Origin of the sequence: Sanguibacter sp. 25GB23B1 (genome assembly GCF_040012415.1) — a bacterium.
Lineage (GTDB): Bacteria > Actinomycetota > Actinomycetes > Actinomycetales > Cellulomonadaceae > Sanguibacter.
The window spans coordinates 1-112,236 of record NZ_JBDYKL010000005.1; the positions used below are offsets into that span (position 1 = coordinate 1).

General features: G+C 71.6%; 109 protein-coding genes and 1 tRNA gene (1 of these 110 only partly in view). 43 read left to right on the plus strand and 67 right to left on the minus strand.

Annotation, left to right across the window (positions count from 1 at the left end):
* Positions 1-185: 185 nt before the first annotated feature.
* Genes ABKW26_RS04605 through ABKW26_RS04625 form a run of 5 tightly spaced genes read right to left on the minus strand, consistent with a single transcriptional unit; the run spans position 186 to position 6,942 of the window.
* Positions 186-1,688, minus strand: coding sequence for an AMP-binding protein (locus ABKW26_RS04605; RefSeq protein ID WP_348591268.1), 1,503 nt, complete (start codon positions 1,686-1,688; stop codon positions 186-188).
* Positions 1,681-2,424 (minus strand): hypothetical protein, encoded by a 744-nt coding sequence (locus tag ABKW26_RS04610; RefSeq protein WP_348591270.1) that lies wholly within the window; start codon positions 2,422-2,424, stop codon positions 1,681-1,683. The genes ABKW26_RS04605 and ABKW26_RS04610 overlap by 8 nt, the downstream gene beginning before the upstream one ends.
* Positions 2,421-4,226: a hypothetical protein gene (locus tag ABKW26_RS04615; RefSeq protein ID WP_348591272.1), complete on the minus strand. Its 1,806-nt coding sequence runs from the start codon at positions 4,224-4,226 to the stop codon at positions 2,421-2,423. Before ABKW26_RS04615 ends, ABKW26_RS04610 begins: the two co-directional genes overlap by 4 nt.
* A complete protein-coding gene (locus ABKW26_RS04620; RefSeq protein WP_348591274.1) occupies positions 4,223-5,290 on the minus strand; it encodes a hypothetical protein in 1,068 nt (355 codons plus the stop codon). The genes ABKW26_RS04615 and ABKW26_RS04620 overlap by 4 nt, the downstream gene beginning before the upstream one ends.
* Positions 5,287-6,942 (minus strand): MoxR family ATPase, encoded by a 1,656-nt coding sequence (locus tag ABKW26_RS04625; protein WP_348591276.1) that lies wholly within the window; start codon positions 6,940-6,942, stop codon positions 5,287-5,289. Before ABKW26_RS04625 ends, ABKW26_RS04620 begins: the two co-directional genes overlap by 4 nt.
* Before the next feature lie 162 nt (positions 6,943-7,104).
* Here ABKW26_RS04625 and ABKW26_RS04630 point away from each other — a divergent pair, with 162 nt between their 5' ends.
* Both ABKW26_RS04630 and ABKW26_RS04635 read left to right on the plus strand, forming a co-directional pair.
* Positions 7,105-7,878, plus strand: coding sequence for an ABC transporter ATP-binding protein (locus ABKW26_RS04630; RefSeq protein WP_348591278.1), 774 nt, complete (start codon positions 7,105-7,107; stop codon positions 7,876-7,878).
* Positions 7,878-10,466 (plus strand): FtsX-like permease family protein, encoded by a 2,589-nt coding sequence (locus ABKW26_RS04635; protein WP_348591279.1) that lies wholly within the window; start codon positions 7,878-7,880, stop codon positions 10,464-10,466. The genes ABKW26_RS04630 and ABKW26_RS04635 overlap by 1 nt, the downstream gene beginning before the upstream one ends.
* Positions 10,467-10,517: 51 nt before the next feature.
* Here the strand turns inward: ABKW26_RS04635 and ABKW26_RS04640 are convergent, their stop codons facing one another.
* Positions 10,518-12,608, minus strand: coding sequence for a YhgE/Pip domain-containing protein (locus ABKW26_RS04640; protein WP_348591281.1), 2,091 nt, complete (start codon positions 12,606-12,608; stop codon positions 10,518-10,520).
* Positions 12,605-13,267 (minus strand): ATP-binding cassette domain-containing protein, encoded by a 663-nt coding sequence (locus ABKW26_RS04645; RefSeq protein ID WP_348591283.1) that lies wholly within the window; start codon positions 13,265-13,267, stop codon positions 12,605-12,607. Before ABKW26_RS04645 ends, ABKW26_RS04640 begins: the two co-directional genes overlap by 4 nt.
* A gap of 82 nt (positions 13,268-13,349) precedes the next feature.
* Here ABKW26_RS04645 and ABKW26_RS04650 point away from each other — a divergent pair, with 82 nt between their 5' ends.
* Positions 13,350-13,976, plus strand: a complete 627-nt coding sequence (locus ABKW26_RS04650) for a TetR/AcrR family transcriptional regulator (protein WP_348591285.1) — start codon at positions 13,350-13,352, stop codon at positions 13,974-13,976.
* A gap of 99 nt (positions 13,977-14,075) precedes the next feature.
* Here ABKW26_RS04650 and ABKW26_RS04655 read toward each other — a convergent pair whose 3' ends face one another.
* Entirely contained in the window at positions 14,076-14,516 is a 441-nt protein-coding gene (locus ABKW26_RS04655; protein WP_348591287.1) for an OsmC family peroxiredoxin, read from the minus strand.
* A 148-nt stretch (positions 14,517-14,664) separates the two neighbouring features.
* On the opposite strand from ABKW26_RS04655, the gene ABKW26_RS04660 reads away from it, so the two are divergent.
* Complete coding sequence (locus ABKW26_RS04660) at positions 14,665-15,183, plus strand: DUF3806 domain-containing protein (RefSeq protein WP_348591289.1); 519 nt, start codon at positions 14,665-14,667, stop codon at positions 15,181-15,183.
* Between the two features lie 113 nt (positions 15,184-15,296).
* On the opposite strand, the gene ABKW26_RS04665 is transcribed toward ABKW26_RS04660, so the two are convergent.
* Positions 15,297-16,718 carry a hypothetical protein gene (locus ABKW26_RS04665; protein ID WP_348591291.1) on the minus strand — a complete coding sequence of 474 codons (1,422 nt, stop codon included), beginning with the start codon at positions 16,716-16,718 and terminating at the stop codon, positions 15,297-15,299.
* Positions 16,719-16,766: 48 nt separating this feature from the next.
* The gene (locus ABKW26_RS04670; protein WP_348591293.1) at positions 16,767-17,339 is read right to left on the minus strand and encodes a sigma-70 family RNA polymerase sigma factor; all 573 of its coding nucleotides are present in this window, start codon (positions 17,337-17,339) and stop codon (positions 16,767-16,769) included.
* A 134-nt stretch (positions 17,340-17,473) separates the two neighbouring features.
* Between ABKW26_RS04670 and ABKW26_RS04675 the strand changes: the two genes are divergently transcribed.
* Positions 17,474-18,739 carry an MFS transporter gene (locus ABKW26_RS04675; protein WP_348591295.1) on the plus strand — a complete coding sequence of 422 codons (1,266 nt, stop codon included), beginning with the start codon at positions 17,474-17,476 and terminating at the stop codon, positions 18,737-18,739.
* 67 nt (positions 18,740-18,806) lie between these two features.
* On the opposite strand, the gene ABKW26_RS04680 is transcribed toward ABKW26_RS04675, so the two are convergent.
* The 6 genes from ABKW26_RS04680 to ABKW26_RS04705 all read right to left on the minus strand — a co-directional run bounded on the left by ABKW26_RS04680 (position 18,807) and on the right by ABKW26_RS04705 (position 22,701).
* On the minus strand, positions 18,807-19,088 hold the full coding sequence (locus ABKW26_RS04680) for a hypothetical protein (RefSeq protein WP_348591297.1): 282 nt from the start codon (positions 19,086-19,088) through the stop codon (positions 18,807-18,809).
* 168 nt (positions 19,089-19,256) lie between these two features.
* Positions 19,257-19,667, minus strand: a complete 411-nt coding sequence (locus ABKW26_RS04685) for a hypothetical protein (RefSeq protein WP_348591299.1) — start codon at positions 19,665-19,667, stop codon at positions 19,257-19,259.
* A 67-nt stretch (positions 19,668-19,734) separates the two neighbouring features.
* A complete protein-coding gene (locus ABKW26_RS04690) occupies positions 19,735-19,932 on the minus strand; it encodes a PspC domain-containing protein (RefSeq protein WP_348591301.1) in 198 nt (65 codons plus the stop codon).
* A gap of 70 nt (positions 19,933-20,002) precedes the next feature.
* Positions 20,003-21,526: a GGDEF domain-containing protein gene (locus ABKW26_RS04695; RefSeq protein ID WP_348591303.1), complete on the minus strand. Its 1,524-nt coding sequence runs from the start codon at positions 21,524-21,526 to the stop codon at positions 20,003-20,005.
* Between the two features lie 339 nt (positions 21,527-21,865).
* Positions 21,866-22,303 (minus strand): ImmA/IrrE family metallo-endopeptidase, encoded by a 438-nt coding sequence (locus ABKW26_RS04700; RefSeq protein WP_348591543.1) that lies wholly within the window; start codon positions 22,301-22,303, stop codon positions 21,866-21,868.
* A complete protein-coding gene (locus ABKW26_RS04705) occupies positions 22,300-22,701 on the minus strand; it encodes a helix-turn-helix transcriptional regulator (protein ID WP_348591305.1) in 402 nt (133 codons plus the stop codon). Before ABKW26_RS04705 ends, ABKW26_RS04700 begins: the two co-directional genes overlap by 4 nt.
* A 199-nt stretch (positions 22,702-22,900) precedes the next feature.
* Between ABKW26_RS04705 and ABKW26_RS04710 the strand changes: the two genes are divergently transcribed.
* From ABKW26_RS04710 to ABKW26_RS04725, 4 genes are read left to right on the plus strand one after another with little or no spacing between them, the layout of a single operon-like run.
* Positions 22,901-23,224 (plus strand): hypothetical protein, encoded by a 324-nt coding sequence (locus ABKW26_RS04710; RefSeq protein WP_348591307.1) that lies wholly within the window; start codon positions 22,901-22,903, stop codon positions 23,222-23,224.
* A 30-nt stretch (positions 23,225-23,254) separates the two neighbouring features.
* Entirely contained in the window at positions 23,255-23,611 is a 357-nt protein-coding gene (locus ABKW26_RS04715; protein WP_348591309.1) for a WhiB family transcriptional regulator, read from the plus strand.
* A gap of 49 nt (positions 23,612-23,660) precedes the next feature.
* Positions 23,661-24,251, plus strand: a complete 591-nt coding sequence (locus tag ABKW26_RS04720; protein WP_348591311.1) for a hypothetical protein — start codon at positions 23,661-23,663, stop codon at positions 24,249-24,251.
* Positions 24,244-24,744, plus strand: a complete 501-nt coding sequence (locus tag ABKW26_RS04725; protein ID WP_348591313.1) for a hypothetical protein — start codon at positions 24,244-24,246, stop codon at positions 24,742-24,744. Before ABKW26_RS04720 ends, ABKW26_RS04725 begins: the two co-directional genes overlap by 8 nt.
* A gap of 321 nt (positions 24,745-25,065) precedes the next feature.
* Here the strand turns inward: ABKW26_RS04725 and ABKW26_RS04730 are convergent, their stop codons facing one another.
* Positions 25,066-25,686 (minus strand): M15 family metallopeptidase, encoded by a 621-nt coding sequence (locus tag ABKW26_RS04730; protein ID WP_348591315.1) that lies wholly within the window; start codon positions 25,684-25,686, stop codon positions 25,066-25,068.
* Between the two features lie 554 nt (positions 25,687-26,240).
* On the opposite strand from ABKW26_RS04730, the gene ABKW26_RS04735 reads away from it, so the two are divergent.
* Genes ABKW26_RS04735 through ABKW26_RS04745 form a run of 3 tightly spaced genes read left to right on the plus strand, consistent with a single transcriptional unit; the run spans position 26,241 to position 27,753 of the window.
* Positions 26,241-26,582, plus strand: a complete 342-nt coding sequence (locus ABKW26_RS04735; protein WP_348591317.1) for a hypothetical protein — start codon at positions 26,241-26,243, stop codon at positions 26,580-26,582.
* 37 nt (positions 26,583-26,619) lie between these two features.
* Positions 26,620-27,489 (plus strand): M15 family metallopeptidase, encoded by an 870-nt coding sequence (locus ABKW26_RS04740; RefSeq protein ID WP_348591319.1) that lies wholly within the window; start codon positions 26,620-26,622, stop codon positions 27,487-27,489.
* Positions 27,490-27,492: 3 nt separating this feature from the next.
* Positions 27,493-27,753, plus strand: a complete 261-nt coding sequence (locus ABKW26_RS04745) for a hypothetical protein (RefSeq protein ID WP_348591321.1) — start codon at positions 27,493-27,495, stop codon at positions 27,751-27,753.
* A 123-nt stretch (positions 27,754-27,876) separates the two neighbouring features.
* On the opposite strand, the gene ABKW26_RS04750 is transcribed toward ABKW26_RS04745, so the two are convergent.
* From ABKW26_RS04750 to tmk, 4 genes are all read right to left on the minus strand, one after another.
* Positions 27,877-27,949 (minus strand) — tRNA-Thr (locus ABKW26_RS04750).
* Positions 27,950-28,103: 154 nt separating this feature from the next.
* Positions 28,104-29,717 carry an alpha/beta hydrolase gene (locus ABKW26_RS04755; RefSeq protein ID WP_348591323.1) on the minus strand — a complete coding sequence of 538 codons (1,614 nt, stop codon included), beginning with the start codon at positions 29,715-29,717 and terminating at the stop codon, positions 28,104-28,106.
* Between the two features lie 82 nt (positions 29,718-29,799).
* Positions 29,800-30,936, minus strand: coding sequence for a DNA polymerase III subunit delta' (locus ABKW26_RS04760; protein ID WP_348591325.1), 1,137 nt, complete (start codon positions 30,934-30,936; stop codon positions 29,800-29,802).
* The gene (gene tmk / locus ABKW26_RS04765) at positions 30,933-31,574 is read right to left on the minus strand and encodes a dTMP kinase (RefSeq protein ID WP_348591327.1); all 642 of its coding nucleotides are present in this window, start codon (positions 31,572-31,574) and stop codon (positions 30,933-30,935) included. The genes ABKW26_RS04760 and tmk overlap by 4 nt, the downstream gene beginning before the upstream one ends.
* A gap of 116 nt (positions 31,575-31,690) precedes the next feature.
* Between tmk and ABKW26_RS04770 the strand changes: the two genes are divergently transcribed.
* Complete coding sequence (locus ABKW26_RS04770; RefSeq protein ID WP_348591328.1) at positions 31,691-32,356, plus strand: HAD-IA family hydrolase; 666 nt, start codon at positions 31,691-31,693, stop codon at positions 32,354-32,356.
* Positions 32,357-32,394: 38 nt separating this feature from the next.
* Here the strand turns inward: ABKW26_RS04770 and ABKW26_RS04775 are convergent, their stop codons facing one another.
* Positions 32,395-32,883, minus strand: a complete 489-nt coding sequence (locus tag ABKW26_RS04775) for a MarR family transcriptional regulator (protein ID WP_348591330.1) — start codon at positions 32,881-32,883, stop codon at positions 32,395-32,397.
* A gap of 87 nt (positions 32,884-32,970) precedes the next feature.
* On the opposite strand from ABKW26_RS04775, the gene ABKW26_RS04780 reads away from it, so the two are divergent.
* On the plus strand, positions 32,971-33,213 hold the full coding sequence (locus ABKW26_RS04780; RefSeq protein ID WP_348591332.1) for a hypothetical protein: 243 nt from the start codon (positions 32,971-32,973) through the stop codon (positions 33,211-33,213).
* Between the two features lie 3 nt (positions 33,214-33,216).
* Here ABKW26_RS04780 and ABKW26_RS04785 read toward each other — a convergent pair whose 3' ends face one another.
* The 8 genes from ABKW26_RS04785 to ABKW26_RS04820 all read right to left on the minus strand — a co-directional run bounded on the left by ABKW26_RS04785 (position 33,217) and on the right by ABKW26_RS04820 (position 43,088).
* Complete coding sequence (locus ABKW26_RS04785; protein ID WP_348591334.1) at positions 33,217-34,278, minus strand: Gfo/Idh/MocA family oxidoreductase; 1,062 nt, start codon at positions 34,276-34,278, stop codon at positions 33,217-33,219.
* The gene (locus tag ABKW26_RS04790; RefSeq protein WP_348591336.1) at positions 34,275-35,402 is read right to left on the minus strand and encodes a Gfo/Idh/MocA family oxidoreductase; all 1,128 of its coding nucleotides are present in this window, start codon (positions 35,400-35,402) and stop codon (positions 34,275-34,277) included. Before ABKW26_RS04790 ends, ABKW26_RS04785 begins: the two co-directional genes overlap by 4 nt.
* A 129-nt stretch (positions 35,403-35,531) precedes the next feature.
* On the minus strand, positions 35,532-38,378 hold the full coding sequence (gene topA, locus ABKW26_RS04795) for a type I DNA topoisomerase (RefSeq protein ID WP_348591338.1): 2,847 nt from the start codon (positions 38,376-38,378) through the stop codon (positions 35,532-35,534).
* 97 nt (positions 38,379-38,475) lie between these two features.
* Positions 38,476-39,444, minus strand: a complete 969-nt coding sequence (locus tag ABKW26_RS04800; protein ID WP_348591340.1) for a phosphatase PAP2 family protein — start codon at positions 39,442-39,444, stop codon at positions 38,476-38,478.
* 69 nt (positions 39,445-39,513) lie between these two features.
* Entirely contained in the window at positions 39,514-41,139 is a 1,626-nt protein-coding gene (locus ABKW26_RS04805) for a methyltransferase (RefSeq protein ID WP_348591342.1), read from the minus strand.
* A gap of 21 nt (positions 41,140-41,160) precedes the next feature.
* Complete coding sequence (locus ABKW26_RS04810; protein WP_348591344.1) at positions 41,161-41,643, minus strand: hypothetical protein; 483 nt, start codon at positions 41,641-41,643, stop codon at positions 41,161-41,163.
* Positions 41,644-41,769: 126 nt separating this feature from the next.
* Positions 41,770-42,198, minus strand: coding sequence for a hypothetical protein (locus tag ABKW26_RS04815; protein WP_348591346.1), 429 nt, complete (start codon positions 42,196-42,198; stop codon positions 41,770-41,772).
* A 170-nt stretch (positions 42,199-42,368) separates the two neighbouring features.
* Positions 42,369-43,088: an endonuclease/exonuclease/phosphatase family protein gene (locus ABKW26_RS04820; RefSeq protein ID WP_348591348.1), complete on the minus strand. Its 720-nt coding sequence runs from the start codon at positions 43,086-43,088 to the stop codon at positions 42,369-42,371.
* A 135-nt stretch (positions 43,089-43,223) separates the two neighbouring features.
* On the opposite strand from ABKW26_RS04820, the gene ABKW26_RS04825 reads away from it, so the two are divergent.
* Positions 43,224-43,622: a helix-turn-helix transcriptional regulator gene (locus ABKW26_RS04825; RefSeq protein WP_348591349.1), complete on the plus strand. Its 399-nt coding sequence runs from the start codon at positions 43,224-43,226 to the stop codon at positions 43,620-43,622.
* A gap of 12 nt (positions 43,623-43,634) precedes the next feature.
* Here ABKW26_RS04825 and ABKW26_RS04830 read toward each other — a convergent pair whose 3' ends face one another.
* The 8 genes from ABKW26_RS04830 to ABKW26_RS04865 form a co-directional block, all read right to left on the minus strand.
* Positions 43,635-44,261, minus strand: a complete 627-nt coding sequence (locus ABKW26_RS04830; RefSeq protein WP_348591351.1) for an ATP-dependent Clp protease proteolytic subunit — start codon at positions 44,259-44,261, stop codon at positions 43,635-43,637.
* A 5-nt stretch (positions 44,262-44,266) separates the two neighbouring features.
* Complete coding sequence (locus ABKW26_RS04835; RefSeq protein WP_348591353.1) at positions 44,267-44,905, minus strand: ATP-dependent Clp protease proteolytic subunit; 639 nt, start codon at positions 44,903-44,905, stop codon at positions 44,267-44,269.
* A 170-nt stretch (positions 44,906-45,075) separates the two neighbouring features.
* The gene (locus tag ABKW26_RS04840) at positions 45,076-47,469 is read right to left on the minus strand and encodes a sodium-translocating pyrophosphatase (protein ID WP_348591355.1); all 2,394 of its coding nucleotides are present in this window, start codon (positions 47,467-47,469) and stop codon (positions 45,076-45,078) included.
* 206 nt (positions 47,470-47,675) lie between these two features.
* Complete coding sequence (gtfA, locus tag ABKW26_RS04845) at positions 47,676-49,142, minus strand: sucrose phosphorylase (protein WP_348591356.1); 1,467 nt, start codon at positions 49,140-49,142, stop codon at positions 47,676-47,678.
* A complete protein-coding gene (locus ABKW26_RS04850) occupies positions 49,118-50,152 on the minus strand; it encodes an alpha/beta hydrolase (RefSeq protein WP_348591358.1) in 1,035 nt (344 codons plus the stop codon). Before ABKW26_RS04850 ends, gtfA begins: the two co-directional genes overlap by 25 nt.
* Positions 50,149-50,973, minus strand: coding sequence for a carbohydrate ABC transporter permease (locus tag ABKW26_RS04855; protein WP_348591359.1), 825 nt, complete (start codon positions 50,971-50,973; stop codon positions 50,149-50,151). The genes ABKW26_RS04850 and ABKW26_RS04855 overlap by 4 nt, the downstream gene beginning before the upstream one ends.
* Positions 50,973-51,929 (minus strand): sugar ABC transporter permease, encoded by a 957-nt coding sequence (locus ABKW26_RS04860; RefSeq protein WP_348591361.1) that lies wholly within the window; start codon positions 51,927-51,929, stop codon positions 50,973-50,975. The genes ABKW26_RS04855 and ABKW26_RS04860 overlap by 1 nt, the downstream gene beginning before the upstream one ends.
* Positions 51,930-51,934: 5 nt before the next feature.
* Positions 51,935-53,308, minus strand: a complete 1,374-nt coding sequence (locus tag ABKW26_RS04865; protein ID WP_348591363.1) for an extracellular solute-binding protein — start codon at positions 53,306-53,308, stop codon at positions 51,935-51,937.
* A 235-nt stretch (positions 53,309-53,543) separates the two neighbouring features.
* Here ABKW26_RS04865 and ABKW26_RS04870 point away from each other — a divergent pair, with 235 nt between their 5' ends.
* The 8 genes from ABKW26_RS04870 to ABKW26_RS04905 all read left to right on the plus strand — a co-directional run bounded on the left by ABKW26_RS04870 (position 53,544) and on the right by ABKW26_RS04905 (position 62,834).
* Positions 53,544-54,611, plus strand: coding sequence for a LacI family DNA-binding transcriptional regulator (locus tag ABKW26_RS04870; protein WP_348591365.1), 1,068 nt, complete (start codon positions 53,544-53,546; stop codon positions 54,609-54,611).
* Positions 54,612-54,744: 133 nt separating this feature from the next.
* On the plus strand, positions 54,745-55,788 hold the full coding sequence (locus ABKW26_RS04875) for a LacI family DNA-binding transcriptional regulator (protein ID WP_348591367.1): 1,044 nt from the start codon (positions 54,745-54,747) through the stop codon (positions 55,786-55,788).
* Positions 55,785-56,738, plus strand: coding sequence for an ABC transporter permease subunit (locus tag ABKW26_RS04880; protein ID WP_348591369.1), 954 nt, complete (start codon positions 55,785-55,787; stop codon positions 56,736-56,738). The genes ABKW26_RS04875 and ABKW26_RS04880 overlap by 4 nt, the downstream gene beginning before the upstream one ends.
* Positions 56,739-56,745: 7 nt before the next feature.
* Positions 56,746-57,711: a carbohydrate ABC transporter permease gene (locus ABKW26_RS04885; protein WP_348591371.1), complete on the plus strand. Its 966-nt coding sequence runs from the start codon at positions 56,746-56,748 to the stop codon at positions 57,709-57,711.
* An 82-nt stretch (positions 57,712-57,793) separates the two neighbouring features.
* On the plus strand, positions 57,794-59,407 hold the full coding sequence (locus ABKW26_RS04890; protein ID WP_348591373.1) for an ABC transporter substrate-binding protein: 1,614 nt from the start codon (positions 57,794-57,796) through the stop codon (positions 59,405-59,407).
* A 101-nt stretch (positions 59,408-59,508) separates the two neighbouring features.
* Positions 59,509-60,915, plus strand: a complete 1,407-nt coding sequence (locus tag ABKW26_RS04895) for a glycoside hydrolase family 32 protein (protein ID WP_348591375.1) — start codon at positions 59,509-59,511, stop codon at positions 60,913-60,915.
* Between the two features lie 168 nt (positions 60,916-61,083).
* On the plus strand, positions 61,084-61,641 hold the full coding sequence (locus tag ABKW26_RS04900) for a SigE family RNA polymerase sigma factor (protein ID WP_348591377.1): 558 nt from the start codon (positions 61,084-61,086) through the stop codon (positions 61,639-61,641).
* Positions 61,638-62,834, plus strand: a complete 1,197-nt coding sequence (locus ABKW26_RS04905) for a hypothetical protein (RefSeq protein WP_348591378.1) — start codon at positions 61,638-61,640, stop codon at positions 62,832-62,834. The genes ABKW26_RS04900 and ABKW26_RS04905 overlap by 4 nt, the downstream gene beginning before the upstream one ends.
* A 41-nt stretch (positions 62,835-62,875) precedes the next feature.
* Here the strand turns inward: ABKW26_RS04905 and ABKW26_RS04910 are convergent, their stop codons facing one another.
* The 4 genes from ABKW26_RS04910 to ABKW26_RS04925 form a co-directional block, all read right to left on the minus strand.
* Positions 62,876-63,385 (minus strand): SRPBCC domain-containing protein, encoded by a 510-nt coding sequence (locus ABKW26_RS04910; protein ID WP_348591380.1) that lies wholly within the window; start codon positions 63,383-63,385, stop codon positions 62,876-62,878.
* 108 nt (positions 63,386-63,493) lie between these two features.
* The gene (gene galK, locus ABKW26_RS04915; RefSeq protein WP_348591382.1) at positions 63,494-64,729 is read right to left on the minus strand and encodes a galactokinase; all 1,236 of its coding nucleotides are present in this window, start codon (positions 64,727-64,729) and stop codon (positions 63,494-63,496) included.
* Positions 64,726-65,958: a galactose-1-phosphate uridylyltransferase gene (gene galT / locus ABKW26_RS04920; protein ID WP_348591383.1), complete on the minus strand. Its 1,233-nt coding sequence runs from the start codon at positions 65,956-65,958 to the stop codon at positions 64,726-64,728. Before galT ends, galK begins: the two co-directional genes overlap by 4 nt.
* Positions 65,958-68,171 carry an alpha-galactosidase gene (locus tag ABKW26_RS04925; RefSeq protein ID WP_348591385.1) on the minus strand — a complete coding sequence of 738 codons (2,214 nt, stop codon included), beginning with the start codon at positions 68,169-68,171 and terminating at the stop codon, positions 65,958-65,960. Before ABKW26_RS04925 ends, galT begins: the two co-directional genes overlap by 1 nt.
* A 168-nt stretch (positions 68,172-68,339) precedes the next feature.
* Here ABKW26_RS04925 and ABKW26_RS04930 point away from each other — a divergent pair, with 168 nt between their 5' ends.
* Entirely contained in the window at positions 68,340-69,578 is a 1,239-nt protein-coding gene (locus tag ABKW26_RS04930; RefSeq protein ID WP_348591386.1) for an ROK family transcriptional regulator, read from the plus strand.
* Positions 69,579-69,626: 48 nt separating this feature from the next.
* On the opposite strand, the gene ABKW26_RS04935 is transcribed toward ABKW26_RS04930, so the two are convergent.
* Positions 69,627-70,283: a class I SAM-dependent methyltransferase gene (locus tag ABKW26_RS04935; RefSeq protein ID WP_348591388.1), complete on the minus strand. Its 657-nt coding sequence runs from the start codon at positions 70,281-70,283 to the stop codon at positions 69,627-69,629.
* Positions 70,284-70,341: 58 nt separating this feature from the next.
* Here ABKW26_RS04935 and ABKW26_RS04940 point away from each other — a divergent pair, with 58 nt between their 5' ends.
* The 3 genes from ABKW26_RS04940 to ABKW26_RS04950 are packed head-to-tail and all read left to right on the plus strand — an operon-like array spanning position 70,342 to position 72,590.
* On the plus strand, positions 70,342-71,001 hold the full coding sequence (locus ABKW26_RS04940) for a hypothetical protein (RefSeq protein ID WP_348591390.1): 660 nt from the start codon (positions 70,342-70,344) through the stop codon (positions 70,999-71,001).
* Positions 71,002-71,041: 40 nt separating this feature from the next.
* Positions 71,042-71,449, plus strand: a complete 408-nt coding sequence (locus ABKW26_RS04945) for a YciI family protein (RefSeq protein ID WP_348591391.1) — start codon at positions 71,042-71,044, stop codon at positions 71,447-71,449.
* Positions 71,450-71,453: 4 nt separating this feature from the next.
* Positions 71,454-72,590, plus strand: coding sequence for a DUF6596 domain-containing protein (locus ABKW26_RS04950; RefSeq protein ID WP_348591393.1), 1,137 nt, complete (start codon positions 71,454-71,456; stop codon positions 72,588-72,590).
* Here the strand turns inward: ABKW26_RS04950 and ABKW26_RS04955 are convergent.
* Both ABKW26_RS04955 and ABKW26_RS04960 read right to left on the minus strand, forming a co-directional pair.
* Positions 72,577-73,428, minus strand: coding sequence for a PaaX family transcriptional regulator C-terminal domain-containing protein (locus tag ABKW26_RS04955; RefSeq protein WP_348591395.1), 852 nt, complete (start codon positions 73,426-73,428; stop codon positions 72,577-72,579). The genes ABKW26_RS04950 and ABKW26_RS04955 overlap by 14 nt on opposite strands.
* Positions 73,425-74,030 (minus strand): GNAT family N-acetyltransferase, encoded by a 606-nt coding sequence (locus ABKW26_RS04960; RefSeq protein WP_348591397.1) that lies wholly within the window; start codon positions 74,028-74,030, stop codon positions 73,425-73,427. Before ABKW26_RS04960 ends, ABKW26_RS04955 begins: the two co-directional genes overlap by 4 nt.
* Before the next feature lie 38 nt (positions 74,031-74,068).
* Between ABKW26_RS04960 and ABKW26_RS04965 the strand changes: the two genes are divergently transcribed.
* Complete coding sequence (locus ABKW26_RS04965; protein WP_348591399.1) at positions 74,069-75,106, plus strand: alpha/beta hydrolase; 1,038 nt, start codon at positions 74,069-74,071, stop codon at positions 75,104-75,106.
* 284 nt (positions 75,107-75,390) lie between these two features.
* Here ABKW26_RS04965 and ABKW26_RS04970 read toward each other — a convergent pair whose 3' ends face one another.
* Both ABKW26_RS04970 and ABKW26_RS04975 read right to left on the minus strand, forming a co-directional pair.
* On the minus strand, positions 75,391-75,888 hold the full coding sequence (locus ABKW26_RS04970; RefSeq protein WP_348591401.1) for a DUF2247 family protein: 498 nt from the start codon (positions 75,886-75,888) through the stop codon (positions 75,391-75,393).
* A gap of 58 nt (positions 75,889-75,946) precedes the next feature.
* Positions 75,947-76,333, minus strand: a complete 387-nt coding sequence (locus ABKW26_RS04975; RefSeq protein ID WP_348591403.1) for a hypothetical protein — start codon at positions 76,331-76,333, stop codon at positions 75,947-75,949.
* Between the two features lie 207 nt (positions 76,334-76,540).
* Here ABKW26_RS04975 and ABKW26_RS04980 point away from each other — a divergent pair, with 207 nt between their 5' ends.
* Positions 76,541-79,147, plus strand: a complete 2,607-nt coding sequence (locus ABKW26_RS04980) for a DEAD/DEAH box helicase (RefSeq protein ID WP_348591405.1) — start codon at positions 76,541-76,543, stop codon at positions 79,145-79,147.
* Position 79,148: 1 nt separating this feature from the next.
* Here ABKW26_RS04980 and ABKW26_RS04985 read toward each other — a convergent pair whose 3' ends face one another.
* Complete coding sequence (locus ABKW26_RS04985) at positions 79,149-80,012, minus strand: DUF4184 family protein (protein WP_348591407.1); 864 nt, start codon at positions 80,010-80,012, stop codon at positions 79,149-79,151.
* A 106-nt stretch (positions 80,013-80,118) separates the two neighbouring features.
* Here ABKW26_RS04985 and ABKW26_RS04990 point away from each other — a divergent pair, with 106 nt between their 5' ends.
* The 3 genes from ABKW26_RS04990 to ABKW26_RS05000 all read left to right on the plus strand — a co-directional run bounded on the left by ABKW26_RS04990 (position 80,119) and on the right by ABKW26_RS05000 (position 84,828).
* Complete coding sequence (locus tag ABKW26_RS04990) at positions 80,119-83,004, plus strand: EAL domain-containing protein (RefSeq protein ID WP_348591409.1); 2,886 nt, start codon at positions 80,119-80,121, stop codon at positions 83,002-83,004.
* 67 nt (positions 83,005-83,071) lie between these two features.
* Entirely contained in the window at positions 83,072-83,920 is an 849-nt protein-coding gene (locus ABKW26_RS04995; RefSeq protein WP_348591411.1) for an alpha/beta hydrolase, read from the plus strand.
* Between the two features lie 89 nt (positions 83,921-84,009).
* Positions 84,010-84,828 (plus strand): GTP pyrophosphokinase family protein, encoded by an 819-nt coding sequence (locus ABKW26_RS05000; RefSeq protein ID WP_348591545.1) that lies wholly within the window; start codon positions 84,010-84,012, stop codon positions 84,826-84,828.
* Here the strand turns inward: ABKW26_RS05000 and ABKW26_RS05005 are convergent.
* Positions 84,733-85,566: a siderophore-interacting protein gene (locus ABKW26_RS05005; protein WP_348591413.1), complete on the minus strand. Its 834-nt coding sequence runs from the start codon at positions 85,564-85,566 to the stop codon at positions 84,733-84,735. The genes ABKW26_RS05000 and ABKW26_RS05005 overlap by 96 nt on opposite strands.
* A 146-nt stretch (positions 85,567-85,712) precedes the next feature.
* Between ABKW26_RS05005 and ABKW26_RS05010 the strand changes: the two genes are divergently transcribed.
* The 5 genes from ABKW26_RS05010 (at position 85,713) to ABKW26_RS05030 (ending at position 89,948) form a co-directional block, all read left to right on the plus strand.
* Positions 85,713-86,003, plus strand: coding sequence for a metalloregulator ArsR/SmtB family transcription factor (locus tag ABKW26_RS05010; protein WP_348591415.1), 291 nt, complete (start codon positions 85,713-85,715; stop codon positions 86,001-86,003).
* On the plus strand, positions 86,000-86,389 hold the full coding sequence (locus ABKW26_RS05015) for a VOC family protein (RefSeq protein WP_348591417.1): 390 nt from the start codon (positions 86,000-86,002) through the stop codon (positions 86,387-86,389). The genes ABKW26_RS05010 and ABKW26_RS05015 overlap by 4 nt, the downstream gene beginning before the upstream one ends.
* Positions 86,390-86,456: 67 nt before the next feature.
* Positions 86,457-87,608 carry a DNA alkylation repair protein gene (locus tag ABKW26_RS05020; protein ID WP_348591419.1) on the plus strand — a complete coding sequence of 384 codons (1,152 nt, stop codon included), beginning with the start codon at positions 86,457-86,459 and terminating at the stop codon, positions 87,606-87,608.
* Between the two features lie 53 nt (positions 87,609-87,661).
* Positions 87,662-88,117: a nitroreductase family deazaflavin-dependent oxidoreductase gene (locus ABKW26_RS05025; RefSeq protein ID WP_348591421.1), complete on the plus strand. Its 456-nt coding sequence runs from the start codon at positions 87,662-87,664 to the stop codon at positions 88,115-88,117.
* 199 nt (positions 88,118-88,316) lie between these two features.
* Positions 88,317-89,948 carry a GGDEF domain-containing protein gene (locus tag ABKW26_RS05030; RefSeq protein ID WP_348591423.1) on the plus strand — a complete coding sequence of 544 codons (1,632 nt, stop codon included), beginning with the start codon at positions 88,317-88,319 and terminating at the stop codon, positions 89,946-89,948.
* Here ABKW26_RS05030 and ABKW26_RS05035 read toward each other — a convergent pair.
* The 9 genes from ABKW26_RS05035 to ABKW26_RS05075 form a co-directional block, all read right to left on the minus strand.
* Positions 89,945-91,198, minus strand: a complete 1,254-nt coding sequence (locus ABKW26_RS05035; RefSeq protein ID WP_348591425.1) for a DUF6596 domain-containing protein — start codon at positions 91,196-91,198, stop codon at positions 89,945-89,947. The two genes, ABKW26_RS05030 and ABKW26_RS05035, sit on opposite strands and share 4 nt — an antisense overlap.
* Positions 91,198-91,551, minus strand: a complete 354-nt coding sequence (locus tag ABKW26_RS05040) for a YciI family protein (protein ID WP_348591427.1) — start codon at positions 91,549-91,551, stop codon at positions 91,198-91,200. The genes ABKW26_RS05035 and ABKW26_RS05040 overlap by 1 nt, the downstream gene beginning before the upstream one ends.
* A 141-nt stretch (positions 91,552-91,692) precedes the next feature.
* A complete protein-coding gene (locus tag ABKW26_RS05045; protein WP_348591429.1) occupies positions 91,693-92,379 on the minus strand; it encodes a class F sortase in 687 nt (228 codons plus the stop codon).
* A complete protein-coding gene (locus ABKW26_RS05050; protein WP_348591431.1) occupies positions 92,352-93,341 on the minus strand; it encodes an ice-binding family protein in 990 nt (329 codons plus the stop codon). Before ABKW26_RS05050 ends, ABKW26_RS05045 begins: the two co-directional genes overlap by 28 nt.
* Before the next feature lie 337 nt (positions 93,342-93,678).
* Positions 93,679-94,221 (minus strand): universal stress protein, encoded by a 543-nt coding sequence (locus ABKW26_RS05055; protein ID WP_348591433.1) that lies wholly within the window; start codon positions 94,219-94,221, stop codon positions 93,679-93,681.
* 110 nt (positions 94,222-94,331) lie between these two features.
* A complete protein-coding gene (locus ABKW26_RS05060; RefSeq protein WP_348591435.1) occupies positions 94,332-95,960 on the minus strand; it encodes a methyl-accepting chemotaxis protein in 1,629 nt (542 codons plus the stop codon).
* A 134-nt stretch (positions 95,961-96,094) separates the two neighbouring features.
* Complete coding sequence (locus ABKW26_RS05065) at positions 96,095-97,381, minus strand: aminotransferase class I/II-fold pyridoxal phosphate-dependent enzyme (RefSeq protein WP_348591437.1); 1,287 nt, start codon at positions 97,379-97,381, stop codon at positions 96,095-96,097.
* Positions 97,382-97,460: 79 nt separating this feature from the next.
* Entirely contained in the window at positions 97,461-99,065 is a 1,605-nt protein-coding gene (locus tag ABKW26_RS05070) for a HAMP domain-containing sensor histidine kinase (protein ID WP_348591439.1), read from the minus strand.
* Complete coding sequence (locus tag ABKW26_RS05075) at positions 99,062-99,838, minus strand: response regulator transcription factor (RefSeq protein ID WP_348591441.1); 777 nt, start codon at positions 99,836-99,838, stop codon at positions 99,062-99,064. Before ABKW26_RS05075 ends, ABKW26_RS05070 begins: the two co-directional genes overlap by 4 nt.
* A 170-nt stretch (positions 99,839-100,008) precedes the next feature.
* Between ABKW26_RS05075 and ABKW26_RS05080 the strand changes: the two genes are divergently transcribed.
* The 4 genes from ABKW26_RS05080 (at position 100,009) to ABKW26_RS05095 (ending at position 102,752) form a co-directional block, all read left to right on the plus strand.
* Positions 100,009-100,659: a DUF4956 domain-containing protein gene (locus ABKW26_RS05080; RefSeq protein WP_348591443.1), complete on the plus strand. Its 651-nt coding sequence runs from the start codon at positions 100,009-100,011 to the stop codon at positions 100,657-100,659.
* Positions 100,656-101,477 (plus strand): polyphosphate polymerase domain-containing protein, encoded by an 822-nt coding sequence (locus tag ABKW26_RS05085; RefSeq protein WP_348591444.1) that lies wholly within the window; start codon positions 100,656-100,658, stop codon positions 101,475-101,477. The genes ABKW26_RS05080 and ABKW26_RS05085 overlap by 4 nt, the downstream gene beginning before the upstream one ends.
* Before the next feature lie 82 nt (positions 101,478-101,559).
* A complete protein-coding gene (locus tag ABKW26_RS05090; RefSeq protein WP_348591446.1) occupies positions 101,560-101,943 on the plus strand; it encodes a PadR family transcriptional regulator in 384 nt (127 codons plus the stop codon).
* Positions 101,940-102,752: a hypothetical protein gene (locus tag ABKW26_RS05095; RefSeq protein ID WP_348591448.1), complete on the plus strand. Its 813-nt coding sequence runs from the start codon at positions 101,940-101,942 to the stop codon at positions 102,750-102,752. Before ABKW26_RS05090 ends, ABKW26_RS05095 begins: the two co-directional genes overlap by 4 nt.
* A 7-nt stretch (positions 102,753-102,759) precedes the next feature.
* Here the strand turns inward: ABKW26_RS05095 and ABKW26_RS05100 are convergent, their stop codons facing one another.
* The 8 genes from ABKW26_RS05100 to ssd all read right to left on the minus strand — a co-directional run bounded on the left by ABKW26_RS05100 (position 102,760) and on the right by ssd (position 109,017).
* The gene (locus ABKW26_RS05100) at positions 102,760-103,152 is read right to left on the minus strand and encodes an Rv3654c family TadE-like protein (protein WP_348591449.1); all 393 of its coding nucleotides are present in this window, start codon (positions 103,150-103,152) and stop codon (positions 102,760-102,762) included.
* Positions 103,153-103,175: 23 nt separating this feature from the next.
* A complete protein-coding gene (locus ABKW26_RS05105; protein ID WP_348591450.1) occupies positions 103,176-103,601 on the minus strand; it encodes a TadE family type IV pilus minor pilin in 426 nt (141 codons plus the stop codon).
* A gap of 62 nt (positions 103,602-103,663) precedes the next feature.
* A complete protein-coding gene (locus ABKW26_RS05110; RefSeq protein WP_348591452.1) occupies positions 103,664-104,005 on the minus strand; it encodes a DUF4244 domain-containing protein in 342 nt (113 codons plus the stop codon).
* A gap of 135 nt (positions 104,006-104,140) precedes the next feature.
* Positions 104,141-105,547: an FAD-binding oxidoreductase gene (locus ABKW26_RS05115; RefSeq protein ID WP_348591454.1), complete on the minus strand. Its 1,407-nt coding sequence runs from the start codon at positions 105,545-105,547 to the stop codon at positions 104,141-104,143.
* 74 nt (positions 105,548-105,621) lie between these two features.
* Positions 105,622-106,245 (minus strand): type II secretion system F family protein, encoded by a 624-nt coding sequence (locus ABKW26_RS05120; protein WP_348591456.1) that lies wholly within the window; start codon positions 106,243-106,245, stop codon positions 105,622-105,624.
* On the minus strand, positions 106,242-106,985 hold the full coding sequence (locus ABKW26_RS05125) for a hypothetical protein (RefSeq protein WP_348591458.1): 744 nt from the start codon (positions 106,983-106,985) through the stop codon (positions 106,242-106,244). The genes ABKW26_RS05120 and ABKW26_RS05125 overlap by 4 nt, the downstream gene beginning before the upstream one ends.
* Positions 106,982-108,148, minus strand: coding sequence for a TadA family conjugal transfer-associated ATPase (locus ABKW26_RS05130; RefSeq protein ID WP_348591460.1), 1,167 nt, complete (start codon positions 108,146-108,148; stop codon positions 106,982-106,984). Before ABKW26_RS05130 ends, ABKW26_RS05125 begins: the two co-directional genes overlap by 4 nt.
* Positions 108,145-109,017 carry a septum site-determining protein Ssd gene (gene ssd / locus ABKW26_RS05135; RefSeq protein WP_348591462.1) on the minus strand — a complete coding sequence of 291 codons (873 nt, stop codon included), beginning with the start codon at positions 109,015-109,017 and terminating at the stop codon, positions 108,145-108,147. The genes ABKW26_RS05130 and ssd overlap by 4 nt, the downstream gene beginning before the upstream one ends.
* A gap of 146 nt (positions 109,018-109,163) precedes the next feature.
* On the opposite strand from ssd, the gene ABKW26_RS05140 reads away from it, so the two are divergent.
* A complete protein-coding gene (locus tag ABKW26_RS05140; protein ID WP_348591464.1) occupies positions 109,164-110,486 on the plus strand; it encodes an alpha-amylase family protein in 1,323 nt (440 codons plus the stop codon).
* Here the strand turns inward: ABKW26_RS05140 and ABKW26_RS05145 are convergent.
* The gene (locus ABKW26_RS05145) at positions 110,479-112,029 is read right to left on the minus strand and encodes a GAF domain-containing protein (protein ID WP_348591466.1); all 1,551 of its coding nucleotides are present in this window, start codon (positions 112,027-112,029) and stop codon (positions 110,479-110,481) included. The two genes, ABKW26_RS05140 and ABKW26_RS05145, sit on opposite strands and share 8 nt — an antisense overlap.
* A 174-nt stretch (positions 112,030-112,203) precedes the next feature.
* On the opposite strand from ABKW26_RS05145, the gene ABKW26_RS05150 reads away from it, so the two are divergent.
* Positions 112,204-112,236, plus strand: partial view of an HAD-IB family hydrolase gene (locus ABKW26_RS05150; protein WP_348591468.1) — the beginning only. The gene runs 771 nt beyond the window's last position; 33 of the gene's 804 nt are visible here — the first part of the coding sequence; the start codon lies at positions 112,204-112,206; its stop codon lies off the right edge, out of view.

Here is a 112,236-nt window from a genome sequence, read left to right on the forward strand (position 1 = left end):
CCAGCCTACATGCTGCCGAACACTGCTCGGACAACGCTTCGAACCAAGGATTCAGCCCCGGGACCAGCCACTTCGCGGCGGCTCTTGCGAGCTTCGCAGTGGTGTCTGTGCCTCCCTGTCGGGCTGACTTCGAGAACATTACCCCCCGTCCGGGCTCAGCACAAACCGCTGTCCGGTGACTGCGGTCACGTCCCCGCGCTGCGGTCGATGTCCGACGTGAATCGACGCTTGCTCCCCGGCCCGAGGTCCGACGGTCGCACCACGGAGACCGCAGTGACGGGTTGTCCGACGAGTCGTCCCAGGGCGTCCGTCGCGCGGCCCTCGAGGCCCCGACCTGCCCCGTCAGCGACGAGCGCGGTGAGGTGAATCGACCCGTCAGTTCTCTGGTGGAGGTGCCACGCGGCGACACCGTACGCCTGGAGCACCTGTGTCGCGTCGATCGAGGGCACCCAGGATCCCGCGCCCGTGAGGAACCTGACGGGCGACCGGCCCTCGAGGCCGAGGAGCGTCGTCCGCCACGTGCCGTCCGTCTCCCGGTCGCGGCGCAGCGCCGCCGTGTCCCCCGTGCGGTAGCGCACGAGCGGGAGGTACGGGTTGTCGTCGACCGTCACGGTGACCTCGCCGATCTCGCCGTCCGGGACAGGACTCCCGCCGGCGTCGAGGATCTCGACGTGGACGCGTCGCGGGAGCACGACGTGCTCGCTCACCGGCCGGTCTCCGACGAGGTCCGCAGCGATGAGTCCCGCCTCGCGCGACCCGTACACGTCGACGACCGGGACGCCCCACGTCGCGTGGACCCGCTGACGCGCGGCGGGTGTCAGATGGGTCGCGCCCGAGAAGAGCACGAGAGGGGACAGGTCCAGGCCGAGGCCCGCGAGCTCGAGCAGCGCCAGGGGCGACGAGCTGATCACCTGAGGGTTCGACTCCGTGAGGAACGCGGCACGGTGCGCGAGCTCCCGCCAGGCGGACGGGTGCAGGTTGACGCGAGCCATCGGCGCCTCCCCGCCCGACAGCGCGGTGAGCATCGAGACGTACGTGAACGCAGCACGCTGGTCGACGACGTTCGCGAGCGCCATCCGCGTCGGGTCTGGCTCCCACAGCACACCGGCGCGCGCCGCGAGGTGCTGGAAGAGCACCACCTCGGTCGCTGTCGAGACAGGGTGGAGCGGCACCACGACCGCCGCACCGGTGCTCCCCGAGCTGGATCCCTCGAGCACCCGGTCGAGCGGCACGTCGACGGGGACGAAGGCGGAGAGCGATCGCGTGAGGTCGTCGCGCGACACCGGCGCGAACTCCTCGAGGCGCCGTGGTCGACGACCCTCCAGACGGGCGATCGCCCGGTACCGCGGGACGGCCGTCTGGACGCGGTCGAGGAACGGTGCGAGCCACGCCGGCTCGTGGCTCTCAGCGGACCGCGAGAGGTAGGCACCGGTCTCGAGGTCCGCCTCGATGCTCCGGAGACGCTCGTGGTCCGCCGGGACGAGCCGGTCCCCGCACTCGTGGACCCATCGCGGTGCGCTGGGGCTCCGGCGCACCGACTCCAGACGGTCGAAGCCCCTGTCCGAGAGGGAGGGCCAGCGCTCCGAGTCCGTGAGTGCGACTGCGGCGCCCGCCGCGTACTCCGCGAGCGCCGCGTCCGGCACGCCTGGCGGCAGAGCTGGGGCGTCGGGCGAGATGTGCTCAGACATTGCTCACCTGGGCCGCGGCCTCTTTCGCGCGCCTCTCGGCGAGCTGCCGGGCGAGGATCTCCGAGCGGCGGGCCTCCTCGGCGAGCTCGGCCATGACGTGCCGCTGGACGGCGGTGCTCACCGTCTGCCAGCGTGCGTCGGCGCTCTGCGCCGTCTCGTACGCCGGGTGGAGTCCACCGGCCCGCAGGATCGCACGTGCCGCCTCCTCGCGCGTGGCGTTCGTCGTCGGCCACTGCGCTGGATCGAGGGCCGGAGCGAGCGCGACGCCGATCGTGTAGAGCGTCGAGAGAACCCAGTCCGCCCGCCCGTACGGTGCTGCGTCGAGGTGCGCGAGGTTGGCCGTCGCGTGCACCGACGGGTCGAGGAGCACCCAGGTGGTGAGCAGGGCAGAGCGTGCGCGCAGGTCCGAGACCGGCCCGTCCGGTCCGACGACCACGGAGCGGAGCGTCGCGAGGAACGCCGCACCCTGACGGGCGGAGGGAGCGATCGCCGCGAGAGCGTCGGCCACCACCGCGCCGACGTCGACGGCAGCGCTCCCGGGACCGTGCTGTGCCCGTCCCTCACCGCGGCGTCCCTGACCCGCGGGCCCGTCGACCACCCTCCACAGCGCCGCGCCCGGAGCGAGCACGCAGTCCGGCGGCGCCTGGGCGATGCGCTGCATGACCGACGCGAGCGGGGGTCCGACGACAGTCTCGCGGCGTCGGTCGAGGAGACCGTCCGGTGGGGTGGCGGTCATCGTCTCGTCTCCTGTCCTCGTGCGTGCTCCTGCCCCCAGAGCCTGCGGGCGAAGTCGCGGGCGAACGTCACCATGCTCTCGGTGTCGGTCACCCCGTACACGTCGTACCCGGGCGCCATGGCGACGAACCGCCCGACGTCGTGCGTCGCGAGGACGAGCGTGCCGCCACCGCCCGCGGCCCGGACGGCCCGCGCAGCCACCGTGTCCTGCGGGTCGAACCCCTCGGGGAGCCGCCAGGCGCCGTCCGTGAACATCGTCGTCACGCCGTCGTCGGAGATCACGGCGATGTGGCGCGTGCGGCGGCCTGCGCCGACCGGCCCCCGGCCGGTCCGGTCACCCAGGTGCGTGTCCGCGAGGAGGTGGACGGGGAAGGACGTGCCACCACCGAAGTGCGCGACGATCGCGCGCAGCACCGCGTCCGAGTCCCGTGTGAAGCCGCCGGTCCCAGCGATCTGTCGTGCACCGCTCCACGTCGTGGCCTGCACACGCGCCCCGGAGCGCAGCGCCGAGAGAGCGAGGATCGCTCCCGCGAGCGCGATCGGAGCGCCGGAGGCTGCCGGGTCCGGCATCGAGCCCGAGGAGTCGAGATAGAGGTCCAGGTCGACCGGGAGGCGTTCGGGGTCGCTCCCGTCGTCCGCGTCGTAGTGCCGCTGGACCGTGGTGACTCCGGGCAGGACGACCGTGGAGGCGAGCATCGTCGCGGTCCAGTCGACGTCGGCGAGGTCGTCGCCCACGTCCCAGAGGTCGTGGCCGGCGAGGAGCGGCTCCTGCATGCGCCGCTCGGTGCGCACCGGGAACGGCACGAGGTGCTTGCGTGCGTGCTCGCGGTACCACTGGGCCGCGGCCTCGCGCGGGTCGGTCGTGGTGCCGAGCGACCGCAGGACGGCCGCATAGTCGGCCGGGGACAGGGTGTTGCCGGCCGACCGGTGCGACGAGACGGCGTCGCCGGCCCCGTCGCCGGTCGTGTCGCCGGCTGCGTCTGACGGCGTACCTGCCATCGCACCGACGACCCGGCGGTCGAGAGCCGGGTGGACTGGAGCCCGTGTCACCGACGGGTCGTCGGCCAGGCCGGGGACCAGGGTGCCCGGCGCCTCGTGCTGCTCGCACCAGCGACCGGCACCGCCCGGCGGCTCCGCACGCTCGAGGAACGGTCGCAGGACCATGGCGAAGCCGCCGACGCCGCCGACCGGGTCGTCGGCGTACGTCCGCACGAGGCGCGCGAGCAGACCAGCCTCGGCGTCGTGGTGGGGCCCGGGCCCTGCGAGCGAGCCCTCGGGCAACGACCAGAGGATCTCGTCCGTGCGCAGGACGAGCCGCATGACCTGGTCGTCCTGCGCGGGTGGCCCGAGCGTGCGCCACACGGCCGCCAGATCGACTCCGGCACGGACCTGGAGGCGGTCGTTGACGAGCAGGTCGCTCCAGAGGTTGGACACGAGCGCGACGTGCTCGTCGTGGTCGATGAGCCCGAGGCGGGCCTGCCCCGCGAGGCGACCGGCCGTGAGCAGGTCGCCCGGCGAGCAGACGTGATGCCCGACCTCGTGCGCGAGGACCGCGACCGCGTGGTCCTCGAGCCCGCGCGCGGCGACGTCCGCGAGGTCGATGTTCACCTCGACGTCACCGAGGCTGAACCAGGCGAAGCTGCCGACCCCGGAGGGGCCGCTCTCGGGGCCGCGCAGCTGCGGGGCGTGCAACCGTGTGAACGGTCCCCATGCCCGCAGGGCGTCGGGCCACCGCTCCTGCCAGCGGACGCGGAGCTCGTCGAGGTCCGTCGGCCGCCGGCCAGACGGGCGCTGCGCCGTCACCGGTACCCTCCTCCGACAGGCACGGGTTCCCGGGCGGTGGCCGGGAGGAGCACGAGGTCGAGCCGGCACGAGGTCTCCCGGGAGACGAGCACCGGACGCGCGCCCGACGCCCCGGCTCCTGCCGCGGCCGGTGCCGCCCCCGTCACCTCGTCCTCCCACGCGACGTGCGCCCGGACGTCCCGGACGAGATCGGCCGACGGCGCGACGGTGGCGGACGGCAGCGCACCCGACGGCTCCCGCAGGACGACATGCCCGTGCACGTCCGCGACCACCACCCACGGGATCCCGTCGGCGAGCACGCGCCACGTCGGGGTCGACGAGGTCATGGCCTCGATGACGACCGGGACGCCGGTCCACGGTCCGCCGAAGGCGCGGTACCCGCCGTACGTGGCGACCGTCCCGCGACCGGCCGCACCAGGCCACGAGAAGGGATCGGCCGCGTTGTCCGCGAGCGCGTCGCGGGGAGAGTCGTCGGAGTCGTCGAGACCGAGGAGGACGCGCAGCGCGTCGGGAGCGTGAAGGTCGTCGGCCTCGACGAGCGTGGCAGCAGCCGAGAGCGCCGAGCGGCGGACCCGGACGAGGCCGGAGCGCCACGCGGCGACCGCTGCGGCCGCGCGCAGAGCGGCGTCGTCGGACAGGTGGGCGTCGGCGGCAGCGAGCCGTGCACCCCAGGCACCCAGGTCGGTCTCGCGCGCGATCCGGCCGGCGCCGAGCACGACGACCTCGATCGTCGTGCGCGGCGAGCGCCCCACGGCCCGCGGCAGGCCTGGGAGGACGGAGAGCACCGCCCACCGCTCGGCCGAGCGGTCGTGCCATGCCTTGCGGACGACGAGGTCGCACACGAGCTCGGTCAGCGACCTGCAGACGACCTCCGCCCGCGGCGGGTCGAGGACGGCGAGGAGGGCCTCGACCGGCGGACCGAGCTCCCGCATCGCGGTGCGCAGCACGTCGGCCGACGCCCCGGCGGCCCGGGCCGTCGCGAGGACCTGGTTCAGCGTGCCGCGCTGAGCCGCGAGCTGAGCCTCCCAGGCCGGGAAGCTCGCCGCGACGGGTGCGGTCGTCACCGTTGCCACCGCAGCCACGACAGGTAGTTCGTGTACCGCTGGTGGGCGTACTTGAGCACGAGCGCGTCGTCGTAGACGTGGCCGTGGAGCTTGCGACCGTCCTCCCAGCCGTCGAGGATCTTCTCGATCTCGGCCAGTCGGGACAGCACCTCCGGCTCGCTCAACGCGTCGAGCCCCGCAGACACCTGTGCGAGGACGTCGCCGACCGGGTCGGCGGCGTCGAGCCCGTACGCGTCGTACTGCTGGCACGCCTGGTCGAACATGTCGCGGATCCACGAGACGCGGTCGGAGCGCAGCGCCTCACGGGCCGGGTCGTCGAACACCGGGGACTGCTGGTCCGGCACGAGCTTGTCGTGCAGGACGAACGGCAGGACCGCGCGCAGGTCGTCGAGGCCCACCGTCGTGCGCCCCCGGAAGTACGCCATCGCCTTCGCGTACGCGACGAGGGACTGCAGCGCACGGACGGAGAGCCCGTTGAGCGTCTGCGACCCGATGTCGCTCAGCCGGTCCCGGCCCGAGTCCGCCGCGGCAAGGACATGGGGGTCGATCCCCGCGAGGCGCGCCGTGTCCTTGGTGCGGTACTCGAACTGCCACGCCGAGCCCTCGAGAAGCTCGAGCTGGCTCGCGAAGAACTCGAGCCGTCGGCGCACCGGTGTCCCGATGCGCACCTTCAGCACCTCCCGGTGCAGCCGCTCGTGCTGGGCGTCGTCGAAGACGATCCGCTCCGGGACCGCCTGCTCGGGGCGGATGCCCTGCTCGGCGCGCGTGACGAGGTCGCCGAGGAAACGGTTGTTGAACGGCAGCGCGTGCACGACGACGTCGATGCGGTCCCGCAGCGCCTCCACCACCTGGTAGGTGCCGCCCCCGGCGTCGTCGTTCGCCGTGAGGTACCACGCCGACTCACCCGTCTCGTAGAACTGGTCGAACACCTCGACGTAGCCGTCCGCGAGCACCGTGAGGAGCGCCGACTGCGTCCGCGTCGGGATGCGGTTGTACTCGTCGATGATCTTCACGCGCATGCCCAGCCACGACCGCCACGCAACGTCGACCTCCGCGAGAGAGTCCGCCTGCACGAGGTCCTTCGGCAACGGCGTACCGAAGAGGTCCGAGACCGTCAGCTGCGGATGGCCGTGCTGCATCGCCCGGCGGACGTCTCGCACCGGGTATCCCGCCAGCACTCCCATGAGCAGCGCGCTCGCCGTCTTGCCCCGCCCCGGGCCGCCGATGAGCAAGCACCGGCCCCGCACAGCGAACGTCAGCAGCGGGAGCAGGACGAAGCTCGAGTACGACTGCTCCGACGGCAGGGTGAGCCGTGCGCGGGAGTCACCGAGGAGATAGCTCGTCTCCGGCGTCCCCGGGCCGGCCGAGAACTCCACGTCGTAGTGCGGCGAGATGATCGCGTGGTTGACCACCCAGAAGTACGCCTGGCGGAGCTTCTCCGACAGGTCCTCCCCCTGAGGTTCGCCGGCGCCCGCCCCGGCACCACCGAAGAGGTCCGCGACGTCGAGGTCGAACGCCCCGCCCGCGCTCGTACCACCCTCCGGACCGGCCCCCGGCGCTCCTGCACGGGGGTGAGCCAGAGTCGGCGCGTCGGACACATGACCCAGGGGCGAGCGTCCCACCTGCGACGGGACCTCGATGCTCTCGTTCACGCCGCGAGTCTCCCACGTCAGGGTGCCCGGCACCCGAGATTCAGGGGCACGTCAGGGATGTCCCCTATCGACCGCCCGGCCGTACGGTGGCCATGATGAAGCCCGGACGCACCAGCGTCGTGCCCAGCACCCATCGTCTCGACACTCACAACCGGAGCAACCGTGTCCACTGCCCCCAGCCCCTCCCGCCCCGACGCAGCGGGCGCCATCGCCACCGCGCGCGGGCTCGTCAAGACGTACGGCAAGGGTCCCACCGCCGTCCACGCGCTCGCCGGCGTCGACGTCGACTTCGCCCGCGGCCAGTTCACCGCGATCATGGGCCCGTCCGGCTCCGGCAAGTCCACCCTCATGCACTGCATGGCCGGCCTCGACACCCCGACGTCCGGCACGGTCGTCGTCGACGGCCTCACCGTGAGCAGCATGAACCAGCGGAGCCTCACCAAGCTGCGCCGCACCCAGCTCGGGTTCATCTTCCAGTCGTTCAACCTCGTGCCGACGCTCACGGCGGCCGAGAACATCACCCTCCCGCTCGACATCGCCCGCAAGCCCGTCGACACGGCGCACTTCGACGCCGTCGTCGCGGCCGTCGGGCTCGCGGACCGCCTCAAGCACCGGCCCTCCGAGCTGTCCGGCGGCCAGCAGCAGCGCGTCGCGTGCGCCCGCGCGCTCGTGTCCAAGCCCTCGATCGTCTTCGCCGACGAGCCGACCGGGAACCTCGACTCCGTCTCGTCCCGCGAGGTGCTGACCTTCCTGCGCTCGTCCGTCGACGACCTCGGCCAGAGCGTCGTCATGGTCACGCACGACCCCGTCTCGGCCTCGTACGCCCACCGCGTGCTCTTCCTCGCCGACGGCGCCATCGTCGCGGAGATCACCGAGCCCACCCCGGACGCGATCCTCGAGGTCCTCGGCACCCTCAACCGCAAGGTGGCCGTCTGATGCTGCGCGTCGCACTCCGCAACGTCCGCGCACACCTCGTGCGCCTCGGGCTCTCGATCCTCGCGGTCGTGCTCGGCGTCTCCTTCGTCGCCGGCACGTTCGCGCTGCGCGACATGCTCTCCTCGACCTTCAGCGGGATCGTCGACGCGGGCTACGCCGCCGACGCGTACCTGCGCGGCGCCGACGACTCTCCGCAGGCGGGCCAGGACGGCGCGAGCGCCGGTGCGGTCCGCACCCTCATCCCGGCCAACCTCGTCAGCACCGTGGAAGGCGTCGACGGCGTCGAGCACGCGTTCGCGGACTTCACCGGCCCGATCGTGCTCGTCGGCACCGACGGGACGGCCGTCGCGTCGGCCGCCGGCGCACCGAGCTTCGCCGTCGGCTACTACCCCGACGACCCGACGATCAACCTCACAGAGGGCTCGGGGCCGACGAGCGCAACCGAGTTCGCCCTCGAGGTGACGAGCGCAGAGTCGTCCGGCCTGTCGGTCGGTGACACGACGACGCTCATCGTCGGCGGCGAGCTTACCGACGCGACGCTCACCGGGACCGTCGACCTCGGAGCGTCGCTCGCCGGAGCGACCGTCGTCTTCCTCGACGCGGGGACCGCCGAGGAGGTCTACGCCGGAGACGGCCGCGTCCCGACGATCTCCGTGTTCGCGTCCGACGGCGTGGACCCGGCCGACCTCGTCGCCGACATCGACGCGGCGATCACGGGCGTCGCGAACCCGGGCGCGGTCGAGACGCTCACCGGAGAGGCGCTCCGCGAGGAGGCGCGCGCGGACATCGACGGCATGCTCGGCTTCGTCGAGACGTTCCTCCTCATCTTCGCCGGGATCTCGCTGTTCGTCGGCGGCTTCATCATCGCGAACACCTTCGCGATGACCGTGCGCCAGCGCCAGCGCGAGTTCGCGCTCCTGCGCGCGGTCGGTGCCTCACCGCTCCAGGTGTTCGCATCGATCCTCGTCCAGGCTGCCGTGGTCGGCCTCCTCGGCGGTGCCCTGGGCATCGCCGGCGGGCTCGGGCTCGTCACCGGTATCAAGGCGCTCTTCGAGAGCCTGGGGATGGACCTCTCCGGGGAGATCCCCGTGACGACCACCATGGTGGTGCTCTCGCTCCTCGTCGGTCTCGTGGTCAGCGTGGCCTCGGCAGCGCTGCCCGCACGTCGCGCGGCGCTCGTGCCGCCCGTCGAGGCCATGCGCGACGAGTCCCCCGGCCAGGGCAGGTCGCTGCGCATCCGGGGGCTCGTCGGCCTCCTCATCGCCGGCGCTGGGACTGGCGCCGTCGTCGCGGCGGTCCTCCAGGCCGCTGCCGACGAGGACGCCGGAACCGGAACTCTCCTCGGCCTCGGTGCCGTCGGCGTGGTCGTCGGAGCCTTGCTCCTCGCCCCCGTCATGGCTCGAGCCGTGCTCGGTGTCCTCGCTGTCCCGTTCGTCGCGGCGATCCGCCCCCTCGGCAAGCTCGCTCGTGGCAACGTCACCCGCAACCCCCGACGCACCGCGAGCACCGCGAGCGCACTCATGATCGGGATGGCGCTCGTCGGTGCCGCCTCCGTGCTCGCCTCCTCGACGCAGGCGTCGATGCGCACCGTCGTGGAGAACGAGTGGCAGGCCGACCTCATGGTCCAGTCCGCGACCTTCTTCATGCCGGCGGCCTCCATCGACGACATCGGCGGCCTCCCCGAGGTCGAGTCCGCCGACGGGCTCGCCGTCGGCGCGTCGTTCGTCTCCGGGGGCACGACGTCCTCGGGAGACGCCGAGGAGACCATGGCGCTCATCGGGATGCCGGCCGACGCGTTCGGCCGCTCCTGGACGACCGAGGCGATCTCGGGCGACCTCGGCTCGATGCTCGACGGTGCCCTCGTCGTCGACAAGGACTCTGCCGACGCCGAAGGGTGGGCCGTGGGTGACGAGCTGACGCTCACCACCCCGTCCGGGTCCGTCACCGCACCCGTCGGTGCCGTCATCAACTCCGAGGCGCTCAACGCCCCGGTCGTGGTGCCCCTCGAGCTCTTCGAGGAGATCCAGCCGCAGGCCGCCGACCAGGTGCAGATGCTGCTCCTCAAGGGTGCCGACGGCGTGGGCGTCGAGGAGCTGCGGGACGCGGTCACGGCCGCCGCCAAGCCGTACGTGGTGCTCTCGGTCCTCGACGACGAGCAGTTCATCACCCAGCTCGCCGGTCAGGTGACGATGATCCTCAACATCCTCTACGCGCTGCTGGGGCTGTCGATCGTCATCGCCATCCTCGGCATCGTCAACACGCTCGCGCTGTCCGTCATCGAGCGGACCCGGGAGATCGGGCTCATGCGGGCGGTCGGTCTGGGACGTGCTCAGCTCGCTGGGACGATCACGATCGAGTCGGTCCTCACGGCCCTCTTCGGGACCGTCCTGGGGCTCGCGGTGGGTGTGGCTCTCGCCGCAGGGATGCCGACGGTGTTCGCGAGCTCCGGGCTCACCGAGCTCGCGATCCCGTGGGGTGGCCTCGGGACGATGCTCGTCATCGCCGTGGTCGTCGGCGTCCTCGCCGCGGTGTGGCCCGCGGTCCGCGCGGCCCGGCTCCCCGTGCTCGAGGCGGTGACCGTCGACTGAGGCGGCGCCTGGCTGAGGCCGGCACAGCGCAGCACGGCACGTGGCCTCCGGCTAGAGCACGAGCTCCGGCTGGAGGCCACGTGCCGTGAAGACCTGCTTGCGCCGCGCGGCCGCGACCGTCAGGGTGAGCGCCCCGACGAGCACGAGCGCGAGCACCGCGGCGTCGCCGGCGACCTGACCGAGGTTCCCGCCGTAGAGCAGGTGCCGCAGACCGTCGACGCCGTAGCTCATCGGCAGGAACCGGTGCAGCGAGCGCAACGGCTCCGGGATCGTCTGCCACGGGAACGTGCCGCCCGCAGTGACGAGCTGGGTGAGCATGAGCACGAGGCCGACGAACTGCCCCGCCGCACCGAGCCACACGTTGAGCATCTGGAGGATCGCGACGAAGGTGGCCGAGACGAGCACGAGGTAGAGCGCCGTGAACCACGGGTAGGCGGGGTCGATGTCGAGCGCGACCTTCGTCACCGTGAACATGAGAGCCATCTGCGCGACCCCGATGAGCGCGGGCGTCAGCCACCCACCGAGCGCCGTCGACCAGCTCGTCCACCACGACCGCCGGCTCGCCGCGAGCGCTCGCCGCGACAGCGGCCGGACGAGGAGGAACACGACGTAGGCGCCGATCCACGACGCGAGCGACAGGAAGAACGGTGCCAGCCCGGCACCGTAGGTCCCGGCGGCGGAGAGGGCGTCGCTCTCGACGACGACGGGGTTGCCGATGGTGCTGGCTGTCGCGTCCTGCGTCGCCGCGTCGAGCAGCGGGATCTCGTCGACACCGCTCGTGAGGCCGTCGCGGAGGTCGGCACTGCCGTCGCTCAGCTCGGTGGTCCCGGTGGCCAGGCTCCAGGCCCCGGTATCGAGGGTGGTGGCGCCCTCGGAGAGGGACCGGGTGCCGGTCGCGAGGGTGTCCGCGCCGTCGGAGAGCGACGTCGCGCCGGTGGAGAGGGAGTCCGCGCCGTCCGAGAGCGAAGTTGCTCCGGTCGCCACCTGGGTGGCACCGGTCGAGGCGTCGGTGATCCCCTGCGTGACGAGCGGTGCGGCGAGGGCGAGTGCGGCGGCGCCGTCGCTCACCTGCGAGGCGCCCGTCGACAGGGTGGTGAGCGAGGTCGAGGCGGTCGTCAGCGAGGCGGCCGCGTCGGTGATCGGCTGACGTGCGGTGTCGAGCTCGGTGAGGACGGTCGTGATCTCCTCTTCCGTGAGCCCGGCGGTGGTGAGCCGGGCAGCGATGTCGGCGCGGATCGTGTCGAGGTCGTCCACGACCGCCTGCGCGCCCGTGGCGGCGGTCGTGCCGTAGGTCGCGAGCGTCGCGACGCCGTCCGCGACGGACTGCGCCCCGTCCGCGAGGGTCTGCGCCTGGGCGGGGAGCGTGGCGGTCGAGGTCGCGAGCGTGGCGAGGCCGGTGCTGAGGTTGGTGGCGCCGGTCTGGAGCGTGGTCGCTCCGGTGGCGAGCGTGCTGGCGCCCGACTCCAGGGTGCCGGCACCGGTCGCGAGCGTGCTCGCGCCGGTCGCGGCGGTGCCGGCACCGGTCGCGAGGTCGTCGGCGCCGGTCGCGAGCGTGCCTGCACCCGTGGCCGCGTCCGACGCTCCGTCCGCGAGCGTCGTCGCACCCGTGGCCGCGTCGGAGAGGTTCGTGCGGACGTCGGCGAACCCGCTGAGGAACTGTGCAGCGGCCTCGGTGCCGACCTCGCTCGCGATCGAGTCGCGCACCTCGCCGACGATCTGGTCGGCGATGGTGCGCGCGAGGTAGTTGTTCGCGTCGTCGGTGACGAGCCGCAGGCTCGCCTGACGGGGCGCGAACTGCCCGGAGGACTCGAGGTCGGCGCTGAAGGTCGGGCCGATGACGAGGGCCGCGTCGTACACGCCGGACCGGACGCCCGCCTCCGCGGCCGCCTCGTCGGTCTCGACCCAGCCGAAGCCGCCGTCGTCCAGGAGGCTCTGCGCGACAGCGCGCCCCTTGTCCCCCTCGTCCTGCACCACGACGGCCGCCGGGACCTCGCCGAGGCGCGCGTACGGATCGGCGTTGACGTAGAGGTAGAGGCCCGCATAGAGGGTGGGGATGAGCGCGAGCGCCACGATCGCGAGGCGGGGCAGGAGCCCGGCGCTCAGGCGTCGGAGCTCGGACAGGCTGAGGCGGAGCGCGGTCACAGGAGGATCTCCGATGCGTCGTCGAGGAGGTCGGCCGCGCGCAGGATCTGCGCGGAGGCCGCGGTGCACTGGACGAGCACGCCGTAGCCCCGGGCCGCGTAGGTAGCCGCGAGCGCCCACCACTCCTCGGCTGCTCCGCCGTGCCGGTCCGGGAGCGTGAGCACGAGGAAGCGGACGGCGGGGTCCTGCACCGCGAGCGCGGTCAGCAGCGCTGTCCGCGTGATGGCGTCGAGCTGGTCGACACGTGCGCTCCGCACGTGGTCGAGGTCGTGCGCGGCGAGCCACCGGGCGACGGCTCGGGGGGTGGCGCTCCGGCCGGCGAGCGCGAGCGACTCGGCCGCGGTGCCCGCGACCGTGAGTGCCTCGTCCGGCTCGGTGACGCCGGGGACGTCGACCACGGCGCTCCGGGCGCGCAGCCGCGCCGGGTCGGGCATGCCGTTGACGAGCACGTCCCCCGAGTCGGGGACGAGGCGCCCGGTGGCGACGAGGGCGAGCGCGGTGTGACCGTGCCCGGGCTCACCGACGACGAGCATCCGGGAGCCGGCGTGGAGCCGGAGCGAGACGTCGTCGAGCATGAGGTCGCGGCGTCCGTGGGCGCGGACGGCACGGAGGTCGATCCTGTCGGGTCGCTGCGTGGTCGAGCTGGTGATGGGTGTCATGGGTCCTCGTGTTGACTCGTGGTCAATACTCAACCTAGGACGCTGTTGACCGTCGGTCAACATGGTTGGTACAACTGTGAGCATGACCCGCGACACACCGCGCACCCGGCTCGAGCCGGCCGACCGACGCCGCGACCTCCTCCGGACCGCCGACAGCCTCGCCCGCACCGTCGGGCTCGACGGACTCACGGCACAGACGGTCGCCGCGACCGCCCGGGCGTCCAAGGCGCTGATCTTCCACTACTTCGGGTCCGTCGTCGGCCTCCAACGAGCCGTCGCCACCGTCGCCGTGCACGACCTCCTCACCGCAACCCACCCGCCCGACCACCTCGCGCGCACCGACCGACCCCGCGCCCTCCTCGACGCCTTCATCACCGCCGTCACCGCACGCCGAGAGGTGTGGACCGACATCTGGGGCGGCGCCCTGCGTGCGGACCCCGAGACCCAGACGATGCTCGCCGACGCGCGCAGCGAGCTCGTCGACCGGATGGCGAGCGGCGTCGCCGAACGCTCCCCCGGCGACCCGGCAGACGAACAGCCGCGCATCGCCCTCCTGTCCCTCGGCTGGGTGGCGCTCGCCGAGAACGTCACCGCCGCCTGGCTCGCCGGAAGCACCCTCAGCCAGGACGAGCTGCTCGACCTCCTCGTCGGCTCCCTCACCGCGCTGCTCGGCCCTGCCGAGAACGCCCCTGGCACTCCCCGTCCCTAGACGCCCGCTCTGGCCCTGGACGCACGAGAGGCCGGACCCGTCCTCGGGTCCGGCCTCCAGGGAACCGGTCGGCGCTCGCGCACCGATCAGCGTGGGCGCTCAGCTCTCGAGAGCGGCGTCCAGCGTGATCGTCGTCCCTGTGAGCGCCTTCGACACCGGGCACGTAGCCTTCGCGTCGTCCGCCGCCTTGAGGAAGCCGGCCTCGTCGAGACCCTCGACCTCGCCGCGGACCGTGAGCGCGATGCCCGAGATGTGGAACCCGCCGGCAGGGTCCGGTGCGAGCGTCACGTCGGCCGTGACCTCGAGGGCGACCGGGGTGCCGCCCGCCTCACCGATGAGCGCCGAGAGCTGCATCGCGAAGCAGGACGAGTGCGCGGCGGCGATGAGCTCCTCGGGGCTCGTCGTGCCACCCGCCTCGTCCGCAGCACGCTTGGGGAACGAGACGTCGTACGTGCCGACCTTGGAGCTCGTGAGCTCGACCTGACCGCCACCCTCCGTGAGGGTGCCGTTCCATGCGGTTCGCGCGGTGCGGATAGCCATGTGAATCCTCGCTTCGTCGATCGGAGATGACCATCCGACCGTAGTCGCGACGCGCCACGTTGTCGCAGCCGGGACTCTCAGCCGAGACACAGGGTGAACTCCACCACGACACCTCATGACCCCAGACGGTCCGGCCGATAAGCGGCATATGAAGCAACAGTTGCGGGCCCCTGAGGCCGGTCAGCTCGATCGCGCCGCCGCGAAGGCACGCATCGCCGCCTCCCAGGAGGGCCGTGTGGAGCTCCGCGAACCGACGCCTGTCGACCTCGTGTGGATGGAAGAGCTGCGCCTCCACCTGCGCGCCCCGAGCACGGACATCACCGACCTCGCATGCATCTCCGGGCTCTTCGACGAGTACTGCCGCTCCTGGCACGACGCCCCCGAGGGCGAGCGCTGGAACCCCAACCACGTCATCACCGCACTGGGCATCTGCCTCGGCGACATCCTCGTCGCGCAGTCACCCGGATCGCACTGGATGCTCGCGGTCGACACCCGCATCACCACTGTCGCCGTCCGCAACGACCTGTACCGCGGGACGATCTTCCCGGTCGACGCCGTCGCCCGCCGCTGGATCGCGTGCGAGCTCGGCTGGATGGAGTCGTTCATCAACGCCACCCGGGTGGCGCTCCACGAGACGATCTCGCGCGGAACGACGCACGACGCCTGAGCACGCACGACGGCGGAGCACGCACGACGACAGAGCGGGGCCGGGCCCCTCGGCCCGACCCCGCTCTGTCCGTCCTCCGTCCTGATCAGCCTGTCCTGATTAGCCTGTCCTGATCAGCCCAGCGGGCTGAAGTCGAGCTGTCCGTCGGCGATGCCGACGGTGGACCACCGAGCGCCGCTGCCGTCGGTGAACGTGTAGGACGGCAGGAGCACCGATGAACCGTCCGGCTGGTAGAAGATGCTCGTCGTCAGCGCCGCCCCGGTGATCGTCACGTGCGTCACAGGCCACGCGAACGACGCCCCAGGCTGCGGCGTCCCCGGGAGCTCCGGAACCGCCGTCGGGTCAGCGGGGTCCACGGGTGGGGCCGGTTCGGAGGTCGCGATGTCCGATCCGGTGACACGCTCCTCGACTGCCAGACCGGTCTCCGCGCCGGGCACCGGCTCAGGGATGTCCGTCGTGACGCTCGTCTCCTCGCGCGCGTAGGCGATGACGTCACCGCCCGACGCCCCGAAGCGGGGGTCTCCGAGCCGCGCGACGCCCGTCTCGGCACCCACGACGTCATACTCCCCGAGGTCGACGAGCGGGGCCAGCTGGCCGCTGACGGAGTAGATCCCCTCGGTCGTGGCCGAGAGGTCCCAGCGCACACCGGTCCGTTGACCGTCGAGCATCTGGTGCGCGGTCACCGAGCGGGTGCCGGGCGACTGCATCTCGTCGAGCGACTCGATCTCGAAGCCTGCACCGTCGACGCCGAGCGTCGCCATGAGATCGGTGAGGAGCGCTGTGGCGGTCTCGGCGGACGGCGCGTCGGCCGCGGCCCCCTCCTCCGACCACGGGTCGAGCTCAGGGTTCGAGTAGAAGAACGACGACTGGCTGTCCGACGACAGCTCGACCACCGGGCCTGTCCAGTCGACCGAGCCGGCGCGCCACGACCCGTAGCTCAGCTCGGGCGCTCCGGCGACGCCGAGCGCGGCCGCCAGCCGGGCGAGGGTCGCGTCCGAGAAGGACGACGTCGGGTCGAACGCCCAGGCATGGGCGCGGGTGGGGACGTCGTCGAGACCCACCGACCCGAAGGTCGTCCGGCTGCCCCAGCCCGGCGCGATCATCGTGTCGGCCGCGACGGAGGCTCCCTCGGGGCCTGCGGCACGACCGTCCGCGGTCCCGCTCCCCCCGAGCGCAGGGCTCAGGCCCCGGGTGTCCTGCTCGGTCGACCCGGCGACCGGCGTCGGGGCATCACCCCGGTCCCCCAGCGCGTATCCACCGAGACCGACCGCAAGGACACCCGCCGAGACCGCCGCGAGCTGGAACCACCGCGCGCTGCGTCGCGTGCGCACAGCCGCGAGGTCGACGACGACGGGAGACTCCGCGTCGACGACGACGGCGACCGTCTCGGCACCGACCGCGGCATCGACCTTCGACCGCAGGCCGGCGAGGTCCGGCGTCGCCGCCGCAGCAGGGTCTGCCGCGCGCAGACGCTCGAACGCCGCGTCGGAGAGGTGCTCGTCACGGGCGTCCGCGCCGTCGGTGCTCTTCATCATGTCCTCCTGCTGAGGGTCAGAGTGCGGAGGGATCCTCGTCCGGACCCTCTATCCCGTCTGTGTCGTGGGGTCCGGCGACCTTGCGCCCGGCGGAGCAACGGCCTCGCGACCCGAGTCGGCGCCGGCCGCCTGCCACGCCTCGCGGAGCCGGGCACGGGCACGGGAGAGCGCCGCGTCGGCCCCACCGCGCGAGACCCCCAGGGCCGCCGCCAGCGCCTCGCCGCGCAACCCCTCCCACGCCGCGAGGAGGAGCACCTCCCGGTCGCGGGCACCGAGCGTCGCGAACGCCGTTCTCACCTCGAGGTCCGCGAGGACGACGGCTTCCACCGAGGTCGGGTCAGCCTCGTCCGGGAGCGTGTCGACCGGGGTAGGACGCCTCTTGCGGTGATGGTTCGCCACGAGGAACCCCGCCGTCCGGTACAGCCACGGCAGCTCGTGCCCCTCCGGGACGTCCTGGCGCCTGCGCCACGCGACGGCGAAGGTCTCAGCGGTGAGGTCGTCCGCCTCGTCGCGTCCCGCACGACGCGCCACGAACCGGTAGACGGTCGTGGCGTGGGCACGGAAGAGGTCGTCGAACCAGGGCGCGGCCCGGTCCGGCCCGGTCGCGGCGAGCTGTGTCACGTCGATCTCCAGAGGTCGTGGCCTGTTCGTCCTACCCGCATGTGTCGTGGCAGCGCGCGATCTTGCACGCTCCGCAGGTGACGATCAGATCACAGCTCGTGGCCGCGGGTCGCGGGCCAGGTCACGCTCCGAGGTTGGCTAGCCTGGGAGCGTCCGATCCCAGGGAAGGCCACTCCATCACCACGCAGGCACGCACCTACGGAGCCGGCGGGCTCCTGCTCGTGGCAGTCCTCGTCTACGCGCTCAACCTCCGTGGTCCGTTCGTGGCCCTCGCCCCCGTCGTCGAGACGATCGCCGACGGGCTGGGCGTCAGCCAGGAGACGGTCGGGCTGCTCACGGGCATCCCCGTGCTGTGCTTCGCCCTCGCCGCCCCGCTCGCGTCCCTGCTCATCGCTCGGGCCGGTCTCGAGCGTGCCGTCGCGATCTCGCTCCTCGTCGTGTTCTCGGGGACCGTCCTGCGCTCTTCGGGCGGGATCGAGACGGCTGTCGCCGGCACCGTCCTCATCGGGCTGGGCATCACCGTCGGCAACGTCGCCGTGCCGGTCATCATCAGCCGTGACTTCGCGCACCGCGCCGGCACCGTCACCGGCATGTACACGGCGGCGCTCAACCTCGGCTCCGTGCTCACGACGCTGCTCACCGCGCCGCTCGCGGCGCTCGTCGGGTGGCGCTGGGCTCTCGCCGCGTGGGCGCTGCTCATGGTGGTCGCGGGAATCCTGTGGCGCAGGGCGACCGCCGGGCGGGTGTCAGCGCCCGTGGTGCTCGTGACGGAGTCGACCGGCGGGCCGGTCTGGCGCCGTCCGATCGCGTGGTGCCTCACCCTCACGTTCGGTGGTCAGGCGTTCTCCTACTATGCCGTCACGACGTGGCTGCCGAAGATCCTCAGCGACCTCGACGGGCTGAGCACGGAAGGTGCGGGCGGCGGAGCGTCGCTCTTCCAGCTCGCCGGGATCCTCGGGGGGATCGGTGTCCCTGCCCTCGTCGCACAGAAGATCCCGCTGCGCACCGTGTTCGCGGGGATGAGCGTCCTGTGGCTGGCCCTGCCCGTCGGCCTCCTCGCGGCTCCCGGGCTGTGGCCTCTGTGGGCGTTCTGCGCCGGGGTCTCCCAGGGCGGGAACTTCACTGTGATCTTCACGCTCGTGGTCCACCACTCCCGGAGCCAGGGCGACGCCCGACGCCTGTCGGCGATGGTGCAGACCCTCGGCTACGGTGCCGCGGCCGTGGGACCGTTCGCCCTCGGCTCCGTCCACGCCGCCGTCGGGGGGTGGACCGTCCCGCTGCTCGTGGTGCTCGGCGCGCTCGTCCTCATGACCGCCGCCGGGCTGGTCGCCGCGTCGATCCGACCTGCACGCCCCTCGGGCAACGCTGCCGGGGCTGTCGACGGTGGCCCGGCTTCTTGAGCCACGTCGTCAGCGACGCCTCACGTCTCCTGGCTGGTCAGATCGACTGCGTCGATCACAGCGTCGGTCAGAGGGGGTTGACGCCCAGGACCGTGATCTTGCCGAACTTCACTCCGCTGCCGTTCTTCATGACTGCTTCGAGAGCGCTGACGAACCCTTCGAGCTCTTCCTTGCTCGGGTCCAGCGCCTCGACGTTCATGCGGACGACGACGGCGGTCTCGTCCTTCGTGCCCTTGCGGTTGGCGTCGACGTAGCGCACGTCGGGGCCGAGGCCCGTGTTGGCCTTGAGCTTGAGGCGGTTGAGGACGCGTTGCACATCTTCCTCGGTCGTCGGAATATGGAGGCTCACTGTCGATTGCATAGTGTCGAACTTACCGTCAATCGCACGGCACGACCGCCAGACGGCCGGTTTTTTCCGCTCTCAGGCCACACACACGGTGCACTCTGCACCGTTTGTCACGGTATCTGCTGGGAGCCGGCTGTGAGCTCACCGACCCACGGTACGTCGCCGCCGCGATTACCGTCGGGGTCCGTGAGCACCTGCGGCAACTCCGTGCGCCCAGAGCACCAGAGGGACCTGGAGCGGCAGCCGGCCCCACGCGACGAGGGGGTTCCGCGCCAGGTGCCGCGCCCCGCGACGGGACTTCAGCGCCATGGTCACGTTGCCGGGGAACACGGCGACGAAGAGACCAGCGGCGGCCAGCGCACCCACCCGACGAGTCGCCGGGACGGCCACCGCGACCCCGCACGCGACCTCAGCGACCCCGCTGCCGAGCACCCACGCCCGCGCGTCCCCGAGCCGCTCGGGGACGAGGTCCTCGAAGGTCCGCGGCACCACGAGGTGCAGGATGCCGGCCGCCGTCAGCGTGGCGGCCAGGACGAGGGCGGACGGGGTGGCCCCCGACCCGCGAGAGAGTGCTGAGCTCATGCCGCCCCACAGTAGCGGGGCTCCCCGTAGCCTGCCGGGCCGCGCACGATGAGGCGCGTTCCCGGGCTCAGGCGCCGTCGCGCGGAATCGCCGCCCACAGCACCACGTAGGCCAGAACCTGGGGACCTGGGAGGAGGCACGACGCGACGGCAAGGAGCCGGACCGTCGTCGGGGCCATGTCGAAGTGCCGGGCGAGGCCGGCGCACACGCCCGCGATCATCGCGCCGTGGCGGGGACGGGAGAGGGTTCGGGTCGTCGTTTCCATGCCTGCAACGCTACGGAGCAGGACGGTCAGGGACATCGGGGACTCCCCGGAGACCGCCCCTGAGATCACGTCAGGGGCGCTCGGGGTCGACCGTCGCGACCGTCCCCGCGGCACCGCCGCGTCCCCCGTCCTTGACGCCGTAGAGCGCAGAGTCCGCGCGACCGATGAGCGCCTGGAGGCCGACCTCCCCGTCCGTGGTGGTGTGGCCGATGCTCAACGTGACCTCGATCGCGTGCCCCAGCGTCCGCACCGGCTCGGCCGCGACGACCTCGACCATGCGCTCGGCGACAGGCTGAGCCTCGGCGGCCCCCATGCCCGGAAGGAGGACGAGGAGCTCGTCCCCGCCGTAGCGCCCGAGGAGGTCGCCGGCGCGCACCGTCGCACGGCACCTGTCGGCGATCTCCCGGAGGACGGCATCCCCGGCGAGGTGCCCGTAGGAGTCGTTGATCCGCTTGAAGCGGTCGACGTCGATGACCATGAGCGTCGACGGCTGGCCCGCACGCGCGTCGAGCGCCAGACGCTGCTCGGCCAGCTCGAAGAAGTGGCGCCGCGTGAGCAGACCGGTGAGGTCGTCCGTCGTCGCCGCGTGCCGGTACCGCTCGGCGAGCGCGGCATACTCCCCTGCGGAGAAGAGCTGCCGCGCGACCACCGCGATCGTCACGCCGACGCTGCCGAGCAGCAGGCCACCGAGCGGGAACAGCGGCACGTTGAGCGCCGCGTGCGCCACCACGGCATAGGACGCGAGCACCGCGACGTACGGCAGACGAGCCGGCGGCCGGATGTCGGACATCACCGACGCGAGCGGCGACTGCGGGCGACGCGCCTCCCGCAGTGCTGCCCTGCGGTACTGATCTGCACTGACGGCGAAGAGCCCCAGCGCAGCGATCCATGTGAGGTCCACCCAGCGCGTGTCTCCGCCGTGCGCGTCGAGGTAGGCGTAGGCGGTGTCCGAGACGATGAGGCAGACGAGGCCGGCGAGCAGCGCGACCATGGCGCCCCGGTTCGCTGTCGCCGCGCCACGCAGGGCCACCGTGACCAGACCCAGCACGAGGAGCAGGTCACCGACGGGATAGGCGACCGCCAGGACTCCGGCGAGCGAGTCGATCCCCTCCTCGACCGCCGATCCCAGCGAGACCGTCCAGATCACCATGAACCCCGCCCCGACGACCGTCGCAGCGTCGAGCGTGAGGATGAGGCTCGGTCGCCACCCCCAACGACGCTGCGGCAGGAGGAGCAGCCCGACGAACATGAGCGGGTACATGACGCCGTAGCCGAGGTCCGCGACCGAGACGTCCGGCACACCTCCGCGGAGGACCTCGAGGTACGTCCACGCCGTGTCGCCCCACGCCTGGAACACCATGGAGCCCGCGACGAACGACCACGCCACACGGGAGCGTCGCTCGAGCAGCCGGAGGCCGACGACCCGCAGCGCCAGGACGATGCTCGCGACGTTGAGCGGGAGGTACGCGAGGTCCGTCCACACGATCCACGCGTCCTCCGAGAGCGGGAGCCAGAGGTACGACGCGACGTAGAGCACGTAGTAGACGAGGACTGCCGTCGTCGGCCGACCCAGCCGGGCGACGAGCCGGTTCATCGTCGGACGGGACGGCCCCGGCCGAGGTGCGGTGGCGCCGCTCGAGGCGCGACGCAGGGCGTGACCGCGCAGCCTGCCTAGGCGGCCTGAGCGAAGGCCAGACGGGGGTGCATCGAGCATCGTGACGCACTCCCTCCGTGACCCTGGCCTGGGGAGCCCGACCCGGTCTCCACCGCACACGGGCTGTCCGAGGCTCGGTGGCTCGGGGGCGGCACCGTCCTTATCGGTCGACGAGAGCGCATCATGACCCGTCGACCGACGGGAGCGGCCGCCGCCCAGGCACGTCCGCACGGGCTGCCGAACGCCGCACCTCGTCTCGAGGTGAGGTCTTGTCACGGGTCAGGACACGCGCTGCACCCGGCGCGAGCGGGCGACGACACGGGCCCGGTCCCGGGGATGCATGTTCTCCATGCGGCGGATGAGGACCTCCGACGGGACGTCCAGCTCATCGGCGACCGCCGCCGTGTCTCCCCCGTGCGCTGCGATGGCGTCCCCGATCGCGTCGAGGCTCGCGAGGAGTCTCCGGGCCGCGAGCAGGTTCGCCTCCCTTTCCATGCGCCGCGCGAAGTACCCCTCGACGTCACCACGGTGGTCGAGGTCGACGTGCGCCAGCTCGTGTGCAAGCGTCGCCCGCCGCCACGCACGCTCGAGGTCTCGGTCCAGAAGGATCATCTGCTCGCTGCGCACCCAGACCCCACGTGCGGGCGCGAGGGCGGTGTACTCGATATCGATGTCCGGGTGACGCCGTTCCGCGTCACGCCAAGGGCTATAGGTCAGTCGGACTCCCGTGCTCGTCGGATGGCTCGCGCCCGCTCGAGGTAGGTGAGCTTCGCGGCCGTGATCGCTTCCGTGCGCTCCTCGTGCGTCAGGTCGGCATAGGCCGACTCGTCGATGTCGAGGAGGACGCCTGAGACGTCATCGTGCCCGGCTCCACTGACACCACCGGCGCCGGTGGGATACCCACGGGCTGTGTTCTCGATGGTCCCGGGTGCCCAGTCGAGGAACCGCTCGATCTTCGCCAGGGACGCAGGCCGGGGCCAGCGCACGCCGTTGAGGAAGTCGTTGACGGTGCCGGCGTCGAGCTTGGCTTGGCGGGCGAGGTCGGTTGGGCTCACGCCGCGCTTGTTGAGCTCGGCGATGACCGCGCCGCGGGCGGTGTCGGCGTTCGGGAACATGGCGGACCTCTCTTGGACATGATGGCACTTGGAGGGAACTCTATGGCTCCACGTCCTGGACGGCACGAACTCTACCGTATTCCGTCGGCGCGACAGTCCCTTGATCATCCGACTCGATCGATCAAAAGCCGTTCGAAATCCCCAAGAGTTCGACTGCGTTCCTTGACGACTGCGAACGGGCCATGGAAGAGTGCGGAACATGACAGGGAATAAACTGGATGAAGTTGATCTCGCCGCCACAGACTTCCGGCCCGGATCCATCGAGATCCGCTCCGCGATCCGAGAGGCCGTCACCACCGCGGCCGCCCGCAACGGCGGTCTCGTCCACATCGCCGACGTCCGCCCACTCCTTCCGCCGTGGGCCACCGGACCGCAGGTCGGCGCGACCATCTGCCACCTCGCACGCGGCGGCTACCTCGCCCACACCGACCGCTTCCGCCCCAACGGCAACACCCGCACCCGCAACCGCACCCGACCAGCCGAGGTCTACCGACTCGTCCGCCCCCTTCCCGAGGAGAACTGACATGGCACGCCCCACGAAGGACGCCCATTCGTGAGCACCACCGTGCACACGCTCTCCCGCCGCTCGGCCGCCGGCACGTCCCTCCCTCGGTCGAACGCGTGGCGCGACGACGCCATCTGCCGCGGCCTCGACCCCGAGCTCTTCGACGCCGTCAACCGCCACGACGGCGAACGCGCCAAGGCCGTCTGCGCGCGCTGCCCGGTCCGTCGCGAGTGCCTCCTCGACGCGCTCACCGAGGAAGCCACCGACACCTTCGGACCGTGGCTCGTCCGCGGCGGCATGACGAAGACCCAGCGCCGTGACCTGCCAGCCAGCGAGCGCCGCACCCTCGTCGCCGACCTCACCGAGTCCATCCGTGCCTCGCCGCGACCCGGAGACTCCCGATGACGCTCCCTGTCACCCTCGACAACCACCGACCAGCACAAGGGGCATGCCGATGACCTGGCTCAAGCTCGACGACATGTTCGCCTGGCACCGCAAGGTCCGCCGCCTCTCCGACGGCGCGTTCCGCCTCCACGTCACCGCCATGAACATGGCCGCACGCGACGGGCTCGACGGCCACATCAGCCACGAGGACCTTGACGACATGCCTGCCATCAGGTCCGCCGACAAGCGCGCCACCGAGCTCGTCCTGCGCGGGCTCTGGGAGCCCTCCAGCAACGGATGGGTCATCCACGACTTCCTCGAGTACAACCCCTCCAGGGAGCAGGTCCGTGCCCAGCAGCGAGCATCGAGAGAACGCAAGGCGCGGTGGGACGCAAGGCGCCGACACACCACCACGGACGGGCAGCACGAGCCGCACGAGCCGCACGAGCCGCACGACGAGATGGAACGCGTCGGTAACGCCGTTACTCACGCGGCGGCTACGGCGGGAGTAACAGTGACCCGACCCGACCCGACCCGACCCGTACCCGTACTGGTGTCCAGTCCCGTAGTCAGAGCTGACCGCCAAACGTCAAGTCGTCACCCAGGTGACGCCCGCGAGGGCGCGACGATCGACGACCGAGAGATGACGAACCGTGGCTAGCGCCGACGAGATCCAGCGCATCGCCGCAGCCATGAACAGCCTCCGCCCCGACTGGCGCGTCTCGAGCCTCGTCACGTTCCTCACCCGCCACCACGAGGCGCGGGCCTACCGGGACCTCGTGATCGCCGCAGTGGTCGTCGCGTCAGACCCCACGACGAAGACGCCACAGCTGCTCAACGCTCACGGCGCATGGTGGTCCGCATCGCAGACAGTCCAGGGCGGCGCCGGTGTCGAGCCGATCCGTTTCCCGAGGTGCACGGAGCCCGGGCACTCGTCGTACCGGGCGGACAACTGCGGAGCATGCCGTGCGGATCGCGTCGAGGCGACGAGCGTCGCTCGCCAGGCGTCGCAGGAACCGAAGGTGCCGCACCAGCGCGTGAGGGAGATCCTCGCGACCGCCCAGAACAGTCCGGCACGTCACGGGCACCTCGTCCGTCAGCCCGGCCCCGATACCCGCAGAGGTCCGGCAGAGGTCCCGTCCCACCTCCCCTGAAGGTCCGCCGGGACCAGCCCAGGCCCCCTCGCGAGGCTCGACACCATCCCGACGGCGTCTCGACCCACTCCATCCGCGATACCGCCGCCCTCGACGTCGCCATCGCATGCGGCATCGACGAGCGCGCCGTCCGGCGCAGACAGGCCCCCGGGGCACCAGGACGCCCCCCACCGCGCCGGGGACGGGTGGCGGCGGTTGCAAGACCGGTGGGTGAAGCGAGCCGTGTCCGAGGCGTGCCGAGGACGGCCGTCGGAGACGCCGCTGGCCCCCCGCTCGCCGTGTCGGCGAACGAGGGGCCAGCGTCATGCCAGGACTCGTCTGTCAGGCGAATCCGCCGTACGCACGGACGAGCGCGTCGAACGGTCCCTGGTCCATCTCGTCGTGGTCGATCGCGTAGCCGAGGTTTCGGAGCGTCTCCCACTCCCCGGGGGTGAGGACGTGAGCGCCCTTCCCGTTGACCAGCACGATGCCGCCGGCCTTGCTGCGCAGGAGCAGGGCGTGGAGCTGCTTGATCTCGGATCGGACGACCGAGCGAAGTTCGTCGAGGGTAGCGATGATGTCCTCCTGAGGGGGGTTGGGTGTGGGGGTCGGGATGGTGGTGCTGCCGGTGAACTCCCAGTGCCAGGGCTCTGACTTCTGGTACCCGGGGCCGGGCTTTGCCCATGCCGGGTTGATCCACCCGTAGCGGGGCGCGTTGCTGGACATCCAGAGGTACTGGACTGAGGTGAAGCTCGTGTTGATCCCGCCGCCGAGGTCGACTGCGAGGGCCCACCCGTGGTTCGACGTGCCGGGTGTGGCGGCGAGGTTGCCCTTCTGGGCCTTGAGCGCGACCTGCTGGTCGTAGGTGCGGTACGAGTCGGTGATGCTGATGTTCTGACCGAAACGTCCGCGGTAGGCGACGTTCAGGGCTTCGAAGGCTGCCGCGGCGTCGGACCGGAGCATCTCTGTCGAGTCCCAGGACAGTCGGGTGAGGGCGGAGGTCGGGATGCGCCCGTTGCTGTGCCCGCCCCAGGGCCCAGCTGCGGCGGTTGCGACCCTGGCGGTCGCGGTTCTGATCGTCGGTTCCAATTCGCTCCTTGTGTGGAGGTTGGTGCCGGTGCGTTCTCCGGCTTGTGCTAGACGATCATGATCGAACGTGTGTTCGATTTCTACACCCTAGGCCGCCAGCCCTCAGCGCAAGCCGCGCGAAGCCACCGAGCCAGGGCAAGTTGGAACTTCAGGGCCGGTCGACGGCTCACGTGACTTCAGAGGCAGACGTCATCGGAAGAGCGGGGCGTCCTCGCTAGCAGATTCCATCTCAAGTTCCATAAAGTTAGACTTTCCTCATGGGACCAACCACCCGCACCACGAGCCACCGTGACGTCGACACCCGCAACCGCTCCGACGTCCGCGGCGGCTTCGGCCTCCCCTGCTCGAGGAACCGCCGATCGACACCGTGACAGAGGCGATCGACGTCCTCGAGCACCAGACCCGCGCCGCGAAGGAAGGGTGAGCCCATGGAAGGCGGCGACATCGCCACATACATCGTCGGTCCGGTCGTCACGTTCCTTCTCGGAGGTGGTGCCGTGAGCGTGTACAGCGCCCACCGATCCGCGACGTCACAGCTCGCGGGTGACCAGCGCGAAGCCCGGCGAGACACGGTCGCCGACCGGGACGCGTTCATCGTGACGATGCTCTCGGACATGCGAGAGATGCGCGTCGAGATGCGCACTCTCCGTGAGCGGATGGACGACGTCGAAGGCATCTCACGGGGCCGCTCAGACCACATCGACATCCTCGAGGCCCACATCTGGGCAGGGCACGCCCCACCACCACCCGCACGCCCAGAAGGGATCTGACATGGCCTTCGCGAACGGCAGGATCCCATCGTCCGCCATGACGCGGCTCAGCGTCGGCGGCCGCCTGCTCCCTGCCGCCGCAGAGAGCTTCGAGCTCTGGCGGGCGCTCGCCGCTGACTCTGGCCACACGCTGACCATCACGTCGGCCTCTGACGCATTCCGCCCCTACGAGACTCAGGAGCGCACCTTTCTCGAGCGCTACACCACGACGCACCTGCCGCACCGACCGGTGAAGGTCTGGAACGGCCGAACCTATTTCCTCAAGACCGACCAGGCCACAGCCGCAGTCCCGGGCACGTCGAACCATGGGAAGGGTCTCGCGATCGACGTCCGCAACGCCGGACCGTTCACCGGACCGTTCTACCGCTGGATGGCCACAACAGGCCCGTCGCTCGGATGGTCCAACACCGAGGGGCGCTCGATCAACGAACCCTGGCACTGGGTCAACGACGGACGAGCACGAAGCGCTGTCGGCGGAGCCGCCGACGCCACCTCCACCACCACGTCCGAGGAGGACAACATGCCCAGCACCGAAGAGATCGTCGCCGGCCTGCTCAACGCAGGTCACCCCGAGTTCGCAGGCCGCACCCTAGGCCAGTTCCTCGGCCAGATCCGTATTGAGCTCAACACGTCCCGAGACCACCTCCAGGGCGTCATCCAGGGCGCGACGAGGTCGACCGCCACGGCGATCGTCGACGCCGTCCTCAACACCCCGATCCCACGCGGTGGCACGGTCGAGGGCCGCACCTCGCTCGCAGGACTCATCGCGTGGCACGACGACGGCACCCAACGCCTCCTCGACGGCCAGGCGGTCGGCGGCGACGTCGCCCCCGACGTCATCCGCACGGCCGTCACCGCATCCGTCGAGGCGGCACTCGCAGGACTCACCATCACACAGAAGGACTGATCCATGACCACCATCCGCCGCATCCTCGCCCTCGAGCCCGTCGCCGTCGCCACGGTCGTCCGGGCGTTCTTCCTGCTCCTCGCCGCGGCCGGTCTCACCGTCCCGGAAGACATCGCCACGGCCGTGCTCGCCACGGTCGCGGCGGCGTACGTGCTCGTCGAGGTCTCCACCGCCGCCTGGGCCCGATCGCAGGTCACCCCGACCGCACAGCACAGCGAGCCGTCCGCCACACCGGCGAACCGGTCCATAAAGGCTGTGGACTAGATAGGGGTCAGTCAAGTTTGTGTTCTTGACCCGGCCTCCCGGCCGTCCTCTTCCCGGGCCGTCCTGAGACGACGAAGGCCCGACTCCAACTCACCGTTGGAACCGGGCCGTTCGTGCTACCTGAGCCGCCTATCAGAATCGAACTGATGACCTTCTCATTACGAGTGAGACGCTCTACCGACTGAGCTAAGGCGGCCGGCTTCTCCTGGGCACGGAGCGTGTCACGAACCCAAGTGAAGAACCGCGCCTACTGTACCGACCGGATGGCGTTCACACCAAAACGAGGGCGCTCTGCCCCGCGTGAACCACGTCACGCCCTAGGCGCGTCCACGCGACCACGTCCAGACGGGTCAGCACAGGAGCCCGTCGTCGGGAACCGTCCCGTCGACGAAGTAGGTGTCGACCGCGTCGAGGATGCAGCTGTTCGAGGAGCCGTAGGCCGTGTGCCCCTCGCCCTCGAAGGTCACGAGAACGCCGGACTCGAGCTGCTCCGAGAGCCCCTCGGCCCAGACGTACGGGGTGGCCGGGTCGTTCGTCGTGCCGATGACGACGATCGGCGCCGCGCCCGTCGCGGCGAGGTCGAAGTCCTGCGCAACCTCGGGGTACGGCCAGTTCTTGCAGCCGAGCCCGCCGTAACCGAAGAACGAGCCCATCGTCGGCGCTGCCGCGACGATCTCCGCAGCCTCGGCGTCCATCGTCGCGCGATCCGTCTCGCCGCGACCGTCGAGGCAGCCGATCGCCCGGAACGCCTCGCCCTGGTTGTCGGAGTACGTCCCGTCGTCCTCGCGCGAGTTGTACGAGTCGGCGCTCTCGAGAAGCTCCGACCCGTCGCCCGCGACGATGGCCGTCTCGAGCGCCGTCGTGAGCATCGGCCACAGCGTCTGGGAGTACAGGGGCTGAGCGATCCCGTAGAACGCCTGGGTCTGCGTCAGAGGACGCTCGGAGTCGTCCGTCGGCAGCGGGTTGGCCAGCAGACCGTCGAGCAGCGCCTTGACCTGCGCCTTGCCCTCGGTGGCGTCCCCCGTCAACGGGCAGGCGCTGCCGGCCTGGCAGTCCTCGACGTACGCCGTCAGGGCGTTCTCGAAGCCGACCGCCTGCTGGAGGCTCTGCTCGTGGACCGTCAGGCGGAGGTCGATCGCGCCGTCGAGCACCATGCGGCCGACCTTCGCCGGGAAGATCCCCGCGTACGTCGCCCCGAGCTGGGTGCCGTAGGAGAAGCCGAGATAGTTGAGCTGCGCGTCACCGACCACGGCCCGGATGACGTCCATGTCGCGCGCCGAGCTCTGCGTGTCGATCTCGCCGAGGACCTCGCCCGTGTTGATCGCACACTGCTCCGCGACGAAGGTCGCGTCCGCCTCCATCGCCGCGAGACCGGCGTCGTCCGGCACGTAGGACTTCGCGTTGTAGACGTCCTTCTCCTCGTCCGTCAGGCACGTGACGGGGCTCGACTCGCCCACGCCACGCGGGTCGAAGCCGAGGATGTCGTAGCTCTCCAGGAGCGGGTCACCGAACATGAAGGGCGCGTAGGCGACGAAGTCGATGCCGGAACCGCCCGGCCCGCCCGGGTTGATGAGGACGGTGCCGAGCTTCTCCCCCTCGGCGGGGTGACGCTTGACCCCGATGGTGATCGAGCCGTCGGCCGGCGCATCCCAGTCGAGCGGGACGGTCACGTCGGCACACTCGAAGCCCGAGCCGCAGCCGTCCCACGCGACGTCCTGCTCGTAGTACTCAAGGAGCTCCGCCGGGATGTCGTCGGCGGGAACGCTCGGGCTGTCCGTCGGCGACGGGTCACCGCCGGCGGTGACCGCAGCCTGCTCCTTGGGCTCCGGCGAGGAGCACCCCGCCACCACGAGAGACGCGCCCGCGAGGACCGCAGCGAGGCTCGCCCACCGGACCGGACCTGCCGCTCGACGTCGAGGAGAAGGGCCGGCAGGCACGGTCGGGTCGTTCGCAGCGAGGATCACGGGACTAAAACTAGCCAAAGAACCTGGTGATCGACACCCAGCACCATGGGTACTTCGGTCTATCGCATCTACGACTCTCGGCTCAACCCTGCGGCCGCAGGGCGATGGCCATGGCCTCGAGAGCGAGGACCGGGGAGACGTTGCCCGCGAGCCGGGTCCGCGCGACGCCGATCGCGTCCATCCGCCGGACCGTCTGCTCGGCGGTGGACTCCTCCGCGAGCGACTGCACGGTCTCGGCGAGCTCGACGTTGACGAGGTCGACCGTCGCGCCGAGCTGCACCACGAGCACGTCCCGGTACAGCGAGAGAAGATCGATCATCGCGCGGTCGAGGACGTCCCGCTGCCGCCGGGTCGCCCGCCTCTTCTGGTCGTCCTCGAGCTGCTTCACCTGCGACCGGAGCGCCGGGGTGAGGCCCTGCCCCGACTCGGCCCCGAGAGCGCGGAGCAGTGCCGCCTTCTCGTCGCCGTCCCGCTCCTCGGTGGCCGCCTTGGCCTCCGCCTGCGACACCTCGACGAGCTCACCGGCCGCGATGACCGCGTCGGGCACACCCCGGATGCTCCGCGCGATGGCGAGCACCGACGTGCGGCGGTCGCGCGCCCCCGCGTCGCGGGCGAGACGCCGCGCGAGGCCGATGTGCGACTGCGCTGCGCGCGCCGCCGCGATGGCCACCTGAGGGGCGATGCCATCGCGCGACTCGAGCAGAGCAGCGACAGCCTCGACGGGCGGCACCCGCAACGACACACCGCGGCACCGCGACCGGATGGTCACCATGACGTCCTGCGGGCTCGGCGCGCACAGGAGCCACACGGTGCGCGGCGGCGGCTCCTCGATCGCCTTGAGGAGAACGTTCGTGGTGCGCTCCGCCATGCGGTCCGCGTCCTCCACGAGGATGACGCGCCACCGACCCTGCGACGGCGTCCGCGACGCGACGCCGATGAGGGCACGCACCTCGTCGATCGCGATGGTCACCTTCTCCGTGGCGACCACGGTGAGGTCGGCGTGGGTGCCCGACAGGGTCGTCGTGCACGCGTGGCACTCCCCGCAGCCGCCCCGCTCGCACTGCAGCGCCGCCGCGAAGGCGCGTGCCGCGTTCGAGCGGCCCGAGCCGGGCGGGCCGGTCAGGAGCCACGCGTGCGTCATCGCGCCCGGGTCCTCGATCGCACCGCGGAGCGTCTCGATCGCGGAGTCCTGCCCGACGACGTCGTCCCAGACGCTCACCGCGCCACCGCCAGGTCCAGACGGGACGTCACCGCGAGGCGGATCGTGTCGCGGATCGCCTCCTTCGAACGTGAGGCGTCGACGACGAGCCACCGCGCCGGGTCCTGCGCCGAGCGGTCGAGGAACGCCTGCCGGGTGCGCCGGTGGAACTCGTCACCCGCGCGCTCGAGGCGGTCGGGGGCGTCCGTCAGACGCGCGGCACCGACGGTGGGATCGAGGTCGAGCAGGATGGTCATGTGGGGCAGCAGCCCTTCGACCGCCCAGAGGGAGAGGTTCTCCACCTCGTCCGTCGCGAGGGCCCGACCGCCCGCCTGGTACGCCACGGACGAGTCGAGGTAACGGTCCGTGATGACGACGTCACCGCGCTCCAGCGCAGGCCGGACGACCGTCGCGACGTGGTGCGCGCGGTCCGCCGCGTAGAGGAGCGCCTCGGTGCGCGGGTCCATGTGGTCGCCGTGCAGCACCGCCTGGCGGAGCACGAGTCCGAGCTCGGTGCCACCGGGCTCGCGGGTCCACACCACCGCACGACCGGTGACGTCGCCGAGCCACTCGCCGAGCAGCCGCGACTGGGTCGACTTGCCGACGCCGTCACCGCCCTCGAAGGAGATGAAGATGCCGGCGGTCTCGAGTGGGTTCACACCGCTCAGCCTACGTGCGGGCAGTGACGCGAGCGGCCGTCCGCGGCACCCGGCAGCCAGGTTCTCGCCACAGCGCCACGGAGCTGCGGCGCGGGACCGCCGCTTAGGGTTGGGGCATGCTCACACCAGGATCCGCATTCGCCGGACGGACCTTCGACGCCATCCTGTTCGACATGGACGGGACGCTCATCAGCTCGATCGCCGCGGTCGACCGCAGCTGGGCGCGGTGGGCGGGAGAGCACGGGTTCGACCCGGCGACGTTCCGCATCTCCCACGGCACCCCTGCACGCACGCTCGTCGAGCGCCTCCTGCCCGCCGAGGCCGTCGACGCGGCCGTCGCCCGGATCGACGAGATCGAGATCGCCGACGTCGACGGCGTCCTCCTCCTGGAAGGAGCGGCAGACCTGCTCGCGGCTCTTCCAGCCGACCGGGTCGCGATCGTCACCTCGTGCACGCGCGACCTGGCCCGTGCCCGCATCGCGGCGGCGGGGATCGACGTCCCCGAGGTCGTCGTGACGGCCGACGACGTGGTGAACGGCAAGCCCGACCCCGAGCCCTTCGCGCTCGGCGCAGCGCGGCTCGGCCTCGACCCGTCCCGCTGCCTCGTGGTGGAGGACGCACCGGCGGGGCTCGCCTCCGGCCGGGCCGCCGGGTGCGCGACGCTCGCCGTGAGCGGGACGCACGAGCTCGACACGCTCGACGCCGACGCGCACGCCCCGAGCGTCGCCTCGGTGACCGTGCAGGTCGCCGCCGACGGCACACTGACGATCGTCGACCTCTAGCCCGTCACCCAGGACGCGCCATCCCCCGGGTCGTGCCGTCAGCCCAGGACGCCCGCCTGCCGGCCGGCAGCCACGACGCGGTCGGCGGCGAGCCGGACCTGTGTGAGCTCGTCGACGCTCATCCCGGTGCGTTCGACGACCTGGGCGGGGACGTCCTTGGCCTGCTCCCGGAGGGCACGGCCTGCCGTGGTGAGGGAGATGCTCATGACTCGAGCGTCGTCGACCGAGCGGGACTTGCGGACGTAGCCGAGCGCCTCGAGCCGAGCGACGAGCGGGGACAGCGTCCCGGGGTCGAGGTGCACGAGCCCGGCGAGCTCTGCCCCGGAGAGCGGGCCGCTCTCCCACAGCGCGAGCATGACGAGGTACTGCGGGTGGGTCAGGCGCAGCGGCTCGAGGATCGGCCGGTAGATGGCGACGAGCGCGCGCGCCGCGGCGGAGAGGGCGAAGCAGACCTGGGTCTCGAGCGAGAGCGGGTCGAGAACGGCCTCGGGGTCGCTCGCGCCCCGGTCCGGGGGTGATGACGTCACACCCCTCAGCCTAGGCGAGCCCGGTATGCTTGGTGCACCAATCATCTGGGAGCCGCGCTCCCGCAGTCATCACGCTGGAGGATGCCCATGCTCGGTCGCAAGCCCAAGCCTGCGAACGGCAAGACCCGCGGCATGCGCCTGACCGAAGGCCTGCTGCCCGTCTTCGGCCCCGCGCAGGTCGGCGACTCCACGGCACCCGTGCGACCCGCGAACGCTGCCGAGCGTCAGCGCGACGCCACCCTGCGCACGGAGCTCACGCGGGTCGTCGGGCCTGACGGCCACAGCTACGTCGTCGCGGTGCCCGTGGACGACACCGCCGCCGACGCCTGAGCATCACTCGCCGGGATAGACGACGCCGATCTGTGCGCGGACATCGTCCATGATCTCCATGAGCGCGAGCGTCTCGTCGAGCGTCATCCGCGGGCTCTCCGTGAGCCCTTCGGCGATGCACCGGGCGACCTCGGCAGCCTCGTACTGCTTGCCCTCCTCGTACGGGCGGCCTGCCTCGTCACGAGGGCGACCGTCATACTCCTGGACGAGGCCGGACGCGCTCGTCACCCTGAAGCTCGTCGGCACGAAGTACTGCTCCGCTACGTCGATGCGCCCCTCGGAGCCGACGATCGTGGCCACCGACGGAGACGCTGCGCGAACCGTGGTCGACAACGACGCGAGCGCCTCCTGGCCGTACCGCAAGACGATCGCGTCGTGGACGTCGACACCCGTGGGAGCGAGGAGTCCCGTGGCCCGGACCTCGTCGGGGAGACCGAGGAGGTCGACCGCGAACGAGAGCGGGTAGATCCCGAGGTCGAGCAGCACACCCCCCGCGAGCTCCGGGCGGTACATCCGGTGCTGGGCGTCGAACGGGCTCGCGACGTCGAATCCCGCGCGCAGCTCACGCACCTCGCCGATGTCGCCACGCGCGATGACGTCCCGGAGCGCCGCGACGTGCGGCAGGTGGCGCGTCATCATCGCCTCCATGCAGAAGACGCCCGCGCCCCGCGCCGCGTCGACGACCTGCCGCGCCTCGGTCGCGTTGCGCGTGAACGCCTTCTCGACGAGGACGTGCTTGCCCGCCCCGATCGCGAGGCGCGCGTGCTCGCGGTGGTGGGAGTGCGGGGTCGCGATGTACACGGCGTCGACGTCCGGGTCCGTCACGAGCTCCTCGTACGACCCGTACGCCCGCTCGATGCCGTGCTCGGCGGCGAACCGCACCGCCTTCGCGACGTCGCGCGAACCGGTCGCGATGACGCTGCCTGCCGTGTACCGCGCCACGGCGTCGGCGAACGAGCCGCCGATGTACCCGGCCCCGAGCACGCCCCAGCGCAGCGGGGGCGCCTCCATCGGGTCGGGGACCGCGTCGGTGAGGAGCGTGGTGGGTGCGGGCGGTGCAGTCATCGCGGCGAGCTCTCCCCCGGGTAGGCCAGACCGATCTGGCGACGGATCTCGTCCATCGACCGCATGACCTCGAGCGTGCCCTGCCAGGACATCCTCTCGGACTCGGTCTCGCCCGCGGTGATCCGGCGTGCGACCTCCGCGGCCTCGAACTCGAGCCCCTTGATCGCGGGGCGCTCGTACGTCACCGTCGAGCCGTCGAGCCGGACGACCCGGAACGAGCTCGGTCCGTAGAAGCTCCCGTCGACCTCGATGCGTCCGGCGGTACCGGAGATGGTCGCCGTCGTCGGAGTCTTGGCCCACAGCGTGGTGTGGAGGAGGGCCTGGACGTTGCCCGGGTACTCGAAGACCATCGAGATCTGACCGTCGACACCCGTGTCCGTCAGCTGCCCGACAGCGGTGATCGACTCCGGCACCCCGAGGAGGTCGTGGGCGAACGAGACCGGGTAGACCCCGAGGTCGAGCAGCGCGCCGCCCGCGAGGTCGCGGTTGACGAGACGGTGGTCCACGGGGACGTCGAAGAACTGTCCGTGGTCGGCGACGAGCGACACGACGTCACCGATCTCTCCCCGTGCGATCGCGGCGCGCAGCGCAGCGACGTGCGGGAGGAACCGCGTCCACATGGCCTCCATGACGAAGACACCCTGCTCGCGCGCTGCGGCGAAGACCTCCTCGGCCTCCGAGGCGTTGCGCGTGAAGGCCTTCTCGACGAGGACGTTCTTCCCGGCGCGGATAGCGAGGAGGGCGTGCTCATGGTGGTGCGAGTGCGGGGTCGCGACGTAGATCGCGTCGATCTCCGGGTCGGCGACGAGCGCCTCGTAGGTCGCGTGGATACGGACCGCTGCGGCGTCCGGTCCGAGGTTCGCGTCCGCGAAGGCCCGGGCGCGCTCAGGGTCGCGGGACCCGACCGCCACGACGTGGGACGACGTCCCCGTCGTCACGGCCTGCGCGAAGGTCGAGGCGATGCCGCCGGCGCCGAGGATCCCCCAGCGGATCGAGGGCGCGTCGTGCGGAGACGGCACGGAGCTGCGGGCTCCGACCGGACCGGTCGAGGCCGGCGACGCACCGTCCGACGTGGGTGGGGCAGGGACGTGCTGGGCGATCAGGGCTGCGCTGCTCTCGGTCATGCGTCCACGCTAGCCGACACCACCCACGATGCGTCGCGACGGTCCACAGCCACGGCGGGTCGCCGCCCCGGCCGCCGGGAGCGGCCGCTGCACACCGCGTCACCGCGCCGCAGCAGCCGCATGCCGTCGCTAGGCCGACGGCTTCTCGGCGGCCGGCTTCTTCGCGGCCGGCTTCTTCGCAGCGGGCTTCTTCGCAGCAGTCGTCTTCGCAGCAGCAGCGGTCTTGGCAGGTGCCTTCTTCGCCGGGGCCTTCTTCGCGGCAGCCTTCGTCGTCGTCCGCTTGACCGGAGTCTTCCCCCGCTTCTCGGCGAGGAGGTCGACGGCCTGCTCGTGGGTCATGCCCTCGATCGTCACGTCCTTCGGGAGGGTCCGGTTCGTCGTGCCGTCGGTGACGTACGCGCCGAAGCGGCCTTCCTTGATGACGATCGGCTTGCCCGACGTCGGGTCCTCACCCAGCTCCTTGAGCGGCGGTGCGGCCGTGGCGCCGCGACCACGCTTGGGCTGGGCGTAGATCTCGAGCGCCTCCGCGAGGGTCACGGTGAACATCGACTCCTCGCTCGGCAGCGTCCGGGAGTCGGTGCCGCGCTTGAGGTACGGGCCGTAGCGGCCGTTCTGCGCCGTGATCTCGACACCCGACTCCGGGTCCGTCCCCACCACGCGCGGCAGCGAGAGGAGCATGAGCGCATCGTCGAGCGTGACGGTCTGCACGGACATCGTCTTGAGCAGCGACGCGGTGCGCGGCTTGGGCAGCGCAGCCTTCGCGCGCTTGAGCGCGGCCGCCGAGAGGCCTTCCTCGAACTCGGGCTCGGGCAGCACCTCGGTGACGTACGGGCCGTAGCGCCCGGCCTTCGCGACGATCGTCGTCCCGGTGGCCGGGTCCTGGCCGAGCACGGTGTCACCGTCTCCCTGGGTCTCGAGCAGCTCGCGGGCCTTCGCCACCGTGAGCTCGTCCGGGGCGACCTCGTCCGGCACGGAGGCGCGCGGCGGGGTCTCCCCCTCCTTGACCTCGGCGGCGGTGTCCTCGATGTACGGGCCGTAGCGCCCGACGCGCAGCGTGATGCCCTCGCCGATCGCGATCGAGTTGATCTCGCGCGCGTCGATGTCGCCGAGGTCCTCGACGAGCTGGTGGAGCCCTTCGCCGTCCGCGCCGGCAGCAGGGTCGCCGAAGTAGAACGTCGTGAGCCACGCGACGCGGTCCATGTCGCCCGCCGCGATGGCGTCGAGGTCCGCCTCCATGCCCGCCGTGAAGTCGTAGTCGACGAGCTGGCTGAAGTGCTCCTCGAGGAGCCGGATGACGGCGAACGCGAGCCAGCTCGGCACGAGGGCCTGTCCGCGGTTGAGCACGTAGCCCCGGTCCTGGATGACCGAGATCGTCGACGCGTACGTCGAGGGGCGGCCGATGCCGCGCTCCTCGAGCGCCTTGACGAGGCTCGCCTCGGTGAAGCGCGGGGGCGCGGAGGTCGAGTGCCCGTCGGCGGCGAGGTCACGACCGTCGAGGGCGTCGCCCTCGGCCATCTGCGGCAGGCGGGCGTCCTCGGCCTTCTTCGTCTTGGCGTCGTCCGCGCCGCTCGCCTCGTCGCCGTAGCGCTCGGTGTCGCGCCCCTCCTCGTACGCGGCGAGGAAGCCGCGGAAGGTGATGACCGTGCCCGAGGCGGCGAAGACGGCCTCGGTGGTCCCGCTGCCGGCGGCGGCCTCGACGGCCAGGCGGACCGACGCGGTCGAACCGCGTGCGTCACCCATCTGCGACGCGACGGTGCGCTTCCAGATGAGCTCGTAGAGCTTGAACTGGTCGCCGCTGATCTCGCGCGAGACCTGTGCAGGCGTGCGGAAGGAGTCCCCGGCAGGGCGGATGGCCTCGTGGGCCTCCTGCGCACCCTTGTTCTTGGTCGAGTAGACGCGCGGAGCGTCCGGCACGTACTCGGGACCGTAGAGCTCGGCGGCCTGGCGACGAGCGGCGTCCGTCGCCTGGGCGGACAGCGACGGAGAGTCCGTACGCATGTAGGTGATGTAGCCGTTCTCGTACAGGCCCTGCGCGGTGCGCATCGCCTGGCGCGACGACATGCGCAGCTTGCGCGACGCCTCCTGCTGCAGCGTCGAGGTGGTGAACGGAGCGGCGGGACGACGCGTGTACGGCTTGGTCTCGAGGCTGCGGACCGCGGCCGGCTGGTTCTCGAGAGCCGTCACGAGAGCGCGCGCCGCGCTCTCGTCGAGGTGCACCACGCCCTTCGGTACCTTGAGCTCGCCGGCGTCCGAGAAGTCACGCCCGGAGGCGACGCGCGCTCCGTCGACCTGGACGAGCTTGGCGGTGAACCACTCCCCCGAGTCGGGCCCGGTGACCGTCGTGAATTCACCCGACACGTCCCAGTAGTTCGCCGTGACGAAGGCCATCCGCTCGCGCTCACGCTCGACGACGAGGCGCGTCGCGACGGACTGCACACGACCGGCAGACAGGCCCTGACGAACCTTGCGCCACAGGACCGGGGACACCTCGTAGCCGTAGAGACGGTCGAGGATGCGGCGGGTCTCCTGCGCGTCGACGAGGCGGTCGTCGAGCTCGCGGGTGTTCTCCAGCGCACGGTGGATCGCCTCGCGCGTGATCTCGTGGAACACCATGCGCTTGACCGGGACCTTGGGCTTGAGCTCCTGGAGCAGGTGCCACGCGATGGCCTCGCCCTCGCGGTCCTCGTCTGTTGCGAGGTAGAGCTCGTCTGCGCTCTTCAGAGCCTTCTTCAGCTCGGCGACCTTCTTCTTCTTGTCCGCGTAGACCTCGTAGTACGGCTCGAAGCCGTCGTCGACGTTCACGGCGAACTTGCCGAAGGGGCCCTTCTTCATGTCCGGGGGCATGTCCGAGGGCTGGGGCAGGTCCCGGATGTGCCCGACGCTCGCCTCGACCTCGTACTCGTCGCCGAGATAGCCGGCGATCGTGCGCGCCTTGGCGGGCGACTCCACGATGACGAGTTTGCGACCAGCGGACATTCAAGGCCTGCTTCCATGACGAGGTCGTGCTGAGCATGACGGACGGTTCTTCGGCAGCCTACGGCCTCCGCGAAACCCCGTCACACCGAGGCGGCGGTCACCGGGGGCGTGCGACACCCTGGCGCAGGCCGAGGAGGAGGGCGAAGACGAGAGCCGTCACGGCGACGACCCCACCGGCTCCACCGACGTACGCGATGAACCCGGTCCGGTCGTTCGAGGCGGCCTCGCCGGACACGACGGCAGCCGTCTCGACGAACGCCCACCCGGCGATCGCACCGGCAGCCACACCCAGGACGGCGAGCAGCGCGACGGTGAGAGCCGTCGACGACGAGTGGCCCGGACGGCCGCGGCCGTCGACGGTGGAGCGGTCGGGCAGCGGGTCGAGCGACGACTCGGACGAGAAGGCGCACACGAGAGCGCCCCACGCGAGGACGACGAGCATCGCCGCGATGACGTCGCTCGGCCGGTGCCACTGGCCCACGAGCGTCGAGATGCCGGTCGCGACCGTGTACGCGGCACCGCAGAGCGCCACGAGCGGGCGCATCCGCCGCGGGACGGCCAGCACGACAGCCACCGAGACGGAGGCGGCGACGGTCGTGTGGCCGCTCGGCAGGCTGTTCCCCCACGCGTCGTAGCCGAGGTCCGGTCGCTCGAGCACGACCTTCTTGAGCAGCTGCGTGGTGAGGTTCGCTCCCGCGACGAGCGCGACGACCTGGCCCGCGAGGTTCCACCGCCTCCGCACGAGCGCGATCCCCACGGCGACGACGAGGCCGATGACGACGAAGGAGATCGACACGACGTCGAGCACCGGCTCGGCGACGACCCAGAGCTTGCCACGGCCGTACGTCGCGCCGTCGAAGGCCGTCTGGTCGAGCGCCTGACCCGTGGTCGACCCGACGAAGTAGCGCCACACGGCGATCGTCGCGACCGCCGAGACCGCCGCGAGGAGGACGGCCCACACCCGCAGACCGCGCGGGACGCCCCTGGACGCACCGGTGCCGTCGGCAGGAGGTTCTGGCGTGACCACGGGCGGCGTGACCGGGCGTGGCGAAGGGTCGAGACTCACGGGTGCAACGGTATGCCAGGCGTGTGGTGATTCCGCGAAGGGCGCGTCGACGTGGTGGACGGAGACGGCTCAGTCCGCTGCTGCGCGCTCGAGGAGCCCGTCCCGGACGAGCCCGCGCACCGCCGGGAGGAGCTCAGCGGCCAGATCGCCGGTCGAGACGTCGAAGATCGACGCGATCGCCCCGACGATCTGGCCGACGGACAGCTCGCCGTCGCACGCGCCCACGAGGGCCGCGAGCGAGGTCGACGCGTGGATCGCCCGGCCCGTCCCGCCACCCTGCCGGAGGATGACGACGCTCGGGTCGCTCGCACCCGGTGTGTAGAAGCGTTCCTCGGAGACGTCTCCCGCGACGACGAGCCGCTCGTCGGCCAGCGACGCGTCGCTCCGCGCGACGAGCCAGTCGTGCGCGGCGAGGCTGCGGGCGACGAACGTGCCGAGCGGCTGCTCGAGCGCGCCGCTGTGCTCCTCGAGGCGCCGGAGGGTCGGGCGAGCACCGTCGAGCGGGCGCCGCAGGGTCACGAAGCCGAAGCCGATCCCCTCGACGTCCCGCGATGCGAAGTCGTCGAGCCACGCCCCGTACGCCTCGGCCCACGGCCCGGGCTCGCGCTCCGGGGTGGTGCCGCCGTCACGGATCCACAGCTCGGCGTACTCCGCCGGGTCCTGCACCTCGCGCTGGACGACCCAGCCGTCGAGACCGGACTCGTCGAGCCACTGCCCCACCCGGTCCGTCCACGGCTCGCCGCGCCGGTGCTCCCAGTTCCCGAGCAGCTGGGCGACCCCGCCCGGGGCCAGGACCTGCCCGACGCTCGTCACGAGGTCGCGGACGAGGTCGTCACCGGCACGGCCGCCGTCTCGGTACTCATACGTGGGGATGCCGGTGGCGCTCGAGACAGCACCGAGGGTGCGCGGTGTGATGACGAACGGCGGGTTCGACACGACGAGGTCGAAGAGCTCGCCCGCGACCGGCTCGAGCATCGACCCGAGGCGCAGGTCGAGAGCGACGCCGTCGAGGGCGGCGTTGAACGCGGCGAACCGGAGGGCGCGCGCCGAGATGTCCGTGCCCACCACCTCGTGGGCGTGGCGCGACGCGTGCAGCGCCTGGACGCCGCACCCCGTCCCGAGATCGAGCACCCGGTCACGCGGGGTGCGCACCGTCACCTGCGCGAGCGTCGTCGACGCACCACCGGCCCCGAGCACGTGGTCGGCGGCGAGCCTGCGGCCCGTCATCGTCTCGCCGAGGTCGGACGCGAGCCACCAGTCGACCGGTCCGCCCGCGTCCGCCGCGGCGTACGGTCGCAGGTCCACGCGCGCCCGGACCCCGTCGTCGGAGCCGTGGCCCGCGACCTCGACGAGGCCGAGACGGGCCGCACCGTCGGTCCCGAGCGTGGGGAGGGCGGCGTCGAGCACAGCCGACGTCACCTCGACGCCGAGGACGAACAGCCGCGTGAGCACCGCACGACCGTCCTGGGCACCGGTCGTCGCCCGGAGCGCGGGCAGGGTCTGCTCACGGTGCAGCGCGGACGCCGCGACCGGACCGAGCTCGGCCTCGATGCCGTCGACGGTGAAGTCGCTCGTGCCCAGGTCGGCTCGGAGCGCGTCGACGAGCACCCTGTCCGTGCCGGGGACCGCGAGGAGAGGGGCCTGGAGGGAGGTCGTCGTGAGCGCTGAGCGCAGCGAGGGGTCCGGCGTGGTCATGCGTCCATGATTCCACCGCGGTCAGCAGTGCTCGGCGACGTAGGCGTCAATGACCTCGCCGGCCTCGACCACCTCCGGGTCGACGAGGGCGTCCGTCCTGGTCCTCACCTCGTCGGCGCCCGCTCGCGTCGTGACGTCGGCGTCGCGGAGCGTCTGGAGGAGGTCCGCGAGCGGGGCGACGACCGCTCGCCACTGCTCGGCGATCTCCTCCGGCGCGGTCACCGACCCGAGAGCGGTGACGGCGTCGACCGCGGCGTCGAGCGAGGGGTCCCCGGCCGACCGGTTCCCGAGGTCGGTGAGGTCGAGCTCCCCGAGCACGGTCCCGTCGGCGAGAGAGGCCGCGCTCGCGCAGAAGCCGGCGACGTCCGCGATGCTGCCGGGGCCGGCGGAACCGGCAGGATCAGTGGGCGGGGTGCGGTCCGGGGCGGTGGCACAGGCGCCGAGGAGCAGCGTGGCTGCCGCGACCCCGGCCGCAGCCCGTCCCGGTCTCCTCGAGCGGCTCATCGTCGGTGCGCTCCTCGTGGGTCAGGCACCGCGCTCGTCGGAGCCGGCGGGAGAGCGAACGAGGCCGCCCCTGGGAGGGACGGCCTCGTTCGTGTCGGCGACCGACGGGACGGTGGTCCCGAGCGGTCAGGCCTCGCAGTTCTCGTCGAGGTAGGTCTCGATGTTGTCGCTGGACTCCTGGATCGCGTCCTCGTCCATGTCGGCCGTGACCTCTTCCATCTCCTCCATCGCGGTGTCGGACTCCATGTCGATGTCAGACAGGGCCTCGAGGTAGGTGTGCATGGCCTCGGTGGTGGTCTCCCAGTCGTCCGCGATGTCGCTGGGCGGGTCGATCTCGTCGATGCGCTCGAGGGCGGTGTCGTAGACGGCCGCGACATCGTCCTCGCTCTCGCCGTCGAGGTCGTCGAGGAAAGAACCGTCGACGATGGCTCCCGCGTCCTCGCAGAAGGCCTCGACGTCTCCGCCGTCGCTGCCGCACCCGGCGAGGAGCGTCGCGACGAGGACTGCGACGCCCGACGCAGCGACAAGAGACTTTCGGTTCATGTGAGTTGTCATGCCGCAATAGTGGGTGCTGGCTGGAGAGCGGTGCAACTCACGAGGAGGGGTACAAGTCCCCATGGTCGCCCCGACCGTGCCGCTCCCGCGCGTCGGGAGGCCTGCGACCTCTCCAGTTCACCCACGGGGCCGGGGCGCCGGTGGGACAGCAGGAACGGGCTCGTCCGCCCCTAGCGTCGTCGCAGCTCAGCCAGGATCGGGAAGTGGTCGCTGCCGCGCAGCGCCGCCGGCGTGCGCACCGTCGCGACGCTCACGACCTCGATGTCCTGCCCCACGAGCACGGCGTCGATCCGCCGGCGCGGACGGGCGACGGAGAACGTCGGGTCCTGCGCGCCCGGCTCGCTCGAGTCCAGGGCCGCGTCCCGCAGGTGCTCCCCCAGGGCAGCCCAGCTCGGACCGTCCGGCGTCTCGTTGAGGTCCCCGACGAGGACGCAGCGCTGGGGCCCGAGCCGCTCGACGACCCCCTGGAGCTGACGACAGTGGTCAGCGCGCTCCCGGGCGTCGAGACCGAGGTGGACGGACAGCACCGCGACGGCTCCTGTGTCGACGAGCGCATAGCCGCGCCGCGTCGGCCAGACGAGCCGCGCCCTGCGGTACCACCACTTCCAGCGCAGCGGCCGTCCGCTCGCCCGCACGACGCCCGCCGCGAGGTCCGCCCGCACGAAGAGCGCGGTCGTGAACGAGCCGGACGGGCCGCCGCCAGCGACGACGCACGTCATCCCCGCGCGCTGCGCGAGCCGGCGCATCCGCCGCCGGCCCGTCGGGTGCCGGGTGGCCTCCTGGAGCGCGACGACGTCCGCGCCCGACTCCCGCAGGACCGCGAGGACGGCGTCCTCGTCGACCTTGAGCTCCTTGATGTTGTAGCTGAGCACCCGGATGTCTGCCGCCATGCGCCTCAGGCTAGGGCCTGCTCGCCGTCGGCGCGTTCTCTCACAGCGCACGCGCCGCACCACCCCGCGGGACGTGCTGGTGTGTAGCGTGATCCGAGACGCCGGCTCGACCGGCCCGACGAGACGAGGTCGACGATGGGTGAGGTCCTTCCCCTGGGTACGCGTCCCCGGACGATCGAGCCGTTGCTGCGCCACGTGGTGGGACACGTGCTGCGCACGACCCGCACGGACCAGGACCGCACGCTGGCCGACGTCGCCGCGGTCGCGGGCGTCTCCGTGCAGTACCTCTCCGAGATCGAGCGCGGACGCAAGGAGCCCTCGTCCGAGGTGCTCGCCGCCGTCGCGGGAGCACTCGGCCTCCGGCTGGTCGACCTCGCTGCCCGGATCCACCACGACCTCACGGCGCGCGGCCGTCTCGACCTGACGGCCGACAGGCACCTCGACCTCACCTCGGGCACGAGCGGTGCGCCGGTGCGAGACGTCGCCGGCGACCGGTCAGGGGCCTGGGGCGGGCCGGTCCTGCTGGCCGCCTGACCGGGCCGCCGTTCACGCGGCGCGGGCCGTCACCAGCTTGCGGTCGGTGATGATCGAGTCGGCGAGACCATAGTCCACGGCTTCTGCCGCCGTGAAGATCTTGTCGCGGTCCGTGTCGACGCGCAGCCGCTCGACGCTCTGCCCCGTGTGGAGGCTGAGGACGTCCTCGACCTCGGAGCGGATGCGCAGGAGCTCCTGCGCCTGCAGCGCCAGGTCGGAGACGGTCCCGCGACCGCCGGAGGACGGCTGGTGCAGGAGCACCCGTGCGTGCCGGAGCACGAAGCGCTGCCCGGGAGTCCCCGCAGCGAAGAGCACCGCCGCGGACGACGCGGCCTGGCCCATGCAGATCGTCGTGATGGACGGGCGGACGAACTGCATCGTGTCGTAGATGGCGAGCATCGCCGTCGCGGAGCCGCCGGGCGAGTTGATGTACAGCCCGATGTCCGTCTCGGGGCTGCTCGACTCGAGGTGCAGCAGCTGCGCCATGACGACGTTCGCGACGCCGTCGTCGATCTCGGTGCCGAGGAAGATGATGCGCTCGGAGAGCAGCCGGCTGAAGACGTCGAACGCCCGCTCGCCTGTCGGCGTGCTCTCGACGACCGTGGGGATCATGTACTGGGTCGATGCTGCGTGGGACATGGTTGTCACACCCCCATGCCGACGCGGGACGACGGGCCTGCCGGTCGCACGTCGTCGAGCGTCTGGACGACCGCGTCGAGCATGCCGTACTCGCGCGCCTGCTCGGCGGTGAACCAGCGGTCCCGGTCGCTGTCCGTCGCGATCGTGGCGGCGCTCTGGCCTGTCGCCCGGGCGAGGAGCTCGTGCATGAGGCTCTTGGTGTACTCGAGGTTCTCGACCTGGATGGCGATGTCCATCGCCGTCCCCTCGATGCCGGCCGACGGCTGGTGCATCATGATCCGGGCGTGCGGGAGGCTGAACCGCTTGCCCCGCGTCCCCGAGCAGAGCAGGAACTGCCCCATGCTCGCGGCGAAGCCCATCGCGAGCGTCGACACGTCGTTGGGGATGAGGCGCATCGTGTCGTAGATCGCCATCCCCGCCGAGAACGATCCCCCGGGCGAGTTGATGTACAGGCTGATGTCGCGGCGTGGGTCCTCGGCGGAGAGGAGCAGCAGCTCCGCACAGATGCGGTTCGCGACCGCGTCGTCGACCTCCTGCCCCAGGACGACGATCCGTTGGTGCAGGAGCCGCGCGGCCAGCTGGTCGTCGAACGACCCGGCGGACCCGGCCCGGGTGTCCTGCAGGGATGGTGTGTCGTGACGCATGCGCGTCCTCCTCGGCTCGGAGCTGAGCACCCGTCGGGTGCGGGCCCTCGTCGAGGGCTCACGACCACGGTGCCCGAGCCCGGGCCGCGTGGGGCCTGGCTCTGCCCGGGGCAGATCTGCCGTGGGCAGACGAGCCGCGCCGAGCGGGCGCTCAGACCGGGAGGCGCGGGTCAGCGTCGCTCGGTGACGTCCTCCGTCGCCGTCACGGACGGCTCCTCCACCGGGAGCTTCACCGGCTCCGGGTGGGCGAGGTGCGCTGCACGGTGGGTCGGGTCGTGGTCGGGCATCGGGGCCTCGTCGGCGGTCTCGGCGTCGATGCGGGCCACGCGCAGGCGCGAGGCGATGATCGCGCCGAACGCGATCGCGGTCGCGACGACGGCGACACCGATGCGCAGCGTGTGGTTGGCGTCGGCGGGGACGCTCATCGCGACGACGGCCGGGGCGATGAGGAGCGCGACGAGGTTCATCACCTTGATCAGTGGGTTGATGGCCGGGCCGGCGGTGTCCTTGAACGGGTCGCCGACGGTGTCGCCGATGACGACGGCCTCGTGGGCGGGCGAACCCTTTCCGCCGTAGTGGCCGTCCTCGATGATCTTCTTCGCGTTGTCCCAGGAGCCGCCGGAGTTCGCGAGGAAGACGGCCATGAGGACGCCGGCCCCGATGGCACCGGCGAGGAAGCCTGCGAGCGGGCCGACGCCCAGGCCGAAGCCGACGGCGATCGGCGCGAACGCCGCGAGGAGGCCGGGGGTGGCGAGCTCGCGCAAGGAGTCACGGGTGCAGATGTCGACGACCTTGCCGTACTCGGGTCGCTCGTCGAAGGTCATGATGCCCGGGTGCTCGCGGAACTGGCGACGGACCTCGAAGACGATCGCGCCGGCAGCACGGGTCACGGCGTCGATGAGCAGCCCGGAGAAGAGGAACACCGTGGCCCCACCGAGGATGACGCCCACGAGGGTGACGGGCGAGATGATCTCGAAGCTGAGCATGGACGCGACGATCCCGTCCGAGACCGCCGGGTCGGCGATGTCGCGCAGCGCCCCCTCGACGGCGTCCGCGTACGAGCCGAAGAGTGCCGTCGCGGCGAGGACGGCGGTCGCGATCGCGATGCCCTTCGTGATCGCCTTGGTCGTGTTGCCGACGGCGTCGAGGTCGGTGAGCACCTGCGCGCCGGCCTCGTCGACGTCTCCGGACATCTCCGCGATGCCCTGGGCGTTGTCGGAGACGGGACCGAACGTGTCCATCGCGACGATGACGCCGACGGTCGTCAGCAGGCCGCAGCCCGCGAGCGCGATGAGGAAGAGCGCCAGCCACACGGAGCCGCCGGCGAGGAGGAACGCGCCGCAGATCGCGGCCGCGATGATGCCCGACGTGTAGACGGCCGACTCGAAGCCGACACCGATGCCGGACAGGACGACGGTCGCGGCCCCCGTCCGGGAGGTGGCGGCGACGTGGAGGGTCGGTTTGGAGGTCGTCCCCGTGAAGTAGCCGGTGACCCAGAGGATGACGCCGGCGAGGACCACCCCGATGAGGACGGCGAGGCTGGCGAGCACGCGCGGGTCGCTCGTGACGTCGGCGAGGCCGGCGCTCTCCGGGGAGTCGACGAAGGAGGACGGGAGGTAGACGAACGCGGCGACCGCGGCGAGCGCGGCACCGAGGAGCGCGGAGACGTAGAAGCCCCGGTAGATCGCACGCAGCCCGCTCTCGCTCCCCCGCACCCGGGTGATGAGCACCCCGACGAGGGCGACGAACGCGCCCATGGCGGTGACGATGAGCGGGAAGACGAGCCCGACCTCGCCCATGGTCGCCTTCCCGAGGATGAGGGCGGCGACGAGCATGACGGCGTAGGACTCGAAGAGGTCCGCGGCCATGCCGGCGCAGTCGCCCACGTTGTCGCCGACGTTGTCCGCGATGGTCGCGGCGTTGCGCGGGTCGTCCTCGGGGATGCCCTGCTCGACCTTGCCGACGAGGTCGGCACCGACGTCGGCCGCCTTGGTGAAGATGCCGCCGCCGACCCGCATGAACATCGCGAGGAGCGCAGCACCGAAGCCGAAGCCCTCGAGGACCGACGGCGCGTCGCCGCGGTAGACGAGCACGACGCCCGCGGCGCCGAGCAGGCCCAGGCCGACGACGGACATGCCCACGACCCCGCCGGTGCGGATCGCGATGCGCGCGCCTTCCGCCCGGGCGCCGGGATGCATCGCGGCCGCGGCGACGCGGAGGTTCGCGCGGACCGCGAGCGACATCCCGAGGTACCCGATGGAGGCGGAGAAGCCGGCGCCGACGAGGAACGCGACCGACCGGCCGACGCGGATCCCCGTGTCGCCGGGGAGGAGGAACAGGAGCCCGAACACGATGACCGCGAACAGGGCGAGGGTGCGGAACTGGCGGTTGAGGTAGGCGGACGCGCCTTCCTGGATGGCTCGCGCGATGTCCTGCATCTTCGGGGTGCCGTCCCCTGCGGCGAGCACCTGTCTGCGCATGAAGAACGCGAGGACGAGGCATGCGAGGCCGACGAGGCCGATCACGCTGACGATCGTGATGCTGGCAGAACCCAGTTCGAGCATCCGTCCTCCTTGACGACTGCGGAACCCTGACCTGCACCTCGGCGAAGGTGACGACGGTCACAGGGCGAGCGATGCGGGAAGTCTACGCACGAAGCACCCAAAAAGCATGGTGGTTGAAAAGGAGCGTTCCGACCTGCCCCTGGATCACGGAACACTCTCCGTGGATCCAGGAGCAGGCAGGACGAGCGACGCCGATCGTCGAGAGGTCAGCGCGAGCTGACGACCACCCGATCCCCCTCGGCACCCGACGCCCTCACCTCGAAGGTCGCGTCCGCGACGTCCAGCACGAGCCCGACCCGGTCCTGGCCCGCCTGCCAGACGAGCTCGGCACGCGACCCGTCCACGGTCCACGAGAACGCGCCCTCGAAGGCAGGGTGCTCCGCACGCAGGCGAAGAGCCTCGAGCTGCGAACGCACGACCGGCCGCCCCAGCGCCTCCTCGATCTCGACCGGCGTGTAGTGGTGACGGTTGACGTCCCTGCCCACGCCGGTGCGCTCGAGCAGGTCCATGTCGTTGCTGCCCGCGAGCAGGCCCACGTAGTACACCTGCGGGATCCCGGGCACGAAGAGCTGGACCATCCGCGCGAGCAGGTACCTCGAGTCGTCCCGCCCCAGCGCGTCGAAGAAGGTGCAGTTCACCTGGTAGAGGTCGAGGTTCGAGGCTGCAGCCCCGGTCGCCAGACGGCTCGTCCCGCCGCTCCCCTCGTGGATCGCCTCGACGAGCGCGTCGATCTGCTCCGGCGCGAGGAGGCCGGGCTCCCCCGGCTTGAGGTCGCTCGGACCGACGTCGACGATCCCGATCCCGTCGTGGGTGTCGAGCACCGTGACCGCGTTCGCCGGTCGGATGCGCAGCCACCGGTCCAGCGGCTCGAGGTCGACCGCAGTCAGCGCGTGCAGGACGAGCGGCGGCAGCGCGAAGTCGTAGACGAGGTCGACCTTCCGGGCGATCTCGATCTGCTGCGTGTGGTGCCCGTGGACCTCGACGAGGACCTCCGCACCGCGCTCGCGTGCCCGGGCGACGATCCGCTCCGTGTACTCGTCCGTCGCGGGCGTCATGAAGCAGTCGGTGCCTGCCTCCTTGCCGGTGTACCCGACGGCGTCGAGGCGCAGCATGCGCACCCCGCCGGCCGTGAGCGCGTCCACGACACCGTCCAGGTACTCCCAGGCCTGAGGCGTCCGGAGGTCGATGTCGACCTGGTCCGCGGTGAACGTCGTCCACACGAGCCGCCGTCGACCACCGAGCGTCATGGCGGTGAAGGGCAGCCCCGGGCGCGGTCGGTAGATCCGCGCGAGGTCCTCCTCGCTCGCCCCGTCGGGGAAGACGGCACCGAGGGTGAGGAACATCGGGGCCCACGGCGACTCGTCGCCGCGGTCGCGCACGTCGGCGAACTGCGCCGACCCTGCGGAGACGTGGTTGACGATGACGTCGGCCATGACGGTCCGCCCGGCGGCGAGCGCTCGGACGTCGTCCCACGTGCCGAGGCGTGGGTCGACCTGCGTGTGGTCGCGGGGGTCGAAGCCTGCGTCGACACCGTCGAACGGCGTGTAGAACGGGAGCACGTGGACCCCCGAGAACGCGCCGGCGAGCGGGCCGTCGAGCAGTGTCGTCAGGCCGGCGACGTCTCCGGTGAGACGGTCGGCATAGGTGATCAGCTGTGGGCCGCGGTGGTGCACAGTGGTGTCCTCTCGAGGTGGTCGGTCCGGACGGGTCGGGCGAGCAGTCGCCTCAACCATCGTCCTCTGGCTTCGCGTGCGTCGCACGACAGGTCGGCGGTCGGGTCGAGGAAGTCGAAGGCGTGGCACCCGCCCGGCCACACGTGCAGCTCGGCGTCGCCTCCGCACGCCCAGATGCGGGCGGCGTAGTCGACGCACTCGTCACGGAACGTCTCGGCCGAGCCGACGTCGACGAAGGCCGGTGGCAGGTCCCGCAGGTCGCGTGCCCGCGCAGGCGCTGCGGTCTCGGGGACGTCCGGACCGCCCGCGAGCGCACCGAGGTACGCCGCCCAGGCGGTCGTGTTCGCCGTCCGGTCCCACGAGCCGTGCCCTTCCATCTGGACTGCCGACGCGCTCGAGCTGCGGTCGTCGAGCATCGGACAGATCAGGAGCTGTCCGAGGAGGGGCGGGCCCCCGCGCTGACGGACGAGCAGGGCGAGCGCGGCCGCGAGGCCTCCGCCCGCGCTCACCCCGGAGACGACGGTGCGCGCACCGTCGAGCCCGAGAAGGTCGGCCTGCTCGGCGAGCCAGAGCAGTGCGGCGTACGCGTCCTCGACCGCCGCCGGGTAGGGGTGCTCGGGGGCGAGCCGGTACCCGACCGAGAGCACCGCCATGTCGTTCCCCGAGGCCAGCTCGACCATCCCGGGCCCGTCGCTGAGCGCGTCACCCGTCACCAGCCCACCCCCGTGGAGGTGCAGGAGCACCGGGCGGGGGGTCGCGGTCGGGGTGGCGGGCCGCAGCAGCACGAGCGGGACCGCACCTCCGGGGCCGGGCGCGCTGTGCTCCGAGAGGACGTAGGCACCGGACAGCGTGAGCTCGTCGAGGGTCGGCGGCTCGGCACGCTCCCGCAAGGGCACGATCTCCGCCGCAGTCATCCCCGTGACGACGTCCGCCCGGTTCTCGTCGAGCGCCCGGGCGACCTGGGGGTCGAACGGAGGACGCAGGCCGACGAAGGAGGTCCCTGCGGTCATCCCTTCACGGCTCCCTGCATGAGGGCCGCGACGAACTGGCGCTGGAACGCGAGGAAGACGATGAGCGTCGGTGTGAGGATGAGGAGAGAGCCCGCGCACAGCAGCGGGATGTCGGTGCCCCACTGGCCCTGGAAGGCCCCGAGCGCGCCGGCCATCGTGCGCTTCGTCGGGTCGTCGACGAGCACGACCGCGAGCAGGAACTGGTTCCAGGTCCAGAGGAACAGGAGGATCCCGAGGGACGACAGCGCCGGTGCCGAGAGCGGGACGTGGATCCGGCTGAACAGCTGCCAGGTTCCCGCACCGTCGATCCTCGCCGCCTCGGAGAGCTCCTGGGGCATGTTGACGAAGTGGGCGCGCATCCACATGACCGCGAAGGGCATGTACAGGCCGAGCAGCGGCAGGATGATCGCCCACCGCGTGTTGAGCAGACCGAAGTCGCGCATCTGGAAGTAGAGCGGCACGATGACGCCCTGGAACGGCAGGGTCAGCCCGAGCACGAAGACGAGGAAGATCCACTTGTGCCCCGGCGGGCGGAGATGACCCAACGAGAACCCTGCCAGCGTGGCGATGACGAGCGCGAGCGGGACGACACCGAGCTCGATGAGCACGCTCGACCAGAGCAGCGCGCCCATGTTCGCGGCCTGGAACGCGTCGACGAAGTTCGACCAGTGCGGCGTCTCGGGGAGCGTCAGGCCGGAGGGATAGCTCCCTGGAGGGTGGAGGGCCGTGATGAAGAGCGTGACGAACGGGACGAGCGTCACGAGCATGAGCAGGAGGAGCAGGACGCGGCCGAGCCACGTCTCGCGGCGGGAGACGATCATCAGTCACTTTCCCTGGAGAGGCGTTGGATCGGCAGGATGATCGCGAGCACGAGGACCATGAACGCCACGGCGAGCGCGGACGCCTGCCCGATCTCCCTGCTGAAGAAGGCGAGGTAGTAGATCTCGAGGCCGGGCACGAGCGTGCTGTTGCCCGGACCGCCCTGGGTCGAGATGTAGACGATGTCGAAGCTCGCCAGCGCGGCGATGACGGTCACGGTGACGCACACGCCGATCTCCTGGCGCAGGCTCGGCAACGTGATCGAGAAGAACTCCCGGGCAGCACCGGCGCCGTCGATCCGAGCCGCCTCGTAGAGCGAGGGGTCGATCTTGGTCATGCCGGCCAGCAGGAGGAGCATGCAGAGGCCGAGCGCGACCCAGGCGCCGATGACGCCCACGGCAGGGAGCGCCGTGTCGAAGTCTCCGAGCCACGCCTTGGTGAAGGCGCCGAGCCCGACGGCCCGCAGGATCTCGTTGACGAGCCCGTCCGAGGACATGAGCCAGGTCCACATGATGCCGGCGGCGACGAGCGGGATGACCTGCGGGAGGAACAGGACGGTGCGCGAGACGATCGCGAGGTGGCTCGTCGCCATCTTCCGGATCGTCGCCGCGGTGAGGAGCCCGAGGAGGACGGGGACGAAGCTGAAGTACACGATGAGCTGGAGGGCGTTGACGATCGACCCGAGCATCTCGGGGTCACCGAAGAGCCGCGTGTAGTTCTCGACCCCGACCCAGGTCGAGGGGCCGACGCCGTTCCAGTCGTAGAACGAGAACTGGAACGTCAGGAGCAGGGGCCGCAGCACGAAGACCACGTACACCAGGGCCGCCGGGACCACGAGGGCGAGTGCGACCCAGCCCCGGCGCAGGCGCCGCGCCCGAAGGGCACGACGCCTGCTGTCCAGGCTGGTCGTCGACTGCTCGACGTCCTCGCGGCGACCGGTCGTGCTGGTCGTCCGCATCTGCATCATGAGCCGCCGATCTCGCTCTCGTAGTCGGTCTGGACCGCGCTGAGGAGACCCTCGGGGGTCTGCTCGCCCGCGGCCAGCTTCTGGAGGTTGGGCGTCCAGCTCTTGGCGTAGATCGACCCCGTCGCGTTGGCGATGAACTCCATCGCCCCGTCGTCCTCACCGATGGTCGCGCCGGCGGCGAGGGTCTGGGCCGTCACCGTGTCGGCGTCGACCTCGGGCATGAACGCGTCGGCCGGGCCCATGGGGTGCGAGCCGCCGATCTCGACGGCGATGGTGCGCGCCTCCTCGTTCGTCGCGATCCAGTCGAGGAAGAACGCCGCGCAGTCCGGGTTCTCCGCGACGGCCGAGATGCCGTAGGTGAGCGGTGCCGACATGGCGCCGACCTCTCCGCCCTCCTCGAGCGCCGGGACGAGGAAGAAGCCGACGTTGCCGGGCATCTGGGTGTCGAGGTTGCCCGACTCCCAGTCGCCGTTGAACATGAAGAGCGTCGTGCCGTCGATGAAGCGGCTCATCATCGTGGAGTAGTCGAGAGCGTTGACGTCGTCCGGGAAGTAGCCCGCGTCGACCCAGCGCTGGAGGTGCTGGGCCGCCTCGAGGTTGCTCTCGGTGTCGATCGTCGCGCCGGGCTGCTGGTAGGTCCAGGCGTTGACGTCGCCCGGCTCGCCGTAGGACGCCATGAGGCCCTGGAGCGGGAAGGCGAGGCCGCCGGTCGCGCCGCCGTTGAACTGACCGATCGGCGTGATTCCGGCGGCCTCGGCCTTCGCGAGCACCTCGTCGAGCTCGGCGAGCGTCGACGGCACCTCGGTCATGCCGACCTGGGCAGCGAGCTCCTTGTTGTAGAAGATGCCGGTCATCGAGAAGTTCAGGCCCATCGCGTAGAGGGGACCGTCACCGCGGCGCCCCTCGTCGTCGACCCGCATCTGCTCGAGCTGCGAGGTCGGCCACTCGTCCCACCCGAACGCCTCGGCGTAGGGGTCGAGGTCGCGGAGCAGCCCGTCGGTCGCGAGCTCGGAGACCTGCGGGAGGCGCATGAGGTCCGGCGGGTTGTCGGCGAGGACTCGCGGTGCGTTCTGGGTGATGACCGCGAACTGGTCCTCACGGATGTCGAACGTGACGTTGGGGTACTGCGCCGTGAACTCGGTCGCCAGCTCTTTGGTGAGCGGGAAGCCGGTCTCGATGTAGGTGTTGAGCTCGACCGCTTCGGTCCCGCACGTCGGCGCCTCGCCGGAGGCCGCGGTGCTGCCTCCGCTGTCTGCGGTATCGGAGGTCGTCCCACCGGGTGCGCTGCACGCGGAGAGGGTGATGAGGCTTGCGAGGAACAACGACGTGGCCGCGGCCTTGCGGCCGCTCTTCTCACTCGTTCGAGACACCGGTGTCTCCCTTCGTCGAGCAAGGCATCAGTGCCCTGCGCCAGTGCTAAATCGTCTTAGCACCGTCATGTTGGCCCTCCCCGACCGCGCCTGTCAAGCGCCGCAGATCACATCTGCATCACGGGCGATCGTCGCCGGGGGTAGCCTTCGGGGCAGTCCGGACGGGCTGCGCACCGGACCGGCGACGACCGCCAGGGCAGACGGAGACGTCCCGGACGACGAGAGGACCGTCGTGGTGAAGAAGAGAGTGACCCTCGCCGATGTCGCGCGCGCCGCGGGCGTGTCCTCGACGACAGCATCCCTGGTGCTCTCCGGCCGGGGATCCGAGCTCCGGATCTCCGAGGTGGTCCAGCAGCGCGTCCGTGCCACCTCCGACGAGCTCGGCTACCGACCGAACATCGTCTCGCTCGGCCTCCGCAAGGGCTCCACCCGGACCCTCGGCTTCATCTCGGACAGCGTGGCGACCTCACAGCTGGCCGGAGACATGATCAAAGGGGCGATCGACGCGGCGCGCGAGCAGGGCTATCTCCTCTTCATCGGCGAGACCGAGGGAGACCCCACCGCCGAGAAGGACCTGCTCGACGCGATGGCCGACCGGCAGGTCGACGGGATCGTCCTCGCCTCGATGTTCACCCGGAACCGGACCCTGCCCGCCGGCCTCGACCGGGTACCCACGGTGCTGCTCAACACGGTCCCCGACGGCGGTCCGCCCCTCCCCGCGATCGTCCCGGACGAGGCCGAGGCCGGTCGGTCTGCTGCACGGCTGCTCCTCGACGCCGGGCACCGGCAGATCCACCTGATCGGCGCCGGACCCCGCCCGGCAGACGTCCCACCCGACACCGTCGCCGGGATCGAACGGCTCGCAGGCATCCTCGAGGTGCTGCACGACGCCGGGCTGGAACCCGCCTCCGGCACCCTGTGCGACCGGTGGCATCCCCCGGAGGGATGGGCAGCCACCGGCGACCTCCTCGCCGCCCACCCGGAACCCGGCGCACTCATCTGCTTCAACGACCGGCTCGCCTTCGGCGCGTACCAGGCGTTGCAGGAAGCCGGACGCACCATCCCCGACGACGTCTCGGTCGTGTCGTTCGACGACCATCCGCTCGCCGGCTGGCTCCGCCCCGGACTGACCTCCTTCGGCATCCCGCACGAAGCGCTCGGCCGCGCGGCCGTCGAGCTGCTCCTCACGTCCGTGGTCGGGAGCCCGCACGCGACCACGGACTCCTCGACCGCCGCACCCCTCCTGCGCCGGCTCGAGATGCCGCTCCACAGCCGCGGGTCGGTTGCCCCCTTCACGGTGTGAGAGGGCGCGTGGTGGCAGATCGCTCCGACGTCCCGGATGTGCCGCGCCAGTCGCTCGGGCGGACGGGTTGACAGCGATCCGGAAGCGGCCCTAATGTCCAGTCATACGCATAACCCGACGAGGAGGTGGGTCGATGGCAGCGACGAACGGCAAGCAGCCGACGATGTGGGACGTAGCGACCCGCGCGGGCGTCTCCCAGGCGACCGTCTCTCTCGTCCTCAACGACGCCGCCGGTCGGCGGGTCGGCAAGACCACCCGTGCCCGCGTCCTCGAAGCGGTCCAGGACCTCGGGTACCGGACCAACGCCTACGCACGGACGCTACGCAGCGGCGAGTCCGGGATGGTGGGGTTCATCTCGGACGAGATCGCCACCTCTCCGTTCGCGGGCAAGCTGCTCAAGGGCGCGCAGCTCCACGCCTGGGAGACCGGCCAGGTCATCCTCAGCATCGACACCTTCAACGACACGGAGCTCGAGGCAGCCGCCATCGACATGCTCATGTCCTACCGCGTCCGCGGCGTGGTGTACGCCGCGATGTACCACCGTGTGCTCGACCTCCCCGAGGCTCTCGCGGGCATCCCCACCGTGGTCGTGAACGCTCGTGAACGCTCAGGTCTCGTTCACAGCGTCTTCCCGGACGAGGAGCGAGCGGGCTACGCGGCGACGCGCCACCTGCTCGACTCCGGGCACAGGCATGTCGCCATGATCAACATCCAGCCTGAGGACAGCACGCTGCCGGCCGGTATCGGTCGACTGGCGGGGTACCGTCGCGCACTGGCTGAGGCCGGCATCGCCTACGACCCGTCGCTCGTCCGGTACGGCTCGGGCGTCGTCGAGGACGGCCTCGAGCTGACGCGCGACCTCATGACCACCTCGTCGGAGCCCCCGACGGCGATCTTCTGCGGGAACGACCGGACCGCCTGGGGTGCCTACCGCGCCCTGGAAGGCCTTGGCCTGCAGGTGCCCGACGACTGCTCGATCGTCGGGTTCGACAACCAGGACACCCTGGCACCGTTCCTGGACCCCGGACTGACGACGCTGGAGCTTCCTTACGAGCAGATGGCTCGCACGGCGCTGCAGCTGCTGCTCGACCCGACCGGCGAACCGCCGGCCGACCACCCCATCGACTGCTCACTGGTCGTCCGACGATCCGTGACGAGTGCAAAGGTGCACAGATGACCACCCAGCTCGATCGACCACAACCCGGACCGCTCTTGCGACCGCGCGCGCCCCGATGGCGTCGCCTCGTCGCCTCGTGGCAGTTATACGTATTACTTCTGCCTGCCGTCATCTACGTGGCGATCTTCAAGTACTGGCCCATGTACGGGGCTCAGATCGCATTCCGCGACTACAACCCCGTCGACGGCTTCTCCGGGAGCCCCTGGGTGGGCCTCGACAACTTCCAACGATTCATCGAGTCGTTCCAGTTCGAGCGACTGCTCACCAACACACTGACGCTCAACGCGCTCGGACTCGTCCTCGCGTTCCCCGTGCCGATCATCCTGGCGCTCATCGTCAACCAGCTCCAGAACGAACGCTTCAAGAAGTTCACCCAGACCGTGCTCTACTCACCGTCCTTCATCTCGGTCGTCGTGGTCGTCGGCATGATCCACCTGCTCTTCTCCCCGCGCGCAGGGATCGTCAACAACGCGATCGAAGTCTTCGGTGGCGAACCCGTCTTCTTCATGGGCGCACCCGAATGGTTCCGGCCGCTCTACATCGGGTCGGACGTCTGGCAGAACGCCGGATTCTCGATGATCGTCTACCTCGCCGCGCTGACGGCTATCGACCCGTCGCTGCACGAGGCCGCCCGCATGGACGGCGCCAACAAGTGGCAGAGAATACGGAACATCGATATCCCCGGCATCATGCCGGTGATCACGATCCTGTTCATCCTCGCCATCGGCAACCTCTTCAACCTCGGTTTCGAGAAGGTCCTGCTCATGCAGACCGACCTCAACCTGCCGACCTCCGAGGTCATCCAGACCTACGTCTACAAAGCCGGTCTGCAACAGGCGCAGTTCAGCTATTCCGCCGCGATCGGCCTCTTCAACTCCCTCATCAACCTCACTCTGCTGGCGACCTTCAACTGGGTCGCACGCAGGGCCAACCAGTCCAGTCTGTGGTGACGACGCCATGAGCCAGATGACCCGAACCACGGTCGCCCGCACGTCGACAGCGACCCTCCCCACCTCCCGGGCGCCCCGTCGCGCACCGCTCCGGTCCCGCATGGCCGATCCCCTGTTCACCGTGATGGCGACCGGGCTTCTCGTCGCCGCGATCATCGCCATCCTCTACCCGCTCTACTTCATCCTCATCGCATCGGTCAGCGAGCCGTCGCAGATCCTCAACGGCAACGTGTGGTTGTGGCCCAAGGGGTTCACCACCGAGGGCTACGGCCTCATCTTCTCCGACCCGGCGATCGTGCGCGGATTCGCCAACTCGGTCCTCTACACCCTCGTCGGCACGACCATCAGCGTGGTCTCCATCCTCTGCGCGGCGTACGCACTCTCCCGCAAGGACCTGTTCGGCCGGACCTTCTTCATGCTGCTGTTCATCATCACGATGTTCATCGACGGTGGACTGATCGCCCGGTACCTCGTGGTGCGGGACCTCGGGATGCTCGACTCGATCTGGGCAGTGGTGCTCCCAGGAGCGATCGGGGTCTGGAACCTCATCATCGCTCGGGCGTTCTTCGAGAACAACGTCCCCGAAGAGCTCCGCGACGCCGCCCAGCTCGACGGGGCCAACGACTTCAGGTTCTTCCTCCAGGTCGTCCTGCCGCTGTCGAAACCGCTCATCTTCCTCATGATCATGATTCACCTCGTCGGCAACTGGAATGCGTTCTTCGACGCCTTGATCTTCCTCGACGACGAGAACAAGTATCCGCTCCAGCTCGTGCTGCGAAACGTCCTCATCCAGTCCGACGTCTCCTCCGCCGGAGGCTCGGGCGCGATGGACTCCTATGCCGCTGCACAGCGGATCGGCGAGCTGATCAAGTACGGGATGATCGTCGTCTCCACGGTCCCGCTGCTCATCGTCCTGCCATTCATGCAGAAGCACTTCACGAAGGGCGCCCTCCTCGGCGCTGTCAAGAGCTGAACGCACCTCCCCCCTTTTCTCCCGCCGATGCGGGACCCCCTTTCCGCTCCACCATCTCGAACACTCACAGAGAGACACACCGATGAGACACCGTCGTTTCCTCATGCCCGCCGCCCTGACCGCCGCCGGCGCCCTCCTCATCGCCGGCTGCGGCGGGAGCGGCCCCGCCGCCGAGCTCCCGGACGCCTCCGCCGACTTCGGCTTCAACGCCGAGGGGCTGCCCATCGTCGACGAGACCCTGACGCTGACGTTCGGAGGCGCCAAGTCAGCCCTCGCCCCGGACTACTCCGAGATGGAGCTCGTCCAGCAGTGGGAGGCAGACACGAACATCGCCATCGACTGGCAGAACCTGCCAGACACCGTGTACCAGGAGAAGAAGAACCTCATGCTCGCGAGCGACGAGCTGCCCGACGTCCTCTTCAACACGGGCCTCAGCGACGCCGAGGTGGTGCAGTACGGCTCCAGCGGGACGCTCGTCCCGCTGGAGGACCTCATCGCCGAGCACGCGCCGACCCTGTCCGGGATCCTCGACGAGCGCCCGGACATCCGCGCGGCGATCACGGCGTCGGACGGTCACATCTACACGCTGCCGTCGGTGGAGGAGCTCGGCATCCTCCAGTACCCCAACTTCCTCTTCATCAACACGGCCTGGCTCGACCAGCTGGGCATCCCGATGCCCACCACGATCGAGGAGTACCGCGACGCCCTGGAGGCGTTCAAGACCCAGGACCCGAACGGGAACGGCCTCGCCGACGAGATCCCGCTGACCTTCCGCACCGACTCGTTCTGCGCCAACCCGTGGGACCTCGTCGCCGCACTCGGCGGCCAGCCGGAGAACAACGACCACCGCATCGTGCGTGATGGCCAGGTCGAGTTCACGGCGACCACCGACGAGTACAAGGCCGGCGTCCAGGGCCTCGCGGACTGGTACGCCGACGGGCTCATCGACCCTGAGTCCTTCTCCCAGGACGACGTCGCCTACCTGGCCAAGGGAAAGTCCGACACCGCGATCGTCGGCTCCTTCTTCTGGTGGGAGCTCAACGAGATGGTGGGAACGGATCGTGCAGGCGACTACGCGATGCTGGGCGTCCTCGAGGGCGTCGACGGTGAGCGGCTCGCGAGCGTCACGAGCAACCAGGAGATCGGCCGAGGTGCGATGGCCCTCACCCGGTCCAACCAGTACCCGGCCGCCACGATCCGTTGGGCCGACCGGCTCTTCGACCCCGTCATGTCCGCCCAGGCCAGCTGGGGGCCGATCGGCGTGACGCTCGAGGAGGACGCGAGCGGCCTGCTCGTCCAGATCCCCGCCGAGGAGGGCGCATCCGAGGGCGAGCGCCGTCAGAAGGTCGCCCCGGGCGGACCGAAGATCACCACGCAGCAGGACTTCGAGACCGTCGTGGCCCCTGAGCCGCGGGCGAAGCACCGTCAGGACCTGGTCGCCGAGCACTACGCACCGCACCAGGCGAACGAGGCCTATCCGCCAGTGATGCTCTCCAACGAGGAGCTGGACCAGGTCTCGTTCGCGCAGACGGACGTCAACACGCTCGTCAAGGAGAAGTTCGCCTCCTGGATCGTCAACGACACCCTGGACGCGGAGTGGGACGGCTACGTCTCCCAGCTCGAGTCGATGGGCGTCGCTGACATCACCGCCGTCTATCAGGACGCCTACGACCGCTTCCAGCAGGGCGGCGAGTAGTACGCACGGTGCGGTGCGGGCCATCACACGGCCCGCACCGTGCCACCGGGCGCTCCGGCGCTCCCCGACCGCCCTCGCCCCACCGACACGTCAGGAACTCCGTGACTTCCTCCCGCCCGGCAAGCGACACCGCCACCGAGCCGATCGCCACGCACCTGCGCCCATCGGCGCACTTCACCACGCGCGACACCTGGTTGAACGATCCCAACGGGCTGGTCCACCACAAGGGCGTGTACCACCTCTTCTACCAGAACAACCCTGAGGGCAGCACCTGGGGAAACATCTCCTGGGGCCACGCCACCTCGACAGACCTCGTCTCGTGGACCGAGAAGGGGGTCGCCATCAGGAACACCCCGGAGGAGATGGTGTTCTCCGGGAGCGCGGTCGTCGACCACCACAACACCTCCGGGCTCGCGGGTCCCGACCAGGTGGCGATGGTCGCCGTGTACACCAGCGCATCCACCGCCGCGAGCCCCCATCCCGGCCGGCAGGCGCAGTCCCTGGCCTACAGCCTCGACGACGGGGACACCTGGACGCGGTACGCAGGCAACCCGGTCCTCGACATCGGCTCCTCGGAGTTCCGCGACCCGAAGGTCTTCTGGTACGGCGAACGGGACGGGCACTGGGTCATGGTGGCCGTAGAGGCTGTCGAGCGGCGGGTCGTCGTCTACACCTCCCCCGACCTCATCGTGTGGACCCGCGCCTCGCACGTCGGCCCTGCACATGCGGTCGGTGGCGTGTGGGAGTGCCCGGACCTGTTCCCGCTCCGGGTCCGCGGCACCAACCGGACCCGATGGGTCCTGCTCGTCAGCCTCAACCCCGGTGGGATCGCCGGAGGGTCCGGCACCCAGTACTTCGTCGGGGACTTCGACGGGACCACGTTCACCCCGGACCGGCTCTCGACGTCCGACCAGCTCGCCAGCTACGACTGGCTCGACCACGGCCGCGACTACTACGCGGCCGTGAGCTTCTCCGGCGTCCCCGACGACCGTCGCCTGACGGTCGGCTGGGCCAGCAACTGGGACTACGCGAACGACACCCCGACCGCTCCGTGGCGCTCGGCGATGTCACTGGTCCGCGAGCTGGACCTCGTGGAGGACCGTGACGGGACGCTCCGCGTCGCACAGCGTCCCGTGCTGCCCCCGCAGCACGAGCGATCCGACGACCTGCTCGTCCGCGAGCTGCAGGTCGACACAGGACCTGGGCGACGGCATCAGGTCGTCCTCTCCAGCCGCGCGAGCGGCGAGGGCGACCGCGTCACGATCACCGTGGACGGCGACGAACGCACCCTCAGCTGCGACCGGACCCAGAGCGGTGCGGTGGCCTTCCACCCGTCGTTCCCCTCGGTCGACAGCGCACCCCTGCTCGGGAGCACCACAACCGACCTGCTCCTCGTCGTCGACGGCTGCGTCGTCGAGATCTACGTCGACGGTGGCATGGTGGCCTTGACACAGCTCGTCTTCCCCGGCTCGCGCCTCGCGCACGTGCACCACGTGTCGCTCGCCTGACCCACAGGCACCAGGAGACTCGCCGCCGTCGACGAGCGTCACCACCGCGTCGACAGGTGCGGCGGTCGTGAGGGAGACGGCCCCGCTCGCAGATCACCCCCAAGGTTCTAGCGTTGCCGAGCGTCATGATGTGTGACGGCCACCGACAGCGCAGGGAGAGACACACACATGCAGGACTGGGAAGAGGAGATGGGTGAGCTCGTACGGACACGCCACCGCGCGCTCCTCGGGTACGCCTATCTGCTGAGCAGCGACGTCCGCGAGGCGGAAGACCTCGTGCAGGACGCGCTCGTCAAGGTGTTCTCGCGGAGATCGGTACCCCAGCACGGGGCCGCCGAGGGGTACGTACGCCGGGCGATCTTCACCATCTACCTCGACGCGTACCGCAAGCGCCGGCGGTGGTCCGGTATCAAGCACCTCGTCGGCAGCGCCGAACGGCGCGAGAGCAGCGACGGCGCGACGAGCGACGAGGTCGACATCGCGGCTGCGCTCCAACAGCTGTCCCCGCGCCAACGGGCGTGCGTGGTCCTGCGCCACTTCGACGACCTGACCGTCGCCCAGATCGCCACCGAGCTCGGCATCGCCGAGGGCACCGTCGGTCGCCACCTGCACGACGCCCACGCTGCCTTGCGCTCGCTGCTGGCCGATCTCGCGCCCACCGCGGGCGGCGACACCCGCTTCGCCCCCGCACCACCCACCACGAACGAGCCGAGGAGCCACCAGTGAGCGACGACCTGAACACCTCGTTCCACCGCGCGGTCGACTCCGCTGTCGACCAGGCCATGACTGCTGACGAGATGCGACGCGCGGTCGCCGAGCGCATCCGCGCCAAGCGGCGGCGCCGTCCCGCCCTCGTCATCGGCTCGACCCTCGGTAGCCTGGCGCTCGTCGGCGGGACCGCGTTCGCCGCGGTCCAGCTGGCCGGGGACGACGAGCACGGCCCGGTGCCCGACGTCATCGGCTCGCCACGGCCCGGCGTGTCTGCGGCCCCCACCCCGACCGAAGAGACGACTACGACGCCCGCGGTCGAGCCCGTCGCGACGCTCCCCGTGGCAGACCCGTCGGCGGTGTTCCCGCAGTGCGGGGCGACTGCCGAGCTGGGGACCAGAACACCTGAGAACGCCACCGGCCGGATCCACATGACGACGCCGACGGACCTGTCCACGCTCAGCGTCCCCGGGCCCGCGTCGCTCGTGGTCTCTCTCGACAACCGCGAGCTGAGCACGGTCGCCGGCGATGCGGAGGCGACGATCCCTCTCGTCCTCGCCCGGGAGGGGATCGTCGTCGGGCGCGCGCAGGACGCGGCCCCCGCGATGGAGGCCTTCGAGCTCGGCGGTGCCAAGACGAGAGAGGTCGAGGGGACCCTGTGGATCCAGGCCTGCACGCCGGGAGGGACGGCGGTCGGGACCTTGCCGGCTGGTCGCTACGAGGTCTGGACCGATCACCGCTACACCGTGACTGCGCGGACGTCCATGCAGGGGGACTCCACGCAAGGAGACCTCCTCCCCGTGGACGAGAGCTACGTCTCGCGGTTTGCGATCGCCGACCTCTGGATCGACGAGACGGGCTCGCCCACGCAGAGTCCTTACCAGGCCGCGGGCATGCCGTCGGTCATCGACACCGTCACGGTGATGGCCGGGGTGGCGGACACGAGCGTCGTGTGGTTGGCGCTGCCGAGCGACGACCAGTCCGTCATCGACGCCGCGTCCGCCGCGACGACCGCGCTCGGCTACGGCGACGCGCTGTGGCCGTTCATGTGCCAGGGTGCCGCCGGGGACGTCTTCGGTCCGGACGACACGTTGAGGTCCGGTGTCGCTCTCGTCTTCGCCACGCGGGCCGAGGCGGACAGGTTCACCGCGACCTACGAGGGGGACGTGGCCGGGACCGTCGACGGTGACGTGTTCTGCCACTTCGACTGACGGTCCGCCCGCGGTGAGGGCTGCGGCGTCGTCGTCCCGGATCAGTCCGGGACGACGACGTTCGCCGTCCTGGTCGAGGCCGGCATCATGAACATGAACGTGCGCATGAAGAAGAGGGTCATCTTCTGTCGGCCCGGGACGTCACCGGTCTCGACGACGGACCTGAGGTTCGCGAGGATCCCCTCCCACGTCGTGTCGACCTTCGCCATGGCTGCTGCGTCGGGCCAGCCGGAGTTGACGAGCGTCACCTGGGTGCCTCCGACGTCCGGCTCCAGGTGCCACTCGACCACCGTCACGGGATCGTGCCGCATCGTGAGGACCTGGGTGTGCCGGAAGGTCCTGGGCGGATCGACCTCGAGCACGCGCCCGACCATGAAGACCCGGGAGCCGTCCTCGGACGTGTAGTACAGAGGGTCGCCCGGCAGGAACGTCGTCGTGAGAACGGAGTCGAGCTGTGCTCGCTGGCGTGTTCCGACCTTGGTGATCTCGGCCCATACGGCCTCGACGGGGGCGGCGATCGTCGTGGAGTGCCGGATCTCGTGCTCGGCCATGGCTCGTCCTGACGTCGGTGGTGGACCGGTTGACGTCCCGGTCCCCCCATCATCGCGCGCCGGTTCGGGTCCCACGACCCGGACCGGCGAGCGAGGGCCCGCGTCGCCTCAGGCGGCCGGCGCCGACGCGATCGCGACGAGGAATGCCGGCGGCGTGAAGTTCTCGGCCGCGAAAGCGCGTGCGACAGCGGTCGCGACCGCCTCGACGTCCGAGGCACGCACGAGCGCGATGGCAGAGCCACCGAAGCCACCGCCGATCATCCGGCCACCGAGCGCACCTGCGCGGAGCGCGGACGCGACCGCCACGTCGAGCTCTTCGCAGCTCACCTCGTAGTCGTCGCGCAGCGACGCGTGCGCGGCGGTGAGGACGGGGCCGACATCAGCGGTACGGCCCTCCTCGAGCAGGGCGAGGACCTCCTCGACCCGGGCGATCTCCGTGACGACGTGGCGCACACGGTGCGCCACGACCTCGGGGTCCTGCCCGCTCGCGTCGAGCACACCGGCTGCCGAGAGGCGGTCGAGGGCGCTCTCGAGATCCGTGACCTCGCGCAGCGTCCCGAGACCCAGGGCGGCCGCGGCGGCCTCGCACGTGGTCCGACGAGCGGCGTACTGCCCGTCGACGAGCTGGTGCTCCGCACGGGTGTCGATGACGAGGAGCGCGAGGTCGCTCGCCGCGAGGTCGAAGGGGATGTGCTCGACCTCGAGGCTGCGGCAGTCGAGGAGGAGCGCATGGCCCTCGCGGGTCCGCAGCGCGGCGGCCTGGTCCATGCCGCCCGTCGGCGCGCCGGCGATCTCGTTCTCCGCCCGGATGCACGCTGCGACGAGGCGCTGACGGCCTGCGTCGTCGGCACCGAGGCCCAGTCCGTAGAGAGCGTCGAGACCCATCGCGACCGATCCCTCGAGGGCCGCGGACGACGAGAGGCCGGCGCCGTACGGCACGCACGACGTGATGGCGAGGTCGAAACCGCCCACCGCGTGCCCGTCCTGAGCGAGCGCCCAGGCGACACCCGTGACGTACGCCGCCCAGCCGTCGACGGCACCCGGCGCGACGTCGGCGAGCGCGACCGTGCGCACCACACCCTGCTCCTGCGCCGACACGAGCCGCACGAGGCCGTCGTCCCGGCGGCTCATCGCCGCGTAGGTGCGGTGCGGGAGCGCGAACGGGAGCACGAGCCCGCCGTTGTAGTCGGTGTGCTCACCGATGAGGTTGCCGCGACCGGGAGCCGACCACGTGCCGTCGGGCTGCGCGCCGAACACTTCCGTGAAGAGGGCCGCGGCGCGGGAGTCGCCGTCCTCGACGCTCCACGCGTCGAGCCACTCGAGCGCGTACTGCGGGGCGCTCATGCCGTCACCTCCGCCGCACCCGAGGCGACCTCGACGAGGCGGTCGGCGATGCGCTCGGGCGTCGTGTCGCTGATCCACGCACCCGCACCGGACTCCGAGCCGGCGAGGTACTTGAGCTTGCCGGGCGCGCGGAGGATGGAGAAGAGCTGCAGGTGCAGGCGCAGGTCGTCGCGGCCCTCACGGACCGGCGCCTGGTGCCACGCGGCGATGTACGGCGCGATGGTCGGGTTCCCGTCCGCGTCGGCCGGGAAGAAGCGGTCCATACGACCGAGAAGCTCGAGGTAGACGTCCGCGAGGTCGGCGCGCTCGGCGTCGGTCAGCGCGGGCAGGTCGGCGACGTCGCGACGCGGCGCGAGGTGGACCTCGATGGGCCAACGAGCGGCCGCCGGGACGTAGGCGACCCAGTGCTCGGACTCGAGCACGACGCGGCGACCGGAGCGCAGCTCGGCCTCGAGGACGTCCTTGAGGAGGTTGCGGCCGGTGCGCTCGCGGTGGGCGCGCGCCTGACGGAGCATGACGTCCGTCTTCGGGGTGACGTACGGGTAGGCGTAGATCTGGCCGTGCGGGTGCGTGAGGGTCACGCCGATCTCGCGGCCACGGTTCTCGAAGCAGAACACCTGCTCGATGCCGTCGATCGCGCCGAGCTCTGCGGTGCGGTCGGCCCATGCCTCGATGATCGTGCGCATGCGCTTCGGGCCCACCGTCGCGAGCGACTGGGTGGAGTCCGGGGAGAAGCAGATGACCTCGCAGCGACCGGCCGCGGGCCGCACCTGCCACAGCTCTTCGCCGTCGAGGGCGGTCACCTCGTCGGGCGCACCGGGGATGCGCATGAGGGAGGCGAAGCGGTTCTCGAACACGACGACGTCGTAGTCCTCGGCCGGGATCTCGCCGTCGGAGTACGCCGCGCCGGGCTTCGCCGGGGCGAGGGGGTTCGCGTCCGCCGGGGGCAGGTGGGTGCGGTTCATGCGGTGGGCGGCGTGCGGGATCCACTCACCGGTGAGGACGTCGTAGCGCATCGTCGGCCCGGTGACGGGCTTCGTGGTCTCGACCCCGTCCTCGTCGACGGTGACGACCGGGTCGTAGCGGCCTGGCAAGGGGCGCGGGTCGTCGAGACGACGGGTCGCCTCGCCGGACACGTACGGCTCGGAGTCGTCGAAGTAGAACAGGTCGCGGCCGTCCGCGAGCGTCGTGGCGGTGCGGCGCACGCGCGCCGCGTCGGTGGTGGTCATCAGAGAACCTCTCGGACAGCAGTGACATGCAGGAGGACGCAGTGCTCGGGGTGCTGGATGGGCGCCTGGACGCCCACGGTGGCCAGGATGCGGCCCGACAGCTCGACGCCGTCGTCCCACCAGCCGAGGCGGCGGGCGCCCTGGTGGTCGGTGATGCCTGCGCCGGGGTCGAGGTGGTGGACGCGGTACGTCGTGGCGGGGTCGAGGCCGGGGAAGCGGACGCGGCCCGGCATCTCGTTCGCACCGGTCGTCAGCTGGACGACCGAGAAGATCGCCTCGGCGGCGTCGGCAGAGACCACGCCGTGCACCCACACCGACGGGTCCGGGTGGTCCGCCCGGACCACGGTCCCGGTGTGCAGGAGGTCGCGGTGCTCCTTGTGGAGCGCGATCCACTGCGCCAGCTCGGCCTTGTCCTCGGCGCTCGCGGCGGTGAGGTCCCACTCGATGCCGAGGTGGCTGAAGAACGCCGTCCCGGCGCGGAAGTCGAGGTCGTGGCGCCGACCGGTCGTGTGGCTGTGCGGAGAGCCGATGTGCGAGCCGATCATCTCCGGCGGCACGAGCAGGCCGGTACCGGCCTCGATGCTCTGGCGCTCCAGGGCGTCGATGCAGTCGGACGCCCAGATGCGGTCGGTGCGCTCGAGGATGCCGAGGTCGGCGCGACCGCCGCCACCCGAGCAGCTCTCGATCTCGACGCCGGGGTGACGGCGCCGGAGCTCGTCGAGCAGCCGGTAGAGCGCGGCGGCCTGGTCGTGGACGCCCGCGCGGCCCGTCGGGGAGTGGCCCGCGTCGACGAGGTCACGGTTGTGGTCCCACTTGATGTACCCGATCGGGTACTCGGTGAGGATCGCGTCGATACGCTCGAGGACGTGGTCGAAAGCCCCTTGGTGGCCGAGGTCGAGGACCTGCTGCTGGCGCGCCTCGGGTGGCAGACGGTCGCCCGTCGCCATGATCCACTCCGGGTGTGCGCGGGCGAGGTCGGAGTCCGGGTTGATCATCTCCGGCTCGAACCACAGGCCGAACTGCATGCCGAGACCGCGCACGTGGTCGACGAGCGGCCCCAGGCCGTCGGGCCAGACGTCCTCGTCGACGTACCAGTCGCCGAGCCCTGCGGTGTCGTCGCGGCGGTGGCGGAACCAGCCGTCGTCGAGGACGTACCGCTCGACGCCGATCGCGGCCGCCTCGTCGGCGAGGGCCGTGAGCTTGTCGAGGCGGTGGTCGAAGTACACGGCCTCCCACACGTTGATGTGGACCGGGCGCTCCGGGCGACCGTTGGCGGTGCTCGGGTGGTGAGGGCGCGAGCGCAGGTAGGAGTGGAAGCGGCTCGACATCTCGTCGAGCCCGTCGCCGTAGGACGCGAACACCCACGGAGTCTCGTAGCTCTCCCCCGCACCGAGGATGATCTCGCCCGCGAGGAGCAGCTCGCCGGCGGCGAGGTGGCGGGCACCACCCTGGATCTTCTCGGCGACGATCCGCGAGTTTCCGGACCACGCGACGTGCACACCCCACACCTCGCCGGAGCGGTACCCGAAGCCGGCGCGGCCGGCGGCCACGATGAGCGTCGCATCGTGACCGCGACCCTTGCGGACCTCACGGACATGGGTGCCGAACGTAAAGGGCTTGCGCTGCGCGGCGCGCTCACGGATCCAGCGGCCGGTGAAGTCGAGGATCTCGTCGGCCTCGCTCGGGACGGGCAGCGAGAGGTCCATCGACGAGAGCGTGTACTCGGGGCGGGAGGTGGCAGGGTCGGCCGTGTTCGTGAGCGTCGCGCGCTGGCGGACGATCCCCGACGGGAGGAGCTCGATCTCGAGGACGAGGCCGAGTGCGGCTGCGGAGTCGGCGGCGCGGACGGTCACGCGCTGGACCGTCGGGTGGGACTCGCCGGCCTCGTCGGTGGTGGTGCCGGGCGCGGTGACTCCCAGGCCCTCGACCCGGAACGCGGTGGAGAAGTCCGCCCCGGCACGGTGCCCGGCGATACCGGGCGTGCCGAGCCAGCCGACGGACTGCTCGGGGACGATGGACAGCGGCACGGGGACGTCGATCGTGGCGCCCGCCACCTGCGGGACGCTCGCGGTGCGCAGGGCCTCCAGCTCGACACCCGGCACGTCGCCGAGGTCTGCGCCCCAGTGCAGGACGCGAGGCAGGAGGTGGCCGGAGCAGTCGAGCACGAGGCTGACGCCGGCCGCGCGCAGGTGCAGGAGGTCAGGGGCTGACACGGTCGGTGACTCCTTCGTCTGGACGACGCGGCACACGGCCGCTGCGCACTTAGTTCTAGTGCAGAACTTAAGGCGTGTCAACCAAGCGCGGGAGCGCTCGTATCGCCCAGAATTCCCTGACACACCGCCCTAGCATTTAGTTGCTCCAGCGAATAAACTGCCCCCACCATGACCCTCGAGACTCGCCTCAGCGCACCCCGCACCGGTGACCACCGGGCCTGGGAGCCGCTCACCGGCGCCGCGCGCCGGATCGCGCTCGAGGTCCTCCTCGACGGGCCGCTCTCCCGCCGCGACCTCAGCCGCCGCATGGCTCTGTCCCCCGGCAGCCTCACCCGGCTGACCCGACCGCTGCTCGACTCCGGCCTCCTCGTGGAAGCCGGCTCCGTCGAGGTGGGCGCGCCCGAGACGGCCGCCGACGCCACGGACGGCGCGGGAACCTCTCCCCGGCTCGGACGCCCGGCCCAGCCGCTCGCGGTGGTCCCCGGGTCGCACCACTTCATCGGCGTCAAGCTCACGGGCGACCACGCCTACGCGGCGCTCACCGACCTGCGCGCCGAGATCCTCGCAGCCGACGACGCACCGCTTCCCGGCCACGAGCCGCAGGACGTGCTCGACGTCGTCGCCGCGCTCACGGACCGGCTCGTCTCCCGGCTCGCCGCACTGAGTGCCGGCGCGGGCGTGACCGGCCTGGGCGTGAGTGTCGGCGGGCACGTCGACGGCCGGTCCGTCGTCACCGACGCACCGCACCTCGGGTGGCTCGACGTGCCGCTGGGCGAGCTCCTCACGACTCGGACCGGTCTGCGTACCGTCGTCGAGAACGACATCGTCGCCGTCACCGAGGCCACCCACTGGTTCGGCGAGGGGCACGGGTGCGACCGCTTCGCGCTCTTCACGATCGGCGCCGGTATCGGCTACGGCCTCGTGGTCCACGGCGAGGCCGTGACGAGCCCGGAAGCGGGGCTCAGCCTGCTGTCCCACTTCCCGCTCGACGCGACCGGCCCCACCGGCCCGTGCGGGCACGCCGGTTGCGCGACGGCGATGCTCACGATCGGCGCGCTCGTCACCGAGGGCTCGTCCGCGCTCGGGCGCGAGGTCACCTACGACCAGCTCCTCGACCTCGCCGCTGCCGGCGACCCGGTCGCGTCCGGCGTCGTCGACCGGGCCGGCCGTGCGCTCGGGCGGATGCTCGCCGCCGTCGCGAACCTCACGATGCCCGAGCGCATCGTCCTCGGCGGCGAGGGCGTGCGCCTCGCGCAGGTCGCCGCGGCCGCCGTCCGCGACGGGCTCCACCACGACCGCAACCCGCGCACCCGCGACCCCGAGATCTCCCTGCAGAGCCCCGAGCTCGCGCTGTGGGCTCGGGGGGCTGCGGTCGTCGCGATCCAGTCGCTCGTGCTCGGGCGCTGAGCAGGCGCGGACTCGGAAGCACTCCCGCGCCGACCCGCTCGACGCAGCTCAGGGCCTGCGCGCCAGGACGAACCCCTGCGCGTTCCGCTCGCCGGGCCGCGGCGCCCGGTCGACCGTGGCAAGGATCTCGAGGCCCAGCGCCACGAGATCCTCAGCGACCCCCTGCGTGCTGTGCAGGTGCGCGCGGACCTGCACGTCGTGCCCGTACGCCCCGTCGACGAGGCGTTCACCGGCGCCTGCCTGGAACCCGAGCAGGAGCGCGCCACCCGGTGCGAGCACGCGCGCGAGCTCGCGCAGCACCGCGGCGCTGTGGTCGGGCGAGACGTGGATGATCGAGTACCAGGAGAGCACCCCCCGAAACGCACCGTCGTCGAACGGCAGCGCCCCCAGGTCCGCGACGGCAAGGGGCACCCCGGGATGCGCCGCGCGCGCCTCACGGATCATCGCTGGCGACAGGTCCACACCGTCGACGCGCTCGACACCTCGACCCGTGAGGTAGCCGAGCATCCGTCCCGCCCCGCACCCCGCGTCGAGCACCGGCGCCGGTGAGGGAGGCAGCGAAGCGACGAAGTGGTCCAGCACAGCGAGGTCGAGGGGTGCCTCGAACGACGTGTCCGGAAGCATCGCGGCGTAGCTTGCCGCGACCGTGTCGTAGAACGCACGCGCGCTCTCGCGGTCCGTGCCGGCCGTGTCCACCTCGGTCATGGCCCGAGCGTAGGCGTCGGCCACCCTGCGTTCACGCTGGCACGCTACGTTCGCCGCCATGCGACCCCTGACAAGCCCTGCCGCCGGACGAACCCTGCAGGCGGTCGGTGTTGGCTACGTGCTGTGCTGGGTCGTCGGCCTGGTGCTCGGAGGGCCAGACCTCCTCCCGGACGCCGACGCGGCCCAGATCAGAGACGCGACAGCGGCCTCCCCGACCGTCACGATCTTCGCGGTGCTCGTGCACGGCGTCGCCGCCGTCCTCCTCGTCGCGCTGGGTGCCCGCCTCCCACCCTCGGGACGCCGCGCGGCGTCGCTTCTGCTGGCGAGCGCGGCCGCGGTGCTGTCTCTCGTGCAGCTCACCGGCGAGCTGGTGCTCGTCTCGGCCACGGAGTCCATCGACCCCGTCACCGTGTGGACGACCATCACCGTCGCCGACGGGACGAAGATGCTCGTGCTCGCCGCATGGATCGCAGTCGTCCACGGCTGGCGCCCCCGCGGCACGGCTGCGCCCGCGCTCGCGCCGCTCTTCGTCGCCCTCTCGGGCGCGACGGTCCTGGCGCTCGTCGTCTCCGGCGCCGGATATCTCACCCGGTCGCCCGGCCTCATGACCGCTGCGTACGTGTCCCTGCCCCTCCTCCTCGTGTGGGTGCTCGCGGCCACGCAGATCCGCTCGCGCCCGGATGTCGAGATCTCGCAGGCTGTTCCGTCCTCGGTATGAGCGTGGCCACAATGGCCCGTACCTGACGAAGGAGAGCATCATGGCGAAGTACCTGCTCCTCAAGCACTACCGCGGCGCGCCGGCAGCGGTGAACGACGTCCCGATGGACCGCTGGACACCCGACGAGGTGTCGGCGCACATCCAGTACATGAACGACTTCGCTGCCCGGCTCGAGGGCACGGGCGAGTTCGTCGACGGTCAGGCCCTCTCCCCGGAGGGCACGTTCGTCCGGTACGACGGCGAAGGGCGCCCGCCGGTCACCGACGGTCCGTTCGCGGAGACGAAGGACCTCATCGCGGGCTGGATGATCATCGACACGGAGACCTACGAGCGGGCGCTCCAGCTGGCCGGCGAGCTGTCGGCGGCGCCGGGCGCGGGCGGGAAGCCGATCCACGAGTGGCTCGAGATCCGCCCGTTCCTCACGATGCCGCCGACTGTCACGGAGTGACACGGTGAACGAGGCGCTGCTCCGCACCCTCGCACCCACGGTGATCGGCGTCCTCGTCCGTCGCGGAGCACCCTTCGCGGCGGCCGAGGACGCCCTCCAGGACGCCCTGGTCGAGGCGGTGCGCTCGTGGGAGGACGACCCGCCCCGGGACCCGAAGGGCTGGCTGGTCACCGTGGCCTGGCGCAAGTTCCTCGACGCCACGCGGGCCGACGCGTCCCGGCGGCGGCGCGAGCTGGTCGTCGAGGACGAGCCCGCACCCGGGCCGGCCAGCGGGGTGGACGACACGCTGCAGCTCTACTTCCTCTGCGCGCACCCGTCCCTGACACCGGCGTCCGCCGTCGCGCTCACGCTGCGCGCGGTGGGCGGGCTGACCACCCGACAGATCGCGCAGGCGTACCTCGTCCCGGAGCCGACGATGGCGCAGCGGATCAGCCGCGCCAAGCGGACCGTCGCAGGCGTCGCGTTCGACCAGCCCGGCAACGTCGCCACCGTGCTGCGGGTCCTCTACCTCGTCTTCAACGAGGGCTACACCGGCGAGGTCGACCTCTCCGCCGAGGCGATCCGGCTCACGCGCCAGCTCTCCGCGTCCATCGACGACGAGGAGGTGCGCGGCCTGCTCGCGCTCATGCTCCTCCACCACGCCCGGAGACCGGCACGGACCCGCGACGACGGAAGCCTCGTACCGCTCGCGGAGCAGGACCGCAGCCTGTGGGACACCCGGATGATCGCCGAGGGCGTCGAGATCCTCCAGGCAGCACTCGCCCGCGACCGGCTCGGCGGGTTCCAGGCCCAGGCAGCCATCGCCGCGCTGCACGCCGACGCCCGCTCGATCGAGGAGACCGACTGGGTGCAGATCGTCGAGTGGTACGACGAGCTCCTGCGGCTCACCGACAGCCCGGTCGCACGGCTCAACCGGGCTGTGGCAGTAGGCGAGGCGGACGGGCCGCAGGCCGGTCTCGTGGCGCTGGCGGGTCTCGACCCTGCGCTCCCCCGGCTCACCGCTGCGGCCGCGTACCTGCACGAGCGCGCCGGCGACGTCGCGACGGCCGCGCGGCTCTTTGCCGAGGCGGCGCTGGCTGCGACGAACCTGCCAGAGCGCGAGCACCTCACGCGCCAGGCCGCACGGCTCAACGCGCGATGATGGACAGCGGCGCCCCGCCGTCGAGCGCAGCCCACGTGTCCCGGAATGCACCGCGCACGCGCGGACCCGGCCAGTCGGGCGGCAGGAGCTCGGGGGGCAGCAGGGGGTCGGGGCCCACGGCACGGTCGAGCGCGGCGTGGAGCGCGATCCGGGCGGCGAGCGAGATACTCGGCGGAGCATCGTGGGAGGTCTCGGCGCGGACCTCGGCCAGTCGGGCACGCCACACACCGATCCCCCGTTCGAGGCGTTCGTACCCCGCACGCACGGCGTCGAGCGGCCACAGGTCGTGGACCTGGACGGCGAGGGATCGGCCTCCGTGCACGACGGTCGCCGACGTCGCCGTCGTGAGGTCGGCGTGCACGTCCTTGCCGGCGAGCTCGGCGCCGAGAGCAACCGTGAGGTCGTGCGGGCTGACGTAGAGGCCCGGGGTGAGCGCGACAGCCCCGAGGTATGCCAGGGTGCTGCGCAAGGCGTCGCGGTCGGCGCGCCGGTGCTCAGGAACCGAGAACGCCAGCAGTCGCCACAGCCCGTCCCACGCCAAGGTCCCCTCGTCCTGCTGGACGGCGACGTGCCAGTACGCCAGATCGAGCGCCCCGCGGAGCCGGGCGTCCGCGGTGAGCCGGAGCGTGCCCGCCCGGCCGCGGCCGATCTGCTCGATCGCACCTGCCGCGACGAGCCGACGCACCGCGAGGCGCACCGGCTGGTCCTCGAGGCCGAGTGCGGCGGCGACGTCGTAGACCGTCGCGAGGACCGCGCGACCGTCGGGGTCGAAGCAGTGCTCGACGAGCGCCCGTGGGCTGACCGGCACCGTGACCGGCGGCCGGACGTGCGTCGTCATACGACCCCCTCCTCGTCCGTGAGCAGCCTCACCATGGCGGTGACCGCTGCGATCCCGTACAGCCTGCCGAGCGTACCGAGGTGCTCGGTGCGCTCGGCGCGATACCCGAGGCGCTCGTAGAGCGCGCGCGCCCGCGGGTTGGTGTCGACGACGCTCAGCCGGACCGCCCGGGCCCCCGCCTCGCGGGCGAGGACGGCCGCCTCGTCGAGCAGGAGCGTCCCGACACCCCGCCCACGGGCCGACGCGTCGACGCAGACGCCGTCGAGGAGGAGCTCGCCCGCGCGGGGCGATCGGTCCAGCGGTGCGAGCAGCAGGAGCCGCAACCAGGCACTCCATGGCGAGTAGTGGGCGGCGAGCACGCGGTGGGTGATGTCGAACCCGGATGTCCCACCGCTGTGGAAACCGAGCACCCCAACCACCTGGTCACCGATGACTGCGCAGAGGAAGCGGTCAGCCTCGAGCTGGTCGGCGAGGAGGGGAACGCCGCGCGCGGCGTCGCCCAGGGCGGGACTCAGCTTCCCGGCGAACGCCTCCCAGTAGAGCTCGGCCGCACGCGTCCGCTGACCGGTTGGGACGCCACGGACGATCCGAAGAGTGTTCATCGCCAGAAACTATCAGTTACGGTACGACCGTGAACACAATGAACGAAACGGAGCGGGGTGACCGACCCTCGCGGCACCGGCGCAAGGTTGCCGGCGGGCTCGTCGGTGTGATGAGCGCGCTCCTCTGTCTCTGCGCCGTCGCGGCTTTCGGCAACACCTTCGCGCTGCGCCTCGAGGACGTGTCGATCCCGCACGACGGCGGCCATCTCGTCGGCGTGCTCGCCTGGCCGGAGTCGGTCGACGGCCCCGTGGGGGTCGTCGTGTTCGTCCACGGCGACGGCGCGGTCGACGCGACGAGCGACGGCTTCTACCAGCCGATCTGGGAGTCGCTCGCAGAGGCTGGGTATGCGTCGCTGTCGTGGAGCAAGCCCGGTGTCGGGGGCTCGTCCGGCGACTGGCTCGACCAGTCGCTCGCCGACCGCGCGACGGAGGTCGAGGCCGCCATGGACTGGGTCGCGGCGCAGCCCGGCATCGACGCCGACCGGATCGGGCTCTGGGGTGCCAGCCAGGCCGGCTGGGTGGTGCCTGCTGTCGCCGCCGAGCGGGACGTCGCCTTTGCGATCCTCGTCTCCCCCGCGATCAGCTGGATCCGGCAGGGACGCTACAACCTGCTTGCAGAGCTCGAGGAGGAGCGTGCGACCGCCGACGAGCGTGCGCGCGCCCTCGCGGTGAGCGACGATACCCGGCGCCTGCTCGACGAGGGCGCCGACCACGCCCGGTATCGCGCCGAGACGCTCGACCTCGATCCCATGGACGAGGCCCGGTGGCGCTTCGTGAGCCGGAGCTACCTCGCCGACGCGACGAGCGACCTCTCCGCCATGGGTACCGCGCAGGTCCCGACGCTCCTGCTGCTCGCCGAGGACGACCTCAACGTCGACGTCGACGAGACCGAGGCGGTCTACCGCGACCTGCTCGGAACGTCCCTCGAGGTCCGCCGGTTCCCCGACGCCAGGCACACCCTCGCCCGGACGGCGGTCGAGGACCACACCGTGTGGGGCACAGTCGTTGCGGTGCTCGCCCCGCGCGAGGTCTTCGCGCCGGGATACCTCGACGCCCAGCGCGACTTCCTCCGGTGACCGGCAGGCCGGTCTAGCACGCCGCGGGTGATCGACCGTGGCTGCACCAGGTCGAGGCCGCCGACTCCGCCTGGGGCGAGACGCACACGATCCTCGCCGCCTCGACCGGTTCCAGGAAGTCCCTCACGTTCTGGCTGCGCGGGTCTACTCCGAGGCTTCGCTGGCGGCGACGAACCTCCCAGAACGGGAGCACCTCTTGCGGCAGGCTGCGCGACTCAACGCGACATTGCGCGGCTGACACGCCGTCCCGCTGGCCGAGGCACCGGGATCGACGAGCTCGGACATCAGCGCCTCATCGCATACTCGGACGACTTCTGTCGCAGGTAGTCCGTCCAGCGCTCTTCGAGAGCCATCACCCCGGTTGGAGCACCTGGCGTGGCCGGCATGTACCGGACCAGCGTCTCGATCTCCGTCGGATAGCCGAAGTCGGCGTAGAGCATCTCGATCAGCTGCAGCGGATCTGCGTGCTCTCTCCGGTGATCGTGCAGCCATGCCAGTGCGAGGTAGAGCCAGACACGTTCCGGCTCGGAGCCTGGCTCGGTCTCGATCTCGTCGACCAGCCGCTGAACTCGCCAGAGCTCAGCCCTGAAGACGCACGCGAGCTCCTGGAGAGGCGCCGACGGAGCACCCGCCGCGAGAAGATCCGTAGCGATGTCGACTACCGATGCGTCGTCTATCCACCCGTGGGCGTAGCCATAGGCGAGCTCTCCCGGTTCGAGACGCACTCGGGGGATCACGAACACCGCGGGCAGATCGAACGAGACCCGGTCGTCGCTGTTCATGATCCACTCCGTGTCCCGAGCCGCGCGCGAGCCCATTCTGCTCGAAGGTGCCGACCCCTCACAGCGCTACGGCGACCGGGTCGACGGCGGCGGCGTCCCAGATGACCCCGTCACCGTCGAGCAACCAGAGAGGACCGCGGGTTCTCGATGCCATGACCTGCGCGAGCCGAACAACCATGTCGGGCCATCGGCACGAGAACAGGCATGCGGTGACCTCCTGCATATCCGGGACCTTCACGCCTGGGCCCTCCGTGAAGGGACCTTCTCGGTATTCCCACTCTGCTTCCCCCGGAACGCACTCGTCCAGAGTGAAGAGTCGGCCTTCGGCATCGGTGAGCTGAGCCACGCGGAATGCGGGATCGCTGTCACCCTCGAGCTGGGTGATCGTCGTGGCCAGCTGCTGAAAGAGATCCGTATCGAGCCCGATGAAGAAGCCGCCTCTCATCCGAGCTCCTCTACCTGGGCAATCTGTCGGGGTCCGCGGGATCGCGAGAGGCTGCAGCCCTGCACTGGCCAGATCCCCCCCTGGACACCGGTACAGCACCCTTGTCCGTGGGATCGACACCGAGGACGGACGACTTGAGCCCCGGAGCGATCACCTGTCCCGGCGACCGCTCCGTCCTCCGCACCCGCGGGTGGGAGAATCGTCCCCGTGGCCCGCGTCGACGAACTCCTGACGGTCCTGCTCGCCGGGGGTCGGCGCGAGGGCCGCCTCACGCACGTCGAGAACCTGCCCGCCCGCACCGGGACGCAGGGCGACTGGCCTGCCTGGGCGGACCCGTCGCTCGTCGCCGGGTACCGGAGCATGGGTGTCGAGCGGCCGTGGCTGCACCAGGTCGAGGCCGCCGACTCCGCGTGGGGCGGGACGCACACGATCCTCGCGACCTCCACCGGCTCCGGGAAGTCGCTCGCCTTCTGGCTCCCTGCCCTCTCCGCAGTGCGCGGCGACCGTGCCAACGAGACGTTCAACCCCGGGCGCATCGAGTCCGCGCGCGACCGCGGGAGCGTCCTCTACCTCAGCCCCACCAAAGCACTGGCCGCCGACCAGCTGAGCTCGGTCATGACCCTGCTCCGGGCCTCGAACGTGCGCGATGTCGAGGTCGACACCTGCGACGGGGACACGCCCTTCGAGGCGCGCCGCTGGATCCAGGACCACGCCGACGTGATCCTCACCAACCCCGACTACCTCCACTTCTCGCTCCTGCCGAACCACGCCCGCTGGGCGCGCTTCCTGCGGTCGCTGCGCTACGTCGTCGTGGACGAGGGGCACGCCTTCCGCGGCGTCTTCGGTGCGCACGTGTCCCTCGTGCTGCGACGGCTCCAACGGCTTGCGGCCCACTACGCCCCTGACACGCGCGCCCCGGACGGCCGCGGCGGCCCGACCTTCGTCGTCGCGTCGGCCACCACCGCCGACCCCGCAGTCAGCGCCGGTCGGCTCATCGGCGTCGACCCGTCGAAGGTGCGGGCCGTCACCGCGGACGCGAGCCCCGCCGGTCGGAAGACCTTCGCCCTGTGGGAGCCGCCCGAGATCCCGCCGATGCGGGGCGAGATGACCACCCGGCGGCGACTCGCCGGCGACGAGGCCGCGAGCGCCTTCGGGGTCGACGACCACGGCGACGACGGCCTCGGTCTCGTCGACGACGCCGACCCGGTCGACGCCTCGGGCGACCCGCGGCCGCGCCGCTCGGCGACGGCCGAGGCGGCCGACCTCCTCGCGGACCTCACGGCGCACGGCGCCCGGACGCTCGCCTTCACACGCTCTCGCCGGGGTGCAGAGTCCGTCGCGACGACGACGCAGGACAACCTGCGGCCCGTCGACCCGTCGCTGCCCGGGCGGGTGGCCGCGTACCGCGGAGGGTATCTGCCGGAGGAGCGGCGCGCCCTGGAGGCGGCGGTGCGCAGCGGGGAGATCCGGGCGCTGGCGACGACGAACGCGCTCGAGCTGGGCGTCGACATCTCCGGCCTGGACGCGGTGCTCATCATCGGGTGGCCGGGGACGCGCGTGTCGTTGTGGCAGCAGGCTGGTCGGGCGGGCCGTGCCGGGGCGGACGGGCTCGTCGCGTTCATCGCCCGCGAGGACCCGCTGGACACGTACCTCGTGCACAACCCCGACGCGATCTTCCGGACTCCCATCGAGGCCACGGTCTTCGACCCGACCAACCCGTACGTCCTCGCGGGGCACCTCTGCGCGGCGGCCTCCGAGCTGCCGGTGCGCGAGTCCGACCTCCCGCTCTTCGGCGGCGCCGGTGCCCGGACGCTGCTCGACCAGCTCACCGAGCGCGGGACGCTCCGCCACCGGTCGTCCGGCTGGTACTGGACGCACCACCAGAGCGCGGCCGGGTTCACGAACATCCGCGGCGAGGGTGGCACCCCGGTGTCGGTCGTCGAGTCCGCGACCGGCCGGCTGCTCGGCACGGTCGACGCAGCGGCTGCGGACGGGTCCGTCCACGACGGCGCGATCTACGTCCACCAGGGCCAGACCTTCGTCGTCGAGGAGTACAACCTGCGGGACTCCGTCGCGCTCGTCACGCGCGAGGACGTCAGCTACACCACGTGGTCCCGCTGGGTGACGTCGATCGCGGTCGTCGAGGAAGCTGAGCACGTCGAGTGGGGCGAGCAGACACAAGCGTCGGGGGCGACGGTGGAGGCGCCTGCGTCCGACGGACGCCCGCCCGTCGAGTGGGGCTTCGGCTCCGTCGAGGTGTCCACCCAGGTGGTGACGTTCCAGCGCCGACGCGTCCCCGGGCAGGAGATCCTCAGCACCGATCCGCTCGACCTCCCCGTCCGCACGCTGCAGACCGCCGCGGTGTGGTGGACCGTGTCCGCCGATCTCCTCGAGGCCGCCGGGGTCGACACCGACGAGGCACCGGGCGCCCTGCACGCGGCCGAGCACGCGTCCATCGGTCTTCTCCCGCTGCTCGCGACGTGCGACCGGTGGGACCTCGGCGGCGTCTCGACCGCCGTCCACGTGGACACCGAGCGTGCGACCGTCTTCGTCTACGACGCGTTCCCCGGCGGCGCCGGCTTCGCCGAGCGCGGCTACCGCCTCGCAGAGCAGTGGCTGCGCGCCACGCGGGAAGCCATCGTCGGGTGCGGGTGCTCCGACGGGTGCCCCGGGTGCGTGCAGTCGCCCAAGTGCGGCAACGGCAACAACCCGCTCGACAAGGCAGCCGCGGTCCGTCTGCTCGACGCGGTCCTCGCGCACGCACCGTCGCAGGCACCGTCGCGCGCGCCGGCCCCGCGACCGGAGTCGCTCTGAGTCAACCGGTCCGGACGCCCGGATCGTCAGGAGCCGAGCGCGGAACCCCGTCCGGGGCGAGCCTGCTGCTCCGCGTCCGTACGACGAGCGCCCACACCACCACGGCGAGGGCCGCACCGAGGACCGGATACGTCGCCGAGCGTCGAGCCAGCGCGTAGAGCGTCACGCCTCCGGGCTCCGCCGCGAGGCGGGCGACCGCGCCGAGCAGGCCGAGGCCCGCACCGACGAGGACCGCGACGACCGCGGAGCGCAGGTGCTGCGGGGCCGGGACCGGCACCGCACGCCGCCACCACCAGATCGCAACGCCGAGCAGCGCGAGCACCCCGAGCGCGGAGCTGCCGTGCTGCAGGTAGACGTAGAGCGGCCGCCCGGCCAGCGGTTCGCGCAGGACGTCCCACGCCTGGACGGCGTGACCGCGCAGGTGCGTGACGTCGTCCCACGCGAGGTGGGAGAGGATCCCGAGCACGGCAGCCGCCACCACCGTCGTGGTCCCCGTGAGCCCGGCGGACCGGCGGCGACCCGGGTCGGCTCGCCGGGCATCGAGCGCCGGACCCGGAGCAGCCGCTGGGCTCCGACGTGGGAGAGCCCCGAGGACCGCCGGCCCGACGCCCCCGATCCACAGCGCCGCGAGCGCCAGCGCGAGCACCACGTCGAGGGTGAGCGCTGCGAGGAGACCGTGCGTGACGTGGCCCAGCTCGTCGGCACCGGGCCACAGGACGTCGAGGAAGATCGGGGCGTCGGGCACCATCGTCCCGGCCACCAGGGCAGGGAGCGCCCAACGGCGCACAGGCCCGGGCAACGACGGGAGCGTGCCCGCACGCGCGAACGGCAGTGCGACGAGCACGTGGACCGGGGTGTAGGGCACGGCGCCATCCTGCCAGCCACCTGCTGGTCCGACGCACTTTCGTGACGATCTGCGCACGTCAAGCCCTCATGCGGGCACCTCGCGGACCGATGGGAGAGCGAGGCCGATGATGAGACACCACCCCGAGACACCCCACGCGGCACCCCGCGAAGAGCCTGAGACGTCCGGCGCGACGACCGCTCTGCTGCTGCGCTATGCCCGCGCCCAGGCCGGGCCCGGCGGTGTCGACGAGATCCTCGCGGAGTCGGGGACACCGCACACGGTCGACGAGCTCGAGGACCCGCAGCGCCGGTTCAGCTTCGCGACCCGGACCACCCTGCTCGAGGCGATGGTCTCCGTCCTCGGCGACCCTGCGGCTGCGCTGCGCGCGGGTGAGTCGACCATGCTCCACGGGGTGGAGCACTCACGGCTCCTCATGATGCGGGCCTTCACGAGCCCGCGCCCCGTGTACCGGCTCATGCCGCACGCCGTCCACGACCTGTCGACCGTCACGTCGATCGACGTCGTGCGGACGACCCCGACGTCGGCCACGCTCCGGGTCCGGATCACGGACGGCCACGCACCGCACCGGCTCGACTGCGATCTCACGCGCGGCTTCTTCGCCTCCGTCCCCGCGATCTTCGGGCTCCCGCTCGCTACCATCACGCACGACGAGTGCCAGTGTGACGGCTTCGAGGCCTGCACCTACGAGATCACGTGGGAGAAGCGGCGTCGGCGCTGGCGTCGGGAACGCTCGTCCCTCGCGGCGAACCTCGAGCTGTCCGCGCTGCGCGGGCAGCTCCGGGACCTCCAGCTCGCGGCCTCCGACCTCGTCGCGAGCGACGACGTCGCGACGGTGCTCGACCGCATCGTCGAACGGGCGTCGTCCGTGGTCTCCGCCACGGCGTTCGTCCTCGTCGTCGACGACACCGACGCGGACTGCGCACCGAGCATCCGGACGAAGGGCACGGCCGGCCCGGCGCTCGACGAGCTGACAGCCGCGGTGCGCCGGGGCGCCCCGCTCGGGAGCAGCTCTGCGGCGGTCGAGATCGTCTCCGCCCGCGGGCACCGAGGGCGCCTCGCCGCGTCGCGCCCGGCCGAGGTCACCATGAGCGACGACGAGCGAGCACTCCTCGAGGCGTACGCCCGGCACGCGGCAGCGGCACTCGACCTCGTCAGCGCGCTCGAGTCCAGCCGGCGCGAGACCACACGCGCCAACGCCCTGCTCACGCTCGCCCAGGACCTCACCGCCGCCCGCGACGCCGACGCGGTCGCGGGGGTCGCCGCCGTCGCGCTGCCCCGGATCACCGGTGCGCGGTCGTCGTCGCTGCTCCTGTGGAACCCCGCCGCAGGCGTCATGCGCGCCGCGGCCGCGAGCGGCCACACCCCCGACGAGCGTGCGGCGCTGCTCGCGCGCGAGATCCGGGCGGACGTGACCCCCGAGCTCGTCGAGCTGCTCACGAGGCGTCGACCCATGCACATCGAGTCGGACCACGCGAGCCCCGAGCTCGCCGACCTCATCGGTGCCATCGGTGCGCAAGCCGTGACGACCGTCCCCCTCGTGGCGGGCGACGAGCTCATGGGCGTCGTGACCGTCGGCTGGCCGCGCGCCCTGAGCCAGCGGCGACGCGACGTCGCGCTCGAACGGGTGGCGGGCGTCGCCGACCAGGTAGCGACAGCACTCCAGAACGCACGGCTGATCGCGACGGTCGAGCACCAGTCCTTCCACGACGCCCTCACCGGGCTGCCGAACCGCGCCCTCTTCAACCGCCTCCTCGACGGTGAGCTGAGCAGCACGACCAACGAACGGGGAACCGCGGTCCTGTTCTGCGACCTCGACCGCTTCAAGCTGGTGAACGAGCGCTGGGGTCACGCGGCCGGCGACGAGGTGCTCCGGCAGGTCTCCCACCTCCTGCGCGCCGAGATCGGTGAGGGCGACACCCTCGCTCGGCTCGGTGGCGACGAGTTCGGGATCATCCTGCGGGCGACCGACGACGTCCACCGCGCCATCGCGGTCGCGAACAGGCTCGTCGCCCGGCTCGACCGGCCCCTGCGGATCGACGGTCGTGAGCTCCGCATCACGTCGAGCATCGGCATCTCCCTCCACGCGGGTCCCGACGGCCGAGCCGACCGTGTGCTCGGTGCCGCGGACAGCGCCATGTACGTCGCGAAGCAGCGCGGACGCGACCAGGTCGCTGTCGCCGGCGAGAGCGAACCGCTCCTGCCGGTGCCGTCCCTCGAGGGCGAGCTGCGCCGCGCGATCGCCGGGCACCAGCTCCGGCTGCACTTCCAGCCCGTCGTCGACGTCGCCGTCGCCGGGCGCAACATCGTCCTCGGCGCCGAGGCGCTCCTGCGGTGGGAGCACCCTCGCCTCGGGCTCCTCGCCCCCGGCTCCTTCCTGCCCCTCGCCGAGGAGTGCGGGCTCATCACCGACCTGGACCTCTGGGCGCTCGACGCCGCGTGCGTCGCCCTCGCCGGGTGGGTGCCGCTCGGCGAGGCGAGCGACCGCGGCCCGCTGCGCGTCGCGGTCAACCTCTCCGCGGACACCCTCGTCAACCCACGCCTCGTCCCCGCCGTCCGTGCCGCGCTCACCCGCAACGGGCTCACCCCCGAGCAGCTGCACCTCGAGCTCGTCGAGAGCCGGTCCCTCACCGACGTCATGGGAGTCGTCGAGCGGCTCGCCGAGCTCCGGCAGATGGGCGTCCGGATCTCGCTCGACGACTTCGGCACCGGCTTCTCCACCCTCGCGTGGTTGCAGGCGCTGCCCGTCGACCAGATCAAGATCGACCGCTCGTTCGTCATGGCCCTCGAGAAGGGCGGCTCCGTCGCGCTCGTGCGCGGCGTGCTCGCCCTCGCCCAGGAGCTCAAGATCGAGGTCATCGCCGAAGGCGTCGAGGAGCCCCACCAGCTCGAGATGCTCCGCGACGCCGGCTGCCTCGTGGTCCAGGGATACCTGCTCGGCCGCCCGCTGCCCGCGTTCGTCGGCACGGTCGACCCTGCGGTCGGGACGTAGCGCCCACCGGTCGGCGGGTGCCGGCCGTCGCGCCGGTCGTCGCTACCGCGCGAACGTATGCTGACTCATGCCCTACTTCGCTTCGATCGACGGAACGCGTCTGTACTACGACGTGATCGGCGACGAGGCTCTCCCACCCCTCGTCGTGCTCGCCGGCGGTCCTGCTCGTCATCCCGAGTACCTCGGTGACCTCGGCGGGCTCTCGGACGTCCGGTCGCTCGTGGTGCTCCACCAGCGCGGCGTGGGCCGCTCCGAACCGTCGCCCGAGGTGGAGACCGCCCGCTGGCCCGAGCTCGCCGAGGACGTCGAGGCGCTCCGCGAGACGCTCGGGCTCGAGCAGGTCGCCATCCTCGGACACTCCGCCGGGACCCGCGTCGCTCTCTCCTTCGCTGCACGCTACCCCGACCGCACCGAGCGCCTGTGCCTCGTCACACCACCGGCGACCTGGCTCCTGCCCGTGCCCGACGACTCCGCCGACATCATCGACGCCCACCGCGACGAGCCCTGGTTCGAGGAGTTCGACCAGGCACGCAGCCTCGCGACCGCAGCCCGCGGAGCACGCGAGCTCATCGAGCTCTTCCCGGCGCTCGCTCCGATCGGCTGGGGGCGCTGGGACGAGACCGCCCAGGCCCACGAGCGGCTCGGCGTGTGGCACGCAGAGGCGCTGGACCGCTTCTACGCGGAGGTCGACGCCGTCGACCTCCGCGCCCGCCTCGCCGCGGTGGCCGGCGACGTCCTCGTCGTCGCGGGTGAGCGCGACGGCCTCACCGGCCTCGCGCCCGTCGTCGCGATGGCCGACGTGTTCTCGTCCGGCCGCGCAGCCGTCATCGCCGGCTGCGGTCACTACCCGTGGATCGAGGCACCCGACGAGTTCTCCCGCGTCGTCCGCGAGCACCTCGGAGGCGATGCACGATGACGAGCTCGCGAACCTCCCCAGGAGCGACCACCGTGCACGATCCTTCCCCGTCGACCGGCGCGGGCGTCGGCGCGCCCCTCGACCCAGAGATGTTCGCCTTCGCGCACCGCATGCGCGAGGACCTCACCCGGCTGCAGATGGAGCACCAGTTCGCCGTCGACGAGGTGCTCACCAAGGTGTCGATCCTGCGCCAGGAGTACCTGCACCTGCACCGGTACAACCCGATCGAGCACGTCACCTCCCGGGTCAAGTCGCCTGCCAGCATCCTCGACAAGGCGGCGCGCCGAGGCCTCGAGCTCGACCCGGACACCATCCGGGCCGGGATCACGGACATCGCCGGTGTCCGGATCACGTGCAGCTTCATCGCCGACACGTACCGCGTCCTCGACGCACTCACCTCGCAGTCGGACGTGCGGGTGCTGAAGATCAAGGACTACATCGCGCAGCCCAAGGCGAACGGCTACAAGAGCCTGCACGCCCTCGTCGAGATCCCGGTGTTCCTCAGCACGGGACCCGTCCCGGTCACGGTCGAGGTCCAGGTGCGCACGATCGCCATGGACTTCTGGGCCAGCCTCGAGCACAAGATCTACTACAAGTACGACGGCGAGGTCCCTGGGCACCTCGCGACCAGCCTGAGCGAGGCGGCCGGCGTGGCGGAACAGCTCGACCGCCGGATGGAGGAGCTCCACACCGAGGTCCGCGGCCCGGACCACGCGCACGGCGCGGGCGGCGGGGTCGACGACATGGACGAGCGCGTGCTGCTGCAGCTGTGGGAGCGGGCGCGCGCCGGCTCCCGCTCCCGCAGCGCTGCGTCAGTGGTGGCGGCCGGCCTTCCAGTACCCGCAGAAGGAGATGTGGTGCTTGGGCACACCGGCCGCGACCCACAGGCGGCGGAGCGCGACGGGTAGCGCGGACTCCCCCGCGACCCACGCGTAGGTGTGCTCGCCGCTCACGCCGAGCGCCACCGCTGCCGCGAGCGCGGCCGGGCCGGGCGTGGCGGCCGGGTCGTCGCGCGTGACCCAGGTGACGGTGACGCCGTCGGGTGCCTCGACGACCTGGCGGTCTGCCGTCTCGGGGATCTCGATGACCGCGTGGCCGGTCGTCTCCCGTGGGAGCGACGCGAGGATGCCCGCGACCGCGGGGAGCGCGGTCTCGTCAGCGACGAGGACGACGTCGGTGAGGCCCGGCGGCGGGTTGAACGTCATGCCCTCGTCGAGGATGCCGACGACCGCACCGGGCTCGCACGTGCTCGCCCACGTCGAGGCGGGACCGGCCGTGCCGTCGGCCGTCGAGCCGTGGATGACGAAGTCGACGTCCAGCTCGGGCCCGTCGGCGCCCTCGGCGCGGTAGGCGCGCACGGTGTAGTTGCGCAGGATCGGTCGCACCGTCTTGGAGACGGTGAGGAACCTCGCGTAGGAGAGCGTGCTCAGGCGGTTCGGCACCCGCGAGAGCGAGTCGTCCGAGACGGGGATGAACAGGCGGAACCACTGGTCGAAGCCGAGCGGGACGAACTTCTCGATGTCGCCGCGTCCCAGGGTGACGCGGGCGACGTTCGGGGAGACGAGCTCCCGGTGCAGGACCTCGAGCGTGACGAGCTCGTTCGTCTGCGGCTTGGTGCGGGCGGTGTCCAGGGTGCTGCGAGCCATGCCGGCCAGCCTCTCGGAGTCGGGAGCTACTGAGGTGAGGATAGCCTTACTCAGGAAGGGCGGGAACAGGGTGTCCACCGTCGGCTTCGCACCCGGCGCCCCACCTCGCTCTTGACAGGCAACCATGTGGTTGCCTAACTTGAGGTGTGGACGACGTCTTCAGAGCCCTCGCAGACCCCGTCCGGCGGACCATCCTCGAAGAGCTCTCACGTCGCGACGACCAGACCCTCTTCGAGATCTGCGTCCTGCTCATGTCCGTCCACCAGATCACCATCTCGCGGCAGGGTGCATCGAAGCACCTCGCCGTCCTCGAGGCCGCCGGACTCGTCGAGATCGTTCCCGACGGCCGGTACCGCAGGCACCACCTGCGCACCACCCACCTCACCGACACCGTCACGCAATGGCTCGCTCCCTTCCTCCGAGAGGACCTCCCATGAAGATCACCGTCACCAGCGTCTTCGTCGACGACCAGCAGAAGGCGCTCGACTTCTACACCTCCGTGCTCGGCTTCGTCCTCAAGACCGACGTCCCCGCCGGCGCGTTCCGCTGGCTCACCGTCGTCCCCGCAGAGGACCCCACCGGCGTCGAGCTCCTGCTCGAACCCTCCGAGCACCCCGCGGTCGGCCCCTTCAAGGACGCGCTCGTCGCCGACGGCATCCCCGCCACCCAGTTCGCCGTCCCCGACGTCACGCTCGAGCACGAACGCCTCGTCGCGCTCGGCGTGACCTTCACGCAACCGCCGACAGCGATGGGCCCCTACACGACGGCCGTCTTCGACGACACGTGCGGCAACCTCATCCAGATCGCCGGGCCCACCCGCTGATCGACCCGGCCCGCTGACCGGACCGCCCCGCTGACCAGCGTCGGTGCCGCGCGGTAGCGTCCATGCCATGCCTGCCGCAGACGAGCTCATCGGACCCTCCGTCGTCGCCGAGCTCGTCGACGTGATCTCCCGCGCACAGCCCGGCGCACCGTTCGAGCACCTGCGGGCGTGCGGCACCACGCTCGCGCCTCTCGGCCTGCGGGACCGTGCGCACGCACTCAAGGACGCGCTGCTCGCCGACGTGCCCGGGGAGACCGCGGTCGAGGGCGCCGCGGCGCTCGAGACACTGGTCCGCCGGTGCCTGCTCCACGACCGGTTCACCGGCTGGATGGTCTGGCCCGTGGCCGAGGCCATCTCGGCCCGCGCGCTCGAGGACCGCGGGGAGAGCGGTCCCGCGACGGTCGACGCCGCGCTCGCCCTCCTCGCCGACGTGACCGGCCGCCTCACTGCCGAGTTCTCCATCCGGCCGCTCCTCGCCCACGACCTCGGGCGGGTGCTGACGGTGGTCGAGACATGGACCGCCCACCCCGACGAGCACGTGCGACGCCTCGCGAGCGAGGGCACGCGCCGCTACCTCCCGTGGGGCACGCGCGTGCCCGGCCTCATGACGGACGCAACCCTCACCGTCCCGATCCTCGACGCGCTCTACCGCGACGAGAGCGAGTACGTGCGGCGGTCGGTGGCCAACCACCTCAACGACCTCAGCCGGACCGACCCCTCCGTCGTCGTCGAGACCGCCGGCCGCTGGCTCGGCGCCCCGGACGCGCACACCGAACGGCTCGTCCGGCACGCGCTGCGGACGCTCGTGAAGAAGGGTGACCCGGGCGCGCTCGCGCTCCTCGGCTTCGGCCCCGTGCCCGGCGTCCGGGTGGACGGCCCGGCGCTCGCCGCGACGAGCGTGACCGTCGGCGGCGAGCTCGCCTTCACCGCCACCGTCCACAACACCGGGACGGCACCGGCCCGCGTCGTCGTCGACTACGTCGTCCACCACCGCAAGGCCAACGGGACGCAGACGCCCAAGGTCTTCAAGATCACGAGCACGACGATCCCTGCAGGCGCCAGCCTCGAGCTCGTGCGCCGCCACTCGTTCAAGGTCATCACCACCCGCCGGTACCACCCGGGCGAGCACGCGATCGAGCTCCAGGTCAACGGGGTGGCGAGCGGGCGGGCCGCCTTCGCGGTGCACGCGCCAACCCCCGAGGATCCCTCCTCCGCCTGAGAATGGCGCGCCCGAACCGCTCGCGAACGGGCCGGGAGGTGTCACGATGGATCATGCAGAAGCCACCTCCCTCGAGCTCGCGGACCTGGGTCTTCCTGCGCCAGCTCGCCCGCCTCAACGCCCTCCTGTTCCGGACGACGCGCGGCAAGGTCGGTGGGAAGCTCATGGGCGCGCCCGTGCTCCTGCTCCACCATGTCGGGCGCAGGTCCGGGCAGGCCCGGACCACACCGCTCCTCTACCTCGACGACGCGCCCCGGCTCGTCATCGTCGCCTCGAAGGGCGGCGTGGACGACCATCCGGCGTGGTTCCACAACCTCATGGCGATGGAGAGCACCGAGGTGGAGCTCCCCGGCGGCACGCGTCGTCAGGTCCGGCCTCGCGTCGCCGAGGGCGACGAGCGTGCGGCGCTGTGGGAGCGTCTCGTGGCGATGTACCCGTCGTATGCCGAGTACGCCACGTTCACCGAGCGAGTCATCCCGGTCGTGGTGCTGGAGCCCGCACCGGCGTGACGGCCGCAGGGGCCGGTCGGCGGGGCGCGACCCGCTGTCACCACCTGGACGGCACACGGATCCACGCCGTGCAGCGCCGGCCCGCGCCCGGGTTGAGCACAGTTGTCGCCCTCGCGACCACTCACATACCGTCGTCCAGTGACGATAGGACGGACGAGCGCGGTCTGGTCCGCGCCGGTCCGGTGAGGGAGGTAGAGACATGCCGGTCGCAGACGTCCGCGCCGTTGAGCTCTCGCACCACACGCACACCCCGGACTGGGACGCGTTCGTCGAGGAGCTCGAGCTCCTCCAGGACTCCGACGCACCAGCCTGCGTCACGCGCGCCGAGGAGTACCTCGACCTCGCCCGCCTGTACGGCGACGAGTACGCCGAGATGCGCCTCGCGTGCTGCGCCGCGTACGCACACCAGATCCTCGCGCACGACGCCGACGCCCTCGAGGCCGCAGCGCGCGCAGAACAGCTCGCCCACGAGCGCGGCGACCTCGTCTGGGAGTCGCGCGCCCTGGTGTGCCAGGGACTCGTGCGCCGCGAGATCGGCGATGCCGAGGGAGCGATCGACCAGCTCGAGCGAGCGCTCGACCTGCGCCGCCAGACGGACGACGACTCCGGGACGGCGTCCGTGCTCAACAGCCTCGGCACCGTCTACATGGGCATGCCGCACTTCGCGCCGCAGGCCGCGCGCGTCCTCGTCGAGGCTCGTCGTCTCTGGCTCGTCGCCGGCGACACCGACCACGCGTCGATCGCACAGACCAACCTCGCCAAGGCCTACGTCGCGACGAGCGGTCGCCTCGCCGTCGACAACCCGCGCGGCGCCGCCGCCGCAGCACGGCACGCCCTCGGGATCGCGCGACAGTCCGTCGAAGAGGCGGACGCGGCCGGTCTCTCCCGCACGGGGATCGACGCGCGCCTCGCGGTCGTGGGCGCCCACATGCTCGCGGGCGACCTCGAGGCTGCCGGACTCGCGCTCGACGGGACCGCCGCGATGCTCCAGTCCTTCCCGTCCACCCGGCAGCAGATCTCGCACCACGGCCTGCGTGGGCGATGGCTCGTCCGCGTCGGCCGCCTCGACGAGGCCGTGCTCGAGATCTTCGACGGACTCGACCTGTGCGCCGAGCTCGACCGGCCCGGCGAGCGCATCGAGCTGCTCACCTCGCTCGTCGACGCCCACGAAGGTCGCGGCGACCTGCGCTCGGCACTCACGACGATGCGCGAGGTCCACGAGCTCACGCTCGAGCTCGGGAACGCGACCGCAGACCGTCGGGCACAGCTGCTCAGCTCCCGGCTCGAGGTCGAGGCCGAGCGGTCGCGAGCGCTGGCGCTCCAGGAGCACAACTTGCGGCTCGAGCACGAGGCGACCCACGACGCCCTCACCGGGCTGCGGAACCGTCGGGCGCTCGACACGGCACTGTCCCAGTGGGCCACGGACCCGACCCGGCGGTTCGCGTGCGCGCTCCTCGACATCGACCACTTCAAACGGGTCAACGACCGTTGGTCGCACCAGGTGGGCGACCAGGTGCTCGCCCGGCTCGGTGTCGTGCTCCACGACATCGTCCGCGACGACGACGTCGTCGCACGCTACGGCGGCGAGGAGTTCGCGATCCTGCTCGACGGCCTGAGCGACGTCAACGCCGCGGACGCGTTCGAGCGGATCCGCCACGCGATCGTCTCCCACGCGTGGGACGACCTCCTCCCGGGCGAGCGGATCACCGTGAGCATCGGGGTCGCGCTGCACCGGGACGACGAGCAGGTGGAGTCGTTGCTGTCCCGCGCCGACGCCGCGCTCTACGCCGTCAAGCGCAACGGCCGCGACGCCGTGCGCCTCGCTGACTAGCGGGACGACCCCGCGGCGAGGTCCTCGCGCCGAGCGAGGATGTGCGTCCGCTCGGCGCCGTCCGGACAGTCCGTGAGCGCTTCGTCGTAGGCCGCCAGCGCGGCGTCCACCTGGCCGTCGCGGCGCAACAGCTCGGCCCGGACGAGCGCGACGCGGTGGTGGTGGGGCAACCGGTCGGCGGCAGCGCGGAGCACGGCGAGCCCGGCCATCGGCCCAGCAGCCTCGCCGACGGCGACCGCGCGGTTGAGCCGGACGATCGGCGACCCCGTGAGCGCCTCGAGCCGCGCATAGGTGAGCGCGATCGCGGCCCAGTCGGTCTCGGCGGACGTCGCGGCCGTGTCGTGGAACGCCGCGACGAGCGCCTGGAGCCGCAGCTCCTCGGCGAGCCCGGCACCGGGCTCGAGGGTGCGCAGGCGTCCGGTCCCGGCATCGATCTCGTCACCGCGCCACCGGCCGCGGTCCTGGTCCACGAGCCGGACCAGCCGGCCGTCGGGTCCGGTCCGGGCATCACGCCGGGCGTGCTGGAGGACGAGCAGGGCAGCGAGCGCCTCGAGCACCGGCCGGCCCGGGAGGAGGTCTGCTGCCAGCTCGGCCAGCCGGACGGCGTCGTCGGCCTGTCCGACACGGACGACGTCCTCGCCGCCGACCGGTGCGTACCCCGCCGTGAACGCGAGGTAGATCGTGCGGGCCACGTCGTCGAGCCGGTCCGGCCAGCGGTCGAGGTCGGGGACGACGAACGGCACGCCGCTGCTCGCGAGCCGGGCCTTGGCCCGGGTGAGCCGGGCGGCCATGGTCGCGGTCGGCACGAGGAAGAGCCGCGCGATGTCGGCTGTCGGCACGCCGAGCACGAAGCGCAGCGCGAGCGCCGGGCGCACCTCGGGGGCGAGCACCGGGTGGGTGGCCATGAACAGCAGCGACAGCCGCTCGTCGACGTCCTCCCCGGGCGCGGGCGCAGTCCCGTCGTGCGCAGGCTCGTTCCGGGGCTCGTCGTCGACGAGCAGGTGCGCCTTGGTCCGGGCCGTCTGCTCGCGGCGGAGCGCATCGACGACGCGACGGCTCGCGACGGTGCGGATCCAGCCCGCCGGGTTCTCCGGGACGCCCGATCGTGGCCACTGCGCAGCCGCGTCGGCGAACGCACCGGCGAGCGCGTCCTCGACGAGGTCAGGGCGCCCGAACCGGTGCATGAGCTGCCCGAGCAGCCGGCCCCAGTGGGTGCGCCAGACCTCGTCGAGGACGGGCCCCGCAGACATCAGGGGGTGTCGACCGTGGGCGCGATCTGGATGTCGTACGGCGGGAGGATCGTGAGCAGGTCGACGACGACGTCGATGTCGGGCGCCTCGACGAGGTAGAACCCGCCGAGGCCTTCGAGCGCCTCGGCGAACGGCCCTTCGGTGAGGGACACGGTCCCGTCTCGGGTCGACATCACGGTGGAGCTCGCTGGTCCACCGAGCGCCTCCCCGGACAGGATCTCGACGCCCGGCCGCGCCTCGCAGGCGGCTCCGAACTCGCCGAACTTCTGCATGTCGGCAGCCTGCTGCTCAGGCGTGAGCTCCTCCCAGGGGAGCATCTCGCCGTAGCCGATCAACAGCACGAGGTATTTCATCTGCGTTCCCTTCGTGGGGACAGCGAGGTTGCCGTCACCATCATGTCGTATGAGGTGCGGCCAGATCGACAGGCAGGGTGGAGCAGTGTGCGGGCAGGCTGCGGCGGCTCGACGCCGGTCGGTCGGACGGTACGGCGCGGATCAGGTCACGAGCTCCGCGAAGGCGACGATGTTGTCCTCGTAGTGGCCCGTGGCGCTGTTGAACGCCCCGCCGCAGGAGATGAGCCGCAGCCCGGCGTGGTCGATGTCCCCATAGACGAGCTCGGTCGGGAACGCGTCCTTGGGGTAGCGGGTGACCTCGGTGGTCCGGAAGACCGCGACCGAGCCGTCGGTGCGGCTCACCCGGATCTCGGCGCCCACCTCGAGAGCCGCCAGCTGGTGGAAGACGCCGGGGCCTGTGACCCAGTCGATGTGTCCGGCGATGACCGCCGGGCCGATCTCGCCCGGCGTCGGCGCGCCCGTGAACCATCCTGCGGGGAAGGCACCCGGTGGAACCTCGAGCGACCCGTCCGCGAGGAGCCCGAGCGCCATGAGCTCGGAGTCGACGCCGATGGTCGGCACCTCGACGCGGAGCGGGACGGAGGCGGACATCGCCGCGACGGGCAGTGCGGTGGGTGCGGCGGCAGGAGCGGGGGCCGGGCTGCTCGGCTCGCTCTTGACCGCCGCTGAGGTCGCGGACCCTGCGGGCGTCGCGGCCTCCGTCGACCCGTCGGCGGTGGAGCAGCCGGAGACGGTGACGAGGAGCGCCACGAGACCGGCGACCACCCGCCGCGTCGTGCGGCCCGTGCGACGGTGCGCCGTCACCTGCGGCGCAGGCGCGGAGACCATGCCACGAGTGCGGCCACGGCACCGATACCCGCCAGGCCGGCGGTGACCGCCAGGAGGACGGGGGTGTCGGTCCCGGTGCGGACCACGCTGCTACCGTCACCGGTCGCCACTCCTCCACGGGGTCGGACCGCGACCTGCGGGGCGGCCCGGGGCGTCGGGGCCGCCGGGACGGCCAGAGCGCCTGGTCCGGCCGCCTCAGGCCCGGTGACCGGAGGGACGGGAGTCGTGGGCGAGCACACCGGGAGGGTGATCGTGTTGCTGATAAGGGTGACCTCGCCCGTCTGAGCGAGGGCGCGGCCCTGCAGCGTGGCGCCGGCCTCGAAGGAGATCGTCGTCTCCGCGAGGATGGTCCCGGCAAACTGGCTGCCCGCCTCGATGGTCGCCGAGCTCGGCACCCGCCAGTAGAGGTTGCACGCCGTGGCGCCGTCGATGAACGTGATCGAGCTGCCGGCGGCGGCGAGGAGGGTGGAGAGCGACTGGAAGACGAAGACGGCGTTCGGGTCCCCGTTGGCGTCGAGCGTGAGGTTGCCGTTGAGCTCGATCTCTCCGCCGGTGTCGTAGACGCCGGGCTCGAGCGTCAGCCCGCCGAGCTCGACTGCGGCGAGGGGGTCGGGCGTCTGCGCCGACGCCGCGTTGTACGCGGTCACGAGGTCGGTCTTCGCTTGCTGCGTGACCGCGTCACCACCACGCTCGACGCCGCCGACGTACGTGATGGTCCCGGCGCCCGTGATGCTCGTCGTGGGGAACGAACCGGCGTCACCGCCGAGGGTGGTCGCGCCCGTGTTCGTCACGCCCGCGCCGGCGAGCACCGCGAACGTCGCGCCCGCACCGAGCGGGACCGGGGTGCCGATCGCAGCGTGCGCTGTCGACGGTGCGAGGGCCAGTGCGCAGGCGGCGACCACCGCAGTGAGCGACAGGGGGGGCGCGGAGGCGGGTGCGTGCGTGAGTGCGGGGGACGACAACCATGGATCTGTCCTTCGAGACGGTAGGGCGCTCAGAGCCACGATGTCGTGCCCGAGAGGGGACGGGGCCCAAGGTATGGCTCCGTGTGTCAGGCAGCAGTGACACCGTGCGAGCACCGGTCGCCTCAGTGCGACCACTGTCGACACGGATGCTGTCCGGAATCGAGCGTGCCACGGCGAGTTCCTCAGGAGGAGTCCGCCGGGGCGTCCGTCACCGAGATTATCGGCGGCTCTCGCTCACCGCGCGGGGACCTCGTCCATCGGGCAGCACAGAACGCGCATATGGCACGATATCGCCGCGTTCTTCACCCGGCTGCGCGGGACGTGCCACGTTCCGTCACCGCCAGAGCGGCGTCTCCCAGTCCACGACGGTGAGAGGCACGACCAGGACCGGACGGTGCTGGTGGTGCATGAGACGCACCGCGACCGATCCGTCGACGACCTCGCGCAGCCGCGCTCCCGGGCCGGGCGCGCGCGTGCCGACGACGATCGCGGAGGCGTCCACGGCCCGCGCCAGGTGTGTCAGCGCTCGGTCCGCCCGGCCCGCCAGATACCGCAGCTGCCACGGGACACCGGAGCCCTCGAGCACGTCGGTGAGCGACTGCTCGATCTGCCGTTGCGTGTCCGTCCAGGAGTCGTCCGCACCGTCCGGGTCGAGCTCCGCGTGGCGCACGGTGCCGTCCGGGTGCTCCTCCACGGTGAACCGTGTCGGGTCGACGTAGGCGAAGTACAGGGTGACGCCGCCGGCGGCAGCCGACCAGGCCGCGGCCGTGAGTGCCACGAGCTCCGGCTGGTGCGGCACGATCCCGACGACGACAGGGTGCCCACCGAAGGGCGTGAGACGCGACGGGCTCGGCTGCGGTGCAGCGCGTGCGCTCATGACACCCCTCCTCTGCTCGGTCGTCACGACCTGCCCGTCGTGGGGCCTGCCTCGATCGAGACATCTGACGATGCCACGCCGAGAGCTGCGCGCCAAGAGGCGCCCCGAGGTCAGTAGACGAAGGCGGCGACGCGTTGGCGCAGGTCTGCGGACAGGCGGGCGAGCTCGTCGACCGACGTCCCCATCTGGACGAGGACCTGGCTGGACGAGGCGGCGCCGCTCGCGACCCCCACGATGTTGCTCGCGATGTCGACCGATCCGGTCGCCGCCTCGGAGACCGACCTCGACATCTCGTTGGTCGTCGCGGTCTGTTCCTCGACGGCAGAGGAGATCGTCAGCTGGTAGTCGTTGATGCTGGCGATGATCGTCGAGATCTCACCGATCGCGACGACCGCGCCACCCGTGTCCACCTGGATCGCCTGGACGCGGCGCGCGATGTCCTCGGTCGCCCGCGCCGTCTCTTGCGCGAGCTCCTTGACCTCGCTCGCGACGACGGCGAAGCCCTTGCCTGCCTCGCCCGCCCTGGCTGCCTCGATCGTCGCGTTGAGCGCGAGGAGGTTCGTCTGCTCCGCGATGCTCGTGATGACCTTGACCACGTTGCCGATCTCGGCCGAGGAGATCCCCAGCTTGGTCACGGTGGCGTTGGTCGCGTCCGCGACATCCGTGGCCTGGCGGGCGACCTTGGCGGCTTCGTGCGCGTTCTGCGCGATCTCCCTGATGGACGCGCTCATCTCTTCGGCGCCCGCCGAGACGGTCTGGACGTTGCGACTGACCTGCTCGGCTGCTGCCGCGACGACGCCTGCCTGCACGCTCGTCTCCTCCGACCCCGCGGCAACCTGCGAGTTCGCGGCCGAGAGCTCTTCCGCTGCCGCGGCGACCGTGCCCGCGGTCTCGACGACCCCGGAGATCACCTCGCGCAACGACGTCTGCGCGACGGCGAGCGCCGTGGCCATCTGGCCGATCTCGTCCTGCGAGGAGACCTTCGGTGCCTTCGTGAGGTCACCGGTCGCCATCGCGTCGACCGAACCCTTGACCTCCATCACCGCACGACGGATCCCGTTGGCGATGACCGCACCGAACGCGATCCCGAGAGCGATGACCACGACAAGGATCGCAATGGTCGCGACGAGCGCGCTGCGCGCCTCGGTGGTCGCGTGCTCGGCGAGCTCGTCCATCTGGCCGGAGATCTCCGCCTCGATGTCACCGACGTCGCCGAGCATCGAGACGATGTCGTCGTTCACTCCACCCGAGAGGACCTCGGCATAGGTCTCGTCGTCGCCTGCCATCGCAGCCGGCACGAGCTCTTCGTCGACGACGGTGCGGTACGCGTCGAACGACTCGGTGAACTTCGCGAGGTTGGCCGGGAGCTCGCCGTTGGCTGCCCGGTAGACCTCGGCGTACGTCGCCTTGACGTCGTCCAGCGTCGCGTAGGACTGCTCCAGCGCAACCACGGCTTTCTCCGTGTCTTCGGGCAGGACCACGTTGATCCGGAGCATCATGACCCGGACGTCCAGCAGCGCCGCCTTGAGGCGACCGAGCTCCTCGCCCACCAACGACTGCGTCCTGGCTGCCTGCGTCTCGCCGGCGATCGCAGTCATCTGCACGGCCGCGAACACGCCCAGCCCGGAGGCGAGCACCGCGAAGAGACCGACCAGCGCGAAGATCCTCATCCGCACCGTCGCACGGGCGAGAAGGCCTGCTCGTGGCGTCGACGCGGCGGGTGCTGGGGTCTTGCTCATGACGGATCCTCTGACGGTGTGAAAACGCTGTCACACCATCTATCGGCGGATCCGTCAAGGAGATGCGGGAAAGCAGACGGCCCTGAGGATATTCACCTTGCGGCGTGCGGGCGACCGAGGAGCTCGCGTGATATTCAGGCGGCGAGCCTGGCCTCGACCGCCGCGAGCAGCACGCACGTCGCGACGCCGTCCATCGACGCCCGGACGGCGTCGAGCGACGGAAAGCTCGGGGCGAGGCGGATGTTCGTGTCCTGCGGGTCCGTGCTGTACGGGAAGGCCGAGCCGGCGGCCGTGAGCGAGATCCCGGCCTCCTTGGCGAGCTGCACCACGCGGCGGGCCGTGCCGGGGACGACGTCGAGACTGACGAAGTACCCGCCCTCGGGCCGGGTCCACGTCGCGACTCCCCAGCCGCCGAGGCGCTCGGTGAGGATCTCCTGGACGAGGTCGAACTTCGGGGCGAGGATGGCGCGGTGCTTCGCCATGTGCGCGCGCACGCCGTCGGCGTCACCGAAGAAGCGCAGGTGGCGCAGCTGGTTGACCTTGTCGGGACCGATGCTCTTCACGCCGTAGTGCGCGCGGTACCAGGCGATGTTCTCGTCCGACGCCCCGAAGAAGCTCACGCCTGCGCCGGCGAACGTGATCTTCGACGTCGACGCGAGGACGAGCGGACGGTTCGGGTTCCCCGCCTCGGCCGCGAGCCCGAGGACGTCGACCGCCGGCGCGCCGTCCTCGACGAGCGAGTGCACGGCGTAGGCGTTGTCCCAGATGATCCGGAAGTCGGGTGCCGCTGTGGGCATCGAGACGAGCGCGCGGGTGATCTCCTCCGAGTACACCGCGCCGGTCGGGTTCGCGTACGTCGGGACCGTCCAGATCCCCTTGATCGCCGGGTCGTTCGCCACGAGGTCACGCACCACGTCCATGTCGGGTCCGTCGTGGTGGAGCGGGACAGGGATCATCTCGAAGCCGAAGCCCTCGGTGATCGCGAAGTGGCGGTCGTAGCCGGGGCTGGGCGCGAGGAACTTCACCACCGGCTCCTTCGACCACGCGCGCACCGAGTCAGGGGTGCCGTGCAGGAGGGCGAAGACGACGAGGTCGTGCATGACCTCGAGGCTCGCGTTGTTGCCCGCGAGGAGGTTGCCCGCCGGGATGTTCAGCAGCTCGGCGAAGATCGCGCGCAGCTCGGGCAGACCGTCCAGCCCACCGTAGTTGCGGGTGTCGAGCCCGTTCCCGTCGCGGTAGTCCTCCCCCGGAAGGGTGAGCAGCCCGTTCGCGAGGTCGAGCTGTTCCGGGGACGGCTTCCCGCGCGTGAGATCGAGCGTGAGGTTCTTCGCCGTGAGCTCTGCGTAGCGGGCGGTCAGCGCCGTGTGCTCAGCAGCGAGCTCGTCAGGGCTGAGGGACTCGATCGCGATCTGGGAAGACATCCTGTGGCAACCTCTCACCGGCTTTCGCCGAGCGTCGGAACGACTGCGGAGCGACAGGCCCTGCGGGCCCTCCTCGATCCTAGGGGAACGTCTCGGTCCGCAGGCCAGCGGCCGGGAGGGCGACCGTGAACGTCGTCTCGCCGCGCGTCCCGTCGACCTCGATCCGGCCACCGTGCGCGCGGACGACCGCGTCGACGATCGCGAGGCCCAGCCCGGTCGACCCGCTCCCGGGCGACCGCGCCGCGTCACCCCGGGTGAAGCGCTGGAACAGCTGGCTCCGAAGCCCTTCGGGGATCCCCGGACCGTCGTCGCGGACGGTCAGGTGGACGGTCTCGCCGTCCGAGCGCACCGACGTCACCACCGTCGTGCCGGGTGGGGTGTGGACACGGGCGTTGGCCAGGAGGTTGACGAGCACCTGTCGCAGGCGTCCTTCGTCGCCGAGCACGACGGTCGGCGGGTTGCGGTCGAGGTCGTCCGTCCTGCTGTCGGCGTCGTCCGTGTCGTCTGTGTCGTCCGCGCCCGGGAGCTCGAGCTGCCACCGGTGGTCGGGGCCGGCGACGTGCGCGTCCGAGACCGCGTCGACGGCGAGGGCCGTGAGGTCTACCTCTTCGGAGCCGAGCGGCCGACCCGCGTCCAGGCGGGCGAGCAGGAGCATGTCCTCGACGAGGGTGGTCATGCGCCGGGACTCCGACTCCACGCGCTCCATGGCGCGCAGGGCGTCGTCGGGCACCTCGTCGGGCATCCTGCGGACGAGCTCGGCGTAGCCGCGGATCGAGGCGAGCGGTGTCCGGAGCTCGTGGCTGGCGTCGGCCACGAACTGGCGGACCTGGGTCTCGCTCTCGTGCCGGGCCGCGAGCGCACCCTCGACGTGGTCGAGGAGCCGGTTGACGGCCGTGCCGACCTTGCCGACCTCGGTCCCGGGGTCCGTGTCCGTGTCGGGCACACGCTCGAGCACGGCAACCTCGCCGCGGTGCAGCGGCACCTGGGAGACGCGTGTCGCGGTCGCGGCCACCCGTTCGAGCGGGCGCAGCTCACGGCGCACGAGCGCACCGCCGACGAGCGCGGCCGTGCCGATGCCGAGGACGGCGACGATCACCTCGACGGCGAGGTACTGGCTGACCGTCGCAGTGACCTCCTCGCTGGACAGGCCCGTGACGACGAGGGTGCCGGTCTCCGACGTGGCCGCGACCACGCGGTAGTCGCCGAGGTCCTCGAGCTCGACGGTCCGGGGCTCACCGTCGGGCTCGACCGCCTCGAGGACGGCGACCTGGGCGGTGGTGAGCGACTGGAACGTCCCCTCGGAGTCGATGTAGCCGGAGAGCTCGGTGTCGTCCCCGATCGCGAGGTTGATCGTCCCGGCACCCTGCCCGGGCGTGTCGAGGCCCGGCGGCGGGCCGTCGAAGCCGCGCAGGTCGTCGGCGCTCGGGATGTCGTCGGACCCGGGCACGTCGCCGGGCTGCCCGGTCGCACCGTCCTGCGGGCTCGAGCCGTCCTGCTCGGACGGTCGGGGCGCCTCGTGGGCGCGCAGCGACCGGGCGCTCGCCTCGGAGAGGCGCCCGTCGAGCTGGTCGACGAGCGACTCGCGCAGTGCCAGCGTGGAGAGGGTGCCGATCGTCGCGGCGACCGCGACGAGCAGGCTGACGAGCACGGCGACGAGCCGCCGCCGCAGCGTCCACCCGGTCATCCGGCGGCGTCCTCTGCGCCGGACGCGGGCTCGGCGTCGGCAGGCTTGAGCACGTAGCCCACCCCGCGCAGGGTGTGGATCATCGGCGTCCGGCCCGCGTCGATCTTGCGCCGCAGGTAGGAGACGTAGAGCTCGACGATGTTCGCCTGACCACCGAAGTCGTACTGCCACACGCGGTCGAGGATCTGCGCCTTCGACAGGACGCGGCGGGGGTTGCGCATGAAGAAGCGCAAGAGCTCGAACTCCGTCGCGGTGAGCCGGATCTCCGTACCGCCGCGTGTCACCTCGTGGCTGTCCTCGTCCATGACGAGGTCGCCGACCGTGAGCGTGCTGTCGTCGGCGGTCGTGCTCGCGCCGGCGCGGCGCAGGAGGGCACGCAGCCGCGCGACCACCTCCTCGAGGCTGAAGGGCTTCGTCACGTAGTCGTCACCACCTGCCGTGAGGCCTGCGACACGGTCCTCGACGGCGTCCTTCGCCGTGAGGAAGAGGACGGGCACCGTCGGGAGATCGGCACGGATCCGACGGAGCACCTCGATGCCGGTGAGGTCGGGGAGCATGACGTCGAGGACGATGACGTCGGGCGGGGTCGCTCGGGCAGCCTTGACCGCTGCCCGGCCGGTGAGCGCCGTCTCCACGAGCCACCCCTCGTAGCGCAGCACCGTGGAGAGGAGGTCGCCGAGCGAGGGCTCGTCGTCGACGACGAGCGCACGGACAGGAGACCCGTCGAGACGGGTGAGGAGGTCGGGCTTCGCGCGGGCTGCCGGGGTGCTCATGCGTCCATGATCGCGCGCGCGCCCCTGCGGGCGCTGAGCGCTCCCTGTGCGCGACCTGTGGATGCCGGCCGTGTCCCAGGACTCATGTCTGGTTCACAGGGAGCACGCAGGGACGGCACAGAGCGGTCCGCCAGAGTTCCGGGCATACCTCAGACCCCTGGAGCCTCCCGATGACACTCTTCCTCACGTTCACCCTGGACCTCGTCGCCGTCTCGGTCCTCACGTTCGCCCTGTACTTCCCACGCCACCGACGACGTGAGCTCGTCGTCGCCTACCTGGGCGTGAACGTCGGGGTGCTCGTCGTCGCGACGGCGCTCTCGTCCTCGACGATCGGGGCCGGCCTCGGGCTCGGGCTCTTCGGGGTGCTCTCGATCATCCGGCTGCGCTCGACCGAGCTCGGACAGCAGGAGGTCGCGTACTACTTCGCGTCGCTCGCCATCGGCCTGCTCGCGGGCCTCGCCGTCACGCCGCTGTGGCTCACGGCGACGCTGTCCGCACTCGTGGTGCTCACGCTGTTCGTCGGCGACCACCCCCGCATGTTCGCCAGGTACCGCAGCCAGCTCATGGTGCTCGACTCTGCGTTCACCGACGAGAAGGCCCTCGTCGCGCACCTCGAACGGCTCCTCGGTGCCACCGTGCACGCTGTCGTCGTCCAGAAGGTCGACCTCGTCGTGGAAACCACGCTCGTCGACGTGCGGTACCGGGTGGGCGAGGACGGCCGCAGGCCGCGGCCCCGGACGCGCGGACAGGCCGACGTGACGGGCCAGCCCGCCCCGACCGCACGCACGACCGGCATCATGGTCGCCGGGGCGCAGCGATGACGGCGCCGACGCCGCCAGCAGAGAGCCCCGACCTCTCCTCGGCGCTCGCGGCCATGGCACCGGTCCGTCTCGACGACCTGCTCGACCGGGCCGCGCTCCAGACCCGCACGGACCGCAAGTACGTGCTGCCCCTGCCCGCGACGATCGGCCTCGTCGGCGACCTCCAGGACCAGGCGCACGTCCTCGAGATCGCCGGCAGCCGCACGTTCGGCTACGAGTCCGTCTACTTCGACACCCCTGCCCTGCGCAGCTTCATGCTCGCGGCGCACCGACGGCCCGCACGGTTCAAGATTCGCACGCGGACGTACCTCGACTCGGGCGAGTGCTGGCTCGAGGTCAAGACCCGCGACCGGCGCGGAAGGACCGTCAAGACGCGACAGCCTCATCCGTTGGCCGACCGTCAGGACCTCACCCGCGCGGGCCAGGAGTTCGTCCGAGGCGTGCTCGACGAGCACCGCCTGCCCGCGGACGAGACCACGGCGCTGCGCCCCACGCTCGTCACCCGCTACGCGCGCACCACGCTGCTCGTGTGCGGCCCCACCCCGGCGACCGACAGCCGGCTCACCATCGACACCGGTCTGGTGTGCTCGCGCGACGACAGCACTGTCGCACGTCTGCCGTCGCGTGCTGTCGTCGAGACGAAGTCGGGTGCCGGGGCGTCCCCCGTCGACCGCATGCTCTGGAGCCGGGGACACCGGCCGTCGCAGATCTCGAAGTACGGGACCGGGCTCGCCGCCCTCGACCCGGACCTCCCGGCGGCGAAGTGGATGCGGGTGCTCCATCGCAACCCCTTCGAGCAGGTCGTCCTCCCCCGGTGAGCTCCGCACCGCCGCTCCCGAGGGAGAGCTCCGCGCGCCTACCTAGATAGCGAACCTACATAGGTTGCGCTACTCTCTAGTCATGTCCGACGAGAGCACCGCACCCAGCGACTGGCCGAGCGAGTGGCTGCGCGGCGTCCTGGGTGTCTGCGTGCTCCGCGTCCTGTCCGACGGCCCCACCTACGGGTACGCCATCGGGACGGCGCTCGCCGACGGCGGCCTCGGCACGCTCAAGGGCGGCACGCTCTACCCGTTGCTCAAGCGCCTCGAAGATGCCGGCCACGTCACCATCGAGTGGCGCGCCGGCGAGGGCGGGCCGGGCCGCAAGTACTACCACCTCACACGTTCCGGCGAGGACGAGCTCGCACGCGCCGGCGACCAGTGGACGCAGTTCACCGAGGTCACGCGAACCATCATCCATGGGACGCGCGCCGCGCTCCCTCTCACCCCGGAGGTCCAGTCATGAGGTCGACGATCCGCAAGCGCTGGTCGGAGTGGAAGTACTCCACCGAGCGCGCCCTGGCGCCGCACGTCGAGGAGCCCTGGGCCGAGAGCCTCGTGCTCGAGCTCCGCCTGCAGGGGGTGGGCGGGCCCGCGATCGGCGAGGCGCTCAGCGAGGTCGAGTCGCACTGCGCCGAGAGCGGCGAGACCGCTCACGACGCGTTCGGCGACGCGACCGGGTACGCACGCAGCCTCGGGCTGCCGCGCAGCGAGGACGACACCGTCGCCGCGATTGCTGCAGCCACCGCTCCGACGGTCGTCCAGATCGTCGGGATGCTCGCGACCCTCTGGGCGTTCGCCCCATGGGTTGCCGGTGAGGACCTCGACCTCACGACCGGCCAGGCGCTCTCGGCTGTCATCCTTCTCGGAGTCATCGCCGGGATCGTCTCCTTCTCCGAGCCCGTGCTGCGGTTCGTCGTCACCCACCCGGTCGGGGCGTTCTTCGCGTTCATGGGCTTCTCCGCGCTGGCTGTCGTCGTGCCTCTGCTCCTCCAGCAGCCGCTCGCCACCGTCCCCGCCACACCGGCCCTCGTGCTCGCCGCCGGGGTGCTCGTGGTCGGCTCCGTGTGGGAGCGGGCGCGCCAGCGGAGCGGCGTCGACGAGGACCTCATCACCTCGCCGCTCGCAGGACCCGACGCCGAGGACGGCACCGTCCCCGACAGCAGCCCGACGTCGGCGCGCGGCGCGAGCAGGATCGCTGCGCTCTCGTACCTCATGATCCCCGCGTACACGGTGCTGATCCTGGGCTTCATCTGGTGGATCTCGGAGCAGTAGCCACGCATCAGCCCGCCTGCTCCGCCGCCGAGGCCGGGCCGGCTCGCGCCCTCGCTTCGGCCGTCCGCCCGGCGGGCGCCGGGGCGGTGGCCGTGACGGTGTAGATCCCGTCCCCCTCGGGCAGGCACTGCGTGAGGGTCCCGCCGTTGCGGCGAGCCACCTCGCCCGCGAGCGAGCAGGGCTCCGCCGTCCCGCTCATGTCCGCGCCGGCCGCGGCGAGGGCCGCGAGGTCGGCCGCCCCCTGGGCCCCACCCCGCGCTGCGGCCGACCCGCCGAGCACGCCGACGAGAGCGGCGAGGAGCACGAGGGCAGCGACGACGCCGATGAGCAGGACCGTCCCCGAGCCGGCCTCCGGGTCCTCTCCGCAGAGCAGGCGGGACGGGGTTCCTCTGGCGCTCACAGCGCGACAGGTGTCCACGCCCCTCACTGCGCCCCCTCCTCGGCGACGGCGGACTCCAGCCACGCCGTCGACGTCGCCGAGGCCGCAAGGCCTCGACCTCCGAACCATCCACCCGCGACCGGCGCCTCGACCGTGACGGTGACCCAGGGATCGGACCGCTGGACAGAGACGGCCACGGTGTCGCCGGCCGTGCGCTGAGCGATCTCGACGGTCCGTGCGTCCGGCTCGCCCGCGGCCGCGGCACGCGCCCCCGCCCGTGCCGCGTCCGTGACCCGCAGCTGGGTGGCGCCGGCCAGCGCGATGACGACGACGGCGACGAGCACGAGGACCACCGCGGGGAGCGCGACCGCGAGCTCGGCCGTGACGGCCCCACGATCACCGTCGACGACCCGGCGCCGACGCCACGCGGCACGCCCCGCACGCCGAGCTACGACACTCGTGCGCGACACGGCGGCGCGAGGACGTGGGCGCGCGAGCGACCCTAGGCGCTCCCCACGGTGGTCGTCCACCGTCAGCCGATGCTCAGCGCGGTGGAGATGAGGCCGGACAGCAGGCTCTTGACCGTCGCGCTCTTGAGGACGGCGATGAGCAGACCGGCGAAGCCGACCGCAGCGATGGTGGCGATGGCGTACTCGGCCGTCGCCATGCCGTCGTCGCGACGAGCCAGCACGGTGCTGCGCGCGGTGCAGGCCCGCCCGGCGAGCCACTGTCGAGCTCGTCCGCGGTGCGCCCCAGGACGAGCGGTGCGACCGTGCCTGCGTGCGCTGCTCGGGACGACGGCGCCGGTCGTGCGGGCTGGAGCTCCGCCCAGAGGCCCTGCGGAGGGTGGGGCGTGCGTGTGGGTGATCGTCATGGTGTTCCTCTCGGTCTGCTGCCCGGACGGGCAGGAACCGAGCCTGCGGAAGCGTGCGTGGTTCCGCGACGACGATGCTGCGGACTGTGGACGGTCTCGCTCCACCCGCACCCTGTGGGCGGCAGGCGCCCGTGCCTACTCCAGCGGGCGCACGTTCGGGTTGAGGCGGAAGAGGTTCTCGGGGTCCCACTGCGCCTTGACCGCCGCGAGGCGCTCGTAGCGGTCGCCGAAGGACGCCCGCACGAGGTCGGCGCCCTCCTCCTGGAACCCCGCGAAGTTCAGGTACCGCGTGCCGTCGGAGAAGGGCTCGAGCGTCGAGACGAGAGATCGCGTCCACGCGATGTTGGCGTCGTCGTCGGCCGCGTCGACCCAGTTGGCCTCGGGGTTGACGAGGAAGGCGGCCGAGGACGTCGCGAACGCACCGTCGACAGGTTCGGCCGCGGCGCCGGCGACGTGCCACACGTCGATGGTGCTCAGGTCGGACGCGGGCGTCCTCCCCGCGGCGGCGATCGCCTCGATCGCCGCGTCGCCGAGGTCGGTGACATTGACCGACTTCCAGTAGTAGCGCATGCCGTCGGGGTACTCCTCGTCGAACGCCTTCTGCACCTCGACGTAGGGCATGACTCCTGAGGCGTCGGACAGGGGGACGCCGAACTCGTGCAAGGGGCGCAGCACCCGTTCTCCCTCTGCCGGGTCCCCGAGGACCATGCCGGCGAACGCCACGAAAGGCCGGCCGGCGGAGCCTGGGACAAAACCGTGCGCGCCCTCGGGCACGACTCCGGCGAAGGCCATGAGGCTGGTGCTGTCCGGGGCGTTCGCACAGAAGTCGCGGAAGTCACGCAGCGCGCGTGCCCCGTCTCCGTCCGATGCGTCGTGGTGCACCATGAGGAAGTACACCTCACGATCGACCGGGTGGGCGCGGAAGGTGAACGACGTGACGACACCGACGTTCCCGCCGCCACCGCGCAGGGCCCACAGGAGCTCCGGATTCTCCGTCGCGCTCGCCTGCACCACCTCGGACTGCGCCGTCACGACCTCGGCGGCGACGAGGTTGGCACAGCTGAGGCCGTAGGCGTTCCGCAGCCAGCCGTACCCGCCGGCGAGAGCGAGCCCTGCGACGCCCGTGCGAGAGAACACGCCTCCGGGCACCGCGAGACCGGCCTCCTGCGTGACGGCGTCGACCTCGCCCCAGGTGGCACCCCCACCCACGGTCACCTCGCGCGCCTGGTCGTCGACGCTCACCGAGCGCATCGCGGCGAGATCGAGGACGACGCCCTCGTCGACCGTCCCGTGCCCGGCGACCCCGTGCCCACCACCGCGCACGGCCAGCGGGAGGCCGTGCGTCCGGGCGAACGCCACGCCGAGGCTGACGTCGGCGGCGCTCGCGCACCGGATGATCACCCGTGGCCGGCGGTCGTGGATGCCGTTCCACACGCGCCGAGCAACCTCGAAGTCCGGATGGTCAGGGGTCACGACCTCGCCGTCCACCTGGGCCGTCAGGGCGCTGAGCGTGTCGAGGGCACCCAGGTCGTTGTCCGCCATGTCGATCTCCGAACGCGCGGTTTCCGTGTTTCGGCGACATTACGCCCATATCGCCGAGCCATCAACCCTTGTGATCACGGTCCGAGGACACCAGCGCCGAGCGAGAGGAGCACGGGGACGAGCCCGATGAGGACGAACGCCGGGAGGAAGCAGACTCCGAGAGGCAGCACGAGGTGGACGCCGAGCCGCGCCGCCGCGGTCCGAGCCCGGGTCCGTGCGTCCTGGTCGATCCGGACTCCCGCCAGACGCAGCGCGTCCCGCGGCGCCGCCCCGTGCACCCATGCCGGCTGGAGGGCCTCGGCCACGTGCGCGAACCGTTCGCCCGTCCCCGCCCAGGCTGCGTCCCACGAGGCTCCCAGGAGCAGGGCCGACGCGGCCCCGCGCAGCACCGCCCGGTCCGGTCCGCCGAGCGCGTCCCCGGTCGCCTCGAGCGCTCGGGGCAACCCGGCTCCGGATCCGAGCGCCGAGGAGAGGAGGTCGAGGACCACGGTGAGCTCGACCCGGACGGGCTCTTCGTCGGGATCGGCCCCGCGCACCGTCCGCCACCGGTACCACCGGTGACACCGCAGGCTCGACCGGCGCACGGCCCACCGACGCGCGGACGACCACGGGAGCAGCCCGAGGTGCACGAGCACTGCCACGAGCACCCCGGTCTCGATCACGCCGGCGCTCGTGGCGTCGACGAGGACCCCGCTCACAACGGGCTTCCCGCGCGTCGAGCACCGGCCACCAGGCGCCGGCTCCACGTGCGGCCGGCGAGCAGCAGGCCCGTCCCGGCGAGGATCACCACGGCCCCCACACCTCCGCCCAGCAGCAGCCTGGGCAGGTCCGCACCGAGCGCGGTCCCGAGCGCAGCTCCGACGACGGGCAGCCAGAGAAGTACGCGCGCCGTGGTCTGCGGCCCTGCGAGCGCTGCCGATCGTTCGGACTCGGCCTCTGCTGCGGCCGTGAGGGTGGCGACGATCGACTCGAGCACCGCGGCGAGCGGCGCTCCGACCTCCGCGGCCAACCGGCAGGCCGCCACCACGGCAGCGGCCTGTCGAGCGGCCTGGTCGTCGTCCGCGCCGCCGACGAGAGCGGCGAGGTCGGTGTGGTCCGGGATCCCGTGGAGGTCGGCGCGCACACCGCCGACCATGGGCCAGGCTCTGCTCGGTGGGAGTCCGCTCCGGAGCAGCCCGGCGACCTGCGTGACGACCATCGCCATCGACGTGGTCGGTTCGCTCCGCCCCGTCCGCGACGCGAGCTGCCGCGCAGCGGTCGCCCGCACGGCGACGACGGCAGCGCGCAACCCCCAGCGCTCGCCGCCACCGGGCGCTGCCACGCGCCCGACCGGTCGGCCGCGTGGCCCGGCAGCGGCGAGGACGGCAACCCCGACGAGGACCCCGGCGCACCACGCCCCGGGCGCGACCGGACCGAGCCCGACGACCGATCCGATCACGACGGCGTCTCGAGCCGCGCTGCGAGCGCGGGCCAGTCCGCGTGCTCGACGGGTGCGCCGATCCCGTTCCACGTGAGCGCAGGGCGGACCTCGAGATCGCCTGACGTGCTGCGCCGCACGACCCCGACCTCTCCGACGAACCGGCGCCTCTCCCCGTCGGCCGCCGGGACGCGACGCAGGTGGATGACGGCGTCGAGGGCGCTGAGCGCCTGGGCGGCGAGGCTCTCCCGTGTCATGCCTGCGAGCGCGGCGAGAGCTTCGAGGCGGGCGGGGACGTCGGCGGCGGTGTTCGCGTGGAGGGTGGCGCAGCCGCCGGAGTGCCCGGTGTTGAGGGCTGTGAGGACGTCGCGCACCTCGGCCCCGCGGCACTCGCCGAGGACGATGCGGTCGGGGCGCATGCGCAGCGCGTTGCGGACGAGGTCGGCGAGGTCGACGGCTCCTGTCCCTTCGACGTTCGCGCGGCGCGCGGCGAGGGGGACGACGTGCGGGTGGGTCGGTGCGAGCTCGCGCGCCTCCTCGATGGTCACGATCCGCTCGGCGGGGTCGACGACGGCGAGGAGTGCCGCGAGCAGGGTCGTCTTTCCGGTCCCGGTCGCTCCGCTGACGAGGAAGCTGGCGCGCTCGGTGACGATCGCTCGGAGCACGGGTTCCCACGTGGGCGGGATCATCCACGCGTCGACGAGCTCGGCGAGCGTGAAGGACCGGCTCCGGAGCACGCGCAGGGAGATGACGGCTCCGTCCGTGCAGATGGGTGCGAGGACGGCGTGGAGCCGGGTCCCGTCGGGGAGGCGGGCGTCGACGGTGGGGCTCGAGTCGTCGAGCCGCTGGCCGCCTGCGGCTGCGAGCCGGACGGCGAGCTCGCGGACGGCGTCATGGCTGTCGAGGGTCAGGCCGGTGTGCTGGAGCCCTCGGCCTGCGTCGACCCAGATCTCGGTGGGTGAGTTCACGAGGACGTCGGTGACGGACTCGTCGTCGAGAAGTCGTTGGAGGGGGCCGGCTCCGAGGAGCTCGGCGCGGACCTCGCGAACCATCTCGTCGAGGGCCGTGCTGCCGAGGACGATGTCGCTCGCGCGCAGGGCGTCGACGACCTGCTCGTGGGTCGGCCGTCCGCCGAGGCGCGCGAGACGTTCTCGGACGCCTGCGACGAGCCGCTGGTCGGTCATCGTCGTCTCCGTGTCCCCGGGGCGGCGGACGCGTGCCGGACGGCTCGGGCGTGGTCGAGGACGACGGCCGCGGCTCGTCCGAGGTCGCCCCGACGACCTCGGCGCGACCGTGCGGGAGGCCCTTCGCCGCGCTCGAGCGCTCCGGAGAGGGTCGGGTCGTTCCGGAGCTCGGCCCAGAGGTCGAGCCCTGCGGCGCTGGCGACGTCGTGGGCGGTGAGGCCGCCGGCTGCGGGACCACGGACGACCATGCCGAGGGGTGCCCGGGGCGCGGCGAGGGTCGTCGCGTCGTGGAGGGCGAGCGCTCCGGCGACAGATCCGAGGTCGCGGGTGGCGACGACGACCACGACCGTGCACCGGGCGGCGGCCGCGAGCGTGTCGCTGTCGGCCTCGCTGCCACGGGCGTCAGGGTCACGGGCGTCGGGGTCACGGCCGGAGGGACTGCGTCCGGAGGGCGGGCACCGCGGGAGGTGGTGGCGGGAGAGGTCGACGACGACGAGCTCGTGCGCCTGGACGAGCGCCCGGACGACGTCGGCGGGGGCGTCGCCCACGAGACCTTCGGGGCGTCTCCGGTCGGCGCTGAGGACGTGCGCTCCGCGCCAGGTCGGGAGGAGCGCAGCGAGCTCGTCGCCGCCGACCTCGCCGCGCGCGGCGTGGAGGTCCGGCCAGCGCAGACCGACCTCGTCCTCGATCCCGAGGAGGACGTCGAGGCCTCCTCCGGTGAGGTCGCCGTCGACGAGCGCGGTGTGCGCGCCGCCCGCGGCGGAGAGGCGTGCGACGGCGGCGGCGAGCACGGAAGCCCCTGTCCCGCCGCGCGCACCGATGACGCCGACGACGGTCGCGTCGTGGTCTTCTGCTGGGAGTCCGGGCATGAGCCGAGGGTGCCCGTTGCGGGCTGTCGTCGTGCGCCGGGCGGGAGTGCCTGTGGAGATCTGCCGGCGCCCCCACCCTGTGGATGAGCAGTAGTGTCGGTCGCGTCCGGCGAGCCGCCGGGCGAGCCGATGAGAGGGGCGTCTTCGTGACGTGGATCGAGCATGCAGTCCTGTGGCACGTCTACCCGCTCGGCTTCCTCGGGGCCGAGCCCGAGGCGACCGCTGACGGCGTCCACCACCGGCTCGGTGCGCTCGAGCCCTGGCTCGACCACGCGGTGACGCTCGGTGCGTCCGGCATCCTCCTCGGCCCGGTCTTCGCGTCGTCGACGCACGGCTACGACACGGTCGACTACTTCCGCGTCGACGAGCGCCTCGGGGACGAGCACGACCTCGTCGCGCTCTTCGAGGCCGCGCACGCGCGCGGGCTGCGCGTCGTCCTCGACGGTGTGTTCAACCACGTGGGGCAGGGCTTCGAGCGCTTCACCACAGCCCTCGCCGAGGGGCCTGGTTCACCGGCCGCCGGATGGTTCCGCCTCCGGTGGCCGGACGACGGCGGCCCTGCCGAGCACGAGGACTTCGAGGGGCACTCCGCCCTCGTCGCACTCAACCATGAGAACCCCGAGGTGGCCGACCACGTCGCGTCGGTCATGGAGTACTGGCTCGACCGCGGGGCGGACGGGTGGCGCCTCGACGCCGCCTACGCCGTGCCGCCCGCCTTCTGGGCGCCCGTCCTCGAGCGGGTCCGCGCGACCCTCCCCGACGTCTACGTGGTCGGCGAGGTCATCCACGGGGACTATGCGGGGATCGTGCGCGAGTCCGGGATGGACGCCGTCACGCAGTACGAGCTGTGGAAGGCTGTGTGGAGCTCGCTCAACGACACGAACGCGCACGAGCTCGCGCACGCGCTCGGCCGCCACGCCGCGTTCGCCGAGGACTTCGTGCCCCTGACGTTCGTCGGCAACCACGACGTCACGCGCATCGCGAGCCGTCTCGACGACCGGCGTCACCTCCCGCACGCCCTCGCCGTCCTGCTCACGGTCGCCGGGACGCCGTGCGTCTACGCGGGCGACGAGCTCGGCTTCGAGGGGATCAAGGAGGACCGCGCCGGCGGCGACGACGCGATCCGACCGGCGTTCCCCGCCGAACCCGCGGCGCTCGACCCGGGCGCGTCACCCGACTTCCGGCTGCACCAGGAGCTCATCGGGCTGCGGCGGCGTCATGCCTGGCTCCGCACGGCACGGACCGAGGTGATCAGCGTGACGAACACGCTGCTCGTCTACACGTCCACGTCGCGCAGCGGCGCCGACTCGGTCGTCGTCGCCCTGAGCACGTCCGACGAGCCGACCTCGGCCGCTCTCCCGGCACGGAGCACGCTCCTCGCCGGCGACGCCGCCGTCGACGATCACGCCGCCGTCCATCTGCCGCCCCACGGCTGGGCAGTCCTCGAGGCGGCGCCCCCGGTCAGCTGAGGATCGCGCGCGTCACCGCCGCCTGCTCCGTGAGGACACCGCCGATGACGTTCTGGGTCTCGTTGATCCGTTCGACGACACCACGGATGTCCGTCAGCGCACCGACGACGCGCTCGACCTGCTCCTGGATGGTGCGGACCTTGGTGTCGACCTCCGTCGTCGCGCGTGCCGTCTCGTTGGCGAGGTCCTTGACCTCTTTCGCGACGACGGCGAAGCCGCGCCCCGACTCCCCTGCCCGGGCGGCCTCGATCGTCGCGTTGAGGGCCAGGAGGTTGGTCTGGGCCGCGATGCGCTGGATGACCTTGACCACCTCGCCGATCTGCGCGCTGGACTCACCGAGACCGGTGACCTCGACGTGGGCGTCGTCGGCGAGCCGTTGCCCGTCGAGCGCGACCGAGCCGGCGGCGAGCACGTTGCGCTCCACCTCGTTGATGGACGCGACGAGCTCGTCGCCCGCCGTCGTGAGCCGGGCGGCAGCGGAGAGGCGCTCGAGGGCCTGGCCGAGGAGGAATGCGGTGTTGCGCAGCGCGTCCTCGCGACCGGCCGACAGGACGAGCGTCGTCGTCGCGAAGAAGTCCATCGTGCCGACCACGCGGCCCTCGACGAGGATCGGCAGGCACACGCCCGACCTCACGCCGGCGCGCTGCGCGACGGGCGCGCGGACACAGTCCGTCACCTCGCCGAGATCAGGGGCGAAGACCATGTCCTTCGAGCGCCACGCGCGACCGGACAGCCCCACGCCCTCGACGAAGGACGCGGACTGCGTGACGGCACGGAACTCGGGGCCCGCGTCCCCGGACTCCTGGACGAAGTGGAGAGCGGCGTCGGACTCGTCGATCGCCCAGTAGGACGCGTAGCCCCAGCCGAAGCCTGTCCGGATGGTGTCGAGCGCGTCGCGGAGCGCGCGCTCGCGGTCCGTCGCGGTCGACAGGGCGCGGAGGACGGCGTTCACCGCGGCGACGTCCTGGGCTGCCTCGGCCTGGCGATCCATGGACGCGAAGCGCTCGATCGTCTGCGAGACGAGGACGGCGATGGCACGCAGGGTGTCGAGGCGCTGCGTCGACAGGGTGAGGGTCTCGGTCGCGAAGAAGTCCATCGTGCCGGTGACGACCCCGTCCTCGAGGATCGGGAAGCAGATGCCGCTGCGGACGCCGACGCGCTGGGCGACGGGTGCGCGGACGCAGTCCGTGAGCTCGCCGAGGTCGGCGACGAAGACGAGGTCCTTCGTCCGCCAGGCACGGCCGCTGAGCCCGACGCCCTCGGCGAAGGATGCCGTGAGCGTGACCTGGCGGAAGTCCTCGCCGGCATCGCCGGACTCCTGGGCGAAGCGGAGCACCCGTTCGTCCGGAGCGATGCGCCAGTAGGAGCCGTAGGCCCAGCCGAACTGCTCGCGGACCACGTCGAGGGCCTGTCGGACGGCATCCGTCGTGGTGCGTGCCCCGGCGAGCGTCCGGACGACCGCGGTGACGGCGTCGACGTTGGCGCGGGCTTCGAGGACCTCGACGGGGTCACCGATCGTGCGGCGGCGCGGGGATCCCAGCATGGCGTGCTCCTGACTGTCGGGCGCACCGTGCGCCGCTCACATGACTCTTCGTCACTGGTCGACGGTACTTAAGGATTCAATAGCACGCTTGTCTAGCGATCTTTATCACCCCAGGTCACAGACGTGTGCCCTGGGTCACTTCAAGGGTCGGCGAGTCCGGGCTAGGCTCTGCGCGTGAACTCCGACCAGGCCCACAGCCCGACGGCC

Bases quoted from the DNA above. Each gene is read 5' to 3' on its own strand.
- ABKW26_RS04805 (WP_348591342.1), bottom strand. From the start codon at position 41,139: ATGACCACGCCGGACCCCTCGCTGCGCTCAGCGCTCACGACGACCTCC.
- ABKW26_RS05040 (WP_348591427.1), bottom strand. From the start codon at position 91,551: ATGAAATACCTCGTGCTGTTGATCGGCTACGGCGAGATGCTCCCCTGG.
- galT (WP_348591383.1), bottom strand. From the start codon at position 65,958: ATGACCACCACCGACGCGGCGCGCGTGCGCCGCACCGCCACGACGCTC.
- ABKW26_RS04745 (WP_348591321.1), top strand. From the start codon at position 27,493: ATGACCACCATCCGCCGCATCCTCGCCCTCGAGCCCGTCGCCGTCGCC.
- ABKW26_RS04935 (WP_348591388.1), bottom strand. From the start codon at position 70,283: ATGACCGAGGTGGACACGGCCGGCACGGACCGCGAGAGCGCGCGTGCG.
- ABKW26_RS05055 (WP_348591433.1), bottom strand. From the start codon at position 94,221: ATGAGCGCACGCGCTGCACCGCAGCCGAGCCCGTCGCGTCTCACGCCC.
- ABKW26_RS04955 (WP_348591395.1), bottom strand. From the start codon at position 73,428: ATGACGACGCACGTCCGGCCGCCGGTCACGGTGCCGGTCAGCCCACGG.
- ABKW26_RS04790 (WP_348591336.1), bottom strand. From the start codon at position 35,402: ATGACCGAGAGCAGCGCAGCCCTGATCGCCCAGCACGTCCCTGCCCCA.
- ABKW26_RS04705 (WP_348591305.1), bottom strand. From the start codon at position 22,701: ATGTTCCCGAACGCCGACACCGCCCGCGGCGCGGTCATCGCCGAGCTC.
- ABKW26_RS04720 (WP_348591311.1), top strand. From the start codon at position 23,661: ATGACCTGGCTCAAGCTCGACGACATGTTCGCCTGGCACCGCAAGGTC.
- ABKW26_RS04990 (WP_348591409.1), top strand. From the start codon at position 80,119: ATGATGAGACACCACCCCGAGACACCCCACGCGGCACCCCGCGAAGAG.
- ABKW26_RS05110 (WP_348591452.1), bottom strand. From the start codon at position 104,005: ATGACGATCACCCACACGCACGCCCCACCCTCCGCAGGGCCTCTGGGC.
- ABKW26_RS04610 (WP_348591270.1), bottom strand. From the start codon at position 2,424: ATGACCGCCACCCCACCGGACGGTCTCCTCGACCGACGCCGCGAGACT.
- ABKW26_RS04855 (WP_348591359.1), bottom strand. From the start codon at position 50,973: ATGATCGTCTCCCGCCGCGAGACGTGGCTCGGCCGCGTCCTGCTCCTC.
- ABKW26_RS04860 (WP_348591361.1), bottom strand. From the start codon at position 51,929: ATGCGGACGACCAGCACGACCGGTCGCCGCGAGGACGTCGAGCAGTCG.
- ABKW26_RS05145 (WP_348591466.1), bottom strand. From the start codon at position 112,029: ATGCTGGGATCCCCGCGCCGCCGCACGATCGGTGACCCCGTCGAGGTC.
- ABKW26_RS05130 (WP_348591460.1), bottom strand. From the start codon at position 108,148: ATGACCGACCAGCGGCTCGTCGCAGGCGTCCGAGAACGTCTCGCGCGC.
- ABKW26_RS04945 (WP_348591391.1), top strand. From the start codon at position 71,042: ATGGCGAAGTACCTGCTCCTCAAGCACTACCGCGGCGCGCCGGCAGCG.
- ABKW26_RS04885 (WP_348591371.1), top strand. From the start codon at position 56,746: ATGAGCCAGATGACCCGAACCACGGTCGCCCGCACGTCGACAGCGACC.
- ABKW26_RS04650 (WP_348591285.1), top strand. From the start codon at position 13,350: ATGACCCGCGACACACCGCGCACCCGGCTCGAGCCGGCCGACCGACGC.
- ABKW26_RS04660 (WP_348591289.1), top strand. From the start codon at position 14,665: ATGAAGCAACAGTTGCGGGCCCCTGAGGCCGGTCAGCTCGATCGCGCC.
- ABKW26_RS04785 (WP_348591334.1), bottom strand. From the start codon at position 34,278: ATGACTGCACCGCCCGCACCCACCACGCTCCTCACCGACGCGGTCCCC.
- ABKW26_RS05070 (WP_348591439.1), bottom strand. From the start codon at position 99,065: ATGACCGGGTGGACGCTGCGGCGGCGGCTCGTCGCCGTGCTCGTCAGC.
- ABKW26_RS04965 (WP_348591399.1), top strand. From the start codon at position 74,069: ATGAACGAAACGGAGCGGGGTGACCGACCCTCGCGGCACCGGCGCAAG.
- ABKW26_RS05020 (WP_348591419.1), top strand. From the start codon at position 86,457: ATGCCTGCCGCAGACGAGCTCATCGGACCCTCCGTCGTCGCCGAGCTC.
- ABKW26_RS04890 (WP_348591373.1), top strand. From the start codon at position 57,794: ATGAGACACCGTCGTTTCCTCATGCCCGCCGCCCTGACCGCCGCCGGC.
- ABKW26_RS05035 (WP_348591425.1), bottom strand. From the start codon at position 91,198: ATGTCTGCGGGGCCCGTCCTCGACGAGGTCTGGCGCACCCACTGGGGC.
- ABKW26_RS05075 (WP_348591441.1), bottom strand. From the start codon at position 99,838: ATGAGCACCCCGGCAGCCCGCGCGAAGCCCGACCTCCTCACCCGTCTC.
- ABKW26_RS04665 (WP_348591291.1), bottom strand. From the start codon at position 16,718: ATGATGAAGAGCACCGACGGCGCGGACGCCCGTGACGAGCACCTCTCC.
- ABKW26_RS04875 (WP_348591367.1), top strand. From the start codon at position 54,745: ATGGCAGCGACGAACGGCAAGCAGCCGACGATGTGGGACGTAGCGACC.
- ABKW26_RS04830 (WP_348591351.1), bottom strand. From the start codon at position 44,261: ATGTCCCACGCAGCATCGACCCAGTACATGATCCCCACGGTCGTCGAG.
- ABKW26_RS04690 (WP_348591301.1), bottom strand. From the start codon at position 19,932: ATGGAAACGACGACCCGAACCCTCTCCCGTCCCCGCCACGGCGCGATG.
- ABKW26_RS04820 (WP_348591348.1), bottom strand. From the start codon at position 43,088: ATGGCGGCAGACATCCGGGTGCTCAGCTACAACATCAAGGAGCTCAAG.
- ABKW26_RS04645 (WP_348591283.1), bottom strand. From the start codon at position 13,267: ATGACACCCATCACCAGCTCGACCACGCAGCGACCCGACAGGATCGAC.
- ABKW26_RS05005 (WP_348591413.1), bottom strand. From the start codon at position 85,566: ATGGCTCGCAGCACCCTGGACACCGCCCGCACCAAGCCGCAGACGAAC.
- ABKW26_RS04730 (WP_348591315.1), bottom strand. From the start codon at position 25,686: ATGCTCCGGTCCGACGCCGCGGCAGCCTTCGAAGCCCTGAACGTCGCC.
- ABKW26_RS04840 (WP_348591355.1), bottom strand. From the start codon at position 47,469: ATGCTCGAACTGGGTTCTGCCAGCATCACGATCGTCAGCGTGATCGGC.
- ABKW26_RS04780 (WP_348591332.1), top strand. From the start codon at position 32,971: ATGCTCGGTCGCAAGCCCAAGCCTGCGAACGGCAAGACCCGCGGCATG.
- ABKW26_RS04900 (WP_348591377.1), top strand. From the start codon at position 61,084: ATGCAGGACTGGGAAGAGGAGATGGGTGAGCTCGTACGGACACGCCAC.
- ssd (WP_348591462.1), bottom strand. From the start codon at position 109,017: ATGCCCGGACTCCCAGCAGAAGACCACGACGCGACCGTCGTCGGCGTC.
- topA (WP_348591338.1), bottom strand. From the start codon at position 38,378: ATGTCCGCTGGTCGCAAACTCGTCATCGTGGAGTCGCCCGCCAAGGCG.
- ABKW26_RS05060 (WP_348591435.1), bottom strand. From the start codon at position 95,960: ATGAGCAAGACCCCAGCACCCGCCGCGTCGACGCCACGAGCAGGCCTT.
- ABKW26_RS04825 (WP_348591349.1), top strand. From the start codon at position 43,224: ATGGGTGAGGTCCTTCCCCTGGGTACGCGTCCCCGGACGATCGAGCCG.
- ABKW26_RS04910 (WP_348591380.1), bottom strand. From the start codon at position 63,385: ATGGCCGAGCACGAGATCCGGCACTCCACGACGATCGCCGCCCCCGTC.
- ABKW26_RS04960 (WP_348591397.1), bottom strand. From the start codon at position 74,030: ATGAACACTCTTCGGATCGTCCGTGGCGTCCCAACCGGTCAGCGGACG.
- ABKW26_RS04655 (WP_348591287.1), bottom strand. From the start codon at position 14,516: ATGGCTATCCGCACCGCGCGAACCGCATGGAACGGCACCCTCACGGAG.
- ABKW26_RS04940 (WP_348591390.1), top strand. From the start codon at position 70,342: ATGCGACCCCTGACAAGCCCTGCCGCCGGACGAACCCTGCAGGCGGTC.
- ABKW26_RS05115 (WP_348591454.1), bottom strand. From the start codon at position 105,547: ATGGCGGACAACGACCTGGGTGCCCTCGACACGCTCAGCGCCCTGACG.
- ABKW26_RS05080 (WP_348591443.1), top strand. From the start codon at position 100,009: ATGACACTCTTCCTCACGTTCACCCTGGACCTCGTCGCCGTCTCGGTC.
- ABKW26_RS04810 (WP_348591344.1), bottom strand. From the start codon at position 41,643: ATGAGCCGCTCGAGGAGACCGGGACGGGCTGCGGCCGGGGTCGCGGCA.
- galK (WP_348591382.1), bottom strand. From the start codon at position 64,729: ATGAGCGCCCCGCAGTACGCGCTCGAGTGGCTCGACGCGTGGAGCGTC.
- ABKW26_RS04835 (WP_348591353.1), bottom strand. From the start codon at position 44,905: ATGCGTCACGACACACCATCCCTGCAGGACACCCGGGCCGGGTCCGCC.
- ABKW26_RS04735 (WP_348591317.1), top strand. From the start codon at position 26,241: ATGGAAGGCGGCGACATCGCCACATACATCGTCGGTCCGGTCGTCACG.
- ABKW26_RS04930 (WP_348591386.1), top strand. From the start codon at position 68,340: ATGACCCTCGAGACTCGCCTCAGCGCACCCCGCACCGGTGACCACCGG.
- ABKW26_RS05025 (WP_348591421.1), top strand. From the start codon at position 87,662: ATGCAGAAGCCACCTCCCTCGAGCTCGCGGACCTGGGTCTTCCTGCGC.
- ABKW26_RS05000 (WP_348591545.1), top strand. From the start codon at position 84,010: ATGTTCGCCTTCGCGCACCGCATGCGCGAGGACCTCACCCGGCTGCAG.
- ABKW26_RS05085 (WP_348591444.1), top strand. From the start codon at position 100,656: ATGACGGCGCCGACGCCGCCAGCAGAGAGCCCCGACCTCTCCTCGGCG.
- ABKW26_RS04970 (WP_348591401.1), bottom strand. From the start codon at position 75,888: ATGAACAGCGACGACCGGGTCTCGTTCGATCTGCCCGCGGTGTTCGTG.
- ABKW26_RS04850 (WP_348591358.1), bottom strand. From the start codon at position 50,152: ATGACCGCAGGGACCTCCTTCGTCGGCCTGCGTCCTCCGTTCGACCCC.
- ABKW26_RS04635 (WP_348591279.1), top strand. From the start codon at position 7,878: ATGCTGCGCGTCGCACTCCGCAACGTCCGCGCACACCTCGTGCGCCTC.
- ABKW26_RS04695 (WP_348591303.1), bottom strand. From the start codon at position 21,526: ATGAACCGGCTCGTCGCCCGGCTGGGTCGGCCGACGACGGCAGTCCTC.
- ABKW26_RS04815 (WP_348591346.1), bottom strand. From the start codon at position 42,198: ATGACAACTCACATGAACCGAAAGTCTCTTGTCGCTGCGTCGGGCGTC.
- ABKW26_RS04710 (WP_348591307.1), top strand. From the start codon at position 22,901: ATGACAGGGAATAAACTGGATGAAGTTGATCTCGCCGCCACAGACTTC.
- ABKW26_RS05090 (WP_348591446.1), top strand. From the start codon at position 101,560: ATGTCCGACGAGAGCACCGCACCCAGCGACTGGCCGAGCGAGTGGCTG.
- ABKW26_RS04975 (WP_348591403.1), bottom strand. From the start codon at position 76,333: ATGAGAGGCGGCTTCTTCATCGGGCTCGATACGGATCTCTTTCAGCAG.
- ABKW26_RS04770 (WP_348591328.1), top strand. From the start codon at position 31,691: ATGCTCACACCAGGATCCGCATTCGCCGGACGGACCTTCGACGCCATC.
- ABKW26_RS05095 (WP_348591448.1), top strand. From the start codon at position 101,940: ATGAGGTCGACGATCCGCAAGCGCTGGTCGGAGTGGAAGTACTCCACC.
- ABKW26_RS05065 (WP_348591437.1), bottom strand. From the start codon at position 97,381: ATGTCTTCCCAGATCGCGATCGAGTCCCTCAGCCCTGACGAGCTCGCT.
- ABKW26_RS05030 (WP_348591423.1), top strand. From the start codon at position 88,317: ATGCCGGTCGCAGACGTCCGCGCCGTTGAGCTCTCGCACCACACGCAC.
- ABKW26_RS04880 (WP_348591369.1), top strand. From the start codon at position 55,785: ATGACCACCCAGCTCGATCGACCACAACCCGGACCGCTCTTGCGACCG.
- ABKW26_RS05015 (WP_348591417.1), top strand. From the start codon at position 86,000: ATGAAGATCACCGTCACCAGCGTCTTCGTCGACGACCAGCAGAAGGCG.
- ABKW26_RS04605 (WP_348591268.1), bottom strand. From the start codon at position 1,688: ATGTCTGAGCACATCTCGCCCGACGCCCCAGCTCTGCCGCCAGGCGTG.
- ABKW26_RS04995 (WP_348591411.1), top strand. From the start codon at position 83,072: ATGCCCTACTTCGCTTCGATCGACGGAACGCGTCTGTACTACGACGTG.
- ABKW26_RS04740 (WP_348591319.1), top strand. From the start codon at position 26,620: ATGACGCGGCTCAGCGTCGGCGGCCGCCTGCTCCCTGCCGCCGCAGAG.
- ABKW26_RS04685 (WP_348591299.1), bottom strand. From the start codon at position 19,667: ATGAGCTCAGCACTCTCTCGCGGGTCGGGGGCCACCCCGTCCGCCCTC.
- ABKW26_RS05045 (WP_348591429.1), bottom strand. From the start codon at position 92,379: ATGGTCTCCGCGCCTGCGCCGCAGGTGACGGCGCACCGTCGCACGGGC.